103 protein-coding genes (1 of these 103 only partly in view) are annotated in these 115,343 nt (G+C 42.5%); 49 read left to right on the forward strand and 54 right to left on the reverse strand.

What is annotated here, in order from left to right; all coding sequences use genetic code 11:
* On the forward strand, nucleotides 1–901 hold the 3' portion of the coding sequence (locus tag L1070_RS00365; RefSeq protein ID WP_237124029.1) for a LysR family transcriptional regulator. It extends 2 nt beyond the left edge of the window; 901 of the gene's 903 nt are visible here — the last part of the coding sequence; only part of the start codon is in view: it crosses the left edge, with 1 base visible at nucleotide 1; the stop codon is at nucleotides 899–901.
* Nucleotides 902–1,032: 131 nt separating this feature from the next.
* Nucleotides 1,033–1,329, forward strand: coding sequence for a DUF6172 family protein (locus tag L1070_RS00370; protein WP_237124030.1), 297 nt, complete (start codon nucleotides 1,033–1,035; stop codon nucleotides 1,327–1,329).
* A gap of 51 nt (nucleotides 1,330–1,380) precedes the next feature.
* On the opposite strand, the gene rrtA is transcribed toward L1070_RS00370, so the two are convergent.
* Nucleotides 1,381–1,968, reverse strand: a complete 588-nt coding sequence (rrtA, locus tag L1070_RS00375) for a rhombosortase (RefSeq protein ID WP_237124031.1) — start codon at nucleotides 1,966–1,968, stop codon at nucleotides 1,381–1,383.
* Nucleotides 1,969–2,049: 81 nt separating this feature from the next.
* Between rrtA and ggt the strand changes: the two genes are divergently transcribed.
* From ggt to L1070_RS00405, 6 genes are all read left to right on the forward strand, one after another.
* Complete coding sequence (gene ggt, locus L1070_RS00380) at nucleotides 2,050–3,816, forward strand: gamma-glutamyltransferase (protein WP_237124032.1); 1,767 nt, start codon at nucleotides 2,050–2,052, stop codon at nucleotides 3,814–3,816.
* Between the two features lie 171 nt (nucleotides 3,817–3,987).
* Nucleotides 3,988–5,682 (forward strand): NAD-dependent malic enzyme, encoded by a 1,695-nt coding sequence (locus L1070_RS00385; protein WP_070985613.1) that lies wholly within the window; start codon nucleotides 3,988–3,990, stop codon nucleotides 5,680–5,682.
* A 173-nt stretch (nucleotides 5,683–5,855) separates the two neighbouring features.
* Nucleotides 5,856–6,566 carry an SIMPL domain-containing protein gene (locus tag L1070_RS00390; protein ID WP_237124033.1) on the forward strand — a complete coding sequence of 237 codons (711 nt, stop codon included), beginning with the start codon at nucleotides 5,856–5,858 and terminating at the stop codon, nucleotides 6,564–6,566.
* A 96-nt stretch (nucleotides 6,567–6,662) separates the two neighbouring features.
* On the forward strand, nucleotides 6,663–7,295 hold the full coding sequence (locus tag L1070_RS00395) for a sulfotransferase (RefSeq protein WP_237124034.1): 633 nt from the start codon (nucleotides 6,663–6,665) through the stop codon (nucleotides 7,293–7,295).
* 89 nt (nucleotides 7,296–7,384) lie between these two features.
* On the forward strand, nucleotides 7,385–7,957 hold the full coding sequence (locus L1070_RS00400; RefSeq protein WP_070985467.1) for a tRNA-(ms[2]io[6]A)-hydroxylase: 573 nt from the start codon (nucleotides 7,385–7,387) through the stop codon (nucleotides 7,955–7,957).
* A gap of 278 nt (nucleotides 7,958–8,235) precedes the next feature.
* A complete protein-coding gene (locus L1070_RS00405) occupies nucleotides 8,236–8,445 on the forward strand; it encodes a cold-shock protein (RefSeq protein WP_070985466.1) in 210 nt (69 codons plus the stop codon).
* A 68-nt stretch (nucleotides 8,446–8,513) separates the two neighbouring features.
* Here L1070_RS00405 and L1070_RS00410 read toward each other — a convergent pair whose 3' ends face one another.
* On the reverse strand, nucleotides 8,514–10,136 hold the full coding sequence (locus L1070_RS00410) for a methyl-accepting chemotaxis protein (protein ID WP_070985465.1): 1,623 nt from the start codon (nucleotides 10,134–10,136) through the stop codon (nucleotides 8,514–8,516).
* A 207-nt stretch (nucleotides 10,137–10,343) separates the two neighbouring features.
* Between L1070_RS00410 and L1070_RS00415 the strand changes: the two genes are divergently transcribed.
* From L1070_RS00415 to L1070_RS00425, 3 genes are all read left to right on the forward strand, one after another.
* A complete protein-coding gene (locus L1070_RS00415; RefSeq protein ID WP_237124035.1) occupies nucleotides 10,344–11,417 on the forward strand; it encodes a porin in 1,074 nt (357 codons plus the stop codon).
* 12 nt (nucleotides 11,418–11,429) lie between these two features.
* On the forward strand, nucleotides 11,430–11,837 hold the full coding sequence (locus L1070_RS00420; RefSeq protein WP_070985463.1) for a phosphate ABC transporter substrate-binding protein: 408 nt from the start codon (nucleotides 11,430–11,432) through the stop codon (nucleotides 11,835–11,837).
* A gap of 210 nt (nucleotides 11,838–12,047) precedes the next feature.
* Nucleotides 12,048–12,407 carry a hypothetical protein gene (locus L1070_RS00425; protein WP_237124036.1) on the forward strand — a complete coding sequence of 120 codons (360 nt, stop codon included), beginning with the start codon at nucleotides 12,048–12,050 and terminating at the stop codon, nucleotides 12,405–12,407.
* Nucleotides 12,408–12,492: 85 nt separating this feature from the next.
* On the opposite strand, the gene L1070_RS00430 is transcribed toward L1070_RS00425, so the two are convergent.
* Both L1070_RS00430 and L1070_RS00435 read right to left on the reverse strand, forming a co-directional pair.
* Nucleotides 12,493–13,392, reverse strand: coding sequence for a hypothetical protein (locus L1070_RS00430; RefSeq protein WP_237124037.1), 900 nt, complete (start codon nucleotides 13,390–13,392; stop codon nucleotides 12,493–12,495).
* 276 nt (nucleotides 13,393–13,668) lie between these two features.
* Nucleotides 13,669–14,103 carry a hypothetical protein gene (locus tag L1070_RS00435; RefSeq protein ID WP_237124038.1) on the reverse strand — a complete coding sequence of 145 codons (435 nt, stop codon included), beginning with the start codon at nucleotides 14,101–14,103 and terminating at the stop codon, nucleotides 13,669–13,671.
* 178 nt (nucleotides 14,104–14,281) lie between these two features.
* Here L1070_RS00435 and L1070_RS00440 point away from each other — a divergent pair, with 178 nt between their 5' ends.
* The 3 genes from L1070_RS00440 (at nucleotide 14,282) to L1070_RS00450 (ending at nucleotide 17,134) form a co-directional block, all read left to right on the forward strand.
* Nucleotides 14,282–15,307, forward strand: a complete 1,026-nt coding sequence (locus L1070_RS00440) for an AraC family transcriptional regulator (RefSeq protein WP_237124039.1) — start codon at nucleotides 14,282–14,284, stop codon at nucleotides 15,305–15,307.
* Nucleotides 15,308–15,392: 85 nt separating this feature from the next.
* Entirely contained in the window at nucleotides 15,393–16,643 is a 1,251-nt protein-coding gene (locus L1070_RS00445; RefSeq protein WP_237124040.1) for a serine hydrolase domain-containing protein, read from the forward strand.
* A 95-nt stretch (nucleotides 16,644–16,738) separates the two neighbouring features.
* Complete coding sequence (locus L1070_RS00450) at nucleotides 16,739–17,134, forward strand: hypothetical protein (protein ID WP_237124041.1); 396 nt, start codon at nucleotides 16,739–16,741, stop codon at nucleotides 17,132–17,134.
* Nucleotides 17,135–17,153: 19 nt separating this feature from the next.
* Here L1070_RS00450 and L1070_RS00455 read toward each other — a convergent pair whose 3' ends face one another.
* Nucleotides 17,154–18,086 carry an NAD-dependent epimerase/dehydratase family protein gene (locus L1070_RS00455; RefSeq protein ID WP_237124042.1) on the reverse strand — a complete coding sequence of 311 codons (933 nt, stop codon included), beginning with the start codon at nucleotides 18,084–18,086 and terminating at the stop codon, nucleotides 17,154–17,156.
* Nucleotides 18,087–18,225: 139 nt separating this feature from the next.
* On the opposite strand from L1070_RS00455, the gene L1070_RS00460 reads away from it, so the two are divergent.
* Nucleotides 18,226–18,657, forward strand: a complete 432-nt coding sequence (locus L1070_RS00460) for a MerR family transcriptional regulator (protein WP_237124043.1) — start codon at nucleotides 18,226–18,228, stop codon at nucleotides 18,655–18,657.
* Nucleotides 18,658–18,874: 217 nt separating this feature from the next.
* On the opposite strand, the gene L1070_RS00465 is transcribed toward L1070_RS00460, so the two are convergent.
* The gene (locus tag L1070_RS00465) at nucleotides 18,875–19,633 is read right to left on the reverse strand and encodes a hypothetical protein (RefSeq protein WP_237124044.1); all 759 of its coding nucleotides are present in this window, start codon (nucleotides 19,631–19,633) and stop codon (nucleotides 18,875–18,877) included.
* Between the two features lie 595 nt (nucleotides 19,634–20,228).
* Between L1070_RS00465 and L1070_RS00470 the strand changes: the two genes are divergently transcribed.
* From L1070_RS00470 to L1070_RS00495, 6 genes are all read left to right on the forward strand, one after another.
* Entirely contained in the window at nucleotides 20,229–20,612 is a 384-nt protein-coding gene (locus tag L1070_RS00470) for a response regulator (protein WP_237124045.1), read from the forward strand.
* Nucleotides 20,609–21,514 (forward strand): AAA family ATPase, encoded by a 906-nt coding sequence (locus L1070_RS00475; RefSeq protein WP_237124046.1) that lies wholly within the window; start codon nucleotides 20,609–20,611, stop codon nucleotides 21,512–21,514. Before L1070_RS00470 ends, L1070_RS00475 begins: the two co-directional genes overlap by 4 nt.
* Nucleotides 21,454–22,452 carry a DUF58 domain-containing protein gene (locus L1070_RS00480; RefSeq protein WP_237124047.1) on the forward strand — a complete coding sequence of 333 codons (999 nt, stop codon included), beginning with the start codon at nucleotides 21,454–21,456 and terminating at the stop codon, nucleotides 22,450–22,452. Before L1070_RS00475 ends, L1070_RS00480 begins: the two co-directional genes overlap by 61 nt.
* A complete protein-coding gene (locus L1070_RS00485) occupies nucleotides 22,442–24,382 on the forward strand; it encodes a transglutaminaseTgpA domain-containing protein (RefSeq protein ID WP_237124048.1) in 1,941 nt (646 codons plus the stop codon). Before L1070_RS00480 ends, L1070_RS00485 begins: the two co-directional genes overlap by 11 nt.
* A gap of 2 nt (nucleotides 24,383–24,384) precedes the next feature.
* Nucleotides 24,385–25,707, forward strand: a complete 1,323-nt coding sequence (locus L1070_RS00490; RefSeq protein WP_237124049.1) for a Na+/H+ antiporter NhaC family protein — start codon at nucleotides 24,385–24,387, stop codon at nucleotides 25,705–25,707.
* A 177-nt stretch (nucleotides 25,708–25,884) separates the two neighbouring features.
* Complete coding sequence (locus tag L1070_RS00495) at nucleotides 25,885–28,095, forward strand: hypothetical protein (RefSeq protein ID WP_237124050.1); 2,211 nt, start codon at nucleotides 25,885–25,887, stop codon at nucleotides 28,093–28,095.
* Between the two features lie 195 nt (nucleotides 28,096–28,290).
* Here L1070_RS00495 and L1070_RS00500 read toward each other — a convergent pair whose 3' ends face one another.
* The 3 genes from L1070_RS00500 to L1070_RS00510 are packed head-to-tail and all read right to left on the reverse strand — an operon-like array spanning nucleotide 28,291 to nucleotide 30,402.
* Entirely contained in the window at nucleotides 28,291–28,722 is a 432-nt protein-coding gene (locus tag L1070_RS00500; protein ID WP_070985449.1) for an acyl-CoA thioesterase, read from the reverse strand.
* Nucleotides 28,719–29,543, reverse strand: coding sequence for a M23 family metallopeptidase (locus L1070_RS00505; protein ID WP_237124051.1), 825 nt, complete (start codon nucleotides 29,541–29,543; stop codon nucleotides 28,719–28,721). Before L1070_RS00505 ends, L1070_RS00500 begins: the two co-directional genes overlap by 4 nt.
* Nucleotides 29,536–30,402 carry a 6-carboxytetrahydropterin synthase gene (locus L1070_RS00510; RefSeq protein WP_237124052.1) on the reverse strand — a complete coding sequence of 289 codons (867 nt, stop codon included), beginning with the start codon at nucleotides 30,400–30,402 and terminating at the stop codon, nucleotides 29,536–29,538. Before L1070_RS00510 ends, L1070_RS00505 begins: the two co-directional genes overlap by 8 nt.
* 195 nt (nucleotides 30,403–30,597) lie before the next feature.
* On the opposite strand from L1070_RS00510, the gene fabA reads away from it, so the two are divergent.
* Nucleotides 30,598–31,113, forward strand: coding sequence for a 3-hydroxyacyl-[acyl-carrier-protein] dehydratase FabA (gene fabA / locus L1070_RS00515; protein ID WP_237124053.1), 516 nt, complete (start codon nucleotides 30,598–30,600; stop codon nucleotides 31,111–31,113).
* Between the two features lie 73 nt (nucleotides 31,114–31,186).
* On the opposite strand, the gene rmf is transcribed toward fabA, so the two are convergent.
* The 3 genes from rmf to L1070_RS00530 all read right to left on the reverse strand — a co-directional run bounded on the left by rmf (nucleotide 31,187) and on the right by L1070_RS00530 (nucleotide 36,112).
* Complete coding sequence (rmf, locus tag L1070_RS00520) at nucleotides 31,187–31,357, reverse strand: ribosome modulation factor (RefSeq protein WP_070985445.1); 171 nt, start codon at nucleotides 31,355–31,357, stop codon at nucleotides 31,187–31,189.
* 670 nt (nucleotides 31,358–32,027) lie between these two features.
* Nucleotides 32,028–33,317 (reverse strand): metallophosphoesterase, encoded by a 1,290-nt coding sequence (locus tag L1070_RS00525; protein WP_237124054.1) that lies wholly within the window; start codon nucleotides 33,315–33,317, stop codon nucleotides 32,028–32,030.
* A gap of 41 nt (nucleotides 33,318–33,358) precedes the next feature.
* Nucleotides 33,359–36,112 carry a TonB-dependent receptor gene (locus L1070_RS00530; protein WP_237124055.1) on the reverse strand — a complete coding sequence of 918 codons (2,754 nt, stop codon included), beginning with the start codon at nucleotides 36,110–36,112 and terminating at the stop codon, nucleotides 33,359–33,361.
* A gap of 325 nt (nucleotides 36,113–36,437) precedes the next feature.
* On the opposite strand from L1070_RS00530, the gene L1070_RS00535 reads away from it, so the two are divergent.
* Both L1070_RS00535 and L1070_RS20385 read left to right on the forward strand, forming a co-directional pair.
* Nucleotides 36,438–37,349, forward strand: coding sequence for a diguanylate cyclase (locus tag L1070_RS00535; RefSeq protein WP_237124056.1), 912 nt, complete (start codon nucleotides 36,438–36,440; stop codon nucleotides 37,347–37,349).
* Nucleotides 37,346–38,380: a helix-turn-helix domain-containing protein gene (locus L1070_RS20385; RefSeq protein ID WP_237124057.1), complete on the forward strand. Its 1,035-nt coding sequence runs from the start codon at nucleotides 37,346–37,348 to the stop codon at nucleotides 38,378–38,380. The genes L1070_RS00535 and L1070_RS20385 overlap by 4 nt, the downstream gene beginning before the upstream one ends.
* Here L1070_RS20385 and L1070_RS00545 read toward each other — a convergent pair.
* The 7 genes from L1070_RS00545 to L1070_RS00575 form a co-directional block, all read right to left on the reverse strand.
* A complete protein-coding gene (locus L1070_RS00545; RefSeq protein ID WP_237124058.1) occupies nucleotides 38,377–39,390 on the reverse strand; it encodes a cupin-like domain-containing protein in 1,014 nt (337 codons plus the stop codon). The two genes, L1070_RS20385 and L1070_RS00545, sit on opposite strands and share 4 nt — an antisense overlap.
* Before the next feature lie 13 nt (nucleotides 39,391–39,403).
* Entirely contained in the window at nucleotides 39,404–40,105 is a 702-nt protein-coding gene (locus tag L1070_RS00550; protein WP_237124059.1) for a SapC family protein, read from the reverse strand.
* A 13-nt stretch (nucleotides 40,106–40,118) separates the two neighbouring features.
* Nucleotides 40,119–41,654: a tryptophan halogenase family protein gene (locus tag L1070_RS00555; protein ID WP_237124060.1), complete on the reverse strand. Its 1,536-nt coding sequence runs from the start codon at nucleotides 41,652–41,654 to the stop codon at nucleotides 40,119–40,121.
* Nucleotides 41,655–41,718: 64 nt separating this feature from the next.
* The gene (locus L1070_RS00560; protein ID WP_237124061.1) at nucleotides 41,719–44,679 is read right to left on the reverse strand and encodes a TonB-dependent receptor; all 2,961 of its coding nucleotides are present in this window, start codon (nucleotides 44,677–44,679) and stop codon (nucleotides 41,719–41,721) included.
* Nucleotides 44,680–44,888: 209 nt separating this feature from the next.
* Nucleotides 44,889–45,890 (reverse strand): LacI family DNA-binding transcriptional regulator, encoded by a 1,002-nt coding sequence (locus tag L1070_RS00565; protein WP_237124062.1) that lies wholly within the window; start codon nucleotides 45,888–45,890, stop codon nucleotides 44,889–44,891.
* Between the two features lie 24 nt (nucleotides 45,891–45,914).
* The gene (locus tag L1070_RS00570) at nucleotides 45,915–47,249 is read right to left on the reverse strand and encodes a glycoside-pentoside-hexuronide (GPH):cation symporter (RefSeq protein ID WP_237124063.1); all 1,335 of its coding nucleotides are present in this window, start codon (nucleotides 47,247–47,249) and stop codon (nucleotides 45,915–45,917) included.
* A gap of 8 nt (nucleotides 47,250–47,257) precedes the next feature.
* Nucleotides 47,258–48,598: a GH1 family beta-glucosidase gene (locus L1070_RS00575; protein WP_237124064.1), complete on the reverse strand. Its 1,341-nt coding sequence runs from the start codon at nucleotides 48,596–48,598 to the stop codon at nucleotides 47,258–47,260.
* 292 nt (nucleotides 48,599–48,890) lie between these two features.
* On the opposite strand from L1070_RS00575, the gene L1070_RS00580 reads away from it, so the two are divergent.
* From L1070_RS00580 to L1070_RS00590, 3 genes are all read left to right on the forward strand, one after another.
* A complete protein-coding gene (locus tag L1070_RS00580; protein ID WP_237124238.1) occupies nucleotides 48,891–50,123 on the forward strand; it encodes a sugar MFS transporter in 1,233 nt (410 codons plus the stop codon).
* On the forward strand, nucleotides 50,120–52,639 hold the full coding sequence (locus tag L1070_RS00585; RefSeq protein ID WP_237124065.1) for an exo 1,3/1,4-beta-D-glucan glucohydrolase: 2,520 nt from the start codon (nucleotides 50,120–50,122) through the stop codon (nucleotides 52,637–52,639). The genes L1070_RS00580 and L1070_RS00585 overlap by 4 nt, the downstream gene beginning before the upstream one ends.
* A gap of 427 nt (nucleotides 52,640–53,066) precedes the next feature.
* Nucleotides 53,067–54,182: a hypothetical protein gene (locus tag L1070_RS00590; RefSeq protein WP_237124066.1), complete on the forward strand. Its 1,116-nt coding sequence runs from the start codon at nucleotides 53,067–53,069 to the stop codon at nucleotides 54,180–54,182.
* A gap of 245 nt (nucleotides 54,183–54,427) precedes the next feature.
* Here L1070_RS00590 and L1070_RS00595 read toward each other — a convergent pair whose 3' ends face one another.
* The 10 genes from L1070_RS00595 to L1070_RS00640 form a co-directional block, all read right to left on the reverse strand.
* Nucleotides 54,428–54,958 carry a hypothetical protein gene (locus L1070_RS00595; RefSeq protein WP_237124068.1) on the reverse strand — a complete coding sequence of 177 codons (531 nt, stop codon included), beginning with the start codon at nucleotides 54,956–54,958 and terminating at the stop codon, nucleotides 54,428–54,430.
* 745 nt (nucleotides 54,959–55,703) lie between these two features.
* Nucleotides 55,704–56,699, reverse strand: coding sequence for a hypothetical protein (locus tag L1070_RS00600; protein ID WP_237124069.1), 996 nt, complete (start codon nucleotides 56,697–56,699; stop codon nucleotides 55,704–55,706).
* A gap of 111 nt (nucleotides 56,700–56,810) precedes the next feature.
* The gene (locus L1070_RS00605) at nucleotides 56,811–57,437 is read right to left on the reverse strand and encodes a LysE family translocator (protein WP_237124070.1); all 627 of its coding nucleotides are present in this window, start codon (nucleotides 57,435–57,437) and stop codon (nucleotides 56,811–56,813) included.
* Between the two features lie 33 nt (nucleotides 57,438–57,470).
* Nucleotides 57,471–58,289 carry a hypothetical protein gene (locus L1070_RS00610; protein ID WP_237124071.1) on the reverse strand — a complete coding sequence of 273 codons (819 nt, stop codon included), beginning with the start codon at nucleotides 58,287–58,289 and terminating at the stop codon, nucleotides 57,471–57,473.
* 24 nt (nucleotides 58,290–58,313) lie between these two features.
* Nucleotides 58,314–59,057, reverse strand: coding sequence for a transporter substrate-binding domain-containing protein (locus L1070_RS00615; protein WP_237124072.1), 744 nt, complete (start codon nucleotides 59,055–59,057; stop codon nucleotides 58,314–58,316).
* Between the two features lie 81 nt (nucleotides 59,058–59,138).
* On the reverse strand, nucleotides 59,139–59,525 hold the full coding sequence (locus L1070_RS00620; RefSeq protein ID WP_237124073.1) for a hypothetical protein: 387 nt from the start codon (nucleotides 59,523–59,525) through the stop codon (nucleotides 59,139–59,141).
* A complete protein-coding gene (locus tag L1070_RS00625; protein ID WP_237124074.1) occupies nucleotides 59,525–60,454 on the reverse strand; it encodes an ornithine cyclodeaminase family protein in 930 nt (309 codons plus the stop codon). The genes L1070_RS00620 and L1070_RS00625 overlap by 1 nt, the downstream gene beginning before the upstream one ends.
* Before the next feature lie 14 nt (nucleotides 60,455–60,468).
* Complete coding sequence (locus tag L1070_RS00630) at nucleotides 60,469–61,551, reverse strand: Xaa-Pro peptidase family protein (protein ID WP_237124075.1); 1,083 nt, start codon at nucleotides 61,549–61,551, stop codon at nucleotides 60,469–60,471.
* Between the two features lie 87 nt (nucleotides 61,552–61,638).
* Entirely contained in the window at nucleotides 61,639–62,307 is a 669-nt protein-coding gene (locus L1070_RS00635; protein ID WP_237124076.1) for a GntR family transcriptional regulator, read from the reverse strand.
* Between the two features lie 60 nt (nucleotides 62,308–62,367).
* The gene (locus tag L1070_RS00640; RefSeq protein WP_237124239.1) at nucleotides 62,368–63,336 is read right to left on the reverse strand and encodes an NAD(P)H-quinone oxidoreductase; all 969 of its coding nucleotides are present in this window, start codon (nucleotides 63,334–63,336) and stop codon (nucleotides 62,368–62,370) included.
* 297 nt (nucleotides 63,337–63,633) lie between these two features.
* On the opposite strand from L1070_RS00640, the gene L1070_RS00645 reads away from it, so the two are divergent.
* A complete protein-coding gene (locus tag L1070_RS00645; protein WP_237124077.1) occupies nucleotides 63,634–64,467 on the forward strand; it encodes a hypothetical protein in 834 nt (277 codons plus the stop codon).
* Here L1070_RS00645 and L1070_RS00650 read toward each other — a convergent pair.
* From L1070_RS00650 to L1070_RS00665, 4 genes are read right to left on the reverse strand one after another with little or no spacing between them, the layout of a single operon-like run.
* Nucleotides 64,464–65,765, reverse strand: a complete 1,302-nt coding sequence (locus L1070_RS00650) for a HAMP domain-containing sensor histidine kinase (protein ID WP_237124078.1) — start codon at nucleotides 65,763–65,765, stop codon at nucleotides 64,464–64,466. The two genes, L1070_RS00645 and L1070_RS00650, sit on opposite strands and share 4 nt — an antisense overlap.
* On the reverse strand, nucleotides 65,765–66,451 hold the full coding sequence (locus L1070_RS00655; protein WP_237124079.1) for a response regulator transcription factor: 687 nt from the start codon (nucleotides 66,449–66,451) through the stop codon (nucleotides 65,765–65,767). The genes L1070_RS00650 and L1070_RS00655 overlap by 1 nt, the downstream gene beginning before the upstream one ends.
* Complete coding sequence (locus tag L1070_RS00660; protein WP_237124080.1) at nucleotides 66,444–69,647, reverse strand: efflux RND transporter permease subunit; 3,204 nt, start codon at nucleotides 69,645–69,647, stop codon at nucleotides 66,444–66,446. Before L1070_RS00660 ends, L1070_RS00655 begins: the two co-directional genes overlap by 8 nt.
* A complete protein-coding gene (locus tag L1070_RS00665; RefSeq protein WP_237124081.1) occupies nucleotides 69,644–70,816 on the reverse strand; it encodes an efflux RND transporter periplasmic adaptor subunit in 1,173 nt (390 codons plus the stop codon). The genes L1070_RS00660 and L1070_RS00665 overlap by 4 nt, the downstream gene beginning before the upstream one ends.
* Nucleotides 70,817–71,518: 702 nt before the next feature.
* Between L1070_RS00665 and L1070_RS00670 the strand changes: the two genes are divergently transcribed.
* Nucleotides 71,519–71,908 (forward strand): hypothetical protein, encoded by a 390-nt coding sequence (locus L1070_RS00670; RefSeq protein WP_237124083.1) that lies wholly within the window; start codon nucleotides 71,519–71,521, stop codon nucleotides 71,906–71,908.
* Between the two features lie 205 nt (nucleotides 71,909–72,113).
* Here the strand turns inward: L1070_RS00670 and pyrF are convergent, their stop codons facing one another.
* The 9 genes from pyrF to gyrA form a co-directional block, all read right to left on the reverse strand.
* Complete coding sequence (gene pyrF / locus L1070_RS00675; protein ID WP_237124084.1) at nucleotides 72,114–72,818, reverse strand: orotidine-5'-phosphate decarboxylase; 705 nt, start codon at nucleotides 72,816–72,818, stop codon at nucleotides 72,114–72,116.
* 100 nt (nucleotides 72,819–72,918) lie between these two features.
* Complete coding sequence (locus tag L1070_RS00680) at nucleotides 72,919–74,055, reverse strand: lipopolysaccharide assembly protein LapB (RefSeq protein WP_070985416.1); 1,137 nt, start codon at nucleotides 74,053–74,055, stop codon at nucleotides 72,919–72,921.
* 2 nt (nucleotides 74,056–74,057) lie between these two features.
* On the reverse strand, nucleotides 74,058–74,321 hold the full coding sequence (locus tag L1070_RS00685) for a LapA family protein (RefSeq protein WP_070985415.1): 264 nt from the start codon (nucleotides 74,319–74,321) through the stop codon (nucleotides 74,058–74,060).
* A 22-nt stretch (nucleotides 74,322–74,343) separates the two neighbouring features.
* Nucleotides 74,344–74,631 carry an integration host factor subunit beta gene (gene ihfB / locus L1070_RS00690; RefSeq protein WP_070985414.1) on the reverse strand — a complete coding sequence of 96 codons (288 nt, stop codon included), beginning with the start codon at nucleotides 74,629–74,631 and terminating at the stop codon, nucleotides 74,344–74,346.
* A 59-nt stretch (nucleotides 74,632–74,690) separates the two neighbouring features.
* Nucleotides 74,691–76,358 carry a 30S ribosomal protein S1 gene (gene rpsA / locus L1070_RS00695; protein ID WP_070985413.1) on the reverse strand — a complete coding sequence of 556 codons (1,668 nt, stop codon included), beginning with the start codon at nucleotides 76,356–76,358 and terminating at the stop codon, nucleotides 74,691–74,693.
* A gap of 95 nt (nucleotides 76,359–76,453) precedes the next feature.
* The gene (gene cmk / locus L1070_RS00700) at nucleotides 76,454–77,167 is read right to left on the reverse strand and encodes a (d)CMP kinase (RefSeq protein WP_070985412.1); all 714 of its coding nucleotides are present in this window, start codon (nucleotides 77,165–77,167) and stop codon (nucleotides 76,454–76,456) included.
* A gap of 158 nt (nucleotides 77,168–77,325) precedes the next feature.
* Entirely contained in the window at nucleotides 77,326–78,603 is a 1,278-nt protein-coding gene (aroA, locus tag L1070_RS00705; protein WP_237124085.1) for a 3-phosphoshikimate 1-carboxyvinyltransferase, read from the reverse strand.
* Complete coding sequence (serC, locus tag L1070_RS00710; RefSeq protein ID WP_237124086.1) at nucleotides 78,603–79,685, reverse strand: 3-phosphoserine/phosphohydroxythreonine transaminase; 1,083 nt, start codon at nucleotides 79,683–79,685, stop codon at nucleotides 78,603–78,605. Before serC ends, aroA begins: the two co-directional genes overlap by 1 nt.
* A gap of 67 nt (nucleotides 79,686–79,752) precedes the next feature.
* Nucleotides 79,753–82,431, reverse strand: a complete 2,679-nt coding sequence (gyrA, locus tag L1070_RS00715) for a DNA gyrase subunit A (protein WP_237124087.1) — start codon at nucleotides 82,429–82,431, stop codon at nucleotides 79,753–79,755.
* A 185-nt stretch (nucleotides 82,432–82,616) separates the two neighbouring features.
* Here gyrA and ubiG point away from each other — a divergent pair, with 185 nt between their 5' ends.
* The 8 genes from ubiG (at nucleotide 82,617) to L1070_RS00755 (ending at nucleotide 89,936) form a co-directional block, all read left to right on the forward strand.
* On the forward strand, nucleotides 82,617–83,327 hold the full coding sequence (gene ubiG, locus L1070_RS00720; protein WP_070985408.1) for a bifunctional 2-polyprenyl-6-hydroxyphenol methylase/3-demethylubiquinol 3-O-methyltransferase UbiG: 711 nt from the start codon (nucleotides 82,617–82,619) through the stop codon (nucleotides 83,325–83,327).
* Nucleotides 83,324–83,971 carry an HAD-IA family hydrolase gene (locus L1070_RS00725; protein ID WP_237124088.1) on the forward strand — a complete coding sequence of 216 codons (648 nt, stop codon included), beginning with the start codon at nucleotides 83,324–83,326 and terminating at the stop codon, nucleotides 83,969–83,971. The genes ubiG and L1070_RS00725 overlap by 4 nt, the downstream gene beginning before the upstream one ends.
* Before the next feature lie 362 nt (nucleotides 83,972–84,333).
* Nucleotides 84,334–86,619 (forward strand): class 1a ribonucleoside-diphosphate reductase subunit alpha, encoded by a 2,286-nt coding sequence (gene nrdA, locus L1070_RS00730; protein ID WP_237124089.1) that lies wholly within the window; start codon nucleotides 84,334–84,336, stop codon nucleotides 86,617–86,619.
* A gap of 51 nt (nucleotides 86,620–86,670) precedes the next feature.
* Entirely contained in the window at nucleotides 86,671–87,801 is a 1,131-nt protein-coding gene (gene nrdB, locus L1070_RS00735; RefSeq protein ID WP_237124090.1) for a class Ia ribonucleoside-diphosphate reductase subunit beta, read from the forward strand.
* Nucleotides 87,801–88,073, forward strand: coding sequence for a class I ribonucleotide reductase maintenance protein YfaE (yfaE, locus tag L1070_RS00740; RefSeq protein ID WP_070985404.1), 273 nt, complete (start codon nucleotides 87,801–87,803; stop codon nucleotides 88,071–88,073). The genes nrdB and yfaE overlap by 1 nt, the downstream gene beginning before the upstream one ends.
* Nucleotides 88,074–88,261: 188 nt before the next feature.
* Nucleotides 88,262–88,561, forward strand: a complete 300-nt coding sequence (locus tag L1070_RS00745; RefSeq protein ID WP_237124091.1) for a hypothetical protein — start codon at nucleotides 88,262–88,264, stop codon at nucleotides 88,559–88,561.
* 57 nt (nucleotides 88,562–88,618) lie between these two features.
* Nucleotides 88,619–89,155 carry a DUF924 family protein gene (locus tag L1070_RS00750; RefSeq protein WP_237124092.1) on the forward strand — a complete coding sequence of 179 codons (537 nt, stop codon included), beginning with the start codon at nucleotides 88,619–88,621 and terminating at the stop codon, nucleotides 89,153–89,155.
* 187 nt (nucleotides 89,156–89,342) lie between these two features.
* Nucleotides 89,343–89,936, forward strand: a complete 594-nt coding sequence (locus tag L1070_RS00755) for an outer membrane beta-barrel protein (RefSeq protein WP_237124093.1) — start codon at nucleotides 89,343–89,345, stop codon at nucleotides 89,934–89,936.
* Between the two features lie 48 nt (nucleotides 89,937–89,984).
* Here the strand turns inward: L1070_RS00755 and L1070_RS00760 are convergent, their stop codons facing one another.
* Entirely contained in the window at nucleotides 89,985–90,509 is a 525-nt protein-coding gene (locus L1070_RS00760) for a YaeQ family protein (RefSeq protein WP_237124094.1), read from the reverse strand.
* A 158-nt stretch (nucleotides 90,510–90,667) separates the two neighbouring features.
* Between L1070_RS00760 and L1070_RS00765 the strand changes: the two genes are divergently transcribed.
* From L1070_RS00765 to L1070_RS00780, 4 genes are all read left to right on the forward strand, one after another.
* On the forward strand, nucleotides 90,668–93,154 hold the full coding sequence (locus L1070_RS00765) for a TonB-dependent receptor (RefSeq protein WP_237124095.1): 2,487 nt from the start codon (nucleotides 90,668–90,670) through the stop codon (nucleotides 93,152–93,154).
* 135 nt (nucleotides 93,155–93,289) lie between these two features.
* On the forward strand, nucleotides 93,290–95,116 hold the full coding sequence (locus L1070_RS00770) for a di-heme-cytochrome C peroxidase (protein WP_237124096.1): 1,827 nt from the start codon (nucleotides 93,290–93,292) through the stop codon (nucleotides 95,114–95,116).
* A gap of 518 nt (nucleotides 95,117–95,634) precedes the next feature.
* Complete coding sequence (locus L1070_RS00775; RefSeq protein ID WP_237124097.1) at nucleotides 95,635–96,015, forward strand: winged helix-turn-helix domain-containing protein; 381 nt, start codon at nucleotides 95,635–95,637, stop codon at nucleotides 96,013–96,015.
* Between the two features lie 14 nt (nucleotides 96,016–96,029).
* A complete protein-coding gene (locus L1070_RS00780) occupies nucleotides 96,030–96,800 on the forward strand; it encodes a LamG domain-containing protein (protein ID WP_237124098.1) in 771 nt (256 codons plus the stop codon).
* Between the two features lie 60 nt (nucleotides 96,801–96,860).
* On the opposite strand, the gene L1070_RS00785 is transcribed toward L1070_RS00780, so the two are convergent.
* Together L1070_RS00785 and L1070_RS00790 are read right to left on the reverse strand one after the other, a co-directional pair.
* Nucleotides 96,861–97,250, reverse strand: coding sequence for a VOC family protein (locus tag L1070_RS00785; RefSeq protein WP_237124099.1), 390 nt, complete (start codon nucleotides 97,248–97,250; stop codon nucleotides 96,861–96,863).
* Between the two features lie 32 nt (nucleotides 97,251–97,282).
* Entirely contained in the window at nucleotides 97,283–97,474 is a 192-nt protein-coding gene (locus tag L1070_RS00790; RefSeq protein ID WP_070985394.1) for a DUF3185 family protein, read from the reverse strand.
* Between the two features lie 215 nt (nucleotides 97,475–97,689).
* Here L1070_RS00790 and L1070_RS00795 point away from each other — a divergent pair, with 215 nt between their 5' ends.
* Both L1070_RS00795 and L1070_RS00800 read left to right on the forward strand, forming a co-directional pair.
* Nucleotides 97,690–98,514, forward strand: coding sequence for a collagenase (locus tag L1070_RS00795; protein WP_237124100.1), 825 nt, complete (start codon nucleotides 97,690–97,692; stop codon nucleotides 98,512–98,514).
* 90 nt (nucleotides 98,515–98,604) lie between these two features.
* On the forward strand, nucleotides 98,605–99,324 hold the full coding sequence (locus tag L1070_RS00800) for a hypothetical protein (RefSeq protein WP_237124101.1): 720 nt from the start codon (nucleotides 98,605–98,607) through the stop codon (nucleotides 99,322–99,324).
* Between the two features lie 303 nt (nucleotides 99,325–99,627).
* Here the strand turns inward: L1070_RS00800 and L1070_RS00805 are convergent, their stop codons facing one another.
* The gene (locus L1070_RS00805) at nucleotides 99,628–100,554 is read right to left on the reverse strand and encodes an FAD-binding protein (protein ID WP_237124102.1); all 927 of its coding nucleotides are present in this window, start codon (nucleotides 100,552–100,554) and stop codon (nucleotides 99,628–99,630) included.
* Nucleotides 100,551–101,303 carry an electron transfer flavoprotein subunit beta/FixA family protein gene (locus L1070_RS00810; RefSeq protein ID WP_237124103.1) on the reverse strand — a complete coding sequence of 251 codons (753 nt, stop codon included), beginning with the start codon at nucleotides 101,301–101,303 and terminating at the stop codon, nucleotides 100,551–100,553. The genes L1070_RS00805 and L1070_RS00810 overlap by 4 nt, the downstream gene beginning before the upstream one ends.
* A 176-nt stretch (nucleotides 101,304–101,479) precedes the next feature.
* On the opposite strand from L1070_RS00810, the gene L1070_RS00815 reads away from it, so the two are divergent.
* The 4 genes from L1070_RS00815 (at nucleotide 101,480) to L1070_RS00830 (ending at nucleotide 106,370) form a co-directional block, all read left to right on the forward strand.
* A complete protein-coding gene (locus tag L1070_RS00815) occupies nucleotides 101,480–103,129 on the forward strand; it encodes an electron transfer flavoprotein-ubiquinone oxidoreductase (protein WP_237124104.1) in 1,650 nt (549 codons plus the stop codon).
* A gap of 134 nt (nucleotides 103,130–103,263) precedes the next feature.
* Nucleotides 103,264–103,740, forward strand: coding sequence for an acyl-CoA thioesterase (locus tag L1070_RS00820; protein ID WP_105168344.1), 477 nt, complete (start codon nucleotides 103,264–103,266; stop codon nucleotides 103,738–103,740).
* 121 nt (nucleotides 103,741–103,861) lie between these two features.
* Nucleotides 103,862–104,566 (forward strand): tRNA (N6-threonylcarbamoyladenosine(37)-N6)-methyltransferase TrmO, encoded by a 705-nt coding sequence (tsaA, locus tag L1070_RS00825; RefSeq protein ID WP_237124105.1) that lies wholly within the window; start codon nucleotides 103,862–103,864, stop codon nucleotides 104,564–104,566.
* Nucleotides 104,567–104,645: 79 nt separating this feature from the next.
* A complete protein-coding gene (locus L1070_RS00830; RefSeq protein WP_237124106.1) occupies nucleotides 104,646–106,370 on the forward strand; it encodes a proline--tRNA ligase in 1,725 nt (574 codons plus the stop codon).
* A 117-nt stretch (nucleotides 106,371–106,487) separates the two neighbouring features.
* Here L1070_RS00830 and L1070_RS00835 read toward each other — a convergent pair whose 3' ends face one another.
* On the reverse strand, nucleotides 106,488–107,324 hold the full coding sequence (locus L1070_RS00835; protein ID WP_237124107.1) for an HDOD domain-containing protein: 837 nt from the start codon (nucleotides 107,322–107,324) through the stop codon (nucleotides 106,488–106,490).
* Between the two features lie 246 nt (nucleotides 107,325–107,570).
* Nucleotides 107,571–107,954 (reverse strand): carbohydrate-binding module family 14 protein, encoded by a 384-nt coding sequence (locus L1070_RS00840; protein ID WP_237124108.1) that lies wholly within the window; start codon nucleotides 107,952–107,954, stop codon nucleotides 107,571–107,573.
* 299 nt (nucleotides 107,955–108,253) lie between these two features.
* Between L1070_RS00840 and L1070_RS00845 the strand changes: the two genes are divergently transcribed.
* On the forward strand, nucleotides 108,254–110,287 hold the full coding sequence (locus L1070_RS00845; protein ID WP_237124109.1) for a S9 family peptidase: 2,034 nt from the start codon (nucleotides 108,254–108,256) through the stop codon (nucleotides 110,285–110,287).
* An 81-nt stretch (nucleotides 110,288–110,368) separates the two neighbouring features.
* On the opposite strand, the gene L1070_RS00850 is transcribed toward L1070_RS00845, so the two are convergent.
* Both L1070_RS00850 and L1070_RS00855 read right to left on the reverse strand, forming a co-directional pair.
* A complete protein-coding gene (locus L1070_RS00850; protein WP_237124110.1) occupies nucleotides 110,369–110,758 on the reverse strand; it encodes a hypothetical protein in 390 nt (129 codons plus the stop codon).
* A gap of 111 nt (nucleotides 110,759–110,869) precedes the next feature.
* On the reverse strand, nucleotides 110,870–111,325 hold the full coding sequence (locus L1070_RS00855) for an energy transducer TonB (protein WP_237124111.1): 456 nt from the start codon (nucleotides 111,323–111,325) through the stop codon (nucleotides 110,870–110,872).
* Between the two features lie 270 nt (nucleotides 111,326–111,595).
* Between L1070_RS00855 and L1070_RS00860 the strand changes: the two genes are divergently transcribed.
* Nucleotides 111,596–112,396 (forward strand): UDP-2,3-diacylglucosamine diphosphatase, encoded by an 801-nt coding sequence (locus L1070_RS00860; RefSeq protein WP_237124112.1) that lies wholly within the window; start codon nucleotides 111,596–111,598, stop codon nucleotides 112,394–112,396.
* 56 nt (nucleotides 112,397–112,452) lie between these two features.
* Here L1070_RS00860 and L1070_RS00865 read toward each other — a convergent pair whose 3' ends face one another.
* The 3 genes from L1070_RS00865 to L1070_RS00875 are packed head-to-tail and all read right to left on the reverse strand — an operon-like array spanning nucleotide 112,453 to nucleotide 115,247.
* Complete coding sequence (locus L1070_RS00865; RefSeq protein ID WP_237124113.1) at nucleotides 112,453–113,661, reverse strand: ABC transporter permease; 1,209 nt, start codon at nucleotides 113,659–113,661, stop codon at nucleotides 112,453–112,455.
* Entirely contained in the window at nucleotides 113,654–114,439 is a 786-nt protein-coding gene (locus L1070_RS00870) for an ATP-binding cassette domain-containing protein (RefSeq protein WP_237124114.1), read from the reverse strand. The genes L1070_RS00865 and L1070_RS00870 overlap by 8 nt, the downstream gene beginning before the upstream one ends.
* Entirely contained in the window at nucleotides 114,375–115,247 is an 873-nt protein-coding gene (locus tag L1070_RS00875; RefSeq protein WP_237124115.1) for a DUF3025 domain-containing protein, read from the reverse strand. Before L1070_RS00875 ends, L1070_RS00870 begins: the two co-directional genes overlap by 65 nt.
* Nucleotides 115,248–115,343 lie beyond the last annotated feature (96 nt).

Genomic DNA, 115,343 nt, shown 5'->3' on the forward strand with positions numbered 1-115,343 from the left:
GACTAATAATATATTTGATGGTGTGTTGATATTTACCCAGGTGGTTAAAAGCGGTGGCTTTGGTGCCGCTGCGCAGGTCTTGGGTCATTCAAACTCTCATATCAGCAAAGAGATCAATAAACTTGAAGAGCGGCTTGGCGTAAGACTGCTTAACAGAACCACACGCTCAATTGCGTTAACACCCGAAGGGCAATTGTATTTCACGCACTGCGAACAATTGGTCAATGACGCACAAGATGCTTTTACTTTGCTGACTCAACATGATGAAAACCCAAAAGGGGAGTTGAAGATAAGTTGTCCTGTGGGGATAAGTCAAAGTTATATCCAGCCTGTTATTGAACAATATCTGAGTCGCTATCCTAATGTTAAGCTCAACTTAGATCTCAGCGATAAGCGAATCGATTTAGTCTCGGATGGCTTTGACTTGGTAGTACGTGCCGCACCAGTGCTGGATGAGTCCAGTTTGATTTGTAAAAGGCTGTTTTCTTGCCCAACCTATGTGGTGGCATCACCGAGCTATATCCAATGTCATGGTCAGCCATATCATCCTAAAGAATTACAAAATCATGACTGTATTTGCTATAGCAATCACAAAGTGCCAGAACGTTGGGACTTCACCCATAAAAATGGTGAACACTTTGTCGTTAATGTTCGGCAAAAGATTAAGTCTAACAACGGTAACATGCAAGCCAGCATGGCATTGGCGGGCTTTGGTGTTTGTCGTTTACCAGAGTTTTATATTAAAGAAGCGCTTGAAACGGGGCAGTTGGTATCTTTGTTTGAAGAGTTTCCACAGCCTATGGTCAATGTTTATGCGATATATCCGAGCAAAAAACATTTATCTCCCAAAGTACGATGTTTTATCGACTTACTTGATGAACAGGCGATGCTTATAAGATAAACAAGCCGATATTTTTGTACGCAAAGGCGATGCTTTTAATCGCGTGTGGTAATGAAATACGCTAATATAGCGTATTACTTTCCTAAAACTCGATCATCATCAGTTGATGATATCCTGACATTGAGAACATCATGAGAAAAACCTTTGCGTTAACGCATCCTAAACTTAAACCTGCACGCTTGGTAGATGCCATAAAATATGAAGTGAAAAAATATCTTCGCAGAGAGCGTAATAAAAATCTGCCAGCGGATGCAGATTTTTGGGATTTTGATTGTCGCTTTGGTGCGACTGAGTCGCAAGCCGATGTCATTAAAGTTGCGCAGATCAACAAGCATATTGATCACGCAGTAGATGCTCAATTGCCTTCATTTTATTTAGAAATCTTGGCAAAGCCGGGTTACAGAGCACCTTTGCAAGACGAAGAATAAAGTGCAAGTGATGTATCGGCGTTGCTTAGTCGCCGATACATGATATTGAAGTTAAGATGACGGCGTTCTTTTTAACTGCTCACGCAATAAAGTGACTGATAAAACTAGCCCACCAATTGCGCCGATAAGGTGAGCGTCAATCGCCACTGTAGAATCAATGAGTGCACCCACCTCAGGACTTGGCCCTTGTATTTGTTCCCATATTAATTTGGCCCAAATCCCAACAAACAGCAAAATTCCTGTTTTCATGCCAACTTGAATGTCTTTTAAAGCGCCCCAGACTATCACGCCATGAAGCAGGCCACTCAAACCGGTATAAATTCTTATATCAGGGCAAAATAGCCAAATGCCGATTCCAGTCCAAAGCGCTAAAAAAATAATATGCCAACAGTAGGTAGATACAGAGCGATGTTCAGCATGTAAAATCCAGATAAAAACAACGCCTAGTACGTTAAGCGCAAGGTGTGTCCAATTGGTATGCATAAACTGACCTGTGAAGATTCTCCACCACTGTTGTTCAACCTGACTACGGTCAAATACCAGCAAGGAGTGTGCGTCTATCAACATCAACAAGGCGCAAATTACAATGAGTAGCAAAGGTGGCAGTATGTATTGTTTTTGTATTGGTAAATCAATCATGTTGTTTATGCTTTATTTTTTGCATATTGTGCCTCTTTACTTTTATCATGCCAACGATGAGAACCGATAAAAGTGAATATTATGAAATATGCCTATCCGTTGATTGGAGTTTTGTTACTCAGTGGCTGTGTCTCTGATAGCAACTTGGTGGCAAAACCAGAACAACGAGAAACGAGGGAACCTGAAGCCGCAACAGGGTTTCAACTCAAGCAGCAGGCTATTGGTGAAAAATACATGATTGCAGCTGCCAACCCTTATGCCTCAAAAGCAGGTCAGCAGATGTTAGCCAAAGGCGGTAGCGCTATCGATGCTGCGATTGCCACGCAACTCGTTCTGACTTTGGTTGAACCACAATCGTCAGGCATTGGTGGCGGCGGATTCGTCTTATACTACGACAAGAAAAACAATCAGCTAGTCACATTTGATGGCAGAGAAACTGCACCAAGTAATGCTGATCATACGTTGTTTTTAGACCAACAAGGTAAGCCTGTTCCATGGATCAAAGCCGTAGTGGGTGGACGCTCGGTAGGTGTGCCGGGTATTTTATATGCGTTTAAGCAAGCGCATGATAAATACGGTAAGCTGCCTTGGAATGAATTATTTAAACCAGCCATCGCGTTAGCTGATGAAGGCTTTGTTGTTTCACCTCGTCTAAGCATGTTACTAGAAAAGCGTTATAACCCTGGGCTTGAGCAGCTATCTGGGGCAAAAGAGTACTTCTACCCAAATGGAAAGCCTTTAAAGGCAGGTATAGTTAAGAAAAACCCTGAACTTGCCGCACTTTACAAACAGGTCGCACTACAGGGCATAACTGCGTTTTACCAAGGTGATAACGCTAAAAAGTTAGTTGATGCAGTACAAACATCCGCTATTGCACCAGGCAAACTGAGTGAGTCAGATCTCGCGCAATACCAGAGTAAAATGCGTGATCCAATATGTGTTGACTACCATCAACATAAAGTGTGTTCGATGGCCCCACCAAGCAGCGGTGGTGTAGCTGTGCTACAAATTCTAAAATTACTAGAAGGCAAAAAGCTTAGCCAGTATCAGCCTAACGACCCAACAAGTTTGCATTTATTTACTCAGGCATCTCGCTTGGCGTTTGCTGATAGAAATCACTATGTGGCAGATCCTGATTTTGTCTCGGTGCCAACTCAAGCTCTGCTACAAAGCGACTACCTTGAACAACGTGCCAAGTTAATCACTGACCATGATAACCACAATGTAGTAGTTGGAGACCCAACTAAAGGCAAACTTGCTTACGCGAAAAGTGATGGCTATGAGCTACCATCAACCACACATGTGTCGATTGTTGACCAAGATGGTAATGCGGTATCCATGACAAGTTCAATCGAAATGGCGTTTGGCTCAACAGTTATGGTGAACGGTTATCTTTTAAACAATCAGCTTACGGACTTCTCATTGAGCCCCAAAAAAGACGGACATTGGGTAGCTAACCGAGTTGAAGCAAACAAACGTCCACGCAGTTCCATGGCACCTGTGATGGTATTTAACCCAGATGGCAGCCTGCGATTAGTTGTCGGCTCTCCTGGTGGCAGTCGTATTATCAATTATGTAGCACAAACCATCATTGGTGTACTTGATTGGCAATTGACACCACAACAGGCGGTTAACCTGCCAAATATTACCAACCGTAACAAATATACCACCTTGGAAAAGGGCACTGAACTTGAGCAGTATGTCACTTTCTTCGAAGAAAAGGGGCATAAAGTGCAGCTAAGAGACTTGAACTCCGGCTTACATGTTATTGAGGTAAAAAATGGCAAATTATATGGTGGTGCAGATCCTCGCCGAGAAGGCGTTGCATTGAGCGAAATCACACAATAACCATAGGATTGAACCTTACATTAAGATATACTGTACGGCCCTGTTTACGCTCGAATAGATGTGTTGCGGGGCCTTTTACATTGGTCTGATGTGCGCGAATTTCGTTGAAATTTAATCACTTTAGGCAATAATGAACTCTCAGCCTATATAAATGTGTCAAAACTTGTAAATATGACTAAACAAACTGATCCAAATTATTTATACATTCCTTACTCTGGTCCAAATCTTCTAGAAACGCCTTTATTGAACAAGGGCAGTGCATTTAGCCAACGTGAACGCGAGAGCTTTAACCTCGCTGGTTTACTTCCGCCACGTTATGAGACCATTGAAGAGCAGGTAGAGCGTTGCTATCAGCAATATTCAAGCTTTAGTGACAACTTGAACAAGCACATTTATCTGCGAGCGATTCAGGATAACAATGAAACGCTGTATTACCGCTTAGTGCGTGACCACTTGGAAGAAATGATGCCTATCATTTACACGCCAACTGTGGGTGATGCGTGTGAGAAGTTTTCAGATATCTACCGCAGCTCTCGTGGCTTGTTCATCTCATATGAAGAACGCCATCAAATCGATGATATTTTACGTAATGCCACAAAAGGCAAAGTAAAAGTTATCGTTGTAACCGATGGTGAGCGTATCTTAGGCCTTGGAGATCAGGGTATTGGCGGAATGGGGATTCCAATTGGTAAGCTCTCTTTGTACACGGCATGTGGTGGCATAAGCCCCGCTTACACTTTACCTGTAATGCTTGATGTTGGTACGAACAATGAGAAGCTATTAGCCGACCCAATGTATATGGGCGCGCGTCATAAGCGTATCGCTCAGGAAGAATACGACGAGTTTCTTGAGCTATTTATCAATGCAGTCAAACGCCGCTGGCCTAATGTGTTGTTACAATTTGAAGACTTTGCTCAGCCAAATGCCATGCCGTTACTAAAGCGTTACCGCGATGAAATTTGTAGCTTTAATGATGATATTCAAGGCACAGCTTCTGTCACTGTAGGTTCGTTGTTGGCCGCTTGTCGTGTTAAGGGGGCAAAGCTCTGTGAACAAAAAGTGGTATTTGTAGGGGCAGGATCCGCTGGGTGTGGTATCGCCGAGCAAATTATTAGTCAAATGGTTGCAGAGGGTATCTCTGATGCCCAAGCTCGCTCTCAGGTGTATATGGTCGACCGTTTTGGCTTGTTAACCGAAGGCATGGCTGATTTACGTGACTTCCAAGCTGCGTTAGTACAAAGCAAAGACGCGTTAAGTGAATGGTCTTACAGCGGAGACTATGCATCATTACTTGATGTTATGCACTGTGCAAAGCCAGATATTTTAATTGGTGTATCAGGTCAGCCTGGTTTGTTTACCGAACAAGTTATCCGCGCTATGCACAACGGCTGTGCGCGTCCAATTATCTTTCCGCTGAGCAATCCATCTCGCCAAGTTGAAGCACATCCAAAAGATGTGATTGAGTGGACTAATGGTGAGGCCATTGTTGCAACGGGAAGCCCGTTTGAGCCAGTACAGTTCGATGGCAAAACGTATCCAATTCCGCAATGTAACAACAGCTATATTTTCCCTGGTATTGGTTTAGGTGTGATTGCTGCAAAAGCCACACGTATCACTGATGCGATGCTGATGGTTTCAAGTGAAACACTCGCGGAGTCTTCACCATGGGCGAACACAGGCAAAGGTAGCCTGTTACCTGCGTTGATAGAAATTGAAGCACTCAGTAAACGTATCGCGTTTGCCGTTGCTAAAAAGGCGATGGAAGAGGGCGTTGCACTAGAAATGCCTGACGATGCAATTTGGGCCGCTATTGAGAAAAACTATTGGCTCCCAGAGTATCGAAACTATAAACGCCGTAGTATTTAACTTTAAAAGCCAGCAGAAGCTGGCTTTTTTGATACTCAAAAGTATCAAGGCTTGTGTTTTTTCGATAAAAGCGCTCTTATAGTTAAACTAACCATTAGCACAATCGCTCATTCAGTGATGATTAAGGGCAATATGCTTCAATACTCGCAATAATCTATAAAAGGAACACCGTTATGCGTATGATCTCCTCATTACTTGCTACCTTTTTCTGTGCAAGCTCATTGGCAGCAGCACTTCCTGAGCAGCCTCATTTATATGTTGAAGGCTCTGCTAAAATGCAAGTACAGCCTGACAGAGCAACTATTCGTGTTGCAATCAGTGAGACCAATAAACAGTTAGTTGCGGCCAAAAACAAGGTTGATAGTGTGATGGCAAAAGCGATTAAACTATCAGAACGTTTCGGTATCAAAAAAGATGATATTCATGCCGATCAGCTTAATGTGCATCGCCAGACACGATATAACCGTAATACCAACGAAGAAGAGTTTGAGGGCTTTAGAGTTGTTCGCAGCTTAACTCTTACTCTGGAAAAGATTGAAAGCTACCCAGAGCTTTTACAAGAGCTTGTTAATGCCGGTATTACCCAGTTCAACAATACCGAGTTTAGCGTGAGTAATCGTGATGAACTTACAGATAAACTGAAAAAAGAAGCGATCAAAGACGCAAAACTGGCGGCCAGCGAGTTAGCCGATGAGTTTGATGTTGATTTAGATAAGCTCTATTCAGTGTCATTTGCACCAATGAATGGTCCGTCAGTACCGTATCTGAGACAGGCTTCATCAATGAGAATGATGGACTCGGAATCGGGCAGCTACAAAGAGGCATATAACACCGGTGCCATCACCATCAATGCGCAGGTTTACGCTGTCTATCTAATTAAATAATATCCGCTAGCGTAGGCGTCTTTCCTGACGCCTACCGTATTCAAAGCAAGTCACGTATAATCCTGTTTTTGTATGTAGTTGAGGTGTAAAGGCGGGGTGAGTAAAGTATTTGTTGTAGGTTTACCAAGAACCGGAACCACAAGCTTGTGTATTGCCTGCTTAGAACTTGGCTTTAAAACCGCGCACACAGCGTATACTAAGAAAACCTTTCAAGACGCCGATGTCATTGCTGACACCCCCATATTTAATGACTATCAACGCCTCGCCGGTGTATATCCAAATAGCCGTTTTATCTATCTAGAGCGCGATATAAACAGTTGGTTACCGTCGATATCCCAGTTGCTGAACCGTATGGCTGGCAATCTTTTGCGAACAGATGGCGGCTTTAATGACACGATCAAGCGTTGTTTTTTAAACACGTTTTCAGGGTTGAGTGAGGAGTCAATAAACGACGACGCCTTTTTGAGAAACTGTTATACACAGCATAGACACCAAGCAATTACATTTTTTGAGTCAAACCAATTACCTTATTTGCTGCTCAAAGTTGCAGATACTCACGCGATGGATAAGCTGAAATGCTTTCTAAGTGCCCAGAGCACAGATAGTAATACGACGATGCCCTATACCAACAAAGCGGGAAAGGTGACAGCGTGGAATGACATACGCCACCCATTAAAAGTATCTTCAACTAGAAACGGCAAAGTAGATAAAGATACGGCGTTATACTAATCCTACGCGTCCAATCGGTGCTTTGCGCCAACGTCACAATAAGATAGAATGCCCGCAATTTTTTCAGTGAACTCAATAAGTATTTCGCAATGTTTGAACTTAAATACCACACGCCTTTTGAATGGACACATAAAGTACTCGAAGATTTCGACACCTTTTTACAAGATCATGCTGCGGCAGAGAAAAAAGCATCGGGAATGGCGGTATCTATGTTAAGCCACTATCCAGATAGAATTAAGCTGGTCAAAGCCATGGCCGACTTGGCGATTGAAGAAATGATACATTTCAAGCAGGTACTAAAGCTTTTGACCGAACGCGGTGTCACTTTGGGCAATGACCAAAAAGACCCATACGTTAAAAAAATTCGCGCTGTCTTTAGAAATGGCCGAGATGAGTTTCTAATTGATAGATTACTGGTTGCGGCGGTGATTGAAGCACGTGGTCATGAACGTTTTTCTTTGGTTGCGCAAGCTTTACCTGAAGGCAAAGAGAAAGATTTTTATGTCACGATTGCAAAATCAGAAGAAAAGCATAAAAACCTTTTTGTAGAGCTCGCTTATGAATATTTCGATAAACAGATAATTGATGAGCGTTTAGAAGAGATCTTGATTGCAGAAGCGCAAATTTGTCAGGAAATTCCTTTCACAGCAGCTTTACACTAAACGGTTTTTTGGTCAGGCGAATTTGTAATCATATAGGTTCGTCTGATTGGTTAAAAAATAACAGTGCTTAGATATTAAACAAAAAATTTATGTTGACTTGCTTCATAATATCTATATAGTGAAGCCCAGCTTAAAAGTAAGTCTTTTTACACTCCATTTCGAAGCGTTAACGTTAGTACCTCCGTCCTGTAGTTTTAAATATCATTTATTTTTTGTGCTATTCCGTCTGACTTTGATGATAGTCAGCAATTTAATTTTTTATTTACAGGATAGATATTATGTCTAACACAGTTACTGGTACCGTTAAGTGGTTCAACGAGTCTAAAGGTTTTGGTTTTATCGCTCAAGAAAATGGCGCTGACGTATTCGCTCATTTCAGCGCAATCAAAGGTGACGGCTTCAAAACTCTAGCTGAAGGCCAACGCGTAGAATTCACTCTAGCTCAAGGCCAAAAAGGTCCTCAAGCTGAGAACATCGTTGCACTTTAATTTTTAATAATTAAGTGAAACAAAAAAAGGTAGCCAGTGGCTACCTTTTTTAATGCCTATAATTCAAGTTACAGTTTAAATTTTGAAGTTGAATCCAGAAGATTATCTGATAATTTATGAAGATTCTGTGCAACATCACGCACCTGTTCAAGTGCTCTCATTGTTTCTTCAAAAGAACTGTGCATATTCGAAACGTTATCTACCACCATAGCGGCTACCGATGTTTGCTGCTCTGTGGCTGTAGCGATTTGAGAGTTCATACCGTTAATCGCTAAAATCTGCTCCGAAATTTCTTGAATAGAGTTACCTGTTGCTTCTGCCGCTTGAGCGTTGTTGGTCGCCATGTCTCTAGCTGTGTTCATAGCGTTAACTGAGTCTGATGCAGCAACGGTGAGTATGTTGATAAGCTCACGGATCTCATTAGTTGATTTTGCCGTACGTGATGCCAGCTCTCTTACTTCATCAGCTACCACCGCAAAGCCGCGGCCTTGCTCTCCAGCTCGAGCCGCCTCAATTGCCGCATTCAAAGCGAGTAGGTTGGTTTGCTCTGCAATTGACGTAATTACATTCAGGATCTGCGTTACATTTTGGGTATCATCAGCAAGTTTGTTAATTGTGACGGCAGCCTTATTAATTTCTTCACTTAAATCTTGAGACTGGGCAACCGATACATTAATTTGCTTTAAACTTTCGTCGACAGCGTTCTCAGCAAGCTCCGCGGCCTGAAAAGCCGACGCTGCTGATTGGGAAATATCTCCTACACTTTGTTTCATTTCTTCCATTGAGTTACGTACTACCTCGGCATCACTGGATTGTTGCTGAGTTGCACGCTCTGCTGATTCCATGCCTTGCACTAAGCGGGTAGAGTTTTCCATCAATGGTTCAACCACAGCGATAACATCTTCTACCGTGCCTCTGAGCAGGTTAATGAATGCATTGAAGTTTTTAGACACTTGCCCAATTTCATCGGCGGATGAAACAGTCAATTGTGAACTCAATGAGCCTTTTCCTTCGGCCAGTAAATGTAGGTTACTTGCTGCTTCACCAGCTGATGAGCTGATACCTCTTGCGATCATGACCGCTAAGACGATAACCAGGGCCAGCGAGATAACAGCTACGATAAACATCATCGTCAAAGCATCGTCGGCGTTAGATTTGGTGTTGTTAATTAATTCTGAAAAACGCTCGTTAGCACGTTTTTTATCATCGTTTAAATCAGCAAGGAGCCCTTCAAACAAATCGCTTTTTTGTTTGGCTATTTGCGGTAACTTAGCAAAGTCGGCTGTGCCATCAATCATGCTGGTCGCAATTTGCTTTGCGATTTTACCGTACTCTTGTAGGTCACGTACGGTATCAGTGGTTGGGAAATTAGAGTTCAACGTAGGAACTTGCCTTAAATTTTCAATAAGCTTTTTCTGTGTACCTGCGGCTTTACTTATCAACTCAGCGTCGCCAAAGGTGACTGATTGGGTGTAGGTTTCGTCGAGGTTTTGCATCGCAGTGACGTTTTCTGACGTCAAAATCAAGAGCTTATAGGTTTGGTTTTCTAATTCATCTAGTGAACGCTGGTTCTCCAATAAAGATTTATAGTTAATCATTACCAAGACAATAAATGCTGCTACTGCAACTATGGTTATCGCATGGATTTTTTTTGAAATACTCATATTCTTAAAATGCAATAAATTCGACATATAACACCTTGTAATATAACAATGTGACAACCTTTCGTTGTGTTAATCCCTGCTTTTTGCCACTTTAACGGCATAGCGCTAGCTGATTGGCACTTTCCCCTGAGTCTAAGCTTAGCCATATTCCAATTTTTATCAATAAAACTTTCTTTTTCGGAGGTTTAACTATACTTAGCCTGCCAATAACTTATAAATTAGGCGGAGCTATCTATGAAACTTAAAACAACTCTCTTGATCGCTGCTCTCACTTCAATGACAGCTCATGCAGAGATAAATATTTCAGGGTTTGCAAGCGTGAATGGCGGTAAAGTGCTCAGTGGTACGGGTGCCCCCCAATACGGTATAGAACCTTCATTTCTTGCTGACTATCCAATTGTAAGTACTTATACAGAGGATTTTTCCTTTTCACCAGAGTCACTTATAGGTCTACAGGTAACAGGGGATCTTGGTGACGGGCTCAGCGTAACAGGGCAAATCGTAGCACGGGGGGCGAATGATTTCGATGCCGAATTTGAATGGGCCTACATCTCCTATGAACTCAATGACAGCTGGACATTACAAGCAGGTAAGAAGCGTTTACCGCTGTTTTATTACTCTGACTTTTATGATGTTGGCTATGCCTATGTATGGATGAGGCCACCAGCTGATAACTATACATGGCAGATTTTCAACTACGAGGGGGTGAACTTACTCTATAATGGTTCGATAGGAGATTGGGGACTGTCCGCTAATATTTACACCGGTAAAGAGGATGACACAGAAAATAAACTCTTGTCTGACTTCTTTTTCCGCGCGCCAACACGAGAGATCTGGGAAGATATTCTCGGTGGAGTAGTAAACTTAAGTCATGACTGGCTAGAAATTCGTTTAACCCACATGCGCTACACCAATAAGCGCTTTATTGATGGTGAACCATCAATGTGGAACGGAAAAGACGAGCGAGACGGCAAGTTCTATGGTCTAGCAGTCAACGCAGACTTTGGCAATTTCTTCATATTATCCGAGCTCAACCGTTTAGAGCTAGACAGTGACTTTGATACTTACATGATAAGCGTTGGTTATCGGTTTGATGAGATAACGCCATATATTATGTACTCAGACTATGAGCAAAGTGGTGATGGCGATGTTGAAAAGCATGATACGACCGCTGTCGGTGTGCGCTGGAACTTCCATCCTTCAGCTGCATTTAAAGTGCAATATGACCGCGTTAAAGATGATTCGTTTGACTTCGCCGTAGCCGGTGACAGCAAAGCGATTACGTTTGGCGTTGATGTAGTATTTTAAGGAGCTTAAGTGATGAAAAATTTAATTTATATGGCATTTTTGCTGCTTTGCGCTCAGTCATATGCTGGTGTGGCGGTTATTGTGCACCCAAGTAACAGTAGTGCATTTGACGATTCGACGATTAATCGAATTTTTACCGGTAAAGAAAAATCTTTTAGCAATGGCAATAAAGTGATCCCTATTGGCCAAGACGCAGGCAATCCTGTGACAGAAGAGTTCAATAGCAAAGTACTGAACAAATCTTCTGCCCAGTTAAAGGCTTATTGGTCAAAACTGATATTCACAGGAAAAGGTACGCCACCAAAAGAGGCTGCTAATGACGCCGAGGTGATCCAAAGTGTATCGTCAAACCCAGATACAATTGGCTTTGTGTCATCAGGTGCTGTAACTGGCGATGTTAAGGTAGTCAAAGAGTTTTAGCCACAAACAGACAGATTTAATAAAAACTCGCTCATATGGGCGAGTTTTTTATTTTCGGTTATCATAGTCTAGCGTTGTGAATATCGCACATTACCAGCGCTGTAACTAAAAACTAAATCCTCAGTTATAAAATCAATCCTTTTGACCTATTTATTTTAACTTTGATCATCATTAAAGTTTAGTTTTTTGAAGCGAAAGAGAACGGGTTAAATGTTTGAACAACATAAATGGCCTTATCTGGCCATGATGGTAGGTATTGCAATGAGTGCCTTTTTGCTATCAAAGGTTTTATTTAAAACACAGCAACATGAAGTAAAACTCACGTCCATATATGATGATGTTTATATTTTTAGTCTGGTTCAGCCCAACAAAACTAACCTGTACGCCAAAGAGTCATGTGCTATGACAGGTAAAGCTGATTGGAGATTTCTAAATGCTCACAAAGACACAATATACAAAGCCAACGTAAGGTTTCGATTAGGTGATAAAGCGTGGAACTTCTGTGCGCTTACACAAGAGTCAGAAAAAAGTTTTAAAAGGGCGCTAGACTCGTTCTTTCGAGCGGGATAAGGTGTTTACCTATACGTAAATATAAAAGCCACACTGTGGCTTTTATATGTTTGAAACTCAATTGCTATTTATGCTCTGTAACTGACTAGGGTCCAGGTTGTAATACCGTGCAGAACTGATCAGGGCTTGGTGAACAAGAACCACGCGCTGTAAATCTATGACTAAAGAAAAATACATCTCTTTCATCGCGTGAACGCTTAACTTTTAAAAAGCCACTGACGTTGGCATTCATATCAAACTGATTACCAAAATTAATTTCTAACTTTGGCGCGTTCTGATTGCCCCAGGTATGGGTGGTTGACCAATCATATTGAAGATAGTTTTTGTTTAAAATACTAGGGTTCCATGTATAGGTTACGTCTGGAAATACACTCTCATAGCGACTAATTGATGTAATAACAGGCGCGTTAATGCCACGTCGGTTATATGCGTATGAGGTCAATGAATTATTAAACGTACTGCCTTGAATACCTTGCCCTGGTACGTAGCGGCTAAGCATTTCATATCGCTCATAAGCGGTAGGAGGACGACTAACAATTGCTTTAAACTTACTATTAATATGGCTTAATAAAGCATCATCGATATAACCTTGATGTTCAGGAGTGGTTACGCACTGGTCGGCAGCCATTTTGCTATTCACACCTTTAACATGTTGAAGCATTTCATTTTGTCTTGCCAAGTACAGCTCTTTACCGCTACTACGAACAAACGCCATAGCTAACTCAACAACGGGTAAACAGGCTCCCATAGTAAACGGATTGTCTAAGCAGTCTTTACGTAGGTCACGTTGCAGACGTCTGTCAGCTGCGCCTCTATCTGCGCCCAATGTGTTATAGGCTCTATCGTGTTTGTTGCAACTGCTGTGCATGTCGCCGATAAATTTATTGATTTTTCTATTTAAAGAAGCATCGTTTTTAAATATTGTGCACTTGTCTGTAACAACTTGCTTTGAACTACAAACACTTGCGTAGGCAGACGTACTCATTGCTGCGCCTATAGCTAGCGTAACGCATGAAGATAATATTGTTTTTATCATTAGTTTGGCATTTCTTTATGTACCTTAAATGGGTATTTGATAATATTTTGTTTCTTAAATGTGGTCAACATTTTATTTGTAAAGTTAACAATAAGATAAATGTCCGTGACATGGTGCGACAAGCTAAGTTGAAAGGCGAACAATAATAGCTTCGCAAGTACGAGAGAATTTTATTTGCAGCGTGTGTAGCTTACACAAATGGGGGTCTACGTTTGTATTGAAGGATTATTCACTAGACATTGATTCGCGCGCGGATTCTTCGCCATTGATATTACCAAAGCCAGGCCAAGACAACTCCATTGAATCATGCATTGTTCTGGCTTTTTTGCTGATGCTCGCCACGGACTCGTTTTCAAACTCTAATGAATAAATCAAGTTTTCAAGTCTTCTCGCTTTTTTATAATGCCATTGAGAATGCTCTTTAAAACGAAAAGCCGAGGTACATAAAATCGCTGTACCGGGCAAAGCTGTTATGGCCGCTAGTACTAATTTGGGTAGGGCATCAGAGGCGACGAGAACGGCAGCGGCAAGACTCGAAGCAATGCTAATCACGTACATGGTGGTCATCAATGACGTGTGAGCACGCGCAACAAAACGGTATTTTCTCGACTCCTGCAGTAGTAATGTCTTTAAATTGTCTTTAGCGATTTGCGTATCCATCTTCACCAATATCAATACATTTTGAAATGTGGCTAAAAAACTAGCACTAATTCATAATGTATTCAATTATTTGATTCAATTGAGATCTTTCTTCAATATATCGCTAGTAACAGCTTAGTTGTTTGATAGGATACACCTATAAGCGGCCATGAATTCGGTAAATTTAAGTAGGGACTATATGACTATCGTGCTGACAGATTTGCAAGTTATTGACCTGTTTTTCAGGTTTGCCGCAGTAGGATTGCTGATTTTACTGATGGCATTTTTAATCAATAAGGCGTCAAAGCCAAGTACGCCACATATACTCTTATGCAGCTGTATCATCGGCTATGTGTTACTCACCGCCCCCATTGAAAACGGCCATTACGGCGGACTAAGAAATGTGTTGCTATTTTTTACCGATGTAACGCCTTATGCTATTTTATGGGTGACACTGGCGCAGCTTAACAGCCAATTTAAACTTCCTCAACCACCAAAATGGGGAGTTTACCCAGCCGTGTTGTGGCTCGTGGTATTAGCGTACTTCTTTTTGGTTAAGGGTGGCGCGGGCCTGCTGCACGATATTAATCACGGTATTGCGCTCGTTATATTGTTAATCTGCGTATATTTGAGCGCTTATAAACTTTATGACGATTTAGATAACCAAAGACGCAACACTCGAGTGTTACTCATTCTGTTATGTGCGCTGTATATGACGGTGTTAGTAGTGTTTGAATTTGCATCATCAGCGATAAGAAACTCATGGCAGTTTAGTCTTACAAATGCTGTTGCTATCTTTGCTATAACCTTGTTTATAGCAAAGCGCACGTTATTGACCGCTGATGAGATAAGCCCCACTGAGGCTTCCACACAACACGCAGAACAATTAGACAACCCACAAATAACGGCACTTAGAAATTTGATGGAGCAGGGTGCGTTTTTACAACCTGAACTCACAATCGGAAAGCTTGCCGAGCAGCTTGGTATACCCGCGCACCAACTAAGGCAGCTGATCAATCAAGCTCTGGGATTTAGTAACTTTTCTCATTACCTAAACAGTTATCGCATCCCTTGGGTATGTGAGAGGCTAAACAACCCCACTAACAAGAAAACCCCCATTTTAACACTTGCCCTTGAGGCAGGATACGGTTCGATTGCGCCATTCAACCGTGCCTTTAAACAGCAAATGGGGCTAACTCCCACACAATATCGTGATCAATTTTAAAAATGATCTCATTTTTTCTAAATCGATAAGAGAATTTGAGCAAATAAGGGCTTAATAACGCTTTGTTTTAATTAGGAAGTTTATAATGAAAAAAGCGTTATTAGTAATACTTGTCATCGTATTGTCGGTTGCATATGCCGTAGCGCCTGTTTATCAGGGGCTTGCCTATAGAGGCAAATTTCCTTTAGTCGGCTTTAACTTTGTAACTTGGCCAAGTGAACAGCCTTTGCTGAGCCAAGTTCATGATAAGCGCTTTGAAGGTGCTACAAGCAAAGCCATGGAATCATTAAAACAACAACAAGCTAAAATATCTGCGCCCGGGTACAGCGCCGCTGTTGCTATAGATGGCCAACTAATTTGGTCGGGAAGTGTAGGCTGGGCCGACATAGCGAAACGCCGCCCCATGAACACCGATACACAATTTCGAATCGGCAGTACCTCTAAAGCGCTCACCGCTACGGGATTAGCAAGATTGGTCGCCAATAAACAGTTTGAATTGGACGAAAAGCTTGCCAACTATTTTGATGTGCTACCCAACCCTCGTTGGGCAAACATAACAGGCCGCCAATTGATGTCGCATATGGCTGGCATTCCTCATTATAAAGAAAACACTGAGTTGTTGGGGCTGTTGGCTACTATTGGTGGGCAAACTTACTATCCCGATGTGTTAGACGCCATCACACTATTTGATGAAAGTGATGTATTGTTTGCGCCAGGTGACGCGTTTAGCTATTCAAGTCTAGGTACTGTGTTGTTAAGCGCGGCTATGCAAAAGAAAACAAGCATTAAGTATCAGACTATTATGTTCGATATGGTGTTTGAGCCACTAAAAATGAACGCCACGTTTGCACCAACACTTCAGAGCGAAACGAAAAACTTAGCGACCTTTTATTGGCAAAACCCGCTTCATCGTGAAGAGCTAAAACCTTGGTATGACGTTGACCTAAGCCACCGCTTAGCGGGTGGAGGTTGGGTTTCAACGCCCAAAGATTTAGCAAAACTCGGGCAGGGGTTTATGAGTGATGAGTTTATACCGCCTGCTGTTAGACAAACATTTTGGACACCGCAAGTGCTCAACAATGGACAAGTTAACCCGCAAAAATATGGCCTAGGCTGGCGTATTCATCCCTTAGATTTAGGCCCAGGGTTTACACCGACCGAATACATGCACCATGGTGGCGTATCCGCCGGAGCACAGAGTTTTTTAATGGTAATTCCCAAATACAAACTCTCTATTGCCGTTAACGCAAACGTAAGAACCAAGGTATTTTGGCACTTTGGTGAAGTAGCCCATGAGCTGGCAAGGGTATTTATCACAGACCTTGAGCAAAGATAGCGTTTTCTTTACACTCAAGCAAAAGGACTACAATGCAATTGGTATTCTCTGAATACCAATTGTTGAGCAAGCAGTATGTAAAAGGAGTGAGTCATATGTTCAAACTTTTTAAAAAGCAGCCAAAAAAGCAGTATACACTCTCAGAGTTTGGCTTTCGTCGTGTTCACGAAGACCGAGTTCAGGTTTACCACAAGCAAAGTAATGAATGGATAAACTGGCATCAAATTGTAGACGATGTATTTGATGAGTTTGGCGAGCCAGTCACTGAAATTGAATTACACCACATTTTGGCTGACAGAACCAAAAAGCAGGGCGTAGGTAGCGCCCACGTAATGGTTGATAACACCCAACATTTTGACTCAGATGCCCCGTTTAACCAAGTTATAGAGTCCTTTGTAACGGAGCATCTAAGTAGCAGCTCAAGCTCATCGAGCGACTTAGACACAAGTTCATCCAGTACCAACAGCTCAGATAGCGGCACTATTGATTAGCGTTTTTTGGGCCGTGTGATCACCGACTATCTTTGGTCAATAGCGTTTGCGTTAAGCCCGCTTGGTATGTGGTTACCGCAAACTCAGGAAAACGTTGCTTAAACTTATCAGATACAAATAAGTTGTCGACTTGATACCTTGGCAGTAACTCTAGGGTTTCTTTGACTTGCGAATTAACCAACGCAAACAGCTTTAACTGCCAGCCTTTAATTACACGGTAGTTACATGGGCGGTCTAAAATTTCGATCGCAGTGGCAATCATTTGCTGGTAAGTCAGTCGGTTATCATCACATGGTAAGTGCCAAGTTTGACCATAGGCATCTGATGTATTGCCAAGCAGTGCCATCGCTTTACTGGCATCGGGTGTATAAATCAAAGTGCGTAATGTTTTATCACTCAAAAACACTTTGGCGTTTTGGCCGTTGCGTAATCTATCCAGTATGGTGACGTTGGTAATGCTCTGGGTTTTACCCGGCCCATAAAACTCAGGCGCTCTACAGATCATAGCCTCAACTTGGTTTTGCTTTATGGCGTCGAGTAACTGATGGGCGATTAGACCTCTTACTTTACCTTTTTCACCATATGGCGCGAACGGGGTGTGTTCTGTTTGCAATTCATTATTTTGCGGGTACATATAGGTGTTGTCGAAATACACCAATTTTGCATGATGTTTAACACAGGCGTTGATTACGTTTTGCATCATAACAGGCCATTGCTCAACCCACATTTTGGTATCAATTGGCAAGCCAGTGGTAAAATAAACAACTTTCGAACCCGCAATAGCCTGCTGTGTTTGTTTTGTATCTAACAAATTAGCAGCGAATAGTTGGTCCGAATGATTGACCTTTTTTGGATTACGGCTGACCAAGCGTAATTCATCGCTGTAATGATGTTTAAGAGATAGCGCCAGTTCATGACCAATTTGGCCGTTTGCTCCCAAAATTGTCTGCATACAAAGTTACCTGTAAAAATGAAGTTCACGCTCATCATAAGTTTAAAGTTAACTTTAATGTCAATGGTCATATGCTTTTTGTTGCCCTTTACGTTAGAGTTAAACCATAGTGTTTTAGTGTCTCGGGCTTGATATTGGTATGAGAATTGGTGAACTTTCAAAAAAAACGGGGCTTGCCACCTCAAAGATTCGTTTTTACGAAGAGGTAGGGCTGTTAGAGCGCGTTAGTCGCTCAGCCAATGGCTACCGCACATACCCTGATGATACCGTTATTGTTCTGAACTTAATCGTCAACGCCCAAAAAGCAGGGTTCAGCCTAGATGAAATACGCCTGTTACTGCCCAAAAGCCTCGATCACTGGCAGCACGACTCACTCATAATGGCCATTAAGCAAAAAATGTCCGATATTGAAGTGATGGAGCACAAACTTGCCCAAAGCAAGCAGCAACTAAAGCGGGTGCTTGCGCAAATAGAAGCCAAACCCAACGATATGGACTGTGCTGACAATGCCAAACGCGTGATAGAAGAGATGGTGGGTGGGCAGGGGGGATCGGTTATCGGTGATACGTAAATCGGAACTCTTAAATAGGGAAAGTAGGGCGCTTGTACAGGTTAAATAGACATGGTGTGGTTCCCTTAATACAAGTGCCAGCGGCAAGAAATGAGCGTTAATGTTGATGAGTTGCAATCAATTCAGAATATACCGCGTAAGCAGGTGCAGTATTGGATACGTAAAGGTACGGAAGATGCAATTAAAGAACACCATAACGTTTTAGGCTTTCATAAGCCTAAATTTGTTTATAGCTTAAGACGTATCTCCTACTTGTTAAAATTAATTTTTTATCTTCATCATCACGTTCGTAATATACAATATTTTTATCATTACTCGTAATTATTACTATGATTTTAGGTGCGCTAACACCGTTTTTAGTAACTAGCTCTATCTCATAAATTTTAAAGGCATCACTATAGTTAGTTATACCGCCAACTGACCAAGAAACTATAGATGAAACCACAATAATTGAAACTAGCATAACAAGCCTTATTTTAGTTTTAAGCTTTTTGTCTGTTTTCTCATTGTCGTTCAACAGTGTTTTTTCATTTTCCAGTCTATCTATTTCACTATTCATTTCTGCGTTTCTTATCTCCGCTTCTATGTGACCTTGCGAATAAGATTCGTGATTGTAGTAAATACCGTTTAATGGTGGGGGTTCGATTAGATGTTTTTTCAGCGCGGCTATAGTAGCTTCTATATCTCCAATCTTTTTCTTTCTAGAGTATTCACTTTTTAAATACATTTCACATAGAAGGACCGCTAACATTATCAAGCACAGCACTAGTACTGATAATTTGAAAAAGCCAATTATTTTTAGAGCTAACCAATAGGTATCAACGAAGTCTATATACAAAGTGAAATCTGCATTGAAGCAATCAAAAACAGTTTGAGCAATAAGCAAAGAAATAAATGAATATACAATAAGAACAAATGCAGTTATTACTTGCCAATAATCTTTAAGTATATTTGCGATGAACGATATTGTTCTCATAAAACTCACTTGAAACGCACACCAATATTATAATTCTCTGTAGTTTTTAGCTTTAGTTATAGCTAAAGCAGCGACTTAAACCTGAGTGTACATTGCATGCGAATTTAACTAAAGGAGATTCGTATATTCAACTTGCAACCAGTAAGTAGGTTGGATAAGCAGCGTAGCTGCGCCATCCAACATTTTATCGACAATATTTAACGTCGGATGGCGCTTCGCTTATCCGACCTACAATGTTGTGGCCGTTGTCGAACACCAAGCAATGATAGTCCAAAATGTAAAAACGGATATTTCGACATTTTATAAACGAAGGTGAGTTTGATTACAGCAAAATATCTTAAATAAACAAGTACATCTGATAGGCTACCGAGCTCAAATATATAATTTAACATAATATAAATTATAGGAGGTGAATTCACCTCCAGATGTGTACGCCGCTACTAATCTCTTAAACGATACGAAATGTCCAATACTAGACGGTATCGGACATTTCGGTCATTTGCGATTAATCTTGTGAATATGAACCCAAAGTTATTGAGCTTGCTGTGCTGATGACTTAGTATGTTTTCAGACAAACAATATGAAGTATCGTTATATGGAATTTGTAAAACCGCTGGAGCCGATATTGATTATCGATGACTCCAAAGAGATCCGCGATTATCTCAGCAACATACTGGTTGAGTTAGGTTTCGAAGAAATTTTTGAGTCTGAGAATTTTGAATCCGCAAAAACCTTACTAATCGACAACCCACCTAATGTTATCTTTTTAGATATCGAATTGCCCGACACCGACGGCACCCAAATACTAGAATTTATCAACGACCATTATCCAAGTACACACGTAATCATGTGTTCTGGTCACAACAGCCTCGAAAATGTACAAAACACTTGGGAGCTTGGCGCTAAAGGATTTATAGCAAAACCCTTCAATGCCAAAAAAGTTGATACGGTACTAAAGCGTATAGAAATGATTGCATGAGCCATCCGATAAAAGAAATCACACAACAGCTCTCACATATAATTTTTGGTAAAGAACAACAGATAAAGTTGGCTGTGTGTTGCTTGCTTTGTCGTGGTCATTTATTAATTGAAGACTTACCTGGCATGGGCAAAACCACCTTGTCGCATGGCTTGGCCGATGTGTTGGGACTCAGTTATCAACGTGTGCAATTCACCAGTGACTTGTTACCCGCGGATGTGATCGGCTCAGCAATATTTGATAGTAATGAGCATAAGTTTACCTTTCATGCTGGGCCAATCTTTAGCCAAGTATTGCTTGGAGATGAGATAAACCGTGCTAGCCCTAAAACGCAAAGCGCGTTATTAGAAGCGATGGAAGAGAGGCAAGTGACGGTTGATGGCGTTAGCCACCCATTACCAGAGCCATTTTTTGTGATTGCCACGCAAAACCCCATACATCAAGCAGGCACGCACCCCCTACCCGAGTCTCAATTAGATCGCTTCTTTATGCGTATCAGCTTGGGTTATCCAAGTGAAGACGCCGAGCGTAAACTAATCTTAGGCATCAAACAAAATATCTCATCGCAAGTTAATAAAGTGATTGATATTGAAGAACTATTTAGCCTTCAAGCACAAGCCGGACAAGTCAAATTAGCACAAAGTGTGCTCGACTATATCCTCGCTTTGGTCAAATACACACGCGAGTCAGGGCTATTTACCGACCCGCTTTCACCACGGGCCAGTATCGCACTGGGCCATGGTGCTCGAACTTGGGCGTTGATGGATGGCCGAGACTACGCTACGCAAGATGATGTTCAAGCAGTGTTTGGCTGTATTGCGGCACATAGGCTCAATATTCCATGTCATTTACAAGAGCAAGCAATATCGGACATTTTACACGAAGTGGTGATCCCGCTTTGAGCGAAGGATATGTAAGTGGTTTTTTCTCGCGCGTGATCCGCAACAAACACGAAGGCGAGCGCATTACATTCAAACACAACACAATCTACGTATTACCATCACTCACCGGTTTTGGTTTTATCGCCGTGAGTGCGTTAAACTTTGTGCTTGGCATTAACTATCAAAATAACCTGCTACTCGGTGTTGCTTACTTGATGATCATGTTGTTAGTCGTATCGATTATTTATGGCTATCTAAATATGAACGGTACACATGTAAAGCTCGTTGCCATTAAATCGGCACATTGCTCTGTGCCTCCTACGGTAATTTTTGAACTCAGTACCAAGGCAAGTCTACAACAACTCTCAATTGAACATAATCTTTTAAAGCAACAAATTAGCGTCCCATCTGTACAAACTTGCGAACATATAAATATGCCCTTTGAGCTACCCAGAGGTAAGCATGTTCTTGGCCGTTTTAAGTTTGTAAGCCACTTCCCTTTTGGTTTGGTCAGTGTTTGGAGCTATCTATACTGTCGTAAATCAATTTACGCGTATCCTGATCCATTAGTGGATTCCGCCCAAAGGCAAATGTTCGAAAGTCATAAAAAAGATGACCAGTTCACTCATTCTTCAACGCACCTCAGTGATGAATTTAAGCAACTAACTCCTTATCAGTCTGGCATGAACATGCATCGTATATCTTGGCGGCACTATGCCAAGACGCAACAACTATTAATAAAGGACTATGAGGGAGAAACGGGCGCGCAAACCTTAGGGTTTGATTTTGACCATCTACAAGGTAATGTTGAGGAGCGCCTTGCAAAGCTTTGCTATCTTGTACTTCAAGCTGACCAACATAACCTCAGTTACGCCCTTAAATTAGGCCCTCGTTTGATCGCCGCAGCGCAAGGTGAACAGCACAAAGTAAAGTGCTTGGAGGCGCTAAGTGATTTCTAATCAGTTTGCCATCACCCTTAGTTACTTGCTGATAACTTTAGTGCCCGTTACATCTTTTGGTGTAGCATTTAATGTTTTAATGCTGCTGCTGGCTATCTGGCATGGCATATTGGTTATTAAAAAAAATAACGGTGTTAGAAACTCGTTGATAAATCTGATTGCTATCACGGGTATGGTAATCACTGGGCTTTCAGTCGGTATACAAAACACCGTTGAGCTTTTCGTCGCATTAATGCTACTTGCTTGCCAACTAAAAGTACTACAAGCAACAACAACTAAGCAATGGCAGCAGATTTATGTTCTAAACTTTTTTACCCTATCTAGCGTGTTTTTGTTTTCGCAAAGTTTATATATTGCGCTCATGGTGCTGATGTTACTGGGGGTTAACCTAGTTGCCATGTTACAAGTACAACCTAAAACATCCTTGGCATTTGCGAGTAAATTTACGCTCACAAAAGTGCTGATAAGCATGGCGCTGAGTATACTGCTGCTGATATTTATGCCAAAAATCCCCTCATTTTGGCAGATGCCAGGGCCGACACTCGCCAAAACTGGTTTGTCAGAGAATGTTGATCCATTTGATATTGTAAACTTGGCAAAGTCTGACGAACTGGCCTTTAGAGCGATTTTAAACGACAGAACCCAAGCGCCAATGGGTAATAAGCCCCTCTATTGGCGAGCCATCATTCATGATAAGTTTGATGGCACGCAGTGGCGTATGTCAAACCTACAAAATGTTTCGAGTAATTTAACCGCGAACTTACAGTTAGCCCCTTATAAAATTATCGCCGAAGCGAGCAACCTTCCTTGGTTGTATGCGCTCGAGCACGCAGTAAGTCCAACAAAGCTGGTTAATAATAATTACTTTGGCACGCTTTATAGAGCCGACAAGATCACCTCAACATTTGAATATCAAGTGCAATCGGCAAACATTCGCCAGCAAACCCGTATGCCAGCTCGGCAATATCGCTTTAATACGATGTTGCCCGAGCAATTAAACCCAAAAGCGCAAGCACTGGCTAAACAATGGGATTTAGACTCAGCCAACACCAATGAATTTATCGAGCTAATGCGACGTTATTTTAGTTCGCAAGGGTTCAGGTACACACTCACCCCAAATACAAGTGAATCAAAGCATAAGGTCGATGAGTTTTTGTTCGATTATAAAAATGGCTTTTGCGGGCACTATGCTTCCAGCGCCGCTATTTTACTTAGGAGTGCGGGGATCCCTGCCCGTCTGGTTTCAGGGTATTTAGGCGCTGAGTACAATAAGCAGCAAGGATATTTTAGCGTTTACCAATACGATGCTCACGCATGGGTTGAGTACTTTGTACCAAATGAGGGATGGAAAACGCTCGACCCTACAGCATGGGTTTCTCCTCAGCGTTTACTAGGCTCACTTTCAGAACATCAAACATTGGCTGATGAATTTCAGGACAATTTAGGTTTGAGTCTCGTTGCTTGGTCTAATTTCACCGCAATTAATTGGCTGAGATTGCACTTAGAGCAACTCGATTATCAATGGACGAGGTGGGTTCTGAACTTTGACCAAGAAAAGCAAACCTCTCTGCTGCAATCGTTATTTGGTACAAAGGGTAAACAATGGGCAGGTGCATTGGTGATTTTTGTTATATCAGCAATACTACTGTTGCTGTTCTTTTACTTACAACGGCATCAGCAAGTCAAGGAGCCGTTAGTAGTAAAACGCTATCGTCAGCTGATCGAACTATCTGATAAGGACCTTTCAGCGGCTCCTCCCAAACGTGCGATAGATGAATTAACTCAACAATTTTCAAGTCACCACGAGATGTTGCTGCAATTTTATGCGGATTTCGCGGCAGATAGATATCAGGGCAAATCTTTTGGCAAAAACCAGAACAAACACGCCAAAAATTTGATAAATTCAATAAAAACAAAAGCAAAGAGATAGATATGAATGCAGTAATTATAGGCGTTTTATTAATGCTCGTTTTGGCGCTGGTTCGCGTCAACGTCATAGTAGCTATGACCGTCAGTGCAATGGTGGCGGGTTTGAGCGCGGGGCTTGGCCTGAACGATACCATGAATGCCTTTAACAGCGGCCTCTCAGGCGGGGCTGAAATTGCGCTTAGTTATGCCATGTTAGGCGGGTTCGCGGTTGCCATTTCAAAATCAGGGTTGACTCATATTCTGGCGCAAAAGCTCCTAAGCTTGGTGGATAACTCAGACGAAGCTCATACCAAAGTACTTAGCTTTACCATTATGAGTATTATCTTGCTATGTGCTGTGGCATCACAAAACCTGATCCCCGTGCATATCGCGTTTATTCCCATTTTAATCCCCCCGCTTTTGACTATTTTAAACAAGCTCTCATTGGATAGACGTGCGATTGCCTGTATTTTGACATTTGGTCTAGCTACCTCGTATATGGTTCTTCCGTACGGTTTCGGAGGTATCTATTTATACTCTATTTTGCATAAAAACCTCGCAGATAACGGCTTAGAAATCGTTAATACGCATGTACCATTGGCGATGATAATCCCCGCAGTGGGCATGCTTGTAGGGTTAGCTATTGCCGTATTGGTGAGCTATCGCAAAGGTCGTGAATATAAACATAATGAAGCAAGCGAAGTGGCTGCAGCCCGGGAAATTGACAACCCTAAAAAGGTTATGATCATCGGCACAGTTGCAGTTATCAGCTCGCTACTTGCGCAAAATATCAGTGGTTCCATGATCTTAGGTGGCTTAGTTGGGGTTATGATGTTCAGTGTTTTCGGTATCGTTAGATGGGAACAAAGTTCTGACGTGTTCAGCCGTGGCGTTGCCATGATGGCCATGATTGGCTTTATCATGATTTCGGCGCAAGGGTTTGCGTCTGTGATGAAAGCAACGGGCGATGTTGCCAGCTTAGTCGCCGCTTGTGCTGACTTTATCGGTGACAACAAACCTTTGGCTGCGGCTATGATTTTATTGGTCGGTTTGCTCATTACCATGGGGATCGGTAGCTCATTTTCAACGGTTCCAATCATTGCCACCCTATTTGTACCTCTGTGTATGGAAGTGGGTTTTTCGATGATGGCCACCGCCGCGCTTGTTGGTACAGCCGGCGCACTCGGTGATGCTGGCTCCCCAGCTTCTGACTCAACACTTGGGCCAACGTCTGGATTAAACACGGATGGTCAACATGACCATATTTGGGACTCCGTGGTGCCTACCTTTATTCACTTTAATATTCCGCTACTTATCTTTGGTTGGATAGCGGCAATGGTACTGTAAGCTACCCAATATAAACGTAACACTCACTAGGCTTATCAGCTAATTGGTAAGCCTTTTTTGTTTAACCACTATGAATATATTCTTAAATCTTGTCATCATCTGTTTAAAATTTAGGCTCAAGTGGGTATCATCCCTGCTCCATTAACTTCGATTTAACTAATTTGCAAGGAAATGCTAATGAAGAAAATCATCTTATCGTTATTGTGTATCGCACCCGCTGCATATGCTATAACCGACGATCCAAAGTCCGATATCTTTAATGTTTATAAATACTTAAGAGATTCTCAAGGAAACTGCGTAACGCAGGAACCGCTTTCTAAAAACCGCTGTGAATCGAAAACCACCGCTGTGACAAAAAATACAGAAGCGTTTGGTTACCTAGGCCATGTGTGGGGAACAAAAGCACGTTATGGTTATAATTCACGAGTCAACGCTGATTTTGGTGGCAGCCAAGATTTGGACATGGATGGGGTCAATGATTCAATTACCAAATACAGTGGTCCAGTGTCGACTTACACGGCAAAGCATTATCCCGTAGCGGTAAAGTCTGGCAACTACACATATTTTGTCTATTCAGGACCATTTACAACAGATATTAACGGAGGTCGCCCAAGCGAATCAGAAATCGCAATGGCGACTGTACATACCCCCTATTCAATGGGAGATATTAACGGCAGTGTAAATTCAGCGGCAGGTTTCGGTAAAGGAGACTCCCCTTTCGGTCACGCGTATTATTCAAGCACTGGTACCTATACATTAAATAAAGCGCGTTGTTATTTTCCGACAACAAACTACCTAGGTAGCTTTTATGACCCGAATACACCAGAGAATTATTACGAGAGGGAGTATAGAAATCACCTTTCTAATTTGTTTGACCCAGATGGCGACATACAATGTAACCGCTCTAACGCACTAGGCATTTATGTTGGTAAGTACAACCATGTAACTAAGAAAGTATCACGACCTGTGCTTGTTCATGCTAAATATACCGATGATCCTCATGATAACGCCGTGATTAACGTTGATGAAGATAACAATATCCTAATCGTCGTAGCGGCAAGAGGCCCTCGCAGAGGTGCCATAATGTATCGCACCCAAATTGCCGGAGACATAAAATCATTTGCAGATGTAACACCTAATAACTTTGATTACGCAAGTGTGCTAAACCAGACGGCAGGTAAAACACTATTTGAAACAAATAGTAAACAGTACAGAGGCATGGCCTACCCTAAGCTGTTTGCATTGCCTAATAGTGGCAACAAATATCGCATTATTTACAACGTATATTGCAAAGGGCGGTATGGCGATCAGGCAACTGTGATAAATCACATTTCTTGCAACCGCCCAACGGGAGGCTATCAAGCCCGACAACTCCATACCGCGGTTTTAAAGTACGACGCAGTTAGTAGAAAAATGGTAGTGTCCAATCATCAAACAATTGCTGCATATGGTGGGCATTACGCCATTGCTAAAGCCAAAGGCAATGTTATTTCACTGGCATTTAACTTACATAAAAACGCGCATGGAGATGACCGTATAAATCTTTATCATATTTTTTCTGAAGATGGCGGCTACAACTGGAAGTACATTGACAGATTTGGCAATAGAAAAGCGCTAGCATTACCGCTTACTACTATTAGCGACTTTACAAAAGCTGAAGTATTTAAAGATCATGATATTGATTATAGTAACTCCGAAACAGTGATAACTCGTACATATATGAAAGATATAGACGTGTACGTTGAAGGTAACAGTTTGAAAAAAGTCTACATCTTGACGGTTAAATCATGTGACTCAAGCACGCTAACAGCGTGTACCAATGGTCAAGGTTACTTACCAACAACGCAGCCAATTCATAGCATGCATAGAAGCTTTTTCAACGGCGTATCGTGGAGCACAACAAAGCTTACAGACAATGTTGACCACAACTACTCAACAGGGATGGTTTCTCGCTCATTAGATGGCAAGCGCTACGATGTGTTTTATCCAAGAACCATCGACTCGAGAAACAATGCGCTGGCTGGCGGCTATGTATCTCGCGTAAGCGAATATATTACTGCCACATCTTCATCTAAATCATTCTTGGAAGTAAATATTGCCTCGCGTTCCCCTTATAAAAAAGACTACTACAAGAACCTGTGTGAGTTTAACTATATGAGAAGTGTGTTACACGGCAGCGACGATATTATCGGAATTTTTTCTGGTGCTAACCCTTATCGCTTTGAACCATCAACGGTAAATAACAATATGGCTGCTTCCCCGTTATTCTTTTTATCAAGAAGCGGTGAAATAAAACGACTGCCTACCTATATTCCAAGCAGCGCTCTTGAAGCAAACTTGGAACTTGTGGATGGCGATCACTATATCTCCTGTAAAGTTGACTTGTAATGTATCAGGATACTAAGGGGCTATATGCCCTTTAGTATCTATAAATCCCCACCTCACTGGTTAACTTTAGTTTCAAAGCAACACAGCTATTGATGAGGTTAGATGAATAGAAATTTATAGTATGATGTGTTCTTTTGGGATTAATAGATAGGGCGATAAATAATCGCCCGTGTTTATGTTTATCTATCGCTTCAATTATTTAAAGCCAGCTAGCATTTTCTCACAAACAACTGGTGTTGGTCTGTGGTTGTCATCTACAGCTACAAAGGTGAAACTGCCAGATATAGCTAGGTGCTTATCATCTTTATGCATGCGTTCAAGATAGATTTCTACCTCTACCTTTAAACTGGTGTTACCTACGTGCACTACGCGAGACACAAGCTCCGCAAATGTTCCTGCAGGGATAGCTTCTTTGAAGTCTACTCTATCTGATGAAATGGTAACTAAAGGCTTGCGGCAAAATCGCGTCGCTGCGATAAAAGCCACTTCATCCATCCAGGCTAATGCATCGCCACCGAATAAGGTGTTGTGATGATTTGTTCTACCCGGAAAAACCGTTTTTGTTACCGAAGTTACTGAATCTTGAATGCGTTTTGCAATAATTGCATCTTTGTCTATCTGTGTCATTTACTACTTTTGCTCGCCAATGTGTCTTGCATTAATAACTGTGGATCGAGTCGCTCATTAAACCAATTAAAACGCCAATCCAAATGTGGGCCGGTTACCCTGCCCGTTGCACCAATATCAGCAAAGTGGTCGCCAGTATCTAACTTGTCTCCCACTTTGACATGAAGTTTGCTTAAATGAATATATGTAGAGCTGATACCATAGCCATGGTCAACAATCACTGTACCACCGCTGTAATACAAATCAGGGTCAGCAAACGTAACCACACCAGGCAATGGGGCAAGCACTGGCGTACCAGTTTTATTTGCTATATCAAGCCCGTAATGTGGGTTGCGAGGCTTACCGTTAAAGTACCTTTGACTACCATATACCCCCGAAATCCTACCGGGAGCGGGTCTAAATACGGGGTCTTTAAAATATTCAAGTGTAGACTCGGTAGCTCTGGCCTCACGAACCGCTTTGGCTTCTTCACGAATACGTTTTAGTACCGAATTAGGCGGAGACACATATTTTTTCTCAACGCCCGTTATGCGGTCAATTTTGAATTCACGCTCGGTTATCACAAGTTCTTTTGTATGTTGCGCGTTGTTGTTATCAACCCAGCTTAGCGTATGTGTGGCTTGGGCATCGCGTCCAAACCCAAATACAAACTCACCTTCGCCCGTTAGTTTTAATGGTTTATCGTTGAAGGTTACCTGTTTGGCATCGGCTATCTTACCCACAACCATACCACCTTGGGTCAGGCTGCCTTTTAGTTCAAGTGCGCTGACATTAAGCGCAGTCAAAAACGATAAGGCAATCACTATCCCTTTTTTAAGCATATGCAATCGCTCCTTTACCCACACCTTCGTAGGCTTTTACCATAATTTCTCTGTTTGCAGACTCTAATTTGATTTGTTGGGCCAGATATTCAGCGATACATTCAACGGTTGTGTCACAAGGTAAAATATCGCAACGCTTGGCGCTGATAGCCAACTCAAAATAGCCTTGTGTGGCATCATAAGCAAAGCACACATCGCCTTCATGAGCTTGAACGTTACGAAGCTGCTGAGGCGTAACGATGTCTTCTTCGGTGCCTAAATAGATATCTTGCCATTTACTGGCCCATTGTTTTTGTAATCGAGGATGTTTCATCCCATCTACAAATACACCAATTTGTGAGCGGTGGCCATGAATAATACGCTGACAGTTACCATCGTGCTTCTTCAAGCCGTGGCTGTAATGATAATAGAAGCTCTCAGCTTGCTCGGGGCGTAATTCGATGCCAATGTCTTTAACATTTTCAGGCATTTGCGCCATGATCACAGATTTCAGGAACTCTATAACTGACTGTTCATCGACTTTATCGCCTTCAAGCAAACAAACCGCTTGCTCTGGCGCGCTCATCGCCAAGTGATGACTTTGGTCGCCTTGACCAAACTGATAGTCCAGCTCTACTCGACCGTCTTTCATATCAACGGTTCCGTTGAGTCCTTTTGCAATTGCAAGCTTGTGATCTATGGTGTCGTCAATGATGCGTTTGATCTGTTTTTTAACCAACGCGAAATCTAAAACCATGGATTCATCATTTAGTTGACCGTGCAAAGTCAAATCAACTATCCAGCTTTCACCCACTGCGCCACGCTGATTACAAAGGTAAGAAAAATCAATCACTGTCAGTGAATCTACAAAAAGGATCATAAACTTCCGATAATCTAGTCAAATACTGGTCGTTATTATAAAGTTTTTTACGACAAATATCGCGTCAAACTGTAAGAGAATTGCACTTTAATGAGAATTATTCTTACGTAAGACACAAATTTAACTGTTCAGAGTTGTTTAGCGTACAACTGTACGCTAAAGTAACTCGGAAATTTTCAGCAAAGATTGTGAACTATGGAACCAAAAAATAGCTATACAAAAGAAGAATTAATCCTATGTGGTCGCGGTGAAATGTTTGGCGAAGGCAACTGCCGTTTACCGAGTGACAACATGTTAATGATGGATCGCATTGTCGAGATCAATGATGATGGCGGTGAGTTTGGAAAAGGTCACATTATTGCTGAGCTTGATATAAATCCTGAACTTTGGTTTTTTGATTGCCACTTTAAAGGCGATCCGGTTATGCCTGGTTGTTTAGGCCTTGACGCAATGTGGCAGCTTGTGGGCTTTTTCTTGGGCTGGTCAGGTGGCCCAGGTCTTGGCCGTGCACTTGGTGTAGGTGAAGTTAAATTTACTGGCCAAATTCTGCCTGCATCAAAAAAGGTCACTTACCGAATCGATATGAAGCGCGTAATTAAGCGTAAATTGTTCATGGGTATGGCCGATGGTACAGTTGAAGTTGACGGTCGCGTAATATACGAAGCAAAAGACTTAAAAGTAGGCCTTTTCCAAGATACCAGTGCATTCTAAAAAATTATATAACTGGTTAACACAACAAAGCCCCTAATTAGGGGCTTTGTTGTATGTAATCTGGTTGTTTGATTTAGGTTTTGAAGGTATTACGATTTTCAATCGCTTCGCGCCATCCACCCAGCCACTCTGATCTGGGCTCTACTTGTTGATATGGACATAAATCTTTTGATCTGCCGGCTAATCCAGCTTTAAATCCTTGTGAATGTGCTCTTTCTAAGCGATCTCTTTTCTGTCTCTTCATAGGTAAAATCCTCACCTTTTCTTTTCAATGATGCGGCACCAAAATAGTCACCGACATTTAATAATTAGTTAATAAAACCGTCGTTATCAACTCGCAGCTTATTTAAATTTTGCTGTTTTAAGTGCATTTCATATCACCTCGTTGATAACACAGAAATTGTTTTTTAACTGATGTGTATTATGCGCACATCACGCGCTATTGAATTATTGAGAACAACCAACTTATCGCCTCACTTGCTACGCCAAACGCGCAACCAAGTCACAGACTAACAAGTTAGTACAGAGCAGGAATGGCCAAACCTTGATCTTCAATAAATCATATTCGCACTTAGCTTGCAATGATTAATATCAAGCTTTTTTAAGGACGCTGTTAACACTTGAATTAACAGTAAAGGACCACTCAGAAATGGTGGATATATTATCCAATATTTTAATAGATATTGGATTACATATCACTTTTAGAATTTAAAAAAACATTCATAATTTTGAAATATAAAATATTGTTGATTTTCAATGAGCAATATATTGCACACATTGGAGTTAGGCTTTTAATACTTGAAAAGAGGTGTTTCGGTTCATATATAGGCGCACTATCTTGAGCGTTTAGGCATGTTTTTTATTTTCTTGCTTGCAACAAAGTAAATACACACCTAAACCTGCGCCTCTACAACCTAGTTGCTGCGATGCACAAAGTTAAAGCTGTTCTCATATATTAATTGTGCACTGCCATCACTTGGTGTGCTATAAAAATTTACCGTTAGTGTATCACTTTGGTTGTTTAGCTCTATGTGTGCAAAACCCCAAGTAAAGCTCTTTGACCAAACTAAATCATATTCTGGGTACTGAGCCTCTTGGTACATAGCAAATGGTGTATGTGTACCGCGCATTTTTGAGGCTGCGCCACTGATAATAAGGGGCAGTTTTGCTTTGGAGTGACCTTTTGGCAATACCCTTGAGCAATCATCGCTCAATAGCTCCAGATCATGCTCATGACCTGCAATGTAAGCATCAGCGTATTCGCACAGCTCTGGCAAAATTAAACGCCTTAACACATGACCTTCATCATACTTTGTACCGCCTATAGACCACAAAACATGATGACCATACACAATTTTCCACTTCGCTGTTGATTGTTTCAGACCGTTGGCAAGCCAGATCAATTGTTTATGATCCTCACCATTTAAAGGAATTTCGTGTTGTTCTATATCTTCAAGTTGTGCTTGCCCCTTAGCTAATGCGGTTGCTAAGCCTTGCTCTTGCCCTTTTTCATTTAACGGGATCTCGTAGTAGTGTTGACCTGATAGCAGCATATTTGTGTCTATGACAAAAAACTCCACATCACTGCCAGGCTCACCTTTTTTAAAGCTGTAATATCCTCGCTTATCCATATGAAAGTTTGGCTGCTTTGCCATCCAGCCGCTCTGTCGTGCAACCCCCTTTCTAGAGGTTTTCCAGTCATGGTTGCCAAGCGCCGAATAGACCACCAGCGACTCATCTAAGTCAAACAATGGCTTTAATGGAGCAAGGATCAGATCCTCCATGCGTTTTTGATCATCCTTACCATCATTCGCACCTGCGCCGTCTGGGTAGATGTTATCTCCCAACTGAATGGCAAAGTCACACGTTTTTTGCTGGCATAGTTTAGCCATGGCTTGACCAACCGGTACGGCTCCACTTTGTTCAACAGCAATATTCGAATTGGCATAAACATACAAAGGCGCATGATTAAACTCTGACAAAGGTCGATGCTCTGCGAGCCAATCTCGTTTCTCCGCTGCTATAAACTGTTGCTTGTTCTTTGGCTGTTTAATATGCTTCGTTTTTGGGTAATCTACACTGTAACCACCATCGCCAAACGCTAGAAAACTAATCATATTTTGTTCACTAGCCGCTGCTGTGGCATTAATAGCGCAAGTGTAAAGCGCGCTCGATAATAGAAAATATTTTAGATGCTTTTTCATGATGTTTTGCAGCCAATATGCTTGGCTGCCCTATAAGTTTGTTATAAAGAATTAAAACTCACGCCTAGTTCAAATGATCGGCCATATGTTTCATATTGATAGTTGTAGTCACGTGAACCGTGATACAGGTAATAAGGTTCATCAGTTAGGTTTGTAGCATTAAAATAGACTTGTGTTTGTTCTGAGAGCTTATATTTTGCGCTGAAATCTAGCTGTAGGTGGGCGTCTTGGTAGACTCGCTCATCTCCCTCATTAAACACAAAACTCTTACTTTTGTAGCTAGCACTGAGTCTTGCACTATAAGTGTTAGCGTCATAGCCAACCATCATATTGGCAACCGTATCAGACTGGCTTGGCAACTTTCCATCCGCATCAATAAACGTCCCGTTGGCACTGAGCACAATGCCATTGCTATAGTTTCCGATGTACGCCAACTCAACGCCTGTCATCTGGGCTGAGCCGCCATTAACAACTTGTACGACTTCCTCATACCCTGGCCAATTTCCGTTGTTTTGAACTTGCTCAGAAGTATTAAAATTGCTGATGTCTTTATAGAATACACCCGCAGATATTACCCCTATCCCACTGGGGTAGTATTCAACCGACAAGTCGATATTATCTGATTCATAAGGGTCTAAATATGGGTTGCCAACTTCCGCTTTACGTTCGAACTGCACATTACCATCAGATTCACTGCGTTCTGTTTCAATCAACTGGTATGCAGCTGAATCGGAAAATTTTGGTCTGGCAAGCGTATTAGTATAGGCAAACCGAGTCACGAGTTGGTCTTGCAGCTCGTATCGTACTGTAAGGTTAGGCATTAAGTGATCATACTGTTTTTGCACAGACCAAACGTTGATATCAACACGCTCAGTGTCACTTATCTTATCTTCAACAAGTTCCACCTTATTGCCTGTGGTGTCAAAATCTGTTGATTCGTAGCGTAGTCCGCTCAAGATCTGCCAACGGTCAATATCTATTGTAAACATGAAATATGCCGCGCTTATTGCTTCGTTCGATTGATAAGTTCCCGTTAGGCTGTTTACGTCGGTTTCTAGTACGTTAATGTCAAAGTGCTGTTTGTTGTTGGCTACATAATCTCTTAGAGCGTCACGACTCAAACCTGGCCCAAAGTCTCCTAATGAATATTGAGACGGGTGCTGCTCAAAAACAGAAGCTGATATATCGTCAAAACCACCGTCATAGATAAGCGCCGCTAACTGATTATATTTCTCACGCTTAGAATACTTTGCACCAAACTTAATCTGAGTGTTGTAATTGGCCACAACCAAATCCTTACTCACATCGAATTTAAAACTTGTGGCCTTATCTTCACTAAAGTTGTTTTCTGTTACCACTTCATCAAGTTCAAAACCTTCCAGCTGATGCGAGGAGATGCTTCGAGTCAGGATTGGGGTTTGGCCTAAACTTGCGTAACCCAAAAACATATCTTCCCCAGCAAAGCTTACGTCCAGCCTATTCGGTTCATCTTCGCTAGATTTTGAGTGGCCGAAGCTCGCTTCAACAAACCATTCATCTAACTGTTGCTCGGTACCTAAAACAAAAGACGTGATCTTCTGGGTTTCGTATCTGTCTTTGGTATCTCTATCCATTTCGGCTTGACCGAATAGCGCAGATGAATGCGTTAGTGAACCTGAAACTAGTTCGCCTTTATCAAACTTATATTCATTCCTTTGCCGATATTCATCGTCCGAAAACTCACTAAACAAACTTCGAAGATAATAAGAGTTTGCATTTTTGTCTCGTAAATCTAGATTCAGGGCAGCTCCGGTACGTTCTCTGGTAATTTTATAATGCCTTTGCTCGATTTCTTCTGCTGAATAAACGCCTTCTTTTACTTGCTGCCAGCCAGCATCAGTTTCCATGTTATAAGAACCAAACTTTCGCTCAGACCAAGAAAATGCCGTTGCCAGACCAAGCTCTAAAGCGCTGTCGATTTTAAAGGTGTCGCTAAAACTTCCTGAGAGTTTTGGGCTGTACTTTTCAACTTGGCTATTATAGGTAGTTTGTATATTCGCACTGTAGCTTTGTCCCGCTCTATCAAACGCACTTAAACTTTTTACTTCTATACTGCCTCCAATCGCTGAGGCGTCCATATCAGGTGTTACCGTCTTACTGACTTCCAAACTTTGAATAAGCTCACTTGGGATCACATCCATCGCCACACTACGTACTCCAGCCTCAGGAGAAGGTACATTTGCACCGTTAATCGTGACATTATTCAGGTTCGGGTCGATGCCTCTGATACCGACAAAGCGCCCTTCCCCTTGGTCTCGTTGGATGTACAAACCTGGCAGTCGCTGTAGTGCTTGTGCGGCGTTTTGGTCGGGTAATTGCCCAATTGCATCGCTACTTGCGATTGAAGTAATGCCTAGGGCATTTTTTTGCCTGTTGAGTGCGCCTGCCTGTCCCGCTCTGTGGCCAACAACGATAACATCCTCTAACACTTGCAGCTGTGAACTCAGCGCCACCTCCAAGGTAGTAATATTTCCTTGTGAAACACGCACGGTTTGTGCAAATGTTTGCGCGCCCAAATAGTCAACCACCAAGGTATAATCACCTTGAGGAAGGTTAGTTAGCTTAAAGACTCCATCGCGATTACTTACAGTGCTGCGTTTTAATTCTTTGATGGTTATTTTCGCCCCTTGAAAATACACATCATGTGCTTCGCTTGTGACTCTACCTTGGATGGTATTGGCGCACACATTCGATATAAATAATGCGCTTGCCATTGCCAAAGCGACTTTGGATTTTGAAAAGTTTGACGGTTTCATTGTAACTCTCTAATTGCACAGGTAATGAATACAGGCACGCTGCCTGTACCTAACGGCTGGCACCTTAGAGAACCTACATGAAAGTATTATTTCAGCTCACCTAACACACACAGATATGAGACTTTTTTAATCACAATTTTGGTCATTTTGAGCCATATTGACCCCCGTATTACGGCTTCGACCTGATGTTTTATTCATAAAACCTAATGATTATCCGCATGTTGTCATAAATATGCACACTCTGGTGAGCTATTCTAACCCTGTCGCCGAGAAGGCGTTTTAGTAATACTGTGGCTTTGTGTAGCCCAAACTATTGTTGAACTATATGCAAACGAATTTTCTCAGACTCCATACTTATCTAGTCGCCTTTTTAGTCATCGCGCTACTGGTGACATTTTCATGTGTTATCACCTTTGGCACCGTAAAAGCCGGTTCACAAATCGACTGGTTAGACTGTTTTGCTGAAGGTGGCATTGCGATGGTCACGCTAACTTGGTTGCTCACCACTTTACTTGCACGACCAAAAGGTAAAGTGACCAATTTACTGTTTTTTGGTCTGACCGCCATGCTCATTTCTATGCTATTGGACTTCTTAGATGAATTTTTCCGCTTCAACGGAGATAACGGTTGGGTAAGCCACTTGGAGGCATTTCCTGCATTTATGGGAATGATTCTGATGAGTTTTGCTATGTATCACTGGTACAAGGAACAGCAAATACTCAACAATATGCTTTCAAAAAAGGAGCGCTTTTACCGTGAACATGGATTAACTGATTTTATCAGTGGTTTGTATCGTGCAGAGTATATGAAACAACACATTGATAATGAACTGCTCAGTTTAAAGCTCCATCAGCGCGCGTTAAGTGTTGCACTCATTGATATCAAAGACTTCTCTCAATTCAATGGTCGTCATGGTACTGCTCGCGGAAACTGCTTGCTAGCGGATATTGGACAAATCATTTTACTCAATTTACGTGATACTGACTTGGCTTGCCGCTATGCAGGGGATCGCTTTATCGTGTTAATGCCAAATACCAATCTAAATGCTGCTCAAGAGATTATAAAGCAGGTTGCCAAAATGGTGGCCCAACATAAACAATATACGTCTGAAAATAATTATTCGACGTTTAGCCAAGTGCACTGGCGATGTGTTGAAGCTTACAATGGTGAATCGAATGCGACACTACTCAAACGCCTCAATGACGAATTGAATGTGCAAAAGGCGCTGATGGCGTGAATCGATATTTTGAAGCTCATGAGCGCGTTTTCAAAGCGCATACATTGATTTTGCCTCTGGTTGAGATGGCGATGCAAAGAGGTGTGAGTGCCGATCTATTATTAAAAGGCAGTAAACTGTTTTTCGAGGATTTTAAAACACACTCACAATTGATAAGTTGCGCACAGCTAGACGTCGTGTTCAGTAATGCGAGTAAGTTGTTAGCCAAAGATGGCGTGAGTTTTTTGCTTGGAGAGCGATTGTCGCACACCGCATCAGGGAATGGGTTCCAAGCTCTATTACATGCAAAAAGTTTACATCATATGTATAGAATTAGTCAGTTGCGTCAATTCGAGCTTTTTCCTTATCTGTATACGAAAAGCCTTCGTACTCATACACACACTCACTTTATCTTAAATTTTGCAGTGTATAAACCAAGTGCACAGGTAACAACATTCTTTTATGAACTGTTTGCAAGTTTGATTGAACGGGTGCTAAAACAACGATTAGGCATGTTAGCAACACAACGACTAGATGCTTTTGACTACTGTATTCAGTTCCCTTTTCCAGAGCCACGCTATATCGAACAATTTCACAGCAACCTTTGCGGCAGCTATAGCTTTTCTCATCAGAGCTTTGTGATAGCAATCAGTAATAAGCTTTTAAATCAGCCGCTCGCTGATGCCATGCCGACACTCGCCAGGTATTATTTGTGTCAAAACGACCATAGCAAGCATCGCGTCGGATTTCTTCAGTTTGTAACGAGCCTAATCGATCAGTTTCCAAAAGCAACAAGTGACCAAGTTGCACACAAAATGGGTTACAGCTGTGCTACGTTTAAGCGTAAACTTAAGCAGCATCAAACCAGTTTCAAAGAGCTAAAAGATGAGTTACAAAAACAGCAATCACTGTTTAACATCACCGAACGGGGTTACTCAAACGAGCAAGCCGCCGCTGCACTATCATTTAACGATACCACCAATTTTAGACGTGCATTTAAACGCTGGACGGGTAAAACACCGAGCGAATACCGACACATTTTGAGCCGCTAATTACCGTTGAGCTGCTGCAAAAGCTGCCAACGTATTTTCCTCGCCAAGGCTTCATCAACCTCTCCCAGAGCGCCCAAGGCTTCTGGTTTAATATGTGAGTGACTGTTATCTGTGAATACATAGTGGTCAAAAATTGATTTCCACGCTTGCTTTTGCGCATCTGGCAAATGTCCAATCGATAAAATTGCATGGATTAATGCATCTGTCGGCAGACCCAGATAGCTTGGCGTTTCTCGCCACCAATAGTTGATTAATGCATTAATGGAGGATGTACTTCTAACATGGTGCCACCACATGCTAGGTATATAAATCGCATCTCCAGGCTCCAGCTCTGCGAAAAAACTGTGCTCCAATGCCTTTTCAAACTTTGGAAACTGCACTTTATCAGGGGCATTAAAATCAACCATGCTGACAATTTGACCCGCAGGGGTAAAATCAATCGGTCCTGGGTATAACGCATCGATAAGATTTGGTTCAAATAAGGTGAAGCGCCTCGTGCCTGCTACCACACAAGCGATATTTTGTGGAATATCATAATGGGCTGCCACTTCACTGCGGTTTCCTAGCCACAAGCTTACCAACGGAGAAGCATCGAGCATAGGAAGCGAATTCTCTTGCTGGAAGTTTGGCAAGCAATATCCAAGCGTGGTAGAACCCATGTAAATACTAGACTGGGCACTTGCTTGCGGCTCTTCAAGTTGTGCAAGGATATCGCTCAGTTGAGTTTTGATCTGGCTAAAGTTTTTTTGCGTGTGAGACTTATCATAGAAAAACCGCCCCTCGTATTTTGCATCGCAAGTATACGCATATACACTTGCGTTAACATCAAAGCGCCTAAGGTATTCACAAAAATCGCTATCAGAGCGACAAGCAGCGTCAACTACCGGCCAGTGCGATACAACATTCTTAAACACCATAGGTTGTGGGTTATCAGCGTGTGATTCAATGTGCACACGCTTAACCATTTCTTCGCTTGTTAGGTGGTTATATTGTTCGATTTGTGTGGCCAAGTTGCAAAGCTCCCTAACGCGTGCCTTTTTTAATCAATGCTCTGAGCTGACCTAATGACGCTAGCACCATGTAGATGTGTTGCAAATAACCTTTTCGGTTTAGGCTAAGCACAGCATCGTCATTCAAGCGCTTGAGCGCATCTTCATTAATCGTGTAAAGGCCTTTTAACTGATGTGCACCGAGGTTTATTAACGCACTTTCTAATAGGTTGTAGGCAACTAAATCATTTAAAAAGGCTTGATTCTCATCGTGACCTTGGTGGATTGTTAGCAAAATACGATTTATTTTTTCAAGGTAACCTGTCATGCCGCCGCTTTGCGTAAACAATGTCTCTCCGAGCGTTGTATTTACTCTAGGATGGTTCATGTCGATATGAACCGCAGGTTCGCGCACTGGCATGCCATTTTGTTGTTTCTCAACAAAGCCAATCAGAAATGGCTGACGTTGAATACTCAGCGGTATGTAATCAGCGTCCCAGCTATCCCCCTGTAGGTATACGTTTTCGTTGTCGTTAAAGCCTAGTAAAACGACCGATTGAAACTGACCTGTTGTAGCATCCTTTTTGAAAAAAATGGTGTACTCGCTTTGTAGTTGTGCGTATTCGCAAGGAAACACTCTGGCAATACTGACATTATCACCAAGTTGCTCGCCGCGGTTTGTGATCACTTTAATATCTTTATGGGTTATGTTGTCCAGCAACTGTTCTTGGGACATAAAGGTTCCTTAATTAAATCTTCGCTATGCCGTACTTTGCGATATTGTCGAGCAATACTCGGTTACTTGGCTGTGTGTCTATGCCTTGCTGAGCGATTTGAGTAACGTGCTTAAACAAACTGTTTATCTGCTCAGAGATACCAAAACTGTCTGCCTGCGTAGTAAAACCCATACCATAAAGTACATACTGGTAACTCGCAGGGGAGAACACTTCATCAGTATGGTCCAAGTCTCCTTGCTTGGGTGGCCGATAGCGCCACAGCGTCAATAGACTCTCTAAACTCTCTGGAATGTCATCGCGCTTCATACTTTGCCAATAGGCCGTATCATCACGCTCACTGAGTACATAATGTAGCTTTAAAAAGTCGATAATACGCGACCAGTGATAATTGAACTTAGCGTTAAAACGTGTTGCCACCACATCCATCATGTGCTCGTTTTGGGGTAAATTGTCACATAAATACTGCGCGCTTAGCTCTATCATTACCAGTGCCGATGCCTCTAGCGGCTCGATAAATCCAGCAGACATACCGATTGCTACACAGTTTTTATGCCAAAACTTTTCGCGATGACCGGGATTGAACTGTATTTCTTTGACTTGAGCGCCTTGAGCGACCGATAACCCTTGTGAGCGAATATAGTCACGTAGTTGTGTTGAGGCTTGTGCAAAGTCACAGTATTCACTGGCAAAGGTATACCCGATACCTCGACGGCTTTGCAGTGCGATGTCCCATATCCAGCCATATGATTGCGCAGTTGACTTAGTACAAGAGGCGACATCGCAAGATGGGGTGTTGTGTGACACTTGTAAGGCAACTGCGCGGTCGTTTTTCAAAATGTGTTTTTTAGATTGCCACTGAACTTTATAGTGTTCGCCCAACAATAAAGCTCGGCTACCAGTACAATCTATAAATAAATCAGCGAGTAACTCGCCATGCTCTTGCGTGCTGACAGAGTTAATATGAGCATCGACTTCACCATTGACTTTCGTCACATCATCCAAAATCAGTGTTACACCAAGCTTGGTTGTACAGTGTTGTTTTAATAACTGTGCAAATTTATCCGCATTTAGGTGATAACCGTAGTTGGCTCGTCCTTGATACTGCGGATCGCTGGCTGTTTTAGGCGCAAGCGCTCTGTCACACCAATAACTTTGCGCACAGGTTGCATGAGCAAAATCAACCCTATCTTTTATCCCAAGCCACGGGGTCACGATATCGATTTGTTCGCTATAACCTACAGGCAAAGAAAATGGATGGTAATAACTATGACCCTCGCTGCGCGTCCAGTTGATAAACTCAGAGCCCTGCTTGAATGATGCTTCGCACTGGTGCATAAATACATCTTCATCGATGCCAATTTTTTGTAATGTGGTACGCATTGTTGGCCAAGTCCCCTCACCAACCCCTATGGTGGCGATATTTTTCGACTCAACAAGCGTTACTTGCCAGCCTCGACACTGAGATGCCAAAAGGCCCGCGGTTAACCAACCGGCACTGCCACCACCAACGATTAAAATGCGTTTTGTTTGCTTATTATTATGACTCATAGGCTTCTCTTACCAAGCAGCTAAGATAAAGCCGCTGAAAAGCGGCTTTATCTTTATACTAGTCTTAGAAAGTATAACGTGCACCTAAGTTGTAACGTGCACCATATTGCGCACCATTTAGGAACTGCTCAGGGTAACGAACATACACTCTTTGTGTTTCTTCTGTGATGTTCAAGCCTTCAAAGAAGATAGTGAGCTGCTCATTAACCTGGTAGTTTACGTTAAGGTCAATCTGTGAATAAGCTTCCGTGAATACCGGCGATGAGTGCTGATCAAACCCAGACAAGAATTCATCACGCCAATTGTAAGAAACACGTACAGATAAACCATCTTTATCATAAATTGCTGATAAGTTTGCAGAATCACTCATACCTACTAGTGCAAACTGAGGTGTTGTGATATCGCGATTTACGCTTACGTCACCGTTAACTAACGTGGCATTTGCCTGAATACCAAAGCCACTTTCCCCAAACATGTGCTGAACAGCAAGCTCCCAGCCATATAAACGTGATGCACGCAGGTTAACATCGCGAGACACCGCAAACGTAGCAAGCGGATCGTTTTCATTGGCACCAATTCGAGTACCCGCTTCAACGCCCATATTTTCATTAATACGGTCATGAATGGCCTGATCTGACGGTTGAATGCCCTCTGCAATAAGTTGTTCACGTGCTTCATCGGCGCGAGGCCCAATAAACACATCACGTAGGCCGTCGATTGTTTCGTCGGTGGTAACATTTACGAGGAAGTTGTCTACCTTTTTGTTGAAATAACCAACCGAAGCATAACTGCCTTCATCATAGTAATACTCAAACGACACATCATAGTTATCAGCAACATATGGCTGTAACTGCGGGTTGCCCACTGATACCTTACGCTGACCAACCTTTGGGTTGCCAAGGAAGTTCTTGGTTGAACCTAAGGCGTCAATGGGTGGACGTGTCAGTGAGCGTGAATAAGACGCTCTGGCAATAACATCGTCCATTATCTCGTAGTCGATATCTATGCTTGGTAAAAATTCTTCTGTTTCACCACTACCAGATGAGAAACTTTGCTCGCTGGCGTATACATATTCCCACTCATTACCATTAACCCATTCCATAGCCACAGCTGGACGTTCGAGTCCTGCCGATTCAACGTCTGTCTCTTCATAACGTACACCAACAACCACGTTTAGTGGTCTATCCGCTACTTCGAATGCCATGTTTACCTGCGTATAAAGTGCGGTTGTGGTTTCTTTTACGCGACTGTCGTTATCGATTGGACCCGCTTGAAATTTACCATTTACCTCTTCTGGCCAACCTTCGTTGTATATGCCAGGCGCAATGGTATCTTCAATGGTCTCAAATAAATGTAATACCTGATCGAAATCTGCCGTCATATAATAGTCAACAGGCTTATCTGACGCATTTGAAAACCCATCTAGTACGCTATCAATTCCAACACGAGTAAACATGTCATCTGGGAAGTGTACTGCCGACCAAGTCCACCAACCTGCTGGTAGATTTTGCGAGTACGCTTTAGTTTGTCTAAATTCCATTTGTGTACGTGACGCACCAAACGATACTTTACTAACAAATCCGGTATCGTTGTTAACCCATTCCCCTTTAAGTTGGAATTGAGTCATGTCGTTTTCGCTCATATCCTGAGTGACGGCACCAAACAGTGATCCCATATCAGCGCCAGTCAGTTCATCTTGAGGGTTACCTTGCCCATCAATCAGATCAAAGCCCCAAAGCGGAATACCGTTGGCATCAACCATATTAGTTTTAACGTTAATGTTGGCAGTGTTCGGACCAAACGCTTCACCAGAGTCTTCACAGAAGCCACATGACGTGTTACCAATGATCAAAAATGCATCATTACCCAGTCCAGCCCCTTCGTTAAGCGCTGAGGAATCATGGGCATCTAACTCAAAGCTCAAAGAATCCGATGCTTGCCATTGCAAGTTAAAACCAAGTGATTTGTTCTCGTTCTCATATTGCGCTCGACTCAAGTTGGTAGCGTAGTCACCACCAATCTCAGCGACGTCTGTATAGGTACCATTTTCGTTGATTGTGGCACTTTGGACATTACCGCCATTGTTAAACCAAACCCCAAAAGCGTTGCGGTTAGATTCAAACTCAAGTTTAGAGTAGGTGTAATCAACCGTTGCAGTTACATCATCATTGATGGCGTATTGCAACACCAACTGACCGTTAACACGTGTACGTTCGTTGTCGTTAATTGAGTAGCCTGAGTTTTGTGGATACCAAGTTGCACCATCTTCGCGGGTATTTTTATCTATCAACGAAAGATTTGGCGAAGCGCTAATGTCGACATTGGGGATCCAGTTGTCGATCGCCGCCTTTTCTTCTCGGTTATTTCTGTCTTGATAAGAACCAGACAACAAAACACCAAACTTGTCATCATTAAAGGTATTGCTGTAGATACCTGAAACTTCGGGTGTGATATCATCGCCAGCTTCGTTTGAAGTCTCCAGTACACCTTTAACACCCAACGAGGCTTTCAGACCCGGTGATGTTAATGGTTTTGCCGTAAGCATGTTGACGGTTGCACCGATACCACCACTTGGTAAGTCGGCTTTCGTGGTTTTATAAATTTCTACTGCGCTGACACCTTCGGTTGCGATATTGGCAAAATCAAACGATCGCCCCCCAACTGTCGGTAATTGGCGACCATTGAGCGTAACGAGATTAAATTCAGGTCCCATGCCACGTACGGTAACTTTGCTACCTTCGTTGTTGCTGCGGTCAATAGACACACCAGTAATACGCTGTAGCGATTCTGCTAAATTCGAGTCAGGAAATTTACCGATGTCTTCTGCGGTAATTGCATCAACCACCCCAGTTGAGCTGCGCTTGACATCCATTGACTTGATCAAGCTGCCTTTAATACCCGTAATTTCAATTACTTCTATATTTTCTTGTTGTTCTTGTGCCACTGCGTACGGTACCAAGTTACCCGCTAAAATAAGCGATAAACTCGTTGCCAGCATGGATTTGTTAAATTGTTTTGTTGTCATATTGATCCCCGGACCACACGATTGTTTATTGCTCCTCAAAAACATAGAGTAGTTTTTTGAGTAGCACACAATGTAAGCGCTTACATTATAAATTGCAAATATGAAAGCGCTTACATTTAAATTAGAGTATATCTCATTTATAGTCAAATGAAATGTTCTGTACTCTAAATCCTGATTTTAATATTGTTTTAAATTAATGAGATAGCGTTTCAAACAGCCTCTACGCTAGAGTCTCTTACTTCAAGTTTTGGTACAAATATCGATTTAATATCGAGATTCTTTTTCTCATAGACCTGTTTAAGAATGTACTTTGCCGCCATTCGACCCATTTCATATATAGGGTAATCTATGGTGGTGAGTGTTGGATAAAGGTAGCTTGCGTAAATAATGTTATCAAATCCCACTACTGACAGTTCAGTCGGTACATCTATGTTCAATTGCCTTGCTCGAGTCATCACGCCTGAGGCCATTTCATCGTTGGCACATATCACACCACTAAACTCAGGTGCATGTGCTCTTAACCAGTCAAACCCTTTTGAACCGGAACTTTGCCTATAGTCCCCTTCAAAACACAGTTCCTCATCAAAACTTATACCGGCATCTGCCAAGGCTTGTTTATGCCCTTGCAAACGTTCTTGCGCATCTTGCTTCCATTTCGGACCGCTGATATAGGCAAGATGTCGATGCCCCAGATTGATTAAATGTTGCGTTGCAAGGTACCCGCCTTGCTTATTGTCCAACCGAATACAGCGATTTTGTATTTGCTCAATATATCGATTGATCAATACAAACTCTATGCCTCTCGATTCAAGGCTCAACAGATACTCATCACTTACCGCCTCGGCATGAAGTATGAGTGCATCGCATTTGCGACCTAGCAAAAATTCAATACTGGCACATTCGCGTTCTTCATCGGAATGACCTGATGTAATGATGGTATGTTTCCCTTCGAGCCTTAAGGTATCTTCAATCGCACTCATCATGTCTCCAAAAAATGGACCGTGTAATTCTGACACTAAGACACCGACACTATTTGAACGATTTGATGCCAGAGACTGAGCTATAGAATTGGGCTGATAGCCAAGCTCTTCCATCGCCTTTAGCACCTTCTGCTTGGTTTTTTCACTGACTCTTGTATTGTTGTTCATCACCCGTGATACGGTCGCAAGCGATACTCCCGCAAGCTCTGACACTTGATAAATAGTGGCCATACCCTTCCTTTAAACTGGTTAACCTTATTGGCGCTTAAGTTCACTCAACTGCGTTTGAACTGAGATCATATAGGGACCATCAAGCAAATAATTACGCATTAGATAAGCTACCATAATGGAACCAAATGCTGGCAAAACGCTGAAGCTAAGTGAAATACCATACTGAGTTTGTTCAGATTGTGCCACATCTGCCTGATAACCAAAATAGCTAAGCAACCACCCAGCTATGGCGCCGCCAAGGGCAATTCCCAGTTTTATAAAAAATACCACGGAAGAATAAACCATACCGGTAACGCGGCGCTTGGTAGTTAAGTGACCATAATCTATGGTGTCTGCCATCATGGCCCACAGCAATGGTGTGGCCATTTGTAAAAAAAAGCTCCACAGCGCAAACAGTGCAAACGCCCATTGCCATTGCTGCTGGCCCACAAAAAATGCCAATGCGCAAAGTAGCGCGGCTGTAACTTGTAAACTGATATAGGCTTTGACTTTACAGATTCTGCTTGCAAGCCAGCTAGAACACGCACAGCCCAATATGCTCGCTACCATCCCCAAAGTGACAAATGGCGTTACCATCTCAGGCATTTGCAGATAGTATTTTACGTAATAGACGGCTAAAGACGCCTTTAACACTTGACCGGTGAGTAGAAAAACTCCAACCAGAGACAAAATACGCCATTGAGAATTTTTAAAAAGTAGTTTGAAATCACTGCTGATGGCGGGTGCAGCTAAGCTTGCATTTGGCTTTACTCGCTCTTTTGTGCCAAAAAAACAGAATAGGAACAATACCATACCGAGTACACCCATGAGTGCCATGGTAAGTTGATAACCCTTTTGTACATCACCCTTACCCAATAGCTCCACCAGCGGCATGGTCCCCGCGGCAATTATCAAACCGCCCAGCATGCCAAAGACAAAACGGTACGACTGCAAAGACACTCGTTGTAGCGGGTCTTTAGTCATTACCCCGCCAAGCGCAGAGTATGGAATGTTAATCGCTGTATAAACCAGCATCAGTAGTGCATAGGTCACAAATGCATAGGTGGCTTTCATGCCGTAGGGCCACTGTGGCGTGGTAAAGGCCAATACACTTATCAAGGCAAATGGCACGCAAAGCCACAAAAGATAAGGTCGATACTGACCAAACTTGGTATGTGTTCTGTCAGCAATCGCTCCCATTAAAGGGTCTGTCACCGCATCAAAAATACGCACCACAAGAAACAAAGTTCCCACCAGTGCAGGTTCCAACCCCATTACATCGGTATAAAACAGCAGCAAAAACATCATCACTGTCTGAAAAATAAGGTTACTGGCTGTATCCCCTAGTCCGTATGCTATTTTTTCTTTTATTGTCAGCATCGTTATCTCTATTTATGTAACCGCCCAAGCAACATATCCCGATATGCTTTTGCGCTTTGCTTCAATGTACGTTTTTGACTCTTATAATCAACATAAACAATCCCAAAACGCTTTTTATATCCTTCAGCCCATTCAAAGTTATCCATTAGGCTCCATGCAAAATAGCCGCTTACATCAACGCCTGCGCCTATCGCTTTCTCAATCGCCGCTAAGTGTGTTTGTAAGTAAGCAATTCTGTCCTGATCGTCAATAACCCCCGCCACTAATTCGTCTTTCATCGCCGCACCATTTTCAGTGATAATTACCTCAGGTAACTGATAGCGCCGATTTAAGTCAGTGAGTAGCTTGTATAAGCCCTCTGGGTAAATTTCCCACCCCATGTCTGTTAAACACATTGTCTCTGGTGCTTTAACCTTAAATCCGTCCTCGTCACAATGCTGATAAATGGCACGGCTGTAGTAATTAACGCCAATATAATCAATTGGCTGACAAATTACACTCATATCCCCTGACTCAATAATGGGTTTGTGGATATCGCTCATGTCATTAATCGCATCTGGGTAGCGACCTTCAAGCAACGGCCTGATATACCACTGGTTGAAGTGCTCGTCCGCTAAGCGCGCAGCCGCGACATCCTGCTCAGAGGAACTGGCCGCGTAACACGGGCTAAAGTTAAGCACGATACCATTTTTACTGCTCGGGCTATTTTTTGCTAACACTTGCATAGCAAGGCCGTGAGCAAGTAGTAAATGGTGCGCGGCCTGCTTACCAAATTGCTTACTCTTTAAACCTGGTGCATGAATGCCCGCCTCATAACCCAAATATGCACTACACCAAGGCTCATTGAGCGTTGCATATGAATATACTCTATTACCAAATTCGCGGGACACCACATCCACATAGTTGGCAAATGCAAACGCTGTGTCTCTATTTAGCCAGCCACCAGCATCTTCAAGATACTGTGGTAAATCCCAGTGGTAGAGCGTTACATACGCCTTTATCCCTAATTTTTTTAGCTTATCTAGCAAAGACACATAAAATTTAAGTCCTCGCTCATTGATACTGCCATCTCGATTTAAGATACGCCCCCAAGCCACTGAGAATCGATACGCATCAACGCCAAGCCCCGCTATCATCTGAACATCTTGCTGCCAATGCTTGATATGTTCACAAGCTACATCTCCGTTTGAACCATCCGCTATATTACCCTCGCCTTCACAAAACTTATCCCAAATTGTTTCAAGCCTAGCGGCGCGGTCCCCTTCGATTTGATAAGAAGATGTTGCGACACCGAAGGTAAATTGTTCGTTATTTAACGGTGAATCGCTCTTAAGTCTTAGTGATGTCATTAGCTATGCTCTTTGCTTGTTATGGTTTTGCCTGCGCTCTTTGTCCGACCAACAACATGATAAAAAATACTTGCGTGTTGCTTTACGAGGTGATTATGCTATAAATGAAAGCGCTTACATTTTTAAATAAACGGTAATTGCAAACCTGCAATAGGTCAAGTTTTTTCACTATTTAATAATGTAACTTACTAAAATAAAAACATTTTAATTTAACCGAGGTAATAACATGGCAGGTTCACCCACGGCATTGCCACCATCTGGTCAAGCCGAACACGCACCCAACACAAATCATATGTTTGCATTAAGTGCCCTTACAACATTGTTTTTTATGTGGGGCTTCATTACCTGCTTGAACGACATTTTGATCCCCTACCTAAAGGCGATGTTTTCACTCACCTACACACAAGCAATGCTTATCCAGTTCTGCTTTTTCGGTGCTTATTTTGTGGTCTCTCTTCCTGCGGGGAAACTAGTCGGTAAGCTTGGTTTTCAACGAGGAATTGTTTTTGGCTTAGTCATAGCTGCGCTCGGCTGTGCGTTGTTTTATCCCGCAGCGGCGCTTAGACAATACAGCCTATTTTTAGCAGCACTATTTGTGCTCGCCAGCGGCATCACCATACTGCAGGTATCAGCCAACCCGTTTGTGAGCATTCTTGGCGACGCCAAAACAGCATCATCACGCTTGACCATGACCCAAGCATTCAATTCTCTAGGAACAACCGTTGCGCCAGCATTTGGCAGTATGCTTATTTTATCGGCAGGCGTTGTGTCGCAAGGCAGTGAAACCGATGCCAGCGGCGTACAGTTTTCTTACTTGCTACTTTGTGCAATGTTGCTGGTATTAGCGGTGCTATTCACGTTTTTAAAACTGCCTGCGATCGTTCACAAAAACCATGAACAAGGCGCCGATACCGTCACGCCAAATACCCTTCTGTCCGTTCTGCATCATAAGCACCTGACTTTAGGCGCTATTGGTTTATTTTTATATGTGGGCGGTGAAGTCGCCATTGGTAGCTTTTTAATTAATTACATAGGGCTTGAAAATATTGCTGGTCTTGAAGAGGCACATGCCGCTCACCTCATCACTTACTACTGGGGCGGCGCCATGGTCGGTCGCTTTATCGGTGCTGCTGTCATGCAAAAAGTCAACGCAGCCCATGTGCTGATGTTTAATGCACTTGCAGGTACGCTACTTGTCAGTTTTGCGATTATCGGTAATGGTCAATTCGCAATGTGGTCACTGCTGCTGGTTGGCTTGTGTAACTCCATTATGTTTCCCACTATTTTTAGCTTGGCTATCCAATCACTAAAATCACAAACGGCCCAAGCGTCAGGCTTGCTATGCCTTGCTATCGTAGGTGGCGCTATTGTGCCATTACTGCAAGGGATGCTAGCTGATAGCATCGGGCTACAGGTGTCATTTGTTTTACCAGCACTATGCTTCATTTACATCGCCTTTTACGGCATGTTTGGAACTACACCAAAGAAATTCAAACGATTTGAGAGTCAACCGGAAAAACTATGAAAAATACAGCTTCATTTATCACCTTAAGCATTGCATTGCTTGGTGTTGCAGGATGTTTACAAAACACCGATAACCAAGCAAATGCCAGCAAGCAAATTTGGCCAAAACTTCCAAGCGTCGTGCCCAAAGATCCGGCCATAGAAGAAAAGGTAGCGGCGCTCGTAGGCTCGATGACGCTAGAACAAAAAGTCGCACAAATGATACAACCAGAGATCCGCGATGTCAGCGTAGAAGATATGCGACGATATGGCTTTGGCTCTTACCTAAATGGTGGTGGTGCATTTCCAAACAACGACAAACACGCAACCCCTGCCGATTGGATCACACTTGCCGAGCAAATGTATCAAGCATCTATGGATGACAGCTTAGATGGTATCAGCATTCCAACCATGTGGGGGACCGATGCGGTTCACGGCCACAACAATGTAATTGGCGCGACACTGTTTCCACACAACATCGGCCTTGGCGCTGCAAATAACCCAAAACTGATTGAGCAAATAGCTGCCATCACTGCCCGAGAAGTTATGGTAACGGGCATTGATTGGGTATTTGCACCAACCGTTGCTGTGGTGCGTGATGATCGCTGGGGCAGAAGCTATGAGGGTTATTCCGAAGACCCTGAAATTGTTGGCAAGTACGCTGCGGCTATCGTTTCTGGTCTACAAGGTCGCCCTGGCGATGAGTTTTTGGCTGACAACCGTGTGATCAGTACCGTTAAGCATTTTGTTGGTGACGGCGGCACGGTAGGTGGCGATGACCAAGGTAACAATATCGATTCAGAACAAGACCTATTTAAGATTCACGCACAAGGCTATGTACAAGGGCTAGGTGCGGGAGCGCAATCCGTTATGGCCTCATTTAATAGTTGGCATGGTGAAAAAATTCATGGCAATAAGTATCTTCTTACTGATGTGTTAAAGCAACAAATGGGGTTTGACGGCTTTGTGGTTGGCGACTGGAATGGGCATGGTCAAGTTGCAGGGTGCTCAAACGAAAGTTGCAGCCAAAGTATTAACGCCGGCCTCGACATTTTTATGGTCCCAACTAAAGCTTGGAAGCCGTTACTAGAAAACACCATAGCACAAGTGAAAAGTGGAGAAATCAGCGAAGCGCGTATCAATGATGCAGTATCTCGTATCTTACGGGTCAAATTCCGCGCAGGGTTATTTAATAAACCAAGCCCCGCTAACCGTGCACTTTCAGGTAAAACTGAGCTGATTGGCCATCCTGAACATAGAGCGGTTGCTCGTCAAGCCGTTCGAGAGTCGCTGGTGCTACTTAAAAACAATCGACAGCTGTTACCGTTATCACCCAACCTTAATGTACTGGTTGCAGGCGACGGCGCCGACAACATAGGCAAACAATCTGGCGGTTGGACCATTACTTGGCAAGGTACTGGCAATCAAAATGAGGATTTTCCTGGAGGTAGCTCCATTTATGACGGCATTAAGCAGGTGGTTTCACAAAATGGCGGGAACGTTCAGCTAAGCGCCGATGGCTCATACCAAGCGAAACCAGATGTCGCTATCGTTGTATTTGGCGAAGACCCTTACGCTGAAGGTAATGGCGATTTGGATAACTTAGATTACCAAAGAGGCGATGCCAAAGACCTTGCCCTACTACAAAAGTTACGCGCCCAAGGCATTCCCGTTGTATCAGTATTCATTACTGGACGCCCTCTTTGGGTTAACCCAGAACTGAACGCGTCCGATGCTTTTGTGGTTGCGTGGTTGTTGGGCTCTGAAGGTAACGGTGTTGCCGATGTGCTGTTTCGTAAAGCCAATGGAGATATCAATCATGACTTCAAAGGTAAGCTATCATTTTCTTGGCCCGCTTCACCCGATGATACACAACTCAATGTCAATGATTCTGACTATGCCCCCCTATTTGCTTATGGTTACGGCCTGACTTATCAAGATGATGTACAACTGGACAAGCTAAGTGAAAATGCTTCTTTACAATCTACAAAACAGCAGTCACTGGCTGTTATGCATGGTAGTGTAAAAAGTCCATGGTCATTGAGCCTATATGCCGATGGTAAAACGCTTGCAATGGACAGCAATACCGCATCGCTCAATAGCCTGAATGTGCGTACAACTGACCGCTATATTCAAGAAGATTCTCGTGAAATCACTTTTAAAAATCGTAATGTTGCAAAGGTGCAAATCGGTCACGCATTTCCTAATGATATGCGTCAATATAGTGAGCTAGGTAGTACGCTTACTTTTGATATTAAGCTAAATAGTAAATTACAAGCGAGTACCAAAGTAGGTGTAAATTGCGATGCTTCCTGCTCACAAGGTATCGCGTTAACTAACCTGCTGAGCGAAGAGGATTTGGGAGTTTGGAAAACCGTCAGCATTGCCACCAACTGTTTTACACAAGACACAGATAATATGGCAAAAGTATACAGCCCATTTGCAATAGCAAGTCGAGGTCCGTTGAGTATTACACTTTCAAACATCCTATTTAATAACAATAGCGATGAAACCGAGCCTTATACTTGTGATAAATAATAGTCCATTTATTACTATCTCAAGGGCCTAACGGCCCTTTATCATATTAGCAATTTCATCCACCAACGTTATAGAATATCATAAAATATGCACTTAATATTTACCATGAAAATTACACGCTATTACATTCACACCACATACTGCAATGCCTCCTCTTGTCTACGCTAACAAAAAAGCGGCAACACCTTGATTTAAACTAAATATGTAAACAAATCAGGAAGTGTCAGATAACTCAGCGACAGACTCATCCCAAAATTTACAATAGTTAATTTCAAAATAAACATTCCAGTTATGTATAATAATTTTTATTTCAGTGCCTTATATGGGTTATTTTTCTGGTCGGACCTCCATTTTGGAAAACATTAGTTAATAATATGTTCCGAAATGTATATTTCATGTTTTAACAAAACTCTAACTAGGAAACCTTATGACTTATAATTTAAAAGGATGTGCATTAGCCTTAGGATTGGTATGTTCAGCAGTATTGCCACTTCAATCAAATGCCGCCTCAGTCCCACTGACCGCCAATGAACTTAACGAGTTTCGCAGTGACTTAAATGATTACTTTGAAGACTCAATTCGCGCTGTCGCTCAGCTTAATAACAGCCAACAAATTGTAAACCAGTTTGAACAAGCCCAAAATATGGTCTCTAACATGTCTCAACAACAGCTGATAGAGACATATCAAGCTATGGAAGCAAACCCAAACTTCTGGGAGCTACCGGAGCATTTATACCAAGTAGCTAACTTTCAGAAGTCTGTTGGCGAATATAAGTCATCGCCAAAATTCCAGCAATACAACGTAATGACTTCTGACGTTTCTACTAGCCAAGAAAAAACATACGCTTCATATAATGAAGAGCAATGTGACTTCGTTGAAGATTTGTTGGAAGAGTTTCCATTTCAAGCTTTCCTATTACCAGACGAAGTGGCAATCGCTATATTGAGCATAGCCGCAGATGGTGTTGCTAATGCTCTAAGCCCTAGTGTTGTTACTGTAGCCGCAGGCAACGGTGGCGGCGTGCCAAACCCTCTTAAAATTGGTGCAGTAGCAGCTGCCCAAGTTCTAAAACTACACTGGCAATCAATTAAATGGTATCGCCAAGCCATTGCTGAGTGTAAGGGCAAAATCCACAGAGACTACTTATACGAAGTTGTGGGCTTGCAGCAGGCTGATTTTACCCCTAAAAAAGAAATTCAACTAAGTACAGACTTCGTTGATAGAAGATTAAGAGGACGTGTACACGATTACTACTTCATGCTACATGCGAAACTAGATGGCGAGCCTGTAGATGTTGAATTTGTATCAGCAAAAGTTACAGATGAATCTCTACCAATTGAGTTTAAAGAACTCGCTGAAAAGCGCACTGTTTCTATGCGTAAATTAGGCCCTGGTATGTATGAACTTAAATTAACATATGATAACCCTGGTTTCTTCCACCCACGGAAAATGCAACTTGTGGTTAAGCACTCTCGCCCATCAGCCAAAGCTGACGAGACAGTGACACACAAAGGTGTATCTTTCACTAACGTGATGAACTAATCGGGCTGTATCCGTCTTCAGTAGTGGTATTGGCATGCGCTAATATCACTGCTACTGTACAAAAACTTCGTTATTTCCGCTGTTTTATATATGGTTTAGTTTAGGACAAATTCTAAACACCTTCTTTCTTTATTGCTCTATGAAATTTTTAATACCAAGATAATAAAAACTTAAAAAATAAGGCCTCAATAAAAAGAAGCCTTAATAATAAAATACTAGTATCTTTTTATTATAAAATTATAACCTTACCACTTATACAACCTACATTTTTGCTTGGTTTTTAATGCATAGCTAGAAACAGTATATGCGCCTACATTATTTTCTCGTACAGGGTCAAAAGTAAAACTCTCCATTGAAACATCCATAGTGCCATTTGAGTCCAGCGTATAGGTAGTTTGAATTTTTGTGCTGCCAACTTCAAATAGGCTCATAAACTCATTACCAATCAGATATTGATCAATCACGATGCCGTTGTTCTCATCAACCGCGTAATGGCCAAGGTCGCTATCAACCTCAAGTAAAGTATAGTTTCTGATTTGCTGCGTCTGGCCTTCCCCATAGGTGATAATCCAGTCCGCTTTCTTCTTGGTTACATCATCAATTTCAAGTGACATGGGGAAGGTGTAAAACACCCCTCTTTTAGGTGAGCTCAGTTCACATTGACCTTTAAAATAGCCATTCCAGTCTTGTGAAGCTCCTGCTGATGTTCCAGCCAATGCATTTACACTCGTTAACATGATGGGCGCAACAATTAATAGCGACAACTTATTTTTCATCTCTTAATCCTTCTTATAATTATTAATAAACATCTAATACACAACCAAATACAGTTGATACATATAATAAATACATAATTATTACCCAATTTGCAAACATTAAAATCACACATTATTATATCGCCCACTCAAAATGAGCGTTTACTCAATAACAGTTATTTTCATGCTGATTTTTAATGACACTATTAGGAAATCCGACTTGCGCAAATCTAACCCAATTAGTCAGTCTCTAAAATTACGTTGCTTGGACGCTGTATTGACACATCTGACCTATATTTCGGTGATTTATACGCTCATCAGATGAAGACTATGACAATATTGACGATCCGTGTCGCGTCAAATATCTCAATGAAATCACAATAACGTGAAGAATAAACGTACCACTAATTGATCAGTTATAGGGGCATATGCAGGGCTTTGAAACCGCATAGGATGAACCTTGTAGAACAGTATGCAGGGGCTGGTACAGAGCTGGTTTGCCAAGGTAGGCTTGATGTAAACTTCAGCTTGGAAAGTTACTTCGCTTCATAGACATGTCGCTACCATGAAGAACAAACAACAAAATAGTTGGTGAATGCCCCCTATCCCATCTAGTTTCTGGGCATACTCAATATGTATAGGCACTATCGGGACAAGTGAAGGCGCTAGGAGTATGCCCTGACTTCATACCCATTCTAAGCTGGTTACAAAATCAGAGCTGGTCGTGAATTACGAGCCTGTGTTAATCAAGCTGAATTTATAACTCCTAGGTTGTTGGCCTATCATGCAATGTGTACTTTAGATACTTACCAAATACTACCAGTGGTATTAACGTCAGCAAAGTACTGATGCTCCACATTCCAAAAGACGCTGAGCTTATTATTAAGGCGATGATCAAGGTGCCAACCAAGGAGCCTTTTAAAACTCGCTCTATCGTTTTTATGATATCTATATTTTCAGATTCTATTTCAGTTATGTAATCAGCAACGGTAAAGCTAATACGCCATATAGCAACACAAAGTGCAAATATAAGCCATACTGTTTGGGATGCTTTTATCATACTTATAAATGACCATGATCTGGCTTTTTCTACAGCTTGATTATATGCATCTAACACAGGTAACACGGTAGTATGAAAACTAGTTCTATCCTTTGCATAATTTAATACCTGGCTCAGTGCTTCACCTTTTGAGGTTGCATCATTATTTAGACTCTCAGAGAGACCTTTCGATGGTTTATAAGTGAGCTCTATAGGCTCTTGCGCACTCACTTTTATCTTTGCATCTATTACAAATTTGTTGGTAAAATCCAACAATATGGATGCGCAGTAAGGATCGCTGTTAAAGTCTTTACAGCCACTCGCTTTTGGGTACATGTATTTTAACAAAGTCTCTGGGCTTGCGAGCAGGCTATGAACCTCAAATTTTTTCACTTGTAGATCAAACTTTTCATCATCCCCCAGCAAAGACAGAACTGCAAGTGCAGTTGATAAGCCGCCGATAAAATACCAATTAAAGTCCACTCTAAGTTTAATTCGGCTTTTACTTTTTGCATTTGGCGCTCGTATTGTTTGCAAGTGGTTTTTCAAACAGAAAAGCCCCAACAGCAAACCTGAACCAATTATCAAAAAGAACGACCAAAAAGCGCTATAAGTTGCATTGTCACTTTCAACAAAGTCCAAGTAGATTTGAATCCCCATAATTGAAGAGCCTAAAATAATCAGCAATACGGCTTTGATAAAAAGCTTGGCCAGTTTGTACATAATACAAATCCTTTTTACACGTTACCTTTTATAACTTGGTGTTGGGATAATGAGTCTTTTTAATTATGAGCGTTCATGGTCGTTCACAACACATAATTAGGTTAAGTCAAACTACAATCCCCCTAAACTTCCAAGCATATTTGCAATTTCGAATAAAACAGGCAGTACCGACAAGACCAACAACAATGCCATTGTATAGTTAAACCACTGGCGGTAACTGCGTTTAGCTAGATACTTTTTCAATACAGTGCCAAACACCAACCATGTACCAACACATGGAAATGATACAAGTAAAAAGACAACTGATATTTGCATATTCTCTTCTAAGTCCGCCGTTCCGATCGTTGTGAATGCGGCGATAGCGCCGGATGCTACTATCCAAGCTTTTGCATTAACCCACTGATATAAAGCACCATTTAAAAAGGTCAATGGAGAGCCTTGCTGTTCAGTATTATAAGATGTGGCTGATTTGGCTATTAGCACGGCCAAATATAGCAAATAGGCTACGCCAACTATCTTGATCCCTAGGTGAAGTTGAGGGTATAACGCAAACACTTGCATAAAACCAACACCAACTAAAAACAGCATAATTGTAAATCCAATACATATGCCAAATAGCAAAGGGATACTTTTTCTAAGCCCAAAGTTTACACCTGATGTCATTACCAATACATTGTTTGGGCCAGGCGTTATTGAAGAAGATATTGCAAATAGCATCACTGCGAACAAATATTCCATGTAATTGAATCTCCGTAAAACTGATTTATTGACTCACTGACCCGCTATTGATTGGTAGTTGCTGAGCCTTTTGATGCAGGTTAATTCAATCACACGAGGCAGGTGAATCACTAAGCTTTGCGAGCTGATATAAAGCACCCAGTTTAGCTCTCTGGCCAATGGATAAAACCCTTGGCCATCATTGCCAAATATCCACATTGTACCTATAACACAGTCAGCCACTGTAGCCAAAACTAACCCAATCGAACAGAGCCATATGCCTAATGGCGCAGATATTCCATACATATACCACAGTAATATACCGCTGGCCCCAATGAGTGTTATCAGTATGCTGTAAAAATATGTTACTACGATAATGTAAAGCTCAGCTTCTACATTAACCATATTGATGTAGCTTAAGGTCGCCACAGCAAACGATAATAACGTTACCTTCGCTAAGAATTGTGCACTGTAGTAGTGCTTAAAAATGTAGCCCATTACGAGCAATAACATTACATAACCTGGTGCAAAAAATAAAACGGAGTCAATCAAATAATCATGTTTGACAACATTGCTACTATCAAAAAAATGATTGCTCAAATTAAAGTTAACAACATCGCCACAGATACATAATATCAACGATGCTAAACACCCCTGTGCCAACACGTTGCGCCAAGGTACACCTTCAACAGAAGCCTTAATCAACAGGCTATTTAGCAACATCAGGCCAAGCGTGGCAAATTCAAACGCTAGGATATAGTAGCGCGTATCGCTTCTAGTAATTGACCAAAATCCAAGCATAGCGCCAACAGAATCGAATAAGGCCAACAACACAGCCAGTGAAGAAAGCATTACGTACTTGTCTAATTTCAAAATGATCCTTTTAAACCCTGTGCGCTATCGATAGCGATTTCTAATTTGGCTTAATTGCTGAGTACTTAGCGCATGTAATTGTTTTTCCAGTAACAGCGCCTTATCAGCACTATGTTGTGCATTATAACCTATGTATTGAGGCTCAATGTGAAGCGGTTCGTCAAATACATATACCGGAAGTTTAAACCTACTGACAATCTGTTTTGCCCAATACCTATCTACCAACAACGCCTCAACATGTGACGTTTTCAAAATGCTGAACAAAGCCTTTGCATCTTCGTCCGACGCCTCGTAATAAGAGCGTCTAACAATATCTGCATTGAGCTGTGTTAGTTTCTCATAAACGTCATCGGGGTAGTCATACTCCTGCGCCAATATAACTCTAAATTCCTGCAAGTTTTGCGTGTCTTTAATAGATTTTAATTGCTGATTTTGGGCGACAGCAAACGCCAACTGCCATGAAGAGAGCGAATAATTAATCATGTTTAAGTTGTCAGACTCATCTATGTCTAAGATAAAGTCATACTTACCTAATTTTACGTAGTCTTTGCAGCGTTTAAAGGGTAATTCCGTGAAGGTTAAAGCTACATCTGTGTTTTTGAACGCGCTCTTCAGAATATCGACCTGCATTCCTTTGACTTCACCTGCTTCGGTGAAATTATAGGGCCACCATCTTGAAAAACATATGCGCAACTGTGTGATTTCGCTTTGTGCTGCAAATGCCGCTTGCGTAATAGATAAGACGATGAGCGCGATGAGGATTTTCATAATCTGGGTTTTGCTGAAAATAAATTATATGCTTACCTCTTAGCGTAACCCAAAGTGGACGTAGCGCAACTCTAACCAACATTATAAATAGCTAAGTGCGCTACAAATGATCATCAGTAGAGTCGAAATCCCCCACAACTTAACATAACGCGATTTCTCAAATGTATTGTCTAAACATTGTGACGGATTCTCAGGATCGATAAAAATATAGGTGGCCTTGTTAGCACAAAACGAGTCATAAAGTGATTGTTTAAACGCTGTCTGACAACTATATTTTTTGTTATCAAAGGTAAACTCTACTAACAGGCTTGAAGCGCTAAGCATCTCTATTGGCCCAGCTGTGTGTTGCTTCACTTTGGTCAGTCTCTCAACCTGCACTTGGCGCCATAGCCTTTTCTTTTTACTTTGAGCAAGCGCCGTAAATATAACAACGATGCTCAAAGCCACTAATATCAATAACACCACCATTAGCTGTTTAGCCTGTATACCAAAGATGCTGTTATTAAGTCACTCAAGGCCATGCCCACAGATTTAAATACCGTGATTTCTTCATTTTGACGCTGCCACGTCATATCATGCATCTCGCTAAGCTGTGCTATCACGTCACTTTTTGTGAATAACCCTTGTTCCATGGGAATAAGCAGTTCACCGGCTTCTTTGAGTACATTCACTTTACTGTCAACAAACACAGATCCGCGCGTTATCGTGGTGATATCGCATTCAGAGCAATCAGCATGATGGTTGCCAATTAGATCCACATGCGCCCCTTCTTTTAGCCAACTACCTTCAAACAATGGCGTGTGAGAACCTGTTGCACAACTGACGATATCCGCATTAGCAATGGTACTTTGATTTGACGTACCAATCGCAAACTTAACATTAGGATACAGCGGGCGAAGTTCATCTATAAGCTGTGCCGCTTTATTTGTATTTCTTGCGATAACAGTCACCTGATTTAGATCTCTTACAGCAAGGTGCGCCTTGATCATATACGGCGCTAAATTGCCGGTGCCAAAAAATACTAGGTGCTTGGCGTTTGTTCGTGACAGGTACTTGCTTGCTAGAGCCGAAACCGACGCCGTACGCCAAAGCGTAACACTGGTACCATCAACTAACGCAAGCGGTACTCCATGGGCGCGTTCAAACAGTATTATCTTTGAATATAAACTCTCATATCCATTGCTAGCGTTGTTAGGAAAGTATGTAAATGCCTTAACCCCGATATATTCGTCATTCCACGCAGGTAAAACCGCAAAGGCATCAGCTGATGACTCGGTTAGTGAATATACGTTACGTGGGGGCGTACCTGCTGGTTTTGCAAAACCTTTTTGTAGTTCATCGATCACACTTTCAAAGCTAAGCGTTTGATGTACTTGTTCTGGTGAAATAACTAGCATATTAGACTTCCTTATTAACTAGGTAAAACAAATGATTTCGGTGCATGAGTGAGATACTCAAAGCCTGATTCGGTTACAAGAATATCGTCTTCAATACGCACGCCACCAAGATCTGGTAAATACACGCCGGGTTCAATGGTAATGATGTTCCCAGCACGCAATGTATAGTCAGTTTTGCTGTTAATAAACGGTACTTCGTGAAGAAATAGACCTAGACCATGACCCAAGCCCTTACCTGCATAATCTTGATAGCCTTCAGCAAACAATACTTCTTCTGAGCAGTGATTTAAGTGCTGGCAGCTAACCCCTTGTTTCACATTTGCAAGCGCAGCCTGCTGAGCACATAAGACGGTATCGTACATATGTTGTTGCTGCTTAGTTGGCTCGCCAAACACAAAGGTTCTTGTCATATCACTGCGGTAGCCATTTACTACCGCGCCAAAGTCTATCAACACTAAATCTTGATGATTGAGCTTGGTATCTCCTGGTTTACCATGTGGTAAAGCACTGCGCTTTGCGAACAACAATATTGTGTCGAAGCTGACTCCGTCTGAGCCGAGCTTTTTCATTTTATAATCAAGCTCAGTTGCCAGTTCCTTTTCAGTCACGCCCAAAGATACCAGTTTTAGCATATCCGCTAATGCGATGTCCGCTATTGCCGCTGCTTTTTTGATACTGTTTATTTCCCATTCGTCTTTAATAGCGCGCTGCGCTTCTATAAGCCCTTGAATAGGAGTTATTTGCACATGTTGTAACTGAGAGTGGATTTCCTGCCAAACGGGCACAGTTACATAGGCTGCATCAAACCCTGTTACACCCGAAGGCATTAGCTGTTTGATACACTCACCAAGCGTTTGTGTCTCTCTATCACGACAAATCACTTCACAGTGGTGCGCCTCACTTTTAGCGCGTTCATAGTATCGATAGTCCGTGATCAGGTAATTACTCGTCGGGGAGATTAATAGGTATGCGGCATTGCCACTGAAACCGCTGAGATAACGAATATTCTCAAAGCCAAAAACCAAAAGGTTATCAATCTGTTGTAATTTAAGCTGTTGCTTGATTTGATGTTGTCGGTGAAGGTAGATAGCGTTCATAGCATTAATTGTTATTGCTCTAATAATTGAGCAATAACATAACGCAAAACAAAATTGCATACAATATTAAATATTCACATTTAGGTGCTATTTGTGGTTCTGTTCCATTTTTATTAATAGCTGTTTGATGTCGTCTTTGGCACCCGTGATGTGCTTTTTCAAAAATGCACACGCTTGTTCTACGTCTTTATTTTTACAAAGCTCTAGCAATGTTCGGTGCTCTTCTGGTGCGGTATTTATGCCACCAGCTAACAAAATATGCATACGTACATAGCGCTCGGAGTTTTTACTATATACATCAACCAGCTCAGCTGTTTGCGGGCGCTGAGCTTTACTGTAGAGCTTAGAGTGAAACTGTGCGTTGAGCTTACCGGTCGCAGATTCGGTATCACCAGCGGCTGTGGCCTCTTCGAGATCAAACAGTATCGCCTCGGCCTCGAGCAAATCTCTTGGTGTTAGGTTTGCTATTGAGTGGCTCAGTAGCTCTGCTTCTAATAACGCACGAAGGTCGAATATTTCATCGATTTGCTCCGCACTTAATTGCGTTGCTGTAGCACCTTTATGCGCTTCGAAGTTTACCAGCCCTTCTGATTCTAATTGCAAAAGCGCTTCTCGTACCGGAATACGGCTAACATTGAGTTCATCGGCTAGTGCGGCTTGACGCAACGGTTCACCCGCTTTGATTTCGCCAGATAAAATCTTTTCTCTAATTGCTTCAGCAACCAACTGCGTACGTGTTTTATGCTCGATGCCCATAACATTCTCTCAAATTGCATTTAGCATACATTATACATACATTATTGATTATCGCCATATTTACAACGACACCTTCGCTACCACCTTACCTAAGTTCTCATTTTTGTGCAAAATTGCATGTGCCAATTCAATTTCGCTCAATGCAACCGTTTTATAGACCGGAATGGCCATATTTTTTGAAAAGATGCTGCTAGCGAATTGTTTTTTAAACGCATTCACAAGTTCCCGCTTATACTCTTGGTTTCTGTTACGCAGCGTAGAGCCATGCAAATTAAAGCGCTTCGCTAGAATTTGCGCCATATCAAGCTCTACCCGACGCCCCCCTAACATCGCCAAATTAATACAATGGCAATCCATAGCCGCCACTTTTACATTCTTACTTACATACTCTCCAGCAACAGGATCAATGATCACATTGGCCGTTAACCCTTGCGCTTTCATCACCTCTACAAAGTCATCCAGAGTGTAGTTGATTGCCAAATCAGCCCCTAACTGGCGGGCGTACTGACATTTTTGCTCAGTGCTTTGCGTCGTCACAACTTTTGCCCCCACAGCCTTAGCTATTCTGATAGCGGCGCTGCCAACCCCCGACGCACCACCGTGGATAAGCAACGTCTGCGCTTTTTGTAAGCCGCCTAATCTAATCGCTGCGTCAAATGCCGTTAAATAGACCTCAGCAAGGCTTGCAGCAGTCTCAAAACTAACTTCATCTGGTATTTCAAACAACTGCAGTGCATCAATACACACATATTCCGCGTATGCACCACCGGCTGTAAGCGCAAACACCCGTTTGTTAAGCAACCCTTGAAATTGAGGGTCTCCACAGCCCACAACAGTGCCCGCCGCTTCCAACCCCAAAATAGCGCTATCTCCATCCGGCGCTGGATATTTACCTTGCTTTTGCAGTAAATCGGCACGGTTGATGCCAAAAGCAGCGACTTTAATTAACACCTCATGTTTTTGAGGTGTCGGAATAGCCGTTTGCGCAATGCTCAACTGTCCAGATTCATCGTAATTGATGTAGTTCATTGTTGCTTGATGTTGCTGATTTGCCATTTATCCTGTTCCTAAGGTTACAGATGTAATGCATTTATGATGCTACAACATACCTAGAGCCTAGCGCTAGGTATGTTGTTTGTCTTGATGTTTTATCTTTGTTGAGCAATAGAGGCTTTCCACCTCGGTTATTATCGTGAGCTAGAAGCGCCACTATGCTCAAAATCTATCAAACTTATGAACAAAACTGGATCTGCTTAATGTCCTTTTATGTAATGGTTTTTTATTTTAACGGTCTACTATTGCATAACGACACAGGAATCATCGCATATGCGCACACCTACTTTATCTAAATCTCTGCTTGGCTTGGCTTTGTTGCTTGCAAATTCAACGCAAGCTGTTGAGGTTCAATACACAAACCTATCAAGCCTAAGTGAGTCCCATCAGAAAAAAGTACAAAGCTGGATAGACAATGGTCTCAAAAGTACCTTCAAAACACTTGGGCCGTTAAAACAACCTGTGTTGCCAGTCTTTCTACAGCCCCGATATTTTGCCATTGAGCCGGTTCCTTGGGCGAGTGTTAAACGAGGCAGGTTTGACGGTATTGAGCTTCACTTTCATCGCTATGCAAGCGAGTCTTCATTAATTAAAGATTGGACTCTTTATCATGAGCTATCACATCTTTATCACCCGCTATTTGATTATGAGTATTTTTGGCTCAGTGAAGGGCTCGCTACTTATTTACAGAATATTATTATGTTGGACAACGGAATTATTGATTATAGTGAATTCAAGCAACGCTTGAGAGCTGGGCTAAAACGAGGCCGCCTACAGAGTTACTCAATTAAGGGGCCACTTAGTGAAGTGGCCAATGACATGTGGCAACTTGGTGCACAGCAAAGAGTCTATTGGAGCGGTGCCGCGTTTTTTATTGAGGCAGAGCTTGCTTTGAAGCAGCAAACAGGTCCATATAAATCAATTGCACAACTTATTAAGCAATATCAACAATGCTGTAAACAAGCTAATCACACCGCAAAGCAATTTCTAACGACCCTAGATAAACTGTCAAAAAGCGCGATTTTTTCTAGTCTTTTTAACACCTATGCGATGCGCCAAGACTTTCCTGTGATCACTCAAACGCAACTTAACAGGCTGAGGTTTTAAACCGTTTGGTTGCAAAAAATAACAGTCACTGTACGTCCATGACCATTGTCTTCACTTTGGTAGTGCCACTGATACTGGGAGGTCAGTCTTTGTGTTAACTCAAGTCCAAGACCAAACCCTAGCTCATTGCTATTCAGTTGCGGTGCCTTATCTTCATTGCTTATCGTCACTTGCATAGCATTTTGTACAATATTAACTTGTCCTTCATTGGTATGAACAAACGCATTTCTGATAATGTTACTCAATATTATCCTGCATACCGTCTCTGGTAAGGAAAATACTCCCTCACCCGTTTTAGTCACAACGGTAACGGGCTTATCATTGAGCAAATATTTGAGCTCAGCTGTAAGTTCTTGTAATAACCGCGACAAAGATACCTCGGTAGTTGGCACTTTTCTCATAGCATCACGGTTTAGCCACAACAATGTGTCCATTAGTGAAGACATAGTGAGCGTGGCACGTTGCATTCTATTTACACAAACGAGCAGCTTTTCTTTGGGCAAGTCGCTGGTGAGCATTTTCTCCAATAACTCTGCGTTACTTCGTGACACGGCTATGGGTGTGCGCAATTCGTGGCTGGCATAGGCCAAAAAGCGTTTTTCTCGCTCAACACTTTGCTTTACAGTGCACATACTCTCAACTATCAGCTTCGCTAGAGTGTTCAGCTCACTAAAGTTAAACTCAGGCACAGGTTGTTCTAACTTTGACTCATCTAATTGCCCTGCCCAGCTTTTTAAGCGCTCGACCGGTCGAGTAACTTTTCTTAGCACTAAAAACAGCACAATCACAAACACGGTGATAGCAGCAATGGCTGTGGCGATAATTATCACAAAGTGCGGAGTTTTAGGGGGTTCTAATAAAGTTTTATCTTGAGAACTAAATATGGTGGCTACATAAAGAGTCTGAGTTTTATTTTGCACCTTGATTGCGAAATACCCTTCAACAGGCGGTGAAAACCAACCTCCCCCAACCATATGTTTGTTCAATTCGTTAAGTTCCATGTCAGCCTCATTTATATGTTCACGTATCGGCTTTGGCATATCCTCCCATCGCTGCTTGATAATAAATTGCTGACTTAGCAGCGCCTCCTCACTCCATGGTTTTGTAATGCCACTAAGCGATTCTTGCCCACTGACCTTCAGCTGTTTTGCCTGTGAATACATAATGCCCCGCATTGCCACATCCATCCCTGTCGAAAAATAGTACATACTCAGTGTCGACAACAGCACGATACAGCTCACTCCACTGAGCAGCATGGCTACCAAAACGTAAATTCGTAAACTGATCCTGATCTTCATCAAACGCCCATTTTCTTTATGGCAAAGCCTTTTCCAGCAACCGTATGGACAAGCTTAACTTTATGATTCGCATCAACTTGCTTTCTTATATAAAACATATGCACCTTGAGGCTATTGCTATCGGGGGGATCATCGGCCCATATCGCCTCTATCAGCCTTCGTCGTGAAACTACGTTAGGACTCTCACGCATTAAAAACTCCAGTATCTTGGTAGCAATAGGAGACAAACTGAGTAGTTCATCCCCTCTGTGTACTTCCTGGCATTTTACATCCAAATGTAAGTCTTCTACCGTTAAGCGCTTAGCCTGACCACTTTTACGTTTGGCCAAAACTTGGGTTCTTACTACTAGCTCTGCCATGGCAAATGGTTTGATTAAGTAATCATCTGCGCCTTTTTCAAACCCCGCTAGCTTATCTTCTAACGTATCCCTTGCAGTGAGCATAAGCACCGGCGTATCAACCCCTTTATGGCGTATTTGCTCGCACACTGCCAAGCCGTTAACGCGCGGCAGGTTCAAATCCAAGATGATGACATCATAGTGATGCCTTTCAATTAAGTTGATAGCCAGTGCGCCGTCGCTGGCATGATCGCAATAAAGCTGCTCTAACGCGAAGTAATCCACAATCGCTGCGCCAAGATCTCTGTCATCTTCAACGAGTAAAACACTTAGCTGTGTATTATTCATGGTGTATACCTTTTGCTTGGCCTGTGCTCTCCAAAGTTACATGTTTTAGCTTTTTTAAAACTACGCCACTTCGCTTTTGATTTCTAAGTGCATTTTTCGTTTGTTCCAGTATTAATAATAGAGTTGGCGTCAGAAATAATGTAATTAATGATGCGAATAAAATACCGTAACCCAATGCCGCTGCTGCGGGGATCAAAAACTGCGCCTGCAAAGATGTTTCACTTAAAAGTGGTAATAGGCCTGCAAAAGTCGTGATTGAGGTCAGCAATATGGCACGAAGCCTAGAGTGTGCGGCCACACTGATAGCTTCCTTAATTGATAACGCCCCCTCTTTTTTCAACTGATTATAGCGATTCACTAACAGTAGGCTGTCGTTTACAACCACGCCACTTAGCGCCAAGATACCGTTAAGTGACAGTATGCTAAGAGTCAGACCGTTGATCCAATGCCCTAAGATAGCGCCGACCACACCAAATGGAATTGCACTCATGATAACCAAGGGCTGCAAGTATGATTTCAACGGAATCGCCAGTAGTGCAAATATCGCCACCAGTGCAAGAACAAACATATGTACCATCGAACTGCCCGTTTCTTGCTGCTGTTGCGCCTCACCTGCAAACTCAAAGTTCACATCTGGGTAGCGTGATGCCAACTGAACTAATGACGTGTCGCGCAGTTGCTTGATCAATTCATGGGGTGCGATGGTGGATTTATCGAGTACCGCACTGATGAACACCGACCTTTGTCCATTGGTTCGCTTTATTTCGGCACTTTGATACTGACTTGTCACCTTAGCAACATCACTGAGCGGCATCCGCACGCCACTGGGTGTTGTGATATAAGCTTTGAGGACATCAGCGAGTGTTTGTCTTTGTGCTTTTGGGTAGCGCACTCGCACTTTGATCTCATCTTCACCACGTTGGAAGCGCTGCACGATATCGCCACCAAAGTTCTGTAATACTTGCTTGGATAGCTCTGCACTATCAAGGCCCTGCGCTCTACCATAGTCGGTTAGTTCAAAGTAATACTGAGGTTCTCCTAAGTCTAGATTATGGTCAACACCACTGACGCCTTGATGACTTTTCACCTCTTCTAACAACGCATTACCCGCATTCTTTAGCGCTTCACTATTGGATGACTTTAAAAGCACCTTGAAGTTATCAATCATTCCTCTTTTAGCGAGTACTTTGGTCTTTTTAACCCCCTCAAGCGTACCTGCTGACTGACGCCACATATCTGCAAATTCATACGCGCTGTAAGGACTATTTTTGTCCAGTTCAATGGTCACAGTGCCTTGCGTATCACTCTCAGCCAATACTTGTATGCTTGAGATAAAACTGCGCTCGGTTTCGTTGCCTTGGTCATATCTATTGCGCAGCATATTATCGCTATAAATCGCTAACTCTTCTAAAATCAGTAAGTTTTTATGAGTTTGACCAAAACTTGCGTCATTATATAAAGTGATATCCGCACTGACCGTATCTCCCGGCACTTCGGGGAAAAATGCCACACGTACTTGCCCAGTAAATGGTAATGAAATTACACCTATCATGAGCGTGATAAATACCACGATTACTTTCGCTTTGTGATTTAACGCATAAGCTAAGCCTTTTTGATAGAGGTGCTCGTTAAAATAGTTAAGACTATTATCTGCACATGCACTGATCTTTGCCCACCAACCTTGTGATTGGGCTTGTTTACGCGTATTAATATGCGTCAGGTGTGAAGGGAGTATCAGCTTTGACTCAACAAGTGATAGCAGTAAGGCAATCGCTACAACCGTACCAAACTGCGCATACACCTGCCCTAAGCGACCTTGGACATTACTCAACGCAACAAATGCTACCACTGTGGTTAACACGCCAAAGATGGTGGCCGCAGCGACATTTTGTGTGCCCAAAATGGTATTGTCATGGCTATCGCCGTATTGCGCTCGGGTGTGATAGATGCTTTCACCAACGACTACCGCATCATCTACCACAATACCCAACGCCATAATAAAACCAAATGTGGTCATTTCGTTGAGTGTGAGGCCAGCGAAGCTTTCGGTCATAAAGAATAGCGTACCGCAAAACACAAATGGCAGGCCCATAGCAACCCAAAGCGCCACTCTCACGTTCAAAAAAAGCGCTAGTACAATGAATACCAGTGCTATTCCCGTAAGCGCATTTTTAATCAGTAAAGACAGGCGCTCGGTGATCAGGGTACTTTTGTCTAGCCAGCTTTCAATATGCATGTTTTCAGGCAGTATGGCCGAATTTTGCCAATCGCTGACAACCTCTTTTGCCTGCTCAACCATAGTGACCACATCACCAAAGTCATCCATAACGATTTCTAGCGCTACTGCGGTTTTACCGTTGTAGCGAGATACAGCAAAACTGTCATCTTCAATAATGCGCGTAACGGTTGCAATGTCTTTTAATACAATAGCACCACCTGAGACAAAGCTCTTAATAACGATTGACTCAAAATCGCTCACCTTAAACGCTTGATCAAGTACCTTAAGTCGAACCGATTTATCTTCGTGTCTTAGGCTTGTGCCAATCGCGTATGAAGATTCTTTGTTGATAGCCTCAGCAACTTGCTTGAGCGTTAGGCCGTAGGCTTGTAGCGTTTGCTCTTGGACTTCTACAGATATCATAGCTTGCATCTTGGCTTTGATCTGTACGTCTTTAATATCGCTTTTTGCAAGCAATTGTGCTTTTAACTTAATAGCCCAGTCGTTTAAGCTTTGCCTGTCTGCATCACCATATAGTTGCACCCATAACACGTGATCCTGACGTTTAGCTTTGGTAATTACGGCAGGTTCTGCTCGCTGTGGCAAATTATTGATAGCGTCAACCTGCGCTTTAACATCTTGGTAAAGCGTGTCAATATCATAGCCACTTTGCATTTCTATGCTGACATGCGCACCATTGGCATTTGAGGTAGAGGTGATATTTTTTATCCCCCCAACCGACTGCAGCGCATTTTCAATTTTAATGGCAACGCCCTGCTCAGCCTGAACTGGCTCGCCACTGTCATAAACAACAGACACAGATACTGTGTCAGGTTCAAGGCTCGGGAACGCCTCTTTGCGTAAGTTGTTAACCGATAAAAGACCAACGAGGATCACAGCAATAAACAGCAAATTGGCGGCGACCGAGTTGTGTGCGAACCAAGCGATGATGCCTGATTGTTTATTTAAATTGCTCATAAGCGCGCCTCATCAACGGCTTTGACCATCATGCCTTCAACAAAATGACTTAAAGGTCTTTTCACGATTTTTAACGGCTGTGTTGCCAGTGGCTTTACATACACCGATGAATCTTGTGAAAATACTGTGTTGGCACTTTGTTTATGCAGTTGCCCTTGTTCGTCAACAAACCAAACATCGCCTGATTGCGATATGGCAGACGCTGGAAGCTTAACGAGTTCGTCTTGTACACCTTGCAACGTGACTTTGACAAAGCTGCCCGCAAAAAGCGGCTCGTTGTGCGCAAGGGGTTGTTCAACAACGACGATAACTGAACGTTGACGCGTATGAGTATCAATGTGACTTTCGATGCGTGAAACATAACCATGCCATTGTGCTAAGTTATTGTTAGCCAATTCAACGCCAACGGGCCAAAGATCTTTTTCTAACTCGCCATTAATTTTAACGTTTAGCTCTTGCCATTGACGCTCTGATAGCGGGATTGAAATTTCTACCTGTTCGATATCGTATAGCACTCCAATGCGGGTATTGGCGCTTAAATAGCTGCCAAGGTGGATGTCACGCGCTACAACAAGCGCATCAAAAGGTGCTGTAATGATCGTGTTATCAAGCGCTACTTGTGCCTTTTTGAGGGCTTGTTGTGCATAAGCAAGATTTGCTTTTGCAGCGGCTAGCTGAGGTTTTCTAAGTACAAGTGGCGTTGCTTTTTGGCCGCCTTCTTTGCCCAGTAACCACTCTTGATAGGCGACTTCCCCTTGCCTTTGCTCTTGTGCTAATTCAAGCTCTGCCTGAGCTACTTGTGCCTTTGCTTGAGCCAGTTGCATTTGATAAGTGCTATCTTCAATCCTTGCTAATATGTCGCCTTTTTTGAGTATTTGCCCAGATGCGAATTTATCACTCAAAGAAACCACTTTGCCACTGACGTCACTGGTGAGGCTTAACTTATAGCGCGGTGTTACTTCACCAAGTCCTGTTACGCTCGCCCGATAAGTATCGACGTTAACATTAATAACCCCAACTTGCGGTAAGTTTGCTTGCTTAAGTACGGGTTGCTGTACGATTTGCTGCGTCGCTTCTGGCTTGTCTGTCACACAGTGCGCTTTGTTGTAAATGAACACACAAGCAAACGCCGTCACACTCATCATGACACTTAATAATTTAAACTTCATAATAACGCCCTAAACCCAAGTCAACATTGAATGATTGCTGTGAAAACATGCTGATTTAACCCCTATTTCGCTAATGCGAATGAAATCTAAGAAATGACAACTATTTGATTCGTTGCACATAATGCGCTTCTTTAAAACTGAATGCGGGCAGTTTAAACTTTGATCGGTTAAGAGGGGGTTAAAACGAATTCAAAAGGGTTAATACTGGTACAACAATAGTTTTAAGTCTAAGCCAAAGTTTATATCACAAACACACGTGACGGCTTAAAACTAGACAACCCATTGATGATAAAAGAAAAGATGTACTGTGATTAAATTAGCACTAAAGAAATTATTTCCAAAAGACTATACATAAGGTAGCGACCGTACCGTTTGAGCCTAAGTGTGAAGATATTGTGTTATCGTTCGGTGCTTTCTATTGTAACATGCCATGAGGAAACTGTACTAACCAAGTTATTAGCATAAAATAAAACCGTCCCAACGCTTATTAACACCCTTTGATCCATCAGCCATACACAATACTTTGCTTCTAGTTTACCTCCGTCTACCCAATATATTGCTTATCAACTACTTACTCACAGGCTTAATGTAAATAAAAAAGGAACAAAATGTTTTGTTTTAATAACTGATATGTTAACTTTTTAGCACTCTTGGTTTGAAGAGCTTTTCTCAAAAATATATGTGTATAAGGAATAATATACAATGAAAGCATTAAACAAAATTCTAGGCATCGCCGCTTTAGCGCTAGGTGTATCAGCAAACACAGCTTCAGCAGCTGAAGTAACGATATCAGAAGTTAATTATGGTAATGGTGTCATCGTCGAAACTGCTGATGTTATTTTAAACTACAGTCAAGCAGGCACTTTTACCATGAACGTAAGCGAAAACCATTTAACTGTAAATGCTGTAGACTCAAATGGACGTAGATTTAGTTGTGTTATGAATGGTGTGGTGACATATGATAAGCCAAATATACTAGAAAAGGTAACTAACATTGCAGCTACTATAAGAGAAGGCGATAGAGTCCAATTCCAAAAACAAAAAAATGTTTTACCTCAAGTTTGCCATGTCAAAAAAATGTTAAAATTCTAAACATCATATTTAGCAATGGAAAGTTGAGACACTTTCCATTTTTGCGTATTCGCCTGATTAAACTTTAACGCTAAAACCAATGTAAAGTTAGCTGTTAGAACTACCTAACAAAGCTACAGGAATATGCTATTGCACAGCTAGAAAAGAGTGATGGCTACCTGATCAGAGCAGCCTGTCGAAAACCCTTGTTGAATTTTTAAATTCTCTAACCAATTGATTTATTGATCTCTTTTAGTGTTTCAAGCGGATTATCTGCCTGTGTAATTGGGCGGCCAATTACCAAGTAATCACTGCCAGCTTCAACGGCTTTTTGTGGGGTCATGATACGTTTTTGATCTCCCGCATCACTGCCTGCTGGGCGAATACCTGGTGTTACCAGCTTAAACTCTTCGCCTAATTGAGACTTTAACAATTGCGCTTCTTGTGCTGAACACACTACCCCATCAAGGCCCGCTTCTTTTGCCAATTTTGCTAAGTAAACCACTTGCTCTTGCGGTGTTTTCTCAATACCTAAACGTAGCAATTGGCCTTGGTCCATGCTGGTAAGCACTGTTACGGCTATCAATAGTGGTGCTTTATCACCATACTTTGCTAGGGCTCCTTTGGCTTTTTGCATCATTTCTAACCCGCCGCTTGCATGAACATTCACCATCCAAACGCCTAATTCTGCAGCTGCGGTAACAGCCTTAGCTACTGTATTTGGGATATCGTGAAATTTTAAGTCCAAAAACACATCAAACCCTAACTCTACCAGCTCTTTTACAAATTCTGGACCAAAGTAAGTAAACATCTCTTTACCTACTTTCAAACGACACAGAGATGGAGAAAGCTGTTTAACAAACGTTAATGCTGCTTGCTTGTCGTCATAATCTAAAGCAATAAGTACTTTTTTCGAATCTGTTTGAGACATAGTATTCCTACGTTTACCTGAAGTTTGAAAATTAGAGGATATAGCTGCGGATATTATACCAAAAGTTTGTCAGTTGACCTGAGCTTTTATTACATTTCAATTAATAACCGTCTAAGCCTTTACTCGGGCCAATTGTTTCCCAGTGCTTACACGACGGACATAACCAATAAAGTTTGTGACTACTAAAACCACATTGCTTACACTGATATTCAGGCTTAGTTGCAATGTAAGATGTTACGAGTTTGTCTATTTCAATCAGAGCCGACTTTATCTTCGCGTTGTTATTACCCAGTAATTGCAATAAAAAGCTAAAGCCGCGTATAGTAGGTTCTCGTTTTAAACTATCGGTTAAAAACTCTACCGCTTGCTGGTGATTTCCCTTTTCGAGCAGCGCTTGGCAGTGCTTAATTCTGATCAGCACACCACCTTTACAAAGCAATTCTTCGATTAACTCATCAAACTGGTCTTTAAGATTTAGCTGTATATAACTTTGTTCTAATTCTTTGATATACAAAGGTGCAGTATTGGTCTTACTGACTACCAGTTTGCGCCAATAATAAATCGCTTTAACATGGTCTTGCTTCTCGAAAGCCTCTTTCCCTAATTCATAATAAGGCCGGATAGTCATATGATCTAAAGCACATGCTTTTTCCATAAGCTTAGGAGTGTTGTCAACTAACGCTGCCTCACAATAAAAATTAGCGACCGCCGCACAATGTTGAGCTTTTGTGAAAAGCTCACTATGGGCTTCAAACATACTTATTCCCTTGTGCCATTCGCGCATCTGAGAATAAAGGTTTATGATAGGATCCAGCGCTTCAACATAGCTGTCTTTAACCAAAATAACGAGGTGTTCTTCAGCACTGTCTAGCAAGCCTGCTAACACATAGTCCTGAGCCAACTCTAGACGACACGACGCCATATTGCTGCTGCTCAGACTAGGCTGATTTAACAATAACTCGTGAATTTTTATCGCTCGGTCAAGTTCACCCCGTTTACGAAACAAGGTTGCAAGCGTTAGATAGTGTTCAACAGAATCTGCTGATACTTCAAGAAGCTGGATTAGATGTTCAAGGCCCTGATCTTCTTCTCGATCAAGTAGAAATTTCAGACCTTTACTGTATTGTGAGGTGATTTGGCGATTGAGTTCAAGAGCTTGGTTTTTAGCACTGTTTTTCCCCATAACATAGCCATACGCGGCAGCTACAGGAAGCAATAAGAACAACAGCTCAGTCATGGTCAGCGTTCAGTATCAGGTGTCATTTGACGATTACTTTTCTTAAGCCGATAGTTTTGCCACTTCAACTTCGAAAATACCGAAACGCTTACCACACACCCAACGAATACACCGACAATAAAGCAAACACTCATTAAGGTTGATAACGGTAAAGTACTGCTGGCTATAATGTAATTTACGTCGACAAGGTTAGGGTTTTGAGTCCCTACTACAAATGCCAACAATATAAAAACAAGCGCCAATCCTTTTTTAGCTACCCTGATCAAGTGTTACTCCATGTGTTCGGTATTATTTAATGCTGTCGTTTACACGATCACGCAACTCTTTACCTGGTTTAAAGTGTGGAACGTATTTGCCATCCAACTCAACTGTTTCGCCAGTTTTTGGGTTACGGCCAGTGCGAGGTGAACGATAATGTAATGAGAAACTACCAAAACCACGGATCTCGATACGATCAGAGCTTGATAATGAGCCTGCCATTTGTTCAAGAATTTCTTTAACTGAGTTTTCTACATCCTTTACAGGAATATGTGCATGTTGCTCTGCTAGTTGTTCTATCAATTCTGACTTTGTCATAATGTTTCCTTAGATATAAAAAGGAAGGGCTAAAGTGCCCTTCCAGTTAAGACTCTGTATTAGTCTTTTTGAGCGTTTTTGAAAGCCGCTGCCATTGCGTTTTCGAACGCAGGCTCTTCTTTCTTCAACTTCTCAAGAACTTCTTTCTCTTCAGCTTCGAACATAGCTTTAACTGATAGGCTGATAGTACGGTTCTTACGATCAACACCTACAAATTTAGCTTCGATTTCGTCGCCAGCAGAAACAACAGTTGTTGCATCTTCGATACGCTCTTGAGCGATGTCAGCTACACGGATGTAACCTTCAACACCTTCGATAAGCTCAACAGTTGCGCCTTTTGCGTCAACTTCAGTCACTTTACCTTTAACAATAGCACCTTTTTTGTTTGCGTCTAGGTAGTTATTGAAAGGATCAGCTTCGATTTGCTTAACGCCAAGTGAGATACGCTCACGCTCTGGGTCAACTTGAAGAACGATAGCTGTGATTTCGTCGCCTTTCTTGTACTCGCGTACAGCTTCTTCACCTGGAGTGTTCCAAGAGATGTCAGAAAGGTGAACAAGACCGTCGATACCACCGTCAAGACCGATGAAGATACCAAAGTCAGTGATTGACTTGATCTTACCAGTAACTTGGTCGCCTTTGTTTTGAAGACGAGCAAATTCTTGCCAAGGGTTAGCGATACATTGCTTAAGACCTAGAGAAATACGACGACGTTCTTCGTCGATTTCAAGAACCATAACTTCAACAGTGTCGCCTAGGCTAACAACTTTTGAAGGGTGGATGTTCTTGTTAGTCCAATCCATTTCAGAAACGTGTACTAGACCTTCAACGCCTTCTTCGATTTCAACGAAACAACCGTAGTCAGTAAGGTTAGTTACACGACCAGAAAGCTTAGCACCTTCTGGGTAACGGCCAGCGATAGCTGCCCATGGATCTTCACCAAGCTGCTTAAGACCTAGAGAAACACGAGTCTTCTCTTTGTCGAACTTAAGTACTTTAACTGCGATTTCGTCGCCAACATTAACGATTTCTGAAGGGTGCTTAACACGCTTCCACGCCATGTCAGTGATGTGTAGTAGACCATCAACACCACCTAGGTCAACGAACGCACCGTAATCTGTAAGGTTCTTAACGATACCTTTAACTTCTTGACCTTCAACAAGGTTAGCAAGAAGTTCTTCACGCTCTTGTGAGTTTTCAGACTCGATAACTGCACGACGTGAAACAACTACGTTGTTACGCTTTTGGTCAAGCTTGATAACTTTAAACTCAAGCTCTTTACCTTCAAGGTGTGCTGTGTCACGTACTGGACGAACATCAACAAGTGAACCAGGTAGGAAGGCACGGATTGAATCAACTTCAACAGTGAAACCACCTTTAACTTTACCGTTGATGATACCCATAACGGTTTCTTGCTCTTCGCAAGCTTTTTCAAGGCGGATCCAAGCTTCGTGACGCTTAGCTTTCTCACGAGAAAGAATTGTCTCACCGAAGCCATCTTCGATTGCATCTAGTGCTACATCTACTTCGTCGCCAACCGCAACTTCTAGTTCACCAGCAGCATTTTTGAATTGCTCTGCAGGGATGGCACTTTCTGATTTTAAACCAGCATCAACAAGAACGATGTTGTTCTCGATTGAGATAACAGTACCTTTAACGATAGAGCCTTGCTCTGCTTCAAAACCCTTTAGGCTTTCTTCAAATAACTGCGCAAAATTTTCTGACATACTAAATACGTCTCATAAATTGATATTCCAATTAGCAACCATGCTGCATGGGGTAGTTAAAAAAACACCGGCGTCCTGCCAGCGCATTAAAAATATTAGGCTAAGCGCGATTTTTCGAGCTTACCTGAAACCACTGCGTCATTAAGTATTGCCATTACATTTGCAAATACTTGTTGCGCATCCAGTTCGGTCGTATCAATCACGATTGCATCATCTGCTGGAACAAGCGGCGCCACTTCGCGATTCATATCGCGATCATCACGGGCCATAATATCCTGGAGCAGACCACTTAGTGTAACATCTAGCCCTTTAGCATTCAACTCTAAGTATCGTCTGTTAGCACGTTCTTCTGCACTGGCAGTGAGATACAATTTTATTTCCGCATCAGGAAATACGACGGTGCCCATGTCTCTACCATCAGCGATTAAACCTTGTTCACTTCTAAATGCACGCTGGCGGCGCAACAGAGCTTCACGAACGCGCGGTAACGCTGCTACTTTCGATGCTGCAGAACCTACTTTTTCGTCACGAATTGTGCTACTCACATCCTCTCCCTCTAAGATGACTTTACTCTTCTTAGTAGTCGGATCGATGAGAAACTGTACGTCTAAATTGGCTGCAAGTGGCACCAAAGCTTCTTCATTGTCCAAAGCGATTTGATGGTGAAGTGCAGCGAGGGACAATACACGGTATATAGCGCCGCTGTCCAAAACATCCCAATTTAGCTTTTCGGCTAACAAGCGACAAACGGTTCCTTTGCCTGATCCACTTGGGCCGTCTACGGTGATAACTGGCATAGATGCCGGCATTTAAACCTCCTGAAATGCTCACCTGAAATAAATCGCGAGTATTATACGCAAGTTAAATGAATTTATCCTTAGTTACATGTAACTTTTTGTTAGATAGGCACTAAAACATGATGTTTAGAGCTGTTTTAGAAACAGCTCTAAACAAAATAAATCGGCGATTAAACGCTGATAGACGCGAGCACGTCAAAGTAGGTAGGAAAGGTCTTCGCAGTACAACCTGGGTCGTTGATTATCACTTCATGTCCACCTACCGCTACCATCGAAAAGCACATCGCTATACGGTGATCATTGTAAGTATCGATATCAGTTAGATGGATTGTGCTAGGTGGCGTGATCTCGATAAAGTCATGCCCTTCAACAACCTCTGCGCCAATTTTTCTAAGCTCAGTCGCCATTGCTGCTAAACGGTCGGTTTCTTTCACACGCCAGTTATAGATATTTCTAATTGCTGTAGGTCCGTCAGCAAAAAGCGCAACGGTTGCTAACGTCATCGCCGCGTCGGGGATAGCGTTCGCGTCAATATCTACGCCTCTTAATGCACCTTTACGTACAACTAGTTTTTCGTCATGCCAGTCAATCTTAGCACCTACTTGCTCCATAACTTTGGCAAAATCGATATCACCTTGTACGCTTTGCTTGCCTACACCATTGATTTCAACTTCACCGCCAGCAATCGCCGCTGCTGCTATGAAATAAGACGCTGACGACGCATCTCCCTCAACCATAATACGCTTAGGCGATTGGTACGTTTGGCCGCCCTTTACGCTGAACGTTTGATAATTATCATTGATCACGTCCACACCAAAGTGCGCCATTACGCCAATCGTTATATCGATATAGGGTTTGGAAACCAGTTCGCCTTTTATGCGAATACAGGTATCACCGGCAAACAATGGTGAAGCCATCAGCAAAGCAGTTAAAAACTGACTGGATATACTACCGTCTATTTCCACTTCACCACCACTTAGGCTTTCGCCATTAATACGCAGTGGCGGGTAGTCTGGATTTTTTAGGTACTGAACATCTGCGCCCAACGCTTGCATCGCGTCAACTAAGTGACCAATTGGACGCTCTTCCATGCGAGGTTCACCAATGAGTTCATACACACCTTGTGTTGCTGCAAGTACAGCTGTTAGAGGTCGGTATGCAGTGCCAGCGTTACCTAAAAACAAAGGCTGTTGCGGCGTTTGCAGCTTACCTGCACACCCTTTTACGGTCGCTACCGTTTTATCCTGATTTAATGTGACATCAACTCCCATTTGCTCAAGCGCACCTATCATGTGGCGGATATCGTCACTATCTAGCAGGTTATGTACCTCGGTAGTTCCCTCTGCAAGTGCAGCAAGTAGTAAAATACGGTTAGATAAACTTTTAGAGCCAGGCAAAGTAACGCTACCTGACACTTTGGAAATAGGTTTAAGTGTTAACTGTTCCATTAACTATGCTCCTTGGCAAATTTATCCATAAACTCAACCAACGCTTGTACACCTTCGACTGGCATTGCATTATATATGCTTGCTCGCATCCCGCCCACTAAGCGGTGCCCTTCTAGAGCAACCAGCCCAGCTTGTTCCGCCTGTGCCAAGAACAGCTCATTCAAGCTATCACTTTTTAGCCAAAATGGCACATTCATCAAAGAGCGACAATGTTTGGCAACCTTATTGCTATAGAACTCAGAGCTGTCGATATAATCGTACAAAATAGCCGCTTTTTTCTTGTTATGCGCTTCCATTGCTGATACGCCACCCATCGCCTCAAGATGCTTGAAAACTTCAGCGGCCAGATACCAAGCAAACGTTGGTGGTGTGTTATACATACTGCCTTGTTTAGCTTCAATGGTATAATCAAGAATTGATGGGCGAGGCAAACCTTCACGCGCTAATAAAGTCTTTCTCACAATGACGATACACAAACCTGAAGGGCCGATGTTTTTCTGCGCTCCAGCATAGATAATATCAAAGTCGTCCACGTTAATTTCACGAGACAAAATGACCGATGACATATCCGCCACAATAGGTGCACTATCATGCTTTGGTACGTCAAAAATCTCAATACCATCAATTGTTTCGTTAGGGCAATAGTGAATATAAGCTGCTTTTTCTGGTAAATGCCATTGTGCGACAGGTTGAATATCAAATACCCCGTCCTTATCTGTACGAATATTTATACTCTCTACAGCAGTAAACTTAGCACCTTCTTGGCTTGCGCCACTTGACCAAATACCATTTTCTACGTAGATGCCAGGCAACCCGTCAAGATGCAAATTAAGCGGCACCGCTGCAAATTGCCCTCTTCCACCACCATGCATAAACAATACTTCAAACTCATCTGAGATATTCATCAAACGACGAAGGCTTGCTTCACACTCTTCTACCATTGCCAAAAATGGTGCAGAGCGATGACTTATTTCCATGACCGACACACCCAGATTCTGCCAATCTAAAAACTCTTGTTGTGCTTTTTTCATTACCTCTGGTGGTAACATCGCAGGACCCGCACAAAAGTTATATACCGTCATTTTCCTCATTCCTAAACAACATAAAATTCATCAATAAAAAAAGCGGCCGAAGCCGCTTTAGTTAACTTTATTCACTCGGTGAGTCATCTGTACTCACTGGTGTGCCCTCAGTATCTGGTAGCTCAGTACCTTCACCGTCGGGAAGCTCTTCAACTGCTATTTCCTCGATACGTTGTAAACCAACTACTTGCTCGTCGTCAATAGTTCTGATCAAAATAACACCTTGCGTGTTACGACCTACCGTTGAAACTTCACTGACTCGGGTACGCACTAATGTACCACGGTTAGAGATCAGCATTATTTCGTTACTGTCATCAACTTGAACAGCGCCAACAACAGCGCCATTGCGTTCGCTAACTTTTATTGAGACAACACCTTGTGTCGCACGGCTCTTAGCTGGATAGTCTTCCAATGGTGTACGTTTACCGTATCCATTCTCTGTTACCGTGAGAATGGCACCGTCTGTTTTAGGGACAATCAGTGAAACCACCTTCACGTCATCAGGCATCTTAATACCGCGTACACCCGTAGCTGTACGGCCCATCGGACGTAAAGCTAACATTTCTTCCCCAGTTTCTGGGTCTATTTTCACTTCGCCCGTTTCTGAGTCGCGTAACTTTTCGTTAAAGCGCACGACTTTACCGTGGTCAGTAAATAACATGATGTCATTACTTCCATCTGTAATATCAGCACCTATTAAGCAATCACCTTCATTTAGATTAATTGCAATAATACCGCTGGCGCGTTGACGGCTGTAAGCTGTCAAAGGTGTTTTCTTAACTGTACCGTTCGCAGTTGCCATTAATACGTATTTATCTTCTTCGTACTCACGTACAGGCAAGATAGTAGTAATGCGTTCATCCGCTTCAAGTGGCAACAAGTTAACGATTGGCTTACCACGTGCTGCACGTGATGCTAACGGTAGCTGATAAACCTTCAGCCAATACATACGACCAGCCGTAGAGAAACACAGAATCGTATCGTGCGTATTAGCAACCAACAATCGCTCTATGAAGTCTTCGTCTTTCATTCGCGTCGCTGCTTTACCTTTACCACCTCGACGCTGCGCCTCATAATCGCTTAGCGGCTGATACTTCACATACCCCTCATGAGATAAGGTAACAACCACATCTTCTTCGTTGATCAAGTCTTCAAGGCTGATATCGTGTGCTGCTGCACTGATCTCAGTGCGACGCTCATCACCGTAGGTTTCTTTGATGATCACAAGCTCATCACGGATAACTTCCATCAAACGCTCTGGCGAAGAAAGAATGTAAAGTAGCTCTGCGATAAGGTCTAATAGCTCTTGATATTCAGCAAGGATCTTCTCGTGCTCAAGACCCGTTAGCTTATGTAGTCTTAAATCAAGGATTGCTTGCGCTTGCTGCTCTGACAAATGATATTGGCCGTCGCGAATTCCAAGCTCTGCATCTAACCAGTCTGGGCGAGCCACATTGTCTTCACCTGCTTTTTCAAGCATAGTTTTAACCGTGCCTAGCTCCCAAGGACGTGCAATCAAAGCTTGTTTCGCTTCAGCTGGGCTTGGAGATTTGCGGATCAGTTCAATGATAGGGTCTATGTTTGCAAGCGCAATCGCTAAACCTTCTAGGGTATGCGCTCTATCACGTGCCTTGCGTAGATCGAACACGGTACGACGTGTAACCACTTCACGACGGTGAACAATGAAGGCTTCAAGCATTTCTTTTAGGTTGAAGCACTTAGGCTGATTGTTATCAAGCGCAACCATGTTCATACCAAACACAGTTTGTAGCTGTGTTTGAGCATATAGGTTGTTAAGGATCACTTCCCCAACTTCACCGCGCTTAATTTCAATCACAATACGCATACCGTCTTTGTCTGACTCATCGCGTAATGCACTGATACCTTCGACTTTTTTCTCTTTTACAAGCTCTGCAATCTTTTCAATCAAGCGAGCTTTATTCACTTGATAAGGGATCTCGTGAACAATGATGGTCTCGCGACCCGTTTTCTCGTCTACTTCGATTTCCGCTCGGGCGCGAATATAGATCTTACCACGACCCGTTTTGTAAGCTTGCTCAATGCCTTTTTTACCATTGATAATCGCCGCTGTCGGGAAATCTGGGCCTGGGATATATTCGATTAGCTCTTCAATGCTCAAATCTGGGTTTTGAATCAACGCCAGACAGCCATTGACTACCTCGGTTAAATTATGAGGTGGAATGTTGGTAGCCATACCAACCGCAATACCCGACGAACCGTTTACTAATAGGTTTGGAACTTTGGTTGGAAGTACGTCAGGAATTTGCTCTGTGCCATCGTAGTTTGGTACGTAGTCTACCGTTTCTTTCTCAAGATCGGCCAGTAGCTCATGTGACATTTTCGCCATACGAACTTCGGTATAACGCATTGCCGCCGCAGAGTCACCGTCAACGGAGCCGAAGTTACCCTGACCATCTACCAGCATGTAACGTAAAGAAAAGGGTTGTGCCATACGTACTATGGTATCGTAAACTGCACTGTCACCATGTGGGTGATATTTACCGATTACGTCACCGACAACACGCGCCGACTTCTTATAAGGCTTATTCCAGTCATTTTTTAATTCGTTCATGGCGAACAATACGCGGCGGTGTACTGGTTTTAAACCATCACGAACGTCGGGTAATGCACGGCCAACGATAACACTCATCGCATAATCTAAATACGAGTTTTTGAGTTCATCTTCGATATTGACTGGGAGGATTTCATTGGCGAGATCAGTCATTTGATTCCACTTTCCTTCAGTGTCTACCTCTTTTATGTCACACTATCGCATGGCGAAGAGGTTGAGTTATTATTAATTCTGAATCGCCATGCTAACACACTTTTAAACAATTTACAGGCGCAAAGTTTTAGTGATTTTAATCTGACCCCTCTTATAATGCGCTCAGATTAACGAGGAAGTTTTTTATGACCGAACATCAAAATGTAGACCCACAGGAAATAGCAAAGTTTGAAGAAATAGCAGAACGTTGGTGGGATCAAGAGGGCGAATTTAAACCATTACACGATATCAACCCACTGCGCTTGGACTTTATTAATGATAAGTGTCACGGCTTATTTGATAAAAAAGTGCTCGATGTAGGTTGTGGCGGCGGTATTTTGACAGAAAGTATGGCAAAGCTTGGCTCACATGCCCATGGTATAGATATGGGACAAGAGCCACTTAACGTCGCCAAGCTTCATAGTTTAGAATCCGGCGTTAAAGTAGAGTATCAACGCGTTCCCGCCGAGGAGTTTGCAAAGCAGCATCCGGAATCTTTTGACGTTGTTACTTGTATGGAAATGCTTGAACACGTCCCCGACCCTGCCTCAATCATCGCAGCCGTTGCCAAACTGGCTAAACCCGGTGCCAGCGTATTTTTTTCAACATTAAATAAAACCACTAAAGCCTATTTGATGGCTATTGTTGGCGCAGAGAAATTACTTAAGCTTGTTCCAGAAGGCACACACGACCACGGCAAGTTTATTCGTCCATCCACACTTATCAACTGGGCAGAACAAGTTGGCTTAAAAGTGCGAGGCAGCGCCGGAATAAGCTACAACCCAATCAGTAAAACGTTTACGCTCAGCAACGATGTGAGTGTTAATTATCTGCTTCATTTTGAGAAACTCGCATGATCCAAGCTGTAATTTTTGATTTAGACGGGACCTTGCTTAACACCTGCGATGATTTAGGTGCTGCATTAAACCACACTCTTGAATCCCACGGCCTACCGCCTGTCAGTAAAGAGATATACAGCCCAGCAATATCTAACGGCGTAAAAGCACTACTTGAGGTTGGCTTCAAAGACACACTCATCCAACATGACGAGCAACGCCTTCGCCAAAGTGTGCTTGACTACTACGCGCAAAATATTGCCGTACATAGTCATTGCTTTGCTGGCATCGCTCAATTACTTAATGCGTTGAGTAGTAGAGGAATTAAAGTCGGCATAATGACTAACAAACCGACCTTTTTAACCATGCCACTGCTTGAGTGTATAGATGAATTAAAACAGATTGAAGTTGTGGTGTGTGGAGACACATTAGACGAGGCCAAACCTTCACCAAAACCGTTGTTGCATGCAGCTCAACAATTGGCCGTCGATCCACAACATTGCTTTTATGTTGGGGATGCAGCAAGAGATATTGAAGCCGCAAAAGCAGCTAACATGCGCTCTGTCACTGCTCTATGGGGGTACGTACCGAGTCAGGAAGTGGCACTAAGTTGGAATGCGGATCTGAATTTAACTAACCCAGAATCGCTAATTGCACATATATAGTGCAAAACTATGTTGCGAGGCACTATATCTTGTGCCTTGTAACTAAAACCTACACAAGTTGAATATAAAAAAATCAGTTAGAATTTTTTTTGAAATTGATAAAAAAACAAAACATCTTGGTTGATTTTTTTATGGTGTGTTTAGCTGTAAAACCTCAAAGGTTAATAGCCACTAACAGGAGCCGATTATCCCTAAGTTATCCACAATTGTGGCCAAGTTGTTCTATTGCAAATTTAGCTCATCCACACTATCTTGTGATCCACGGTAAGCCTATCACCATATATAGTGGTGAATAGATAAACAAAAGTGTGAACCGTGCGTTTACCATAAAAATACAATTCCGAAGGAATACAGGCGCAACTATGAACCAACAGTTATCTGTCAGCAAAAGAAACGGCCGCAAAGAGCCGCTTGATCTAGATAAAATCCATCGCGTGATCACTTGGGCCGCCGAAGGCCTCAGCAATGTTTCAGTATCACAAGTTGAGTTAAAGTCCCATATTCAGTTTTATGACGGTATTCGCACCGAAGACATTCATGAAACGATTATTAAAGCTGCTGCTGACTTGATAGATAAGGATTCTCCTGATTATCAGTATCTAGCTGCGCGCCTTGCTATTTTCCATTTGCGTAAAAAGGCATATGGCCAATTTGAGCCTCCACGTCTGTATGATCACGTAACCAAGTTAGTAGAAGACAAGCGTTACGATCCTCATCTACTGGTTGATTACACAGAACAAGAATTAGATGAGTTAGACAGGTATATTGATCATAGTCGTGATATGAATTTCAGCTATGCCGCGGTTAAGCAGCTTGAAGGTAAGTATCTGGTTCAAAACCGTGTCACTGGCGAGATTTATGAAAGCGCGCAGTTTTTATACATCTTGGTTGCCGCAAGCCTATTCTCTGATTATCCAAAAGAGACACGCCTTGACTACATCAAGCGTTTTTACGATGCGATTTCTTTATTTAAGATTTCATTACCTACGCCAATTATGGCGGGCGTACGTACACCAACGCGTCAATTCAGCTCATGTGTATTAATTGAATGTGGTGATAGTCTAGATTCAATCAATGCGACCTCGTCTGCAATTGTAAAATACGTCAGTCAACGTGCTGGTATTGGTATCAACGCGGGTAGAATCCGCGCGTTAGGTAGCCCAATCCGCAATGGTGAAGCGTACCACACCGGCTGTATTCCTTTTTATAAGCATTTTCAAACGGCAGTTAAAAGCTGTTCACAAGGTGGTGTACGCGGTGGAGCTGCTACTTTGTTCTATCCACTTTGGCACCTTGAAGTAGAAAATCTACTGGTACTAAAAAACAACCGAGGTGTAGAAGAGAACCGCGTTCGTCATCTTGACTATGGCGTGCAGTTTAACAAGACCATGTATTCTCGTTTAATCAAAGATGAGTACATTACTTTGTTTAGCCCGTCGGACGTTCCAGGCTTATACGATGCATTTTTTGAAGATCAGGATAAGTTCGAGTCTTTATATGTTCAATACGAACAAGACGAGTCAATTCGTAAGAAACGCATAAAAGCCATTGAGTTGTTCTCAATGTTTGCTCAAGAGCGTGCGAGCACAGGACGTATTTACCTACAAAACGTAGACCACTGTAATACTCACAGCCCGTTTGACTCAAAGGTAGCACCTATTCGTCAGTCTAACCTGTGCTTAGAAATCGCGTTGCCAACTAAGCCGCTAAATAATGTCAATGATCCAGATGGCGAAATTGCATTGTGTACCCTATCAGCCTTCAACTTAGGCGCGCTTGAGTCACTTGATGAGCTTGAAGAACTGGCAGAACTTGCTGTACGCGCTTTAGATAACTTACTAGATTTCCAAGATTACCCAGTTCCTGCAGCCGAAAGCGCAACGATGGGTCGCCGTACCTTAGGGATTGGTGTTATCAACTACGCTTACTACCTTGCCAAGAATGGTGTTAAATATTCTGACGGTAGCGCAAATGGCTTGACGCACCGTACATTTGAAGCCATTCAATACTACTTGATGAAAGCATCAAATGAACTGGCAAAAGAGCGTGGTGCTTGTCCATTGTTTAATGAGACCACTTATTCTCAAGGCATTATGCCAATTGATACCTACAAGCGTGACCTTGACAAGATTTGTGAAGAGCCGTTGCACTTAGATTGGGATGCACTACGTGAAAATATCAAAGCTCATGGCATGCGTAATTCAACGTTATCAGCATTAATGCCTTCGGAGACATCGTCGCAAATCTCCAATGCAACCAATGGCATTGAGCCTCCAAGAGGCCACATTAGTGTTAAGGCCAGTAAGGATGGTATATTAAAGCAAGTTGTGCCTGAGTACGAGCGTTTGAAAGACAACTATGAGCTACTTTGGGATATTCCATCGAATGATGGCTATCTTGGCTTAGTTGGTATCATGCAAAAATTTGTTGATCAAACTATCTCAGCTAATACAAACTACGACCCAAATAAATTTGAAGGCGGCAAAGTACCAATGAAGCTGCTACTTAAAGATTTACTGACAGCGTACAAGTTGGGTGTTAAAACGCTTTATTATCACAACACTCGTGATGGCGCATCAGACGCACAAGATGAGCTAAAAGCTCAGGCAGAAGATGACGATTGTGCAGGCGGCGCTTGTAAAATATAAGTTTTTAGCGGGTCATTTGGCCCGCTGTTTTTGGTATTGAGTATAAAATCTATGTCTTATTCTACTTTTAGCAGAAATCATAATGATCAGTTAAAAGAACCCATGTTCTTTGGCCAAACCGTCAATGTTTCTCGTTATGATCAACAAAAATACCCTATTTTCGAAAAGCTAATTGAGAAACAGCTTTCTTTCTTCTGGCGTCCAGAGGAAGTCGACGTCAGTAAAGACCGACTTGATTTTCAGGGCCTACCTGAGCATGAAAAGCACATTTTTTTGAGCAACCTAAAATATCAAACACTACTTGATAGTGTTCAAGGCCGCTCGCCAAATGTTGCCCTGCTGCCAATTGTTTCGTTACCTGAGCTTGAAACTTGGATTGAAACTTGGGCATTTAGTGAAACAATTCACAGCCGTTCTTACACGCATATTATCCGCAACGTTACTCAGTCACCTGAGGTTATTTTCGATGACATCGTTACCAATGATAGAATTAATCAACGTGCAGATGCTGTAACTCGTTACTATGATGAGTTAATCGAGAAGGTCTCTCTATACAATCTGTATGGTGAAGGTAAGCACGAAGTCAACGGTCAAACCGTTCTTATCAACCTGTTTGAGCTGAAAAAACTGCTGTATCTATGCATTATGTCAGTGAATATCCTTGAAGCTATTCGCTTTTATGTCAGCTTTGCTTGTTCATTTGCCTTTGCAGAGCGCGAGCTAATGGAAGGTAACGCCAAAATCATTAAGCTTATAGCTCGTGACGAAGCACTGCATTTATCTGGCACACAGCACATTTTAAACATTATGCAAGATGGTAAAGACGACCCTGAAATGGCCATCGTCGCTGCGCAGTGCCAAGAACAAGCCATCCACATGTTTGTTGAAGCAGCGGAACAAGAGAAAGAATGGGCTGAGTATTTGTTTAAAGACGGCTCAATGATAGGACTTAACAAGGATATCTTGTGTCAGTACGTCGAGTACATCACTAACGTTCGTATGTCAGCCGTTGGCTTGCCCGCACAGTTTGCAAATAAATCTAATCCTATTCCTTGGATCAATGCATGGTTGGTTTCTGATAATGTGCAAGTTGCGCCACAAGAGGCTGAGATCAGCTCATATCTAGTTGGCCAAATTGACTCAGAAGTTGACGCCTCTGATTTTGGTGATTTTGACTTGTAATGGGTGATACACCAAGTCGAAAAATTACTGTAAGTAACCATACTGAGCCGCTTGAATTTGCGGCTCAGTCATCTTCACTACTCGAAACGCTTGAACAAGCAAATATTGAAGTTCCCTATCAATGTCGAGAGGGTTTTTGTGGCGCTTGTCGAGCAAAATTAGAATCGGGTGAAGTCGTTTACAATCAAGAACCTCTAGCCTTTGTCAGAGATGGTGAAGTATTGCTTTGTTGCACCAAGCCTTTGACCGACATAAAGCTCACTCTTATTTGAATGGACCTATCAATTTGCTATGTGCTACCAGTAAAGTTTAGCTGGCCGCCAACGCTCTTCACTGCTAATATCATTTTCAGGAACAATTAGCACCAAAGCCTGTCACATATCGCCCTGTGCATGTTGATGCTCCTTAATCAACGGTAACGTGGCGACTTTTCTAAAAATGCAAAGCAAGGAGCCCCGCAATGCAACAACGCACCATTAAAAATACCCATGCATCTATCCAACAAGGTGTCGCTAAAGCTGACGGAACATTATCAATCTCAGCTCAAACGTTAACGTTTGAACCGTTTAATCATGAGCGAGGGTTAGGCCCCTACACGATTGAGCGTGCTAAAATTGTAAAAGTAGAAAAGTGTACCGGAACAGGTGGCGGTATCCTACCAATAACATACAGTGCTATCAGAGTCATACTTGATGATAATCACAGCTATGAATTCATTCTAGCCAATTCTGAGCTGTGGCTTGAAACACTATCCAACTAAATAGATTACCAACGTTTTTAGGTTTAAGCGGTTCAAAGTCCAACAAAGGTGAGCAATATGATAGAACAAGTCTTAGCATTTTGGTTTGCAGAAATTGAGCCTAAGCAGTGGTGGCAGAAGGATGCTGAGTTTGACGCATTGATCAAGCGCCGTTTTGGAGACTTACATATCCAAGCGAGTCGCTCTGAGCTTTTTAACTGGCGCACAACAGCACAAGGAAGCCTTGCAGAAATCATTGTTCTGGACCAATTTTCAAGAAACATTTATCGTGACACACCTTTGGCTTTTGCTTGCGATCCGCTCGCTCTAGCGCTTGCACAAACAGCTATCGAAAAAGGCTTTGATAAAGAGCTTCCTGATCAGCAACGCAGTTTCGTCTACCTGCCTTTTATGCATAGTGAATCACCAAGCATACACATTCAAGCCGTTAAGCTATACCAGGCGCTTGGCAATGAGCAAAACCTTGAGTTTGAACTAAAACACCAAGCGATTATTGAAAGGTTTGGTCGATACCCTCATCGTAATGCTATTTTAGGTCGCTCTTCTAGCAAAGAAGAACGAGTATTTTTGCAACAGCCAAACTCCAGTTTTTAACTGTGCGTTAAGTCGTATAGCTATCAATTAAACATGTTATACAATCACCTAACTGTATGGAAAACAAGCAAAAAGATTCTAGTGTGAATACTTTTAGAGCAATCAGACAATATTTATACAAATATATTTGATGTTTCCGATAGCGGTATTACAATGCGCACTCTTCATTATTTACAAGGATTCAAAAGTGAAAAAATCTGTATTGCCTGTTATTTTCTTATCTACGCTATCGCTCGCATCTACAGCTCAAGCAGAACAAGCTGATAATCAGTGGTTCTGGGGAGCAAATATTAGCTCTGATAGTATCGATTCTGGTATCGAAAACATTGGTTCTGAGAAAGCAGCGGGCTTTGGGTTGTTTGTTGGTAAGCAATTCAACGAACACTGGTCGGTTATGGGCGGTTATAAAAAGTTTGGTAGCCCTACCTACAACATTCACAATGTATGTGTAACTGGTTTTGGTCCATCTGAAACACTCTGTAGAGCAATTAATATCGATTTAGATCTAAACTCACTCTACGTAAAGTCTAGACTTAAAAATACATTCGACAACGGCTTTATGGTATTCGCTGATATAGCAATCAACTCATGGAACGCTGATGCAACGGCATCGTACGCAGGTTACGCGGGCTCTGGCGATGTTTCAGGCAACGATTTTAGCTTTGGCGCGGGTGTTGGTTATCAAAACGACCGTCATGAGTACACCTTAGGCTTTGAAAGCTACGACTTTGATGGCACCGATATCACTTCTATCAGTGTTAGCTATTCATATAGCTTCTAAGCTGCTTAATATTTAGGGTGGTTGTGCGCTGCCCTAAACACATCTTAATTAGATCAGCTTCGATGCGTGAGTTTCATAATATTCAAATTTATCACTGACGCTGATCTGGTTTTGTTCAATCACAATATCCCAATGCAAACTCCGGCTTAGCGCGGAACTCAAAGAGTTAATAAAATCGGATTCGAGTTCAAAAATACTAAGATTCTCTACATAGCTCAAACGTTCTTTTACCGCCTCAAACCATTCCGGATCCTCCTTTATCAATAGTACTAATTTTTGGAATTGTTTTGATAAGCGAACGATTTCTTCTAGTTCCAACGGACACGCGTATAGCGCTACGGTAATATACCCTTGCTCATCTTCGAGCCACACGTCTGGCTTTTGTTTTTCTGCCATATTATTCATATGCGCACTTTGCTCATACGAAAGTGCACAGTAGCCGAGCAGTTTGAGTACAAAGTGCTCTAATGTTTCTGCTTTTTGCAATGCGGTTGTAAACACTTCCTGATGATTCGCATGATGATATAAATCAGCTACATTCAAGCGAGCCTTGAACACAAATGGTTTAGCCATAATCGGTACCCTAGTCCTTCATTCACTCTAACTATAGGAGTTATGATCACAATCGCAATAAATTTAAAAGCTATAATATAACATTATTGAATCTAAATAATTGCGGTGTTATATTATAACAACGCTAAACATTCACATTCTAATACAAGTCGAAGATCATGATTAAGCAGTCCCTAATAAGTAGTGCCATTGTTTCCGCTTTGTTTTCAACCTATGCAATTGCAGGTGATGTAAAAGGTAAAGTTGTAGATCACAACAACCAACCTGTCAGTGGTGCTAAAGTTCATTTACATGGTAAAACTCAATCTGTAACCAGCGACAAAAACGGCCAATTTACAATTGCCGTTGATGCTGATTCTCAGCTACATGTAACCAAAAATAACTATATTGATGAACGTATAAACATCACTGAAGACAACGGCTTTGTTACCGTGCAGCTTAAGCCAAGTGCGGTAGAAAGCATCGTAGTGTTTGCGTCTGCCCTGCACAAAAATAACGTAGAAATGGCCTCACCGGTATCGGTCCTTGGGGGCGATGAGCTAAAAAATGCTGCTAAACCAACACTAGGTGAAACGTTAAAAGGTATTCCCGGCATCAATGCTAGTTATTTTGGCCCTGTATCTTCAAGCCCAATCATTCGTGGCCTAGATGGCCCTCGTGTGAAAATCACCCAAAATGGCTTAGATAGTAGTGATGCATCGCGTGTCGGACCCGATCACGCCAATACCAATGACAGTTTGTCAGCGCAACAAATCGAAGTATTACGTGGACCTGCAACCTTGCTTTATGGTTCTGGTGCCATTGGTGGCGTAGTAAACGTAGTTGATAATCGCATCCCCAGTGATGTGATTGAATCACTTAATGGCGCTGCAGAGTACAGTCATGATAGCGTTTCTAACACGAATACCTATGCTGCGTTATTAGAAACCGGTAAAGATGGCTTTAATTTCCATTTTGATGGTGTAAAACGTAAAGGAGGCGACTATGAAACACCTTCTTTTGAGCTACCTTCAGAGGAGCATGAAGAACACGGCGAGCACGACGGACATGAAGATCACGCCGACCATGCACAAGAGTCTCACGATGAACACGCTGAACTTGCAAACCGTGTAGAAAACACCTTTATTGACTCTCAACAAGTTAATTTTGGCACCAGCTATATCAATGAACATGTCACTGTCGGTCTTTCTTTCGGTCGCATCGATACAGATTATGGGATCCCTGGGCACAGCCATGCTCATCATGAAGAGCATGACCACGAAGAAGCACATGCAGAAGATGACAACGACATGCACGTCGACGAGGGTCATGATGAACATGACGATGAGAATGTATTTGCTCGTGTAAAACAAGATAGATGGCAGGCACTTTTTAACTACGCACTGCACGACCAATGGATTGAAGCTATCAGTGTTCGAGCTGGTTATACCGATTATACGCACAGTGAAATTGAAGGTGGTGAAGTTGGTACAACCTTCAGCAATAAGTCCAGCGAATTACGCGCAAATGTAGAGCACAAGTTTGGACAATGGCACGGCATTCTTGGCTATCACTACAGTGACAGCGACTACGCCGCACAAGGTGAAGAAGCATTTACGCCTTCAACAACTACAAAATCTCACGCCGTCTATTTGCTTGAAGAGCGCACCTTTGGGGATTTCACACTAGAGCTAGGCGCGCGTATAGAAGACTACCAATTATCTAGCCATATCATTGAAGCTGAACACCACGAACATGATAGCCATGATGAAGAGCATCACGATGATCATGATGAAGATGTTCACGCCATGACCGAAATTGACTATCAGCTTGATATCACAAATATCAGTGCCTCTGTGGGTGGCGTTTATCACTTTCAGGACGGCCACAATGTAGCTGTTAATGTTTCACGCTCTGAACGCGCGCCTTTAACCGCAGAGCTACTAGCGAATGGTATTCATATTGCCACTGGCACCTATGAGTTAGGACTTGGCTATCATATCGAAGATGGCGAGGTTCACTTTGAACCTGAAGATATCAAGCAAGAGACTGCGACCAATATTGACTTAAGCTTACGCCGCTTTATTGGCAATTTTGGTTATACCATTAATGTATTTTACAACGACATTGATAACTACTATTACCAACAAAGCACTGGCCTTATTTTTAGCGAGGCACACGGTATTGAAGTTGCAGATCACGAACATGAAAACGCTTTACCCGTATTCCAGTTTAGAAGTAATGATGCCGAGCTTTATGGCATAGAATTAGATGCTCATTACAATATCAATGACAAAAACCGCGTTAAGGTATTTGCTGACAAACTCAGCGCTAAACTTAAAAATGGCGATTCGCTGCCACGTATCCCCAGTGACAAACTAGGCGTGAAATACGAGTTTGATTATGATGGCTTCAAAACCAACATGACAGTAACACGTTATGCCAAGCAAGATGACATCACCGCATACGAAACGGCAACGTCAGGTTACACCATTGTCGATGCAAGTGTGCAATATGATTTCAGTCACAGTGGCATAGACTTTGTTGGCTATTTGAATCTGGACAACCTCACCGATGAACTTGGTTTTGTACATAGTTCATTTATCAAAGAACAAGCTCCATTACCTGGTAGAAACGTAAAATTAGGTATTCGTGCTTACTTCTAACGCTCCATGTAATGTTGACTGTCACGCTGTATGTGCCAGTCAACATTACATTTTTTTTGCTTGTAATTCTGTGTAATAGCAATTGTAACAAAATATAACTATTATTTTACAATCCACTGTTGCAAGGAAAATATAATGAGCAAGTTGCATTTCGCCGCGGCACTGAGTGTCGTAGGACTTTTAACCGCCATCGGCTGTACAACTAACCGTCACACTGCCCCACCCGATCCAATCCAGGTCACCCCAGAGCAAGGGCAAGTCCCTGACCGCACCTGGCTAGATCAAGGTTGGAGTCAGGAAATAAGTGAAAACTTCTGGTTTACCAACCAAGGCTCACAGATCATCCCATATACTTGGTTTGTTTGGCTTGAACAAGCTGACAGCACGCAGTTATTCCGACACTCAGAACATATGGAATCCTTGCGTTACTTACCAAGTAAAGCCAGTGAAAAAAACCCTGGAGGTCTTCCTATTGGTTTTGCACGGCACAGTAATCAAACCACTGGTGAAAATTGGGTTGGCATGACCTGTGCGGCGTGTCACACCAATCAGATTGACTATAAAGGCACCAAAATTTTAGTTGATGGTGCCCCTACTTTGGCAAACTTCGTGTTGTTTTTCGACAGACTCGTAGCAGCTTTAAACAAAACACTGAATGAAGAAGCCAAGTTCGAACGCTTTGCACGTAATGTATTGGGCTCAGGTTACAATGCAACAACCAAAAACGACCTCAAGCAACGGTTGCAAGAAATTGCTTTGCAAACGGCACAGCGCCAAGCAGTCAATGCGCTACCCAAAGACTACCCACAAGATTTTACCAGCTATGCCCGACTAGACGCATTTGGTAATATTCAAAATGCTGGAACAGCATTTGCGTTAAACGATTTAACGAACAAAAACGCGCCAACGGGCCCGGTTTCATATCCATTTTTATGGGGTACACACCAGTCGGACGTTGTACAGTGGAATGCCTCAGCGCCAAACACACCTATTGTTGGCCCGTTAGTGAGAAATATTGGTGAAGTGGTTGGCGTATTTGGAGAGCTTGAAATTAAAGAAGCCCCATTTATACAAAGAGTATTTGGAAAACACGCCCGCTATAGCTCAACTGTCGACATGATAGGTTTGGGTAATCTAGAATCTTGGGTTAAAACACTGCGCTCTCCTCAGTGGCCACTTGAATACTTCCCCGCCATTGATACGGAAAAAGCCGCTAAGGGCGCAATTCTTTACAAACAAGAATGTGCTAGCTGCCACCAAGTTATTCCTCGCGATAAAGAGCACTTGGATTATATCGCAAACCAAACCTTAATTAGTGAGCTAGGAACCGACCCTGTCACCGCCAACAATGCATCGTGCCATATGGCGAAAACGCTATTTTTAGAAGGTACAAAAGAGCGCATTCTCATTGGTTCTAAATTCCAAGCGGTAGATAACGCAATTGACATTCCAGTTAATGGCGTTGTGGGCTTGGTACTCAAAGACCTCCCGCTTGCACTAAAAGCGGGTAATATTCCTGAACGCACCGATGCTAATGGCAACAAAATAAGTGTGGTTAAAGAGTTAGAAAATTTATTGGTTCAACACCTGAAAAAACGCGGCGAAAAAGCAGATGAGGTAGAAGCAGATTGCGTCGACGGCGTTTATGATGGTGGCGTGTACAAAGGCCGTCCACTGAATGGGATTTGGGCAACGGCACCGTACCTGCATAACGGCTCAGTACCTAATCTGTACGAGCTTATGAAAAAGCCTGAGCAGCGAGTAACAGAGTTCTGGGTGGGTAGTCGTGAGTTTGACCCTGTCAACGTTGGCTTTGACACAACCGCTGGACTGAATAAATTTAAAGTAAATGGAAGTGGCGGAAAAATCATGCCAGGAAATTCAAACCGTGGTCACAGTTATGGTACTGACCTAAACGATGAACAAAAATGGCAAGTTATTGAATATATGAAAACTCTTTAAGGAATAGTCGTAGGACACCGAAGTAAGGTGTCCTACCTGCCACCGTGTTTTCGCTCATATATGTTAGCCCTTCAGTAAAACCGCTTCTTTAGCTTGCCACATCGTCACTATCCATAGACACTGATATACCCATTTTATGCGTATTGATATAAAACAGACACATCATATGTATCTCTTGTGTGCGAATCACCTTCGCGAGTACATTTCAGTTTAGCCATTAACCCCCTAGAATAACCTTGTTAAACAATAACTGCACCGTGTACTTACGTGTATTTCAGACAAATGCCTAGTAAATAAATGCTACGGGCATGTCATCTCTTCAATAAACAACCTATAAAGCTCAACTTTCCCCCAAACTAAGCGTTACGTTTCATTTTTATCAAAATTGGCAAATAACCACCGAAATAGATGAAAAATAAGATACTTTGAAATTAAATTAGTTATAACTATGGAAAAAATGGTTAAACAATGCGTAAAATAAATTTACCCAAAATAGAAAAAATCAACATGGATGGTAAATGATGATTGCCAGCAGTACACAATTGCAATTTCAAACAATTACAGCAAGATACACTGGCGTCTGGCTATACGACATATTTGTATGCTTTGATACGCAAAAGGTCTATAAGCAAGCACAAGAAATACACCTTCCTGTTCTATCCTTTAGCTTGTTATGTGTGCTGCTCGAACATTCACCGAAATCACTTACCAGTGCACAATTACAGACGTTAGTGTGGAAAAATGTGGTAACGGGTGATGAAAATGTTAAACAACGTATCCGAATGCTTCGTTTAGCACTTGGGCAAACACCTGAGAATGAGTACATTAAAAATTTGCGGGGTAAAGGTTACTATGTGATGGCCCACTGCGCTGGAAGTATCGGAAAAATAAAAAAATAAGCTTTAAGAACAGTTTGCTAGGCACGGCTAGTACTATTTCAATTGCGTTTGTAGGAACCGCTTTGTGGACATTATCTACTGCTAATCTTCCCATAGCAAACAGCCCTAAAATCACTCTTAACCAAGAAAATGCAATTCTTCTTGCAAGATCACAACAGGACCTCGCATTTTGCCTCGATGGTTTCGATGACTTTATAGAGCTGCCTGATAACGATGATTTTGATATCACATTTGGCGACTTTTCTGTGACAGCATGGATAAAAACCGACTCATATGATCAGCGAGTAATAATTGATAAGCGATATGAAAACCAGATGGATACCGTTCAAGGCTATGTAATGTTTGTTGATGACGGGAAGTTAGGCTTTCAACTGGCAGATGGTATTGGTAGTTGGTATTGCGAACAAGATAATGGTGCTTGCACTACATATATTTCAAATTCATCCGTTTCAGATGGAAAGTGGCATCATGTCGCAGTTTCAGTAGATAGGGATGACCCCGACGGACTTCGTTTTTATATAGATGGACAGCCCAGCTGTATTCATGATCCGACCAAGCGAAGCGGTTCTCTTGCCAATGATATGCCTTTGAGAATTGGCAGTAGATCATCCTACCATACCGGTCTTTTTAAAGGAGCAATTGGTGAGGTCGCACTACATCATCGCGCACTCGATCAACAAGAGGTACATTTAGACTATCAAAAAGGCAATCAAAGAAGCTGTTTTAGTATTGCAAGTAACGGTGGAACAATGTCACACGACCGACACGACATAGCCGGCTTATAACATCATATTTGACGAGACTTTGCGCACCGATAGTGAAGCTTTAATAAATAGCGATGTAAGTTATATGCCTGTATTTTTGAGTGATTTTTCTTCCATCAAACCGATAAGGTTGCCGTCAGGGTCTTTCAAAAAACCTATCCACAATTCGTGATCTGGCATATTTGCACTTAATTGAGGAAAACGCTCAAGCTCTGCCCCCTTGTCCAACATTTTCCCAAATGTTGTTTCTATATCCTTTACTGAAAAATACATTATGGAGTTTTTCCCTATCTCACCGTAACCTTGGGGAGTAGTCAACATAACTCGCGTATCTCCACAGCTTAAAAACGCGAGATTATCAGAAGGTGAAAAGAGCAAGTTTAAACCAAGAATATCTCGATAAAAGCCCAGCGCTACACTGACATTACTCACAGTTATCGCTATCTGAGCCAACTTTGATATGGCGCTCATATCTTACCTATACCTGTGTTACTAGAAGGCTATTATTTTATTCTAAACACGCCGATAGCAACACAAATCGCGCCACCTACCATACCAGCCCATGCTTCAAGAGGGGTTTCTCCACTCAATGCTCTTCCAAGTTGTGATTCTGCTGAATCATAAATGTTGTAACCCCACGCCACCAAAGCAACTCCCCCAATAATGAAGATAATGCCAATAAGTTTATTATTCATCGATTTACATCCTTCTTTACGCAACTGTTAACTACTGAGTAAAGCGGATTTTTTCAATTGTGCAAATCTCCACCTTCTGCAATACAGCCACTAACAAGAAGCCAACGCGAAATATTTTAAGTATATTGTATACGTTATTCATATTGTGCTATACATTAATTCAACAATCTGGCCGGATTAATAACAAAAAAACAATAACCGGAGGAACATCCCTAATGAAATACTCAATAATTATCAGCGCATTACTAGCAGCTTCAGCAACATCAGCAGTCGCTAAAGGTAAGCCAACTCCAGATAATATTTTGCCATTGCGCCATACCTGTAGTGACACCTTGAGATTTCAAGCTCAAGATATGACAGCCACACAGTTTGATGACTCATGCGATATCGTTGGTACTGAAGAAACTTACTTTCACCAACGCCTAGAAACTGCGTGGCAGCCTGTTAGCAATGATCTTAACGATGACTTATTAATGGTGATTTTTGATGATTACCAGCAATACAATCGCTATGGTTCACGCTTTTTTGGCATCAGCACCAATAACGGCGGCATGTATATTGAAGGCAATGCGACCGATCCTAGCAATCAGGCGACCTTTTATGCCCATGAAGCTGACTGGCTCAGACCTGAATTTGCAATTTGGAATTTAGAGCATGAGTACGTGCACTATTTGGATGGTCGTTTTAACCTCAAAGGTAACTTTTCAGACTACCCACAAAATACCGTTTGGTGGAGCGAAGGACTTGCTGAGTACATCTCTTTAAAAGATAACAATGCCGATGCGGTTGCGCTCATCAACCAATCAGGACAGAACTTATCTCTCGCTACGGTCTTAAATACAGACTACAGCAACAGCACAGATCAAATCTATCGCTGGGGTTATTTAGCCGCGCGCTTCATGATGGAACGTCATATGGAGGATGTACGCGTACTTCGTAGCAATACCAGAGAAGCTGATTGGTCAGCCTATCAACAGCAGCTTTCGCAGTGGAGCAGCGCCTATGAAAGTGAATGGCAAACTTGGCTGGTGTCTTTATAACAGTTAGCCAACTCTAAATATAAATGGGCCAAGCTATGCATGGCCCATTATTCACAGATTTGATTCTTTGCTTTTCTATAGGAATACCGCATGTGCAAACCACTGTTGTTACTTACATTATTATTTAGTTTTAAAGCCTTATCGCTACCGAAACATAGTGAACTTGTTCAACTGTCTAATTTACTAAACAATAAATTGACTCAAAGTATTCAAGATTCTCGAGTAAAACTTGATGATATTCATACACTTTATGCCCCCGCCCAAGGCGTTCACATCGCATTTGAATTTAAAATTGATAACGATGAAACACCTGCACCACACATTGCTCATAGCTTTAATCAAAATGACGAGTTTGTGGCACTCAAACAGCAGCTTCGAGGTTTGTCTCACCAGATTTTTAGTCTTGAAAAGCAACACGCCATGATTTCGGATAAAGCCTCAGCAGATCAAATAACCAAACTTAAACAAGAATTGGCTCAGGCAAACCAACAAAAAACTGAGTTAGCTGAGCGATATAACGCACTGACCAACAAACTCTCTCGTCAGCATCAACGGGCTCAATTAATTACAACCGTAGAACAAATTGCAGCGAATGTTTTATGTAGTGAAACTAAGTTTGATTTGATGGCGTCGCTAGATAAGCCATTCGACGAATCAGTGGCCGTTACTCTCAATAGCTGGCCTGACAGCAAAGATAAGCAACCGCAGAGCTTGGTATGGGTGTTTTCAACTAAGGCTATCGAACAGTGTCAATCTAGCAGCTTAAGCACTGAACAATTCCTACAGCAAAAAGTCCAAGTACAGCTTTAGCATGTTCAAGTACATTTGTAAGCTAAGTTGCCGTGACGCAACGAATAACCATAAATTGGCTATTCGTTGCCCCTAACCTACTGTGCGTGCTTTATAGATATGGCTCTTAGAACGCGAGCATATGTAATAAGTTCTCCTACTTCGATCTCAACAAAATCAGGCGTATCAAATAAATATGGTAAGAGGAAGGAGTGATTAGGCAAAAAATTGAAGTTCTAACGCGATAAAGTAATATCGCATACATAAAAAAAGCCGCGGCCATACGGCACAACGGCTTTAACAACCAGAATTGTTATTATTCTTTTATAAAGCTGCTTCGAGTTCAGGTAGCACGTCAAACAAGTCAGCCACTAAACCATAGTCTGCGACTTGGAAAATTGGGGCATCTGGATCCTTGTTAATGGCAACAATCACTTTTGAGTCTTTCATACCCGCCAAGTGTTGAATAGCACCGCTGATGCCCACTGCGATATACAGATCAGGTGCAACAATCTTACCCGTTTGACCCACTTGCATATCGTTAGGAACAAACCCTGCGTCTACAGCCGCTCTTGAAGCACCAATAGCCGCGCCGAGTTTATCTGCAATACCATTAAGTAATGAGAAATTTTCACCGTTTTGCATGCCTCGGCCACCAGAAATAACAACAGGCGCAGCATTGAGCTCAGGACGCTCAGATTCTGTTTGTTCAACACCCACAAACGCACTGAGTTTGTTATCAATGTCAATTGATAGAGTTTCAATGTCACATGCGCCCTGTTCGCCTTGCGCATCAAATGCACTTGCACGAACCGTGATCACTTTTTGTGATTCATTAGACTTAACTGTGGCAATCGCATTACCCGCATAAATTGGACGTTTGAAGGTATCTGCATCAATTACGGCAATAATTTCAGAAATCTGTGATTTATCTAACAACGCCGCTGCGCGTGGAAGAATGTTCTTTCCTGTTGTTGATGCACTGGCAAGAATATGGCTGTAGCTGCTTGCAAGCTCAACAACTAAGTCTGCTGTGTTTTCAGCCAACTGATGTTCAAATGACGCGCTATCAGCAACACGCACTTTACTTACACCGGCTATCTGAGCAGCACTGTTGGCAACGTCAGCAACATTAGACCCTGCTACTAGAATTTCTACACTCGCGCCAATCGCCGCTGCTGCATTTACAACTTTTGCAGTCTCTGGCTTTAATTGGCCATTTTCATGTTCTGCAATGACTAATACGCTCATGAGATCACCTTTGCTTCAGTTCTTAGTTTTGTTACCAACTCTTCTACACTTTCAACGATAATACCCGCCTCACGTTTTGCTGGCTCTTCAACTTTCAGCAGCTCTACGCGTGGGGCAAGATCAACACCGAAAGTATCGGCAGCGATTATATCAAGTGGCTTACGCTTTGCTTTCATGATGTTAGGTAAAGATGCATAACGTGGTTCATTCAAACGAAGGTCAGTGGTTACGATAGCTGGTAAAGACAACGACACGGTTTGCAAGCCACCGTCAACTTCACGCGTAACTTGCGCCTTGCCCCCTTCAATCACCACTTTTGAGGCAAAAGTACCTTGGCTACGATTAGTTAAAGCTGCAAGCATTTGCCCAGTTTGGTTATTGTCTGAATCGATTGATTGCTTACCAAGAATAACTAACTCTGGACTTTCCTGCTCAACTAACTTAGCTAGCAGTTTAGCCACATGTAATGACTCTAATTTAGCATCTGTTTCAATATGAATAGCTTTATCAGCACCAAGCGCTAGTGCTGTTCGTAACTGTTCTTGGCATGCTTTGTCACCAATCGACACAGCAACAACTTCACTGGCTGTACCAGCTTCTTTTAGACGAATTGCTTCTTCAACAGCAATTTCACAAAATGGGTTCATGGCCATTTTTACATTGCTCAAATCAACATCACTGCTGTCTGGCTTTACTCTAGCCTTGACGTTGTAGTCAATCACTCGCTTGATTGGCACAAGTACTTTCATGGTAACTCCATCATCTGGTTATTCTTAAAGCTGACGTATACGTCAACATAATTATTTTATGGAATCAGACTACTTCCTGTTGACGTAAACGTCAACCTAAAATAACCTTACTTTAACGTAATCAAAACTAAAGCCTCTTTTTAGTTAATACACCGTCAAAACATAGTGAGGTTAAAATGGTTGAACGCGAAACCATGGAATTCGATGTAGTTGTGGTTGGCGCAGGGCCTGCTGGCTTATCTTGCGCAATCCGACTCGCACAACAGGCACAACAACAAGAAAAAGAACTGATGATCTGTGTCGTTGAGAAAGGCTCTGAGGTGGGTGCACATATTTTGTCAGGTGCCGTATTTGAGACTAAAGCACTCGATGAACTACTACCAGATTGGAAAGATAAAGGTGCCCCTGTAACCACCGAAGTCACGACTGATGAGATTTACTTGTTTAAAGATCAGGCAAGTGCCACCAGCATCCCACATATCGCCGTACCAAAAACATTCAAAAACCATGGTAACTACATTGTTTCTATGGGCAACGTATGTCGTTGGTTAGCTGAGCAGGCTGAGCAACTCGGCGTAGAGATATTCCCTGGTTTCAGCGCGCACTCTTTAATCATCGAAGATGATGAAGTAAAAGGTATTGTTACTGGCGATATGGGCGTAGATAAAGACGGTCAACCTAAAGACAGCTATATGCCAGGAATGGAACTACGCGCTAAATACACTGTATTTGCCGAAGGGTGTCGTGGTCATTTAGGTAAACAATTGATCAAGCAATTTGACCTAGATAAGGATGCAACGCCACAACACTATGGTATTGGTTTTAAAGAAATCTGGCAGATTGACCCAAGTAAGCATAAAGAAGGTACTGTAGTACACGGTACTGGTTGGCCACTTGAAAAAGACACCCACGGCGGCTCTTTCATGTATCACGCCGAAAACAATCAGGTTGTTGTCGGCTTAATCATCGATCTTAACTACAGTAATCCATACCTAAGCCCATTTGATGAATTCCAACGCATGAAACACCACCCTATTTTTGCACAAGTGCTAGAAGGGGGTGAACGCGTGTCATACGGTGCGCGTGCTATCGCGAAAGGCGGCTTCCACTCACTGCCTAAAATGCACTTCCCAGGAGGTTTACTTGTGGGGTGTGATGCCGGCACTTTGAACTTTGCCAAAATAAAGGGCAATCACACCGCGATGAAATCAGGCATGTTGGCAGCTGATTGCATTATCGAAGCCCTTGTTGATGAGCAGCCAAAAGCTGATTTAGCTAGTTTCGCTGAAAAGTTCAAGGCTAGCTGGCTATACGAAGAACTATATCAGTCGCGTAACTTTGGCCCTGCTATCCACAAACTAGGTAGAATTCTAGGTGGCGCTTATAACACACTAGATCAGAATATATTTTCAGGCGCTTTACCGTTTACATTTAAAGACACGCACCACGACCATGCGATGCTAAAACCAGCTTCTGAATGTGACAAAATAGATTATCCTAAGCCGGATGGTAAGCTGAGCTTTGACAAGCTTTCGTCGGTATTCTTATCGAATACCAACCATGAAGAATCGCAGCCATGTCACCTTAAATTGGCCGATGCCAGTATTCCAATTTCAGTCAATCTCGAAAAATATGCAGAGCCAGCACAAAGATATTGCCCAGCAAGCGTGTATGAAATCAATGAGAATGACGCTGGCGAGAAACAGTTTGTGATCAACGCGCAAAACTGCGTGCACTGTAAAACCTGTGATATTAAAGACCCTAGTCAGAATATTACATGGGTCACACCTGAAGGCGCTGGTGGACCAAACTACCCTAATATGTGATCTGACAGCTTTACAATTCTAACCCAAATTGCTGGGGGCCAAATAGGCCCCTTTTTTCTTACATCCCTCCTAGTTCAGCAAAACCTCAGATATTGCATATACTTAATCAAAAGACACAACCGTGAGTACAGGAAATGAGTGGACACTCCGAAGTAGTATTTAGATTTTTGGCCGAACCCACCGACGTTAATTTTGGTGGCAAAGTCCATGGCGGCATTGTTATGAAGTGGATAGACCAGGCGGGTTATGCTTGTGCCGCTGGCTGGAGCGGAAGTTACTGTGTAACGGTTTCGGTTGCAGGTGTACGCTTTAAGCGTCCTATTCTTGTTGGCCAGATAGTCGAGGTCTCAGCACAAATCGCCCATACGGGCAAAACCAGCATGCAAATATTCATTCGCGTTCGCTGTGGTGACCCACAAAAACAATCCCTAGTTGAAAGTAATCACTGCATCATTAGTTTTATCGCGATGGACAAAGCAGGCTACCCCGTACCAGTTCCGCAATTCAAAGCGAAAACGCAAGAACAGAAAAAACTAGAATTATACGCAATCAAGATGAAAGAAATCGCCATTGAAACCGAGTCTTTGCTGCAACGCACAATTGACGACTAGTTTGTTACGTCATCACACAACACCAAGTTTTCAGTTACCGCACAGCACTACTGGTAATGGATTAACACCCATTAACGCGCTACAATCTTGCCCGCCCTAAACAACCGAAGCAAGAGATACAGTGCAGAACTATCAGATCCAGCCAGTTGGTTTTATTCAATCCCCTTACAAACAAAAATTTGCCATACCTCGTCAACCTAGGTTGGTGCCTCAAGCAAAAGCAAAACTGGTGTTCTGCGGCGACTTTAATCGTGAAGAGTTTGTCCGCGGTATCGAAGAGTTCACTCACTTGTGGTTGCTTTTTCGATTTCATGAAACGGCCGATAAAGGTTATTCAGCACTGGTTCGCCCTCCTCGCCTTGGTGGCAATGAGCGTAAAGGTGTATTTGCAACACGGGCAACCTTCAGACCTAACGGTATCGGCATGAGCGCGGTAAAACTAGAGGGTGTAGAATACAAAAACGCTCAGCTCGCCCTATTGCTCTCTGGCATAGACCTACTAGATGGCACACCCATAGTAGATATTAAACCCTATCTACCCTATTCAGACGCTATGATAGATGCCAGCGCTGGATTTGCGGATACCCGCCCAGAAACTTTAATGACCGTAAGCTTTAGTGAGCAAGCCGAACAATTTATAGCTAAACAAACCCGCTATCCAGAATTAAAAGAATTCATTATAAACATACTCAAGCAAGACCCTCGTCCTGCCTATAAAAAGCAAAAGCAGCAAACGCAATTTTACGGCATGAGCCTGTACGAATTTAATATTCGCTGGCAAGTAGACGGTGAACACAATCAAGTGATTGAGATAACCCGAGAATAAACGCTTTGTTAAGCGCGCTGGCGCTGATAAACTACGCGCTATTATTACCAAAAACAATTACATTACGAACGGAACCATCATGCGTACCAGTCAATATATCTTGGCGACTTTAAAAGAAACGCCATCAGATGCTGAAATTATCAGCCACCAGTTAATGTTACGTGCGGGTATGATCCGCAAACTGGCCTCAGGTTTATACACTTGGCTGCCATCTGGATTAAAAGTGCTACGCAAAGTCGAGCAAGTTGTGCGCGAAGAAATGAACAAAGCGGGCGCAATTGAAATGTTGATGCCAGTTATTCAACCTGCTGATCTTTGGCAAGAGTCTGGCCGTTGGGAACAATTTGGCCCTGAACTTCTACGTATTAACGACAGACACAACCGCCCTTTCGCGTTAGGTCCAACACATGAAGAAGTGATCACAGACTTTGTTCGTAAAGAGATCAGCAGTTACAAACAATTACCTTTGACTTTATACCAAGTACAAACCAAGGTGCGTGACGAAGTTCGTCCTCGTTTTGGTGTAATGCGTGCACGCGAATTTACCATGAAGGACGCTTACTCTTTCCATTTGACCGAAGAGTGTTTAGCACAAACTTATCAGCGTATGCACCAAGCTTACTGTAACATTTTTGAGCGTTTAGGCCTTGATTATCGCCCTGTAATCGCTGACACCGGTTCAATTGGCGGGAGTGTATCGCACGAATTCCACGTTTTAGCTGAGTCTGGCGAAGATGCTATCGCTTTCAGTACAGAGAGTGATTACGCTGCAAACATCGAAAAGGCTGAAGCGCTGGCGCCTACTGAAGCGCGTCCGGAGCCTAGCAAAGAGCTTAATACTTTTGCCACGCCAGAAGCTAAAACGATTGCAGATCTAAAAGCACAGCACGGTGTTAAACCACATCGCGGCGTTAAAACCCTGATTGTGTATGGTGCGCCTGATGAAAATGAACAGCGTGGCTTAGTTGCATTAATTTTACGTGGCGACCACGAGCTAAACGAGCTCAAAGCTGAAAAACACCCATTGGTTGACTCACCACTTGAAATGGCCAAAGAAGAGGACATCTTTACTGCAATTGGCGCGCGCCCTGGTTCTCTTGGTCCTGTTGGGTTAAAAATGCCAATCGTTGTGGACCGTAGCGCTGCTGTTATGGCTGACTTTGTAGCAGGCGCAAATAAAGACGGTGAGCATTACAGCGGAATTAACTGGGATAGAGACGTTGCTGAATATGACGTGTTCGATTTACGTAATGTGGTTGAAGGCGACCCAAGTCCTTGTGGTAAAGGTACTTTGCAAATCAAACGTGGTATCGAAGTGGGTCATATTTTCCAGTTAGGCACAAAGTACTCAGAAGCAATGAATGCAGGTGTGCTGGGTGAAAACGGTAAAAACCAGATCATGACCATGGGCTGTTATGGTGTTGGTGTTTCACGTATCGTTGCCGCTGCAATTGAGCAAAACAACGACGATTATGGTATCAAGTGGCCAACAGCCCTTGCGCCATTCGAGTTGGCAATTGTGCCTATGAATATGCACAAGTCTCACCGCATTCCGGACATCGCAGAACGTTTATACAGCGAATTTACGGCCGCTGGTATTGATGTGCTGTTTGATGATAGAAAAGAGCGCCCAGGGGTCATGTTCAACGATATGGAATTACTTGGTGTGCCATTTACCTTAGTAATTGGTGAGCGTAACTTGGATAACAATCAAGTTGAGCTTAAAAACCGCCGCACAGGTGAAAAGCTGATGCTAGATATTGACCAAGCTGTTGAGGCAATTACCGCACAGATTCGCGGATAATTTATCGTTAAGACCCTCCATAAAAAAATGCAGTACCTAGGTGCTGCATTTTTTGTCTAAGCTGCTCTTACAACTACTTTGCTGAACGCCAATTCTAGCCATCCATGTGAGTCACACTTATTGGTCTAATTCTGACAGTATCAAATCGGACATATCTGCATATTCCATTTCAAGAAAATCCATGATGTCTTCTTGAACCGCTTGCCACTCACTGTCGATACTATCGGGGTTTTTCTTCATAAAAACCGTGTGTCTGGCAATCTTTAAGATACACAATAAGTCTAAACCAACACCCTCAAGCTCTCCCGAATTAAAAATACCTTCTACGTCGTGCATGTAGTAGATCACATACACCATCACTTTTGGCAGCCCCCACTGTGCAGCCAACAATGACCCTATTGTGGTGTGATTCGTTTTGTAATCAGTCATTTCTTGTGTAGCAGCACAATCCCAGCTTTGTGCTTCAGCCAAGTTTATAATGTGTTCATAATCATCAAAGTGTTGGCTAAGAATTGGCACGCCAACAAAGTGAAATAGCCCCAACATGTAGGCTTGATTTGCTAAGTTAGGTTTTTGCAGCGCATTTGCTACCAAGGATGCGCATTCGGCGATTTCGGTTTGATCTTCCCAAAATACCGCCATGCTTGAGTTGTGACCAACGGTTGCTTTGAGCGCAACGGCTTTAACTAAGGGTACCAAACGCTTAAGCCCTAGCGTCATAATCGCCTGATCAATTGACTCTATCTCTCTTGCTCGGCGAAACGCAGCTGAGTTAACAACTTGCAAAACCGCTGCTGAAATCCCCACGTCTGAATGTAAAATCTTGGCTATCTGAGCAATATTCGGCTCTGGTTTTTTGGTCTCTTGAGAAAACTGAATGAGTACCTCGGGCCTTGGTGGAATTGATACATTCTTGAGTATGCTTTTTTCTTCTTGGGTCAGTGTGATTGCCACTATGCGTATCCTTCAAGCTCGAATGAACACAATAAATAAGTTATAGCTAACCGCGCACCAATCGTCACTTTTATTTAAATATTGATAGCTACTAACAACCTAGATAAAGAATATGTTTTGAGATTGGTGCTCAGATTACTTATAGCTTTATTTACACCTTCGCAAAGTATATTTAAATGATGCGTAATCATAGGCTGGGCTAATCCATTTTGAGTCGACTCCAGCCTATGTTACTAACAAATAATGTTACTCGTTATTACACACAAAGCCACAATACCCTGCCTTATCCCAAAAAAGGCCTGATCCACAAGACATAATATAAGGTGCGTTTCCTACCGTTACGCAGTGATAGTACTTAGTACAATCTGGATGAGAAAATTTCCCTATGTCAGTACATTCCGTTATCTCTTGAACTTCTGCTACTTGTATTAAATCACGCGCTTTGGGCCGTTGAAATTGCCGTGTTTGCGTCATTGTTGAACCGTTTTTTACTTCAATATAAGTGCTCTGAACGGTGATTTGTGAACTTTGGACAGTATTATCAGGTGTTTGAGTATAGCCGTTGCAAATATAACCCACACATAAAAGTAATGCAGCAGACTTAATGCTGCCATAAATAAAGTTAACCATTGTTTGTCCTTAATATGTCTCGATAGAGCACAAAGCATTTACATTTAAATTACATTTAGCAAGTGACATTTCCATTACCTTGCTTAGCACTTTGACGTGCCATCTTGATTTCTATGCGACATACTTAAAAAGCGACTCTATTTTTTGCCAGTGCCCTGTTTTTAGCGCTTATTACTATCCATACAGACATTGCACATATCTGATTTTTATCTAAGTTTACCGCTTATAGAGTGACATTCGTTGTCGGCTGAATGACTATATCACTCACCCCAGAGTAATCAGTTATATGGAGACTTAATATGTCTTTTCGGTTAAATAAAACCTTACAATGCACGTTACTGGCGCTTTCTGTGTTGCCTGCCTTTACGCAAGCCAACACAGGCTTACAAGCAAAAGATATTTTTGAGCTGGAGTATGCAAGTGATCCACAGATCTCACCCGATGGTGAGCAGATCATTTATGTTCGCAACAGCAATGATGTGATGAAAGACGCCACAAGGCAAAATTTATGGCTGGTTGATAGTAAATCTGGCGTGCAGTCACCGCTGTTCTCTGATGAAAACCGTTACACTCAGCCAAGGTGGTCACCCAAAGGAGACAAAATAGCCTTTGTCAGTAATGTGTCGGGTAGCACTCAAATCCATGTCCATTATCTCAAACAAAATCGCACCGCCTTACTCACTCAACTAAAAACTGGGATCAGCGACTTAACGTGGTCACCGGATGGGCAATGGCTAGCATATAGCCAAAAAGTTGCCGAAAAGCCCAGTGTGATAGCTAAAATGCCAGCGCCGCCAAAAGGCGCAACATGGTCAGATCCTGCAGTCGTTATTGATAAAGCCTATTATCAGGCAGATGGGCGTGGTTTGGTAAAGCCGGGCTATCGTCAAATATTTATATTACCCAGCGAGGGCGGAACCCCGCGCCAACTTACATCGGGAGAATATCATCACGGTGGCAAGCTCGCTTGGCGTTCAGACTCTAAAGCCATTGTTTTTTCCGCAAACCGTATCTCAGATTGGGAGTACAAGGCGCTTGAAGGTGACTTATTTGAGGTGAATTTTGAAGGTAAGATCACGCAATTAACCTCAGCACCGGGTCGAGAGCACTCACCGAGTTTCTCCAAAGATGGTAAGCAATTGGCCTATCTAAGTGCGTCGGGTGAGCTTAACCCTTATCGCAACCACAAGCTCAACATCATGGATTGGCAAGCTAAAAAAAGCCAACTCGTTGCCAAAGACTTTGACCGTTCAGTACAAAATCCAAGTTGGATAGGCAACGCGAAATTGGCTATGTCATACGATGATCACGGTATGAAGAAGCTGGCAACGATTACCACAAAGGGAAAAATCACCGACCTAACAGACAGCCTCTCTGGGACCACATTAGGTCGCCCTTATTTGAGTGGCCAGTTTAGTGCTAACTTTGATGGCGATATCGCATTTACCACTGGCAGTAGCCAGCGCCCTGCTGATGTTGCACTAACCAACAGTAAGGGCAAAGTAAAACAGCTGACAAAGTTAAATGAAGATCTTCTGGCTCACAAACAATTGGGTAAAGTACACGAAATTAACTATACCTCATCTTTCGATGGCGAAAAAATTCAGGGCTGGTACATCACGCCGCCTAATTTTGACCCTGCCAAGAAGTACCCTTTATTACTTGAGATCCATGGCGGGCCTCATCTTGCGTATGGCCCACATTTCTCTGCTGAATTGCAGCGTTATGCATCTCAAGGCTACGTGGTTTTTTATGATAACCACAGAGGTAGTAGCTCCTATGGTGAGCGTTTTGCTATGTTATTGAAATATAAATACAGCTCTAAAGAAGACTTCGCCGATCACAACTCTGGCGTAGACGCAATGTTGAAAACGGGCTTTATCGATAAAAACAACTTATTTATTGCCGGTGGTTCAGCCGGAGGAATCGCCACTGCGTATGCAATAGGCTTAACAAACCGCTTTAACGCGGCGGTTGTCGTTAAACCCGTTATCAACTGGCTGAGTAAAGTACTGACCGCAGACAGTGGTCTAGTGCAGATCCCAACGCAATTTCCTGGTATGCCGTGGGAGCATGTCGATCATTACTGGCAGCGCTCACCGCTGTCCCTCGTTGGCAATGTCACCACCCCAACCATGCTTATGACCGGTGAAGAAGACTTACGCACGCCCATGGCCGAAACTGAGCAGTTTTATCAAGCGCTAAAGCATCGTAAAATTGACTCCGTACTCGTCAAAATCCCAGGGGCGCCACATGGCATTGCAGGTAAGCCGTCAAGGATGATCAGCAAAATCGAACACACACTGGCATGGTTCGAAAAATATAAAAAATAACCTTAATCGCCTATAAAAAAGCCGCGCGATGCGGCTTTCTAATCACCCTTTATGCAACACTTGAAAAATCATAGCGCCTACTCAAAAATTACAGTGCTCAAACATGTCCTCAACTTCTTCTGGCAAAACACAACTTTGCTGAGCATAACTAAAATAAAGAAATACGGGAATACATTGCCAGAACTTTTCAGGCTCATAGTGAGGGAGTAGCACGTCCTCGCTCAAACACTCAGGCTCATGCACACTTGTAAAAGGACATTCCCCTGACGTTTTTACCTCTGCTTTTTGTTTTACAAATTGTTGTATATGCGTAGTTGCTGACCCATTTTTTAGTTCAATATAAATGCTTTGAGCAGTCACTTGCGAATTTAGAGTCGTATTTTCGGATGTTTGAGCATAGCCGCTGCTGATGTAACCAACGCACAGCAGTAATGTGGCAGACTTGATGCTGCCACAAAGAAAATTAATCATCGTTCATCCTTGCAATTCTTTGCACAAAAAAACCAACACTAAACTCACATTAAGCAAGTTGAATTTACATTAGTACCTTACACTTTATAAAGTTTCACCTTGATTTTTGTGCTACGTATTTGCAAAGCCACACTGAGTATCCGCCTCATTTTTGTTTTTTGAGCCTTGAATCATAAAATCCATCTGGATGGTCGTTAAAACTGGCTGCTTTTCAACGTTATTAGCTGCAGCTTTCCATCGCCACTTAGAAAGCGCTGCAAATGTGGGTTTGTCAAATACCCCTTGCGGGTAGGACTTTTTCACCTTATGTAAGCGCCATGTACCATCACTATTAATGCCAACCACAAGGTCAACACAACCAGACAGCTGACTTTTAGCAGCATCAATTGGATACAACGGCTCGACTCTTTTTTTGGATACCCAATACTGTGCAAGTAGCTTGTTTTTGCTATCTGACGTTAAATCAATATATTTTGCTTGTTCAAGAGAGGCTGTTTGAGACGTGTCTGTTGATGTGCAAGCACCCAAAAGAATACACAAAACCGATAGTATTACTGTTTTATTCATGCTAAATCCTTATAGCTAGTTTGTTGTATAACTGATTCACCAAGGTAGAAGGTTATGCCAACTTGGTCAGTCATGATCAACGCCACTTTAAAATAGCTTTAACGAGACTACAAGCTTTTGAGTACTCAATACAATAACAACTGCCCCGGCCCATTTTAGACTCCGTATACAACCTAACTCTCACCCCTTCTCTAATCTGTCGCATTAATGTCATGGCTTGTTCATGTAAGCGCATTAATTTAACTATTATTACGCTTGAGGCTACGGACCATGACTACAACGTATTACCCGAGTATCTGGATCTCGGATGTTCATCTCGGCTACAAGGATTGCAAAGCCGACTATTTGTTAGATTTTTTAAACAGTACGCGCTGTGATGTACTCTATCTGGTAGGCGACATCGTTGACTTATGGTCAATGAAGCGTCAATTTTATTGGCAGCCCTCTCATTACAAGGTGCTTGAGTGCATTCAAGCCAAAGCGGAGTCTGGTACTCGGGTGGTCTATATTCCTGGCAACCACGATGAAACTTTTCGCAACTATGCAGGCAAAAGCCTGTTCAATGTCGAAGTGCACAAAACCTTTATCCACACCACCTCACTCGGTAAAAAATTCTTGCTGCTACATGGTGACGATTTTGACTCTGCCACACGTTATAACAAGCTAATCAGCATTGCAGGCGATACAGCGTATGACTTTTTGTTATTTTTAAATCGCTGGACCAACCGCGTAAGACGTCTTTATGGTGGCCATTACTGGTCACTGGCTTCATGGCTAAAAAATCGCGTTCATAAGGCACGTGCTGCTATTAATGCGTTCGAATCCGCCGCGATTCATGAGGCTAAAAAACAAGGTGTAGATGGCATTATTTGCGGTCATATTCATCAACCAGCCATAAAAGTACAAGACGGTATTGTGTACTGTAACGACGGCGACTGGATTGAGAACTGCACAGCCCTAGTTGAGAACAAAAATGGTCGAATTGAACTATTACATTGGTCTGACATTCAGCACGTCGTCAATGTGGTGGAGTTAAGCGAAGTCAAAAGCGCTGGTGTCAAGGCGGCCTAAAATTGCTATGTAACAAGCGCAAACTCTAAATTCGCGCTTGTTACATACTGTGATGATTAGCGGAATAATACCTCTTCTTTAGAAAACCAACGTACGCAAAATGCTAGCAGTAACGCAGCAAGTGCCACTGAGGCGATGACGATCATGCTCAGCAAACCATAATCCACCGTACCTTTGATAATTTCTTTTATCGCCAGTGCAACATTGGTTACTGGAATTAACGCGGTTTTTGCACTGAGTTCCATATTAGGCATCACAGATATAAGGATGGGTAAAAACACCCCCATGCTCAGTGGCGCCATATAATTTTGCGCTTCTTTAAACGTTCGAGCGTAGATTGATATCGCCAACACTAAGGATGAAAATATCGCTGCAATTGGCACCAGTAGCGCAAAAATTAATAAAAAATCAGCGCCTGTGACACTAGAAAAGGCCGACTTTACCGTGTCTAACTCTACAAAACCTATCGCCACAGATACCCAAACAGCCATGCTGAGTACTGTGACTGTTGCACAGGCCAAGGAACTCAGTAGCACAGTTAGAAACTTGCCTAATACCAACTGAGTGCGCGTAACTGGGGTCAGTAACAAAGTCTCTAATGTGCCACGCTCTTTTTCACCAGCGCCTAAATCAATGGCTGGATAGCTTGCGCCCATCAGAACCAACGGAATCAACAAGTAAGGAATAAAGGCCCCCAACTTTTCACCTAGATTCTCTCGCTTATCGGCGGTATCAATTTTGCTGATTTGAATCGGTTGCAAAATAGCCTGCTGCTTGGTTTTTTCAATCCCCAATGAAACTAAAGTTTGCTCGCGAAGACTGTCTGAAAATTCATTTGCTAAAGAGCGCAGTCTATCGTAAATAAAGTTGATGCTTTGCGCATCATTAAACACCACTTGCCAATTAGCTTGTTTGCCTTGGGCTAACATTTTTTCAGGGTCGTTCTCTAAATAGATACCCACATCAATAACGCCATCACGAACAGCTTGCTTCAACTGCTCAATAGACGTGAACTGTTCATTTCCATCATATTTCTTAAAGCTCTTGTGATAAAAAACCCGCTCGGCATAGGCTTGTCCGTATTGTTCATTTACCAAGTAGTAGGTATGTACCTTCTGCTCTGCTTTCAACGCTGCTTGAGAGCCTAAAAAGCCAACCAACGCCATTATCACCGGAAAAATCAGCATGGGTAGCGCCAATACAAAGAACAAGGTTTTTTTATCTCTGATAAGCTCAAGAAGCTCTTTTTTAAATACCTCAAACATATGTGTCTCCCTGTAATAGATTCATAAATGCTTGATTGAGCTCTTGGCTTTGGCCTTTTACTTTAAAGTTCTCAACACTGTCATCAAAGCAACTTACCCCTCTGTCTATCACGCATATTCTGTCACACAATAAAGCCACTTCATCGAGGTGGTGCGTTGAAAAAATAACTGGCGTACCTTTATTCTTCAGATCGCGAATAAAGTTAATTACCGTCTGAGTGGTCATGATATCCAAACCTGTCGTGGGCTCATCTAACACCACCACATCTGGTTGATGCACAACCGCTCTGGCAATATTAGCTTTTTGTTTCATGCCGGTTGATAAATGTTCTGCACGCTTGTCTAAAAATGAGCCCATATCCAGCACTTCAAATAGCTCATCACAACGCGCCTTGAGTGCTCGTCCCTTTAAACCATGAAGTTTGGCAAAGTATTCAACATTTTCTTTGGCACTTAGACGCCCGTATAACCCAGTAGAGCCTGATAAAAAGCCGATTGCTTTTCTGCCAATCAAAGGCTTGGCCACCACATCTTGCCCATTGATGTGGATTTCACCGTTGTCAGGTTTAAGCGCTGTCGAGAGCATTCGCAATGTTGTGGTCTTACCTGCACCATTTGGGCCTAGTAAGCCTAGTACTTCTCCGCGGTTGCAGGTAAAACTGACATCTTGCACAGAGTGAAAATATCCGTCCCGTTCCCTTACATCCGTTGACTTACCCTTTTGTTGATGTGCTTTGGTCAGTTTGAAGCGTTTTTGCAACGCCTTGACTTCTATCATATGTGTTCCTTCGCTTAGCTCTGAAATAGTCGGTATTGTGGTAGAATTCTATAGATTGATTGGCGTCCCACCAATTTGGTACACCCAGTAAAGGCAGAGGTGATAATTGGGTGTTATCGTTAAGCACACCTCCTTGGTCAATCATGTCCACTAACCGTGTATCTAAATATTCATATTGTGCCCGCAAGTCTAGCTTAAAAAATGCCTCCTCAACCTCAATACATAACGCTTTTCCCGTTAGGCCAATAAAAGGTTGAGTCAACATCTCATAATTAGCATGGCCGAATATGAAAGCCTTAATTTCTTTGTCCCAGCTTGCTCTTTGTGTAACAAACGCGTCAACCCAGCAATGATTTTTAAGCTGCTCAGCAAAGCGGTTGTCAGTCATTGCTAACACCACTCCACACTCATCAAATAAGGTCAATGCGTTTCTGTGTTTGCTGCGCTGTTTGAGGCCATGTTTATCGATTTCAATGATATGCTGCTTATTTAATAAAGCTTTCGTTTTTGGAAACAAGCACCAAATCATTGCGCCAAACAAGTCGTGCCAATTTTGGTCTCTGGTAGGTACAGCCCCTGTTTCGAATATAATTTGCTCGTAATAACGAGTTTCGTCTTGCAACTGGGCGTCAGGCACAAACTCTAGAGTGTTTCCGTTACAGTTCGCAATACTGGCGAGCGCATTTAACCAGTCAAAGGTTGGCCAGTTTTCGTGCTCGTTTAGGTTGAATATACGGTTTAAGTGCTCAAACGCACCGCCGCTCAATAATTTTGCATCAAAGGTTTCGGGTGGTGTGAACTTTTTCATTAATAACTACATAGAAATTCTTTGCGCCAGTTTACCCCATGTTGCTCCAAGCGCCAACGCCAGATCATGGTAACTATCGCAGCTGCTCGAAAGTTA

Origin of the sequence: Pseudoalteromonas sp. MMG022 (assembly GCF_021654245.1) — a bacterium.
Taxonomy (GTDB): Bacteria; Pseudomonadota; Gammaproteobacteria; order Enterobacterales; family Alteromonadaceae; genus Pseudoalteromonas; species Pseudoalteromonas amylolytica.

Coding starts and splice junctions, on each gene's coding strand:
- L1070_RS00370 (WP_237124030.1), top strand. CDS start 1,033: ATGAGAAAAACCTTTGCGTTAACGCATCCTAAACTTAAACCTGCACGC.
- rrtA (WP_237124031.1), bottom strand. CDS start 1,968: ATGATTGATTTACCAATACAAAAACAATACATACTGCCACCTTTGCTA.
- ggt (WP_237124032.1), top strand. CDS start 2,050: ATGAAATATGCCTATCCGTTGATTGGAGTTTTGTTACTCAGTGGCTGT.
- L1070_RS00385 (WP_070985613.1), top strand. CDS start 3,988: ATGACTAAACAAACTGATCCAAATTATTTATACATTCCTTACTCTGGT.
- L1070_RS00390 (WP_237124033.1), top strand. CDS start 5,856: ATGCGTATGATCTCCTCATTACTTGCTACCTTTTTCTGTGCAAGCTCA.
- L1070_RS00400 (WP_070985467.1), top strand. CDS start 7,385: ATGTTTGAACTTAAATACCACACGCCTTTTGAATGGACACATAAAGTA.
- L1070_RS00405 (WP_070985466.1), top strand. CDS start 8,236: ATGTCTAACACAGTTACTGGTACCGTTAAGTGGTTCAACGAGTCTAAA.
- L1070_RS00410 (WP_070985465.1), bottom strand. CDS start 10,136: ATGTCGAATTTATTGCATTTTAAGAATATGAGTATTTCAAAAAAAATC.
- L1070_RS00415 (WP_237124035.1), top strand. CDS start 10,344: ATGAAACTTAAAACAACTCTCTTGATCGCTGCTCTCACTTCAATGACA.
- L1070_RS00420 (WP_070985463.1), top strand. CDS start 11,430: ATGAAAAATTTAATTTATATGGCATTTTTGCTGCTTTGCGCTCAGTCA.
- L1070_RS00425 (WP_237124036.1), top strand. CDS start 12,048: ATGTTTGAACAACATAAATGGCCTTATCTGGCCATGATGGTAGGTATT.
- L1070_RS00430 (WP_237124037.1), bottom strand. CDS start 13,392: ATGAGTACGTCTGCCTACGCAAGTGTTTGTAGTTCAAAGCAAGTTGTT.
- L1070_RS00435 (WP_237124038.1), bottom strand. CDS start 14,103: ATGGATACGCAAATCGCTAAAGACAATTTAAAGACATTACTACTGCAG.
- L1070_RS00440 (WP_237124039.1), top strand. CDS start 14,282: ATGACTATCGTGCTGACAGATTTGCAAGTTATTGACCTGTTTTTCAGG.
- L1070_RS00445 (WP_237124040.1), top strand. CDS start 15,393: ATGAAAAAAGCGTTATTAGTAATACTTGTCATCGTATTGTCGGTTGCA.
- L1070_RS00450 (WP_237124041.1), top strand. CDS start 16,739: ATGTTCAAACTTTTTAAAAAGCAGCCAAAAAAGCAGTATACACTCTCA.
- L1070_RS00455 (WP_237124042.1), bottom strand. CDS start 18,086: ATGCAGACAATTTTGGGAGCAAACGGCCAAATTGGTCATGAACTGGCG.
- L1070_RS00460 (WP_237124043.1), top strand. CDS start 18,226: ATGAGAATTGGTGAACTTTCAAAAAAAACGGGGCTTGCCACCTCAAAG.
- L1070_RS00465 (WP_237124044.1), bottom strand. CDS start 19,633: ATGAGAACAATATCGTTCATCGCAAATATACTTAAAGATTATTGGCAA.
- L1070_RS00470 (WP_237124045.1), top strand. CDS start 20,229: ATGGAATTTGTAAAACCGCTGGAGCCGATATTGATTATCGATGACTCC.
- L1070_RS00475 (WP_237124046.1), top strand. CDS start 20,609: ATGAGCCATCCGATAAAAGAAATCACACAACAGCTCTCACATATAATT.
- L1070_RS00480 (WP_237124047.1), top strand. CDS start 21,454: ATGTCATTTACAAGAGCAAGCAATATCGGACATTTTACACGAAGTGGT.
- L1070_RS00490 (WP_237124049.1), top strand. CDS start 24,385: ATGAATGCAGTAATTATAGGCGTTTTATTAATGCTCGTTTTGGCGCTG.
- L1070_RS00495 (WP_237124050.1), top strand. CDS start 25,885: ATGAAGAAAATCATCTTATCGTTATTGTGTATCGCACCCGCTGCATAT.
- L1070_RS00500 (WP_070985449.1), bottom strand. CDS start 28,722: ATGACACAGATAGACAAAGATGCAATTATTGCAAAACGCATTCAAGAT.
- L1070_RS00505 (WP_237124051.1), bottom strand. CDS start 29,543: ATGCTTAAAAAAGGGATAGTGATTGCCTTATCGTTTTTGACTGCGCTT.
- L1070_RS00510 (WP_237124052.1), bottom strand. CDS start 30,402: ATGATCCTTTTTGTAGATTCACTGACAGTGATTGATTTTTCTTACCTT.
- fabA (WP_237124053.1), top strand. CDS start 30,598: ATGGAACCAAAAAATAGCTATACAAAAGAAGAATTAATCCTATGTGGT.
- rmf (WP_070985445.1), bottom strand. CDS start 31,357: ATGAAGAGACAGAAAAGAGATCGCTTAGAAAGAGCACATTCACAAGGA.
- L1070_RS00525 (WP_237124054.1), bottom strand. CDS start 33,317: ATGAAAAAGCATCTAAAATATTTTCTATTATCGAGCGCGCTTTACACT.
- L1070_RS00530 (WP_237124055.1), bottom strand. CDS start 36,112: ATGAAACCGTCAAACTTTTCAAAATCCAAAGTCGCTTTGGCAATGGCA.
- L1070_RS00535 (WP_237124056.1), top strand. CDS start 36,438: ATGCAAACGAATTTTCTCAGACTCCATACTTATCTAGTCGCCTTTTTA.
- L1070_RS00550 (WP_237124059.1), bottom strand. CDS start 40,105: ATGTCCCAAGAACAGTTGCTGGACAACATAACCCATAAAGATATTAAA.
- L1070_RS00555 (WP_237124060.1), bottom strand. CDS start 41,654: ATGAGTCATAATAATAAGCAAACAAAACGCATTTTAATCGTTGGTGGT.
- L1070_RS00560 (WP_237124061.1), bottom strand. CDS start 44,679: ATGACAACAAAACAATTTAACAAATCCATGCTGGCAACGAGTTTATCG.
- L1070_RS00565 (WP_237124062.1), bottom strand. CDS start 45,890: ATGGCCACTATTTATCAAGTGTCAGAGCTTGCGGGAGTATCGCTTGCG.
- L1070_RS00570 (WP_237124063.1), bottom strand. CDS start 47,249: ATGCTGACAATAAAAGAAAAAATAGCATACGGACTAGGGGATACAGCC.
- L1070_RS00575 (WP_237124064.1), bottom strand. CDS start 48,598: ATGACATCACTAAGACTTAAGAGCGATTCACCGTTAAATAACGAACAA.
- L1070_RS00580 (WP_237124238.1), top strand. CDS start 48,891: ATGTTTGCATTAAGTGCCCTTACAACATTGTTTTTTATGTGGGGCTTC.
- L1070_RS00585 (WP_237124065.1), top strand. CDS start 50,120: ATGAAAAATACAGCTTCATTTATCACCTTAAGCATTGCATTGCTTGGT.
- L1070_RS00590 (WP_237124066.1), top strand. CDS start 53,067: ATGACTTATAATTTAAAAGGATGTGCATTAGCCTTAGGATTGGTATGT.
- L1070_RS00595 (WP_237124068.1), bottom strand. CDS start 54,958: ATGAAAAATAAGTTGTCGCTATTAATTGTTGCGCCCATCATGTTAACG.
- L1070_RS00600 (WP_237124069.1), bottom strand. CDS start 56,699: ATGTACAAACTGGCCAAGCTTTTTATCAAAGCCGTATTGCTGATTATT.
- L1070_RS00605 (WP_237124070.1), bottom strand. CDS start 57,437: ATGGAATATTTGTTCGCAGTGATGCTATTTGCAATATCTTCTTCAATA.
- L1070_RS00615 (WP_237124072.1), bottom strand. CDS start 59,057: ATGAAAATCCTCATCGCGCTCATCGTCTTATCTATTACGCAAGCGGCA.
- L1070_RS00620 (WP_237124073.1), bottom strand. CDS start 59,525: ATGGTGGTGTTATTGATATTAGTGGCTTTGAGCATCGTTGTTATATTT.
- L1070_RS00625 (WP_237124074.1), bottom strand. CDS start 60,454: ATGCTAGTTATTTCACCAGAACAAGTACATCAAACGCTTAGCTTTGAA.
- L1070_RS00630 (WP_237124075.1), bottom strand. CDS start 61,551: ATGAACGCTATCTACCTTCACCGACAACATCAAATCAAGCAACAGCTT.
- L1070_RS00635 (WP_237124076.1), bottom strand. CDS start 62,307: ATGGGCATCGAGCATAAAACACGTACGCAGTTGGTTGCTGAAGCAATT.
- L1070_RS00640 (WP_237124239.1), bottom strand. CDS start 63,336: ATGAACTACATCAATTACGATGAATCTGGACAGTTGAGCATTGCGCAA.
- L1070_RS00645 (WP_237124077.1), top strand. CDS start 63,634: ATGCGCACACCTACTTTATCTAAATCTCTGCTTGGCTTGGCTTTGTTG.
- L1070_RS00650 (WP_237124078.1), bottom strand. CDS start 65,765: ATGAAGATCAGGATCAGTTTACGAATTTACGTTTTGGTAGCCATGCTG.
- L1070_RS00655 (WP_237124079.1), bottom strand. CDS start 66,451: ATGAATAATACACAGCTAAGTGTTTTACTCGTTGAAGATGACAGAGAT.
- L1070_RS00660 (WP_237124080.1), bottom strand. CDS start 69,647: ATGAGCAATTTAAATAAACAATCAGGCATCATCGCTTGGTTCGCACAC.
- L1070_RS00665 (WP_237124081.1), bottom strand. CDS start 70,816: ATGAAGTTTAAATTATTAAGTGTCATGATGAGTGTGACGGCGTTTGCT.
- L1070_RS00670 (WP_237124083.1), top strand. CDS start 71,519: ATGAAAGCATTAAACAAAATTCTAGGCATCGCCGCTTTAGCGCTAGGT.
- pyrF (WP_237124084.1), bottom strand. CDS start 72,818: ATGTCTCAAACAGATTCGAAAAAAGTACTTATTGCTTTAGATTATGAC.
- L1070_RS00680 (WP_070985416.1), bottom strand. CDS start 74,055: ATGACTGAGCTGTTGTTCTTATTGCTTCCTGTAGCTGCCGCGTATGGC.
- ihfB (WP_070985414.1), bottom strand. CDS start 74,631: ATGACAAAGTCAGAATTGATAGAACAACTAGCAGAGCAACATGCACAT.
- rpsA (WP_070985413.1), bottom strand. CDS start 76,358: ATGTCAGAAAATTTTGCGCAGTTATTTGAAGAAAGCCTAAAGGGTTTT.
- cmk (WP_070985412.1), bottom strand. CDS start 77,167: ATGCCGGCATCTATGCCAGTTATCACCGTAGACGGCCCAAGTGGATCA.
- aroA (WP_237124085.1), bottom strand. CDS start 78,603: ATGGAACAGTTAACACTTAAACCTATTTCCAAAGTGTCAGGTAGCGTT.
- serC (WP_237124086.1), bottom strand. CDS start 79,685: ATGACGGTATATAACTTTTGTGCGGGTCCTGCGATGTTACCACCAGAG.
- gyrA (WP_237124087.1), bottom strand. CDS start 82,431: ATGACTGATCTCGCCAATGAAATCCTCCCAGTCAATATCGAAGATGAA.
- ubiG (WP_070985408.1), top strand. CDS start 82,617: ATGACCGAACATCAAAATGTAGACCCACAGGAAATAGCAAAGTTTGAA.
- L1070_RS00725 (WP_237124088.1), top strand. CDS start 83,324: ATGATCCAAGCTGTAATTTTTGATTTAGACGGGACCTTGCTTAACACC.
- nrdA (WP_237124089.1), top strand. CDS start 84,334: ATGAACCAACAGTTATCTGTCAGCAAAAGAAACGGCCGCAAAGAGCCG.
- nrdB (WP_237124090.1), top strand. CDS start 86,671: ATGTCTTATTCTACTTTTAGCAGAAATCATAATGATCAGTTAAAAGAA.
- yfaE (WP_070985404.1), top strand. CDS start 87,801: ATGGGTGATACACCAAGTCGAAAAATTACTGTAAGTAACCATACTGAG.
- L1070_RS00745 (WP_237124091.1), top strand. CDS start 88,262: ATGCAACAACGCACCATTAAAAATACCCATGCATCTATCCAACAAGGT.
- L1070_RS00750 (WP_237124092.1), top strand. CDS start 88,619: ATGATAGAACAAGTCTTAGCATTTTGGTTTGCAGAAATTGAGCCTAAG.
- L1070_RS00760 (WP_237124094.1), bottom strand. CDS start 90,509: ATGGCTAAACCATTTGTGTTCAAGGCTCGCTTGAATGTAGCTGATTTA.
- L1070_RS00765 (WP_237124095.1), top strand. CDS start 90,668: ATGATTAAGCAGTCCCTAATAAGTAGTGCCATTGTTTCCGCTTTGTTT.
- L1070_RS00770 (WP_237124096.1), top strand. CDS start 93,290: ATGAGCAAGTTGCATTTCGCCGCGGCACTGAGTGTCGTAGGACTTTTA.
- L1070_RS00775 (WP_237124097.1), top strand. CDS start 95,635: ATGATGATTGCCAGCAGTACACAATTGCAATTTCAAACAATTACAGCA.
- L1070_RS00785 (WP_237124099.1), bottom strand. CDS start 97,250: ATGAGCGCCATATCAAAGTTGGCTCAGATAGCGATAACTGTGAGTAAT.
- L1070_RS00790 (WP_070985394.1), bottom strand. CDS start 97,474: ATGAATAATAAACTTATTGGCATTATCTTCATTATTGGGGGAGTTGCT.
- L1070_RS00795 (WP_237124100.1), top strand. CDS start 97,690: ATGAAATACTCAATAATTATCAGCGCATTACTAGCAGCTTCAGCAACA.
- L1070_RS00800 (WP_237124101.1), top strand. CDS start 98,605: ATGTGCAAACCACTGTTGTTACTTACATTATTATTTAGTTTTAAAGCC.
- L1070_RS00805 (WP_237124102.1), bottom strand. CDS start 100,554: ATGAGCGTATTAGTCATTGCAGAACATGAAAATGGCCAATTAAAGCCA.
- L1070_RS00810 (WP_237124103.1), bottom strand. CDS start 101,303: ATGAAAGTACTTGTGCCAATCAAGCGAGTGATTGACTACAACGTCAAG.
- L1070_RS00815 (WP_237124104.1), top strand. CDS start 101,480: ATGGTTGAACGCGAAACCATGGAATTCGATGTAGTTGTGGTTGGCGCA.
- L1070_RS00820 (WP_105168344.1), top strand. CDS start 103,264: ATGAGTGGACACTCCGAAGTAGTATTTAGATTTTTGGCCGAACCCACC.
- L1070_RS00830 (WP_237124106.1), top strand. CDS start 104,646: ATGCGTACCAGTCAATATATCTTGGCGACTTTAAAAGAAACGCCATCA.
- L1070_RS00840 (WP_237124108.1), bottom strand. CDS start 107,954: ATGGTTAACTTTATTTATGGCAGCATTAAGTCTGCTGCATTACTTTTA.
- L1070_RS00845 (WP_237124109.1), top strand. CDS start 108,254: ATGTCTTTTCGGTTAAATAAAACCTTACAATGCACGTTACTGGCGCTT.
- L1070_RS00850 (WP_237124110.1), bottom strand. CDS start 110,758: ATGATTAATTTTCTTTGTGGCAGCATCAAGTCTGCCACATTACTGCTG.
- L1070_RS00855 (WP_237124111.1), bottom strand. CDS start 111,325: ATGAATAAAACAGTAATACTATCGGTTTTGTGTATTCTTTTGGGTGCT.
- L1070_RS00860 (WP_237124112.1), top strand. CDS start 111,596: ATGACTACAACGTATTACCCGAGTATCTGGATCTCGGATGTTCATCTC.
- L1070_RS00865 (WP_237124113.1), bottom strand. CDS start 113,661: ATGTTTGAGGTATTTAAAAAAGAGCTTCTTGAGCTTATCAGAGATAAA.
- L1070_RS00870 (WP_237124114.1), bottom strand. CDS start 114,439: ATGATAGAAGTCAAGGCGTTGCAAAAACGCTTCAAACTGACCAAAGCA.
- L1070_RS00875 (WP_237124115.1), bottom strand. CDS start 115,247: ATGAAAAAGTTCACACCACCCGAAACCTTTGATGCAAAATTATTGAGC.